Origin of the sequence: Marinobacter gudaonensis (genome assembly GCF_900115175.1) — a bacterium.
GTDB classification, from domain to species: Bacteria; Pseudomonadota; Gammaproteobacteria; order Pseudomonadales; family Oleiphilaceae; genus Marinobacter; species Marinobacter gudaonensis.
Genome location: NZ_FOYV01000005.1, coordinates 1 through 97,618 on the forward strand (window position 1 = coordinate 1; position 97,618 = coordinate 97,618).

The following is a 97,618-nucleotide window of genomic DNA, read 5'->3' on the forward strand; positions in this document are numbered from 1 at the left end:
CGCTGCGAGGCGTTGAGCTAACCGGTACTAATTGCTCGTGCGGCTTGACTATATAACACCCAAGACAATTGCGGATAACGCAAGAGCTAGCGAAAGCCACGCTCTAACGAAATCAACATCACTTAACTCTATCCCGTCCCCCAGTGATCAACCGTTTTGCCTGACGACCATAGCGGTCTGGAACCACCTGATCCCATCCCGAACTCAGAAGTGAAACAGACCAGCGCCGATGGTAGTGTGGCGTTGCCCATGTGAGAGTAGGTCATCGTCAGGCTCCTAAATAAAACAGCCCCGACAGCATCAGCTGCCGGGGCTTTTTTATTTTGGATCGAGGCCCTGCTGTGCACTACAAAGGCCCCCATGTGACCAGCTTGCCAACGGCAAGCGCAGGACGCGGGAGCGCAGCGACGGCGGGCCCGAAGGGCCGAGCGCGACAGCGCGAGCAATGTAGGTCATCGTCAGGCTCCTAATACCCAAAACCCCAGCATCCTTGATGCTGGGGTTTTTTATTGGCCGGATAAAAGCTCTCTGGTGCGCTTAAGGCAACCAGATTTCGAACACGCCGCCACCAAAGCTGCCGCCGTTATGAAGCTTGATCGATCCCTGGCGCCCGCCCTCACTGTGAAGACTTGCTACCGACGACGCAAAAAACAGCCCAAGGCTGGTGCTGCCGCTGTTGAAGTCCAGGGCCTTGAAGCTCAAGGTGCCTGTATGCTGCATGCTGTCAGGGTAACCCCGACCATCGTCCTCAACGCCGATCACGAGATACCCGTCCCTTTGGCTGGCCGTCAGCCGGATTCTGCTCTTGGTGTATCGAATGGCGTTGTTGATGGTGTTGTTGAGCACGCCGGTCAGCAGATCTGCATCGAAAAAGCCGTTGATCTGGTCTGCTTCAATAGAGTAATCAATGCCAAGGCCTTCCAGGAGGGGCGTGTGGCGTGCCATGTGTTCCGACAGAAAGTCCGGAACAAAGTGTTCTTCGATGTGCGCGGAAAGGTTGTTTTCGCCGAGACGATAGATGCCCAGTAACTGCACCAGGTCATTGTGCATGCGCTCGGCTTCGTACTGCAGGGTGTTGAAGCGGGAGGATTCGCCAAGGGACTGTTCGTGTTCCGTCCGCAACTCATCCAGGGAATTCAGTAGCATGCCCAGAGAATTTTTCATGTCGTGCACGGCCGATGCGAGCACCATGGAAAAGTCGATGTTCTGGTTGTTCATTCTGAAAGCCCTTTGAGTTTGCGTTGTAAGGCAACGTAGCGTTTGTGCTGCCTGTGCTGGGGAGGCAGGTCGGAGAGACGGTCCAGACAGCTCTGACACCGGCGTAGCAAGCCCGTGTCCGCTGGATTTTTGCTGTATTCCTTGAGAAGAACCTGAACCAGGTTCAGGTTGAGTGCCGCGTGGTCTGGCACAATTTCCAGCGCCCGGGCAAAAGTGTCGGCAGCGTCCTGGAGCTTGCCTTCTTCGAAGGCTTTAATGCCGTCACGATTGAGCGACCGTGCCTTGATCTTCTGGCGGAAGCCGACGGGTTCGTCGAGCAGGCTTTCGATCTTCTGAAGGATATCCGGGTCGTCACTGAACCGGTCCGACATGTTGGCAAGTAGCGCCTTGGCTTCGCCATCCTGGCCCATGCGGAACAGGGTTTTGGCAAAATCCAGGCCCGTTTGGGCGCCCATGGCAGACGGGTCACCCGCTTCCGTTCGTATGGCCTGCAGCATTTCGTTGGCCTGCCGGGTGTGGCCCTGACCGGCATAGACACGGCACTGGACAATCTTGCTGCGCAGGCCGATACCCTCTTCGTCTGGAAAACGCTTTTCCATTTTCTTGAGCACCGCGAGGGCTTCCCGTGCCCTTGCGGTTCCTTCCTCGTCCTGATCGCCCTCGCTGAGATCCGAGAGGGTCTGTCCGAGTGCAAGATAATGCTCGGAGTTGTCATGGATGGAGTAGGTGCCCAGTTCCACGGTGCGTCTCCAGGCCTCCGAGGCAGTGTCCATATCCTGGTTTGAGCTTGCCAGCTCGGCCAGGTACTTCTGGCGGAGGAGGGCGTTGGGCGAGTGCTCAGCAGCCTTCTCGAGGATTTGCTGTGCCTGGGTAGGTCGTCCCTGGCGTTCCAGACCTTCGGCCAGGAGGTCATAGGCCTCCATGTAGTCCGGATGTTTGGCGATGAGCTCTTTTAGGTTCTGTACCGCTTCATCGAAGCTGCGGTTCGCAAGCAGCACCTTGCAGCGCCCCAGCTGGGCCCAGGAAAGCTCGCGCTGCGAGAGGACGTCGTCGTAGATCTTGAGCGCGTGGGACAGATCGCCGAGGCGGAAGTAGAGATCCCCGAGGGTCTTCATCAGCCAGGTCTTATAGCGTGGCTGTCGGGGCAAGGCCTGGAGGCATAGGGAAATCGCTTCCGGGTAGTTTTCCCGATCGATTTCCCGGTTGATCGGCATCAGCGCGTTACGTTGGCTGATCAGGCTTCCCAGGCGCTTCTCCAGTACGGCCCGATTGATGGGCTTGGTGAGATAGGCGTCCGGTTGGTATTCCCGTGCCCCCATCACCATTTCCTTGGAGGTTTCGGCAGTCACCATCAGAAACAGCGACGAGCGCTTCAGGAGTTTCTTGTGGCGTAGTTCCTCCAGGATATGCTGCCCGTTCCGTCCCTCTCCCAGATTGAAGTCACACAGTACAACGTCAACATGATTGTAGGTGCAGTACTGGATCGCCTGATTGGCGTTTGATACCAGTTCGATCTTGTCGGCACCGCAACTCCGGAGCATCTGACGCATGGACAGACGGAAATTCTCGAAATCGTCTATAACCAGGTAGGTCAGCTTCCCGAACGGGTTAAAATCACTGCTGGAATCGGTCATGGGCGTTTCTGCTTGAGCTGTTTGTTAACCAGCGCCCGCAGTGCGGCCGGTTTAACGGGTTTGTAGAGGACCTGGTAGCCACGATTGATGGCATCCTCCCGGACTTCAGGCGCCATATAACCAGTAACCAGGATGCCAGGTATTTCTTTACCCAGATTTTCCCTGATGCTGTCCATGGCGTCGAGACCATTCTTGTTATCATCAAGCTGATAGTCGGCAAGTATAATATCCGGCTGTTGCCCGTCCAGCTTCTGCAGGGCGTCTTCGAGGCTCTCGGCGGCGGTAACATCGCATTTCCAGTTGCTCAGCAAGGCCACCATACCCTGCAGTATGGTCGGGTCGTTATCAATGCACAGGAAATGCAGCCCACCCAGGTTCGACACGCGCCGAGAACTGGTTGCGGGGCGGGTTTCCGATGGCCCCGTCTGCTCTGGCGGTGCTACTGGTACAGTAATACCGAAAACGCTGCCGCGCCCCTGCACCGAGTGCACGGTAACCGGATGGTTGAGCATGCCGCTGATCCGGTCAACAATCGCCAGACCCAGCCCCAGCCCTTTTTTATCCCTGCCGTGCTGGAATCGCCGGAACTCCTCAAAGATGTGTGTGAGCTGGTCTTCCGGAATACCCGGGCCGGTGTCCCAAACCTCGATGCGGATATAGCCTTTCAGGCGTCGGCAGCCCATAAGGATCTTGCCCTCCGGCGTGTACCGGATGGCATTGGAGAGGAAGTTCTGCACAACACGTCGAAGTAGTTTGGCGTCAGATCGAATCCAGACACCGCTGGGTACCACGTGGAGATCCAGATTCTGATCCTTGGCGATTGCCGAGAAGTCGGTGGCCAGGTGGCGCATGATATCGTTCACGGGGAATACGCCGATGTCTGGCTCCAGGGCGCCGGCGTCCAGCTTGGAGATATCCAGCAGTGTGCTGATGATTTCCTCGGCGGCTCCCAGGGAGCTGTCGATGTGGTCCACCAGGTCCTTCATCTCACCGTCCTCTGCCTTGCCGGCAAGAGCTGAGGTAAACAGTCGCGCGGCATTGAGCGGCTGCAGCAGGTCGTGACTCGCAGAAGCCAGAAAGCGTGTCTTGCTCTGGTTGGCCTGCTCTGCCACAGACTTGGCTTTCAGCATCTGTTCATTGATGACCTGCAGTTCCTGGGTACGCTCTTTCACGCGTTGCTCAAGGTAGATATTGGTTTCCTTCAGGGCCTGCTCAGTGCGGCGCATGGCAGTGATGTCCTGAAAGGTAGTTACGTAACCGCCGCCGGGGATGGGGCTGCCGTCTACCCGCAGCACGGTGCCGTCTGGTCGCTGTCGTTCATAGGACATCGGGCGGCCTTCGCGCATACTGCCGCATCGGTCTGCGACAATCTCATCGATCCGACGTGCCGAAAGATTGGCGTTGGTCAGGTTGTAGCGCATCAGGTCCTCGACTGGACGGCCGACCCTGACAAACCCCTTGGGATAGGTAAACAGTTCGAGATACCGGTGGTTCCAGACCACCAGTTGCTGCTGATGATTGACTACCGATACACCCAGACTGATGTTCTCGATGGCAGATTGCAGCAGCTCCCGGCTGAAGGTCATGGCCTGTGAGGCCTCATCGACGATGCTGACCACATCTTCAATCTGCATGTCGCGGCCGGTCAGGGTGGATTCCAGCACCACTCGGGCGGTGGACGCACCGATAACCGACGCCAGCTGTCGTTCAATGTATTTCATCAGGTGGGCGGACGCCGGTCGATGCGGGTGAAGACGTATGGCGTTACGGCGCTCGTAGTTCCGGAAAATGGTCTCCGAGCGTTCATCTCCCATGAAACGGTCGGTCAGCGCCTGCAGGTCTGACGTCAGGATCTCGCCCTGCCAGCTCTGGTGCTGGGCGGTTTCGGCGCGAGGCTGGGGATCGTGGAAAAAGGAGGCGATCTGGATTTTTTCGCGCACGCGCTGCCGGGTCACCAGCGACAGCAGTATGTAAACCACGGTGTTGATGCCCAGGCTCCAGATGATGCCATGGCTGATCTGATCCAGGTCCGAACCGAAGAGGGCCGTGGGACGAGTCCAATTGAGCCCCCACAACCCTTCTTCAATCAACGTGTTTGATACCCAGCCGGTGGTTACCAGCGCGGGCAGCAGCAGCGTGTAACACCACATCAGGAAACCGAGCCCGAGGCCCCAGACGGCGCCCACGTAGTTGCCCCGGCGCCAGATGATGCCGCCCACGAGGGCCGGACCAAACTGGGCCGCGGCAGCAAAGGACAGCAGACCAAAGGCGGTCAGGCTGTAGTCTTCACCTGCCATCCGGTAGAAGCCATAAGCGGTGAGCAGCACCACAAATATGGCGACTCGGCGAATGCTGAGGAGTAAAGAGCTGAGGTCGGCACGCCGATTCATTCCCGGGCGGAAGAACTTCAGCAGCGCCGGCATGATGATCTCATTGCTCACCATGGTGGCAATGGCAACGGAACAGACAATAACCATCGCGGCGGCCGCCGAACCGCCGCCCAGGAAGGCCAGGATGGCCAGCCACTCCTCGCCGGCCAGAATCGGTAGCTGAAGTATCAGGATGTCAGGGTTGCCCGAACCCGATTCGGGCATCAGCAAACCGGCTGCCGCAATGGGTAGAACAAAAGCGCTTGCGACCACCAGGTAGATCGGCATGGCCCAGCGGGCAATCTCGAAATCCCGATGGTCCGTGTTCTCCACCACCATTACATGGAACTGCCTCGGTAGACAGATGATCGCGAACATGGCGATCAGAGTCTGGGTAATGAAGGCGGGTGCCTCGATGCCATCGGTCGTCAGGGTTCCGATCAGATCGGCTTCCTTGACCCTCGAAAACAAGTCGCCAAAGCCGTCGTAAAGTCCGAAACCGACAAACAGACCAACGGCTACGAAGGCGACCAGCTTGATCAGTGATTCGAACGCCACCGCCTGGATCATTCCCCGGTGATGTTCGGTGGATTCCAGGTGCCGGGTCCCGAACAACACCGTGAATACCGCCAGTGCCAGCGTGATGTACCACGCGGAGTCAGTCCAGGCAGCAGAGCTCAGCTCGTCATAGCCGGCACCGGTCTCGGACAGAACGTTGAAGCCCATGGCGATGGCCTTCAGCTGAAGCGCGATGTACGGAACGCTACCGATCAGCGCGAAGGTTGCGATCATTGCCGCCAGAAGCTGTGATTTGCCGTAGCGGGAGGCGATGAAATCGGCAATCGAGGTACTGTTGCTGCGTTTGCTGATGTAGATGATCCGGCGCAGCAACGGCGCCCCAAACACAAAGACAAGCAGGGGGCCCAGATAGATGGGCAGGAAAGCGAGTCCCTCCTGGGTGGCGCGACCGACGGCACCATAGAAGGTCCAGGAAGTGAAATACACCGCCAGGGAGAGCGCGTAGATATGGGTCCGTGCCAGGCGCCGGCGATAGAGACCGGGGTGCTTGTCGCCGGCCCATGCAATCACGAACAGAATGGAGATGTAGGTGATGGATATGAGAGCCAGCAACCAGGCACTAATCATAATGCGCGTTCCCTTCTCGGGTCGATGTCAGCGGTGTTGAGTCAGGTCCCGATCAATCCTCGCAGACGGTCTTGAAGAGCGGATCGGTGCTGCCGAGCACTTTCAGATTATCCACCCTTGGGGTGCCGTCTGAGCCCAGTGGAACCAGTTCGCGGCTGTCGCAGTTGATCAGATGCACGCGGTGGGAAACCGCATCGGTCATTTTCTGCTCAAACTTGTACAGGGTAAAACGGACAATCTCCTCGCGATCGGTGTCCCGGCTGATACTGTTCACGTCAACCGTGGAGAATGCCGTCACGTACGGGAAGACGAAGGTCCACGGACGCCAAAGAATGCCGTCTGATTCGGTGCTTACAATCACCGCTTCCTCGGGTAGCAGGGTCTTCTTGTGATCGTACCAGGTGTACTCCGTGTAGATCAGATAGCCAAGCATGCCCGCGCCGGCAAAAACCGGAATGATCCACCTGGGGGCTTTCTGACGGGTAACCGCGCGGATACCGAGCGCGATCCCTGCCGCACCGACGCCGCAGACTACAGTGGCAACAAAAGTCCAAAACATAAAATTGCTTCCTCAAAAAAGAACGGGCTCCCTCATTGAGGAAGCCCGTTCAGTATCAACCTGTCAATTCATGGAATGGAACAGGTTGAGTTGTTGCTTAGTGGTCGTGCGCCTGACCGGCACCACGTGGGTAACGGACGCTCTCGACCAGTTCCTGAATCTCAACGGGCGGTTCTTCAGTTGCGTTGGATACAACGAAGGCTACCGCAAAGTTGACGATTGCACCAACCGCACCGATAGAAAGCGGGGAGATGCCCAGCACCCAGTTGTCCGGAGTGTCTGGCAGGTTGTTGGTGCCCGGGATGAACAGCCAGCCCTTGTACACGAAAATGTACACCAGGGTGAAGGCCAGACCGGTCAGCATGCCGGCAATCGCGCCCTTGTTGTTAACCCGCTTGGAGAAGATACCCATCATCAGGGCCGGGAACAGGGACGCGGCGGCAATACCGAAGGCCAGTGCCACCACCTGGGCTGCGAAGCCGGGTGGGTTGGCGCCCAGGTAGGTCGCGACCACGATGGCAACGGCCATCGAAATCCGGGCCGCCATGAGCTCACCTTTCTCAGTGATGTTCGGGTTGATCGAACCCTTGATCAAGTCGTGACTGACCGCCGAGGAGATGGCAAGCAACAGACCCGCCGCTGTCGACAACGCCGCTGCAAGACCACCAGCCGCGATCAGGCCGACCACCCAACCGGGCAGGTTCGCGATCTCCGGGTTGGCCAGTACCAGGATGTCCCGGTTAACGGTCAGCTCGTTGCCGGCCCAGCCGCGTGCCTGTGCTTCATCAGCAAAGGAAGGGCTGTCGTTGTAGTGCTGGATGCGACCATCGTTGTTCTTGTCCTCATACTGGATCAGACCAGTGACTTCCCACTCCTTCACCCAGTTCGGACGCTCCTCATAGAGGATCGGAGCCGCGTCGGTGCCATTCGGGTAGATGGTGGTCATCAGGTTCAGACGAGCCATGGAAGCAACGGCCGGTGCGGTCAGGTACAGCAGGGCAATGAATACCAGGGCCCAGCCAGCAGACCAGCGAGCGTCAGCTACCTTCGGCACGGTGAAGAACCGGATGATAACGTGGGGCAGACCCGCGGTACCGATCATCAGCGACAGGGTGAACAGAACCATGTTCAGCTTGTTGTCGATGTCAGCCGTGTAGGAGTTGAAGCCCAGATCGGTGATCACCTGGTTCAGTTTTTCCAGAATCGGCATGCCGGAATCCACGTGGGTGGAGAACAGGCCGATCGGGGGCAGGGCGTTACCAGTCAGCTGCAGGGAGATAAACACAGCCGGGATGGTGTAGGCGATGATCAGAACGCAGTACTGGGCGACCTGGGTATAGGTGATCCCCTTCATGCCACCGAGTACGGCGTACACGAACACAACCACGGCCGCGATGATCAGGCCCATGGTGGCGTCTACTTCCAGGAAGCGAGAGAAAGCCACGCCAGCACCGGCCATCTGGCCGATTACGTAGGTAACCGAAGCCACGATCAGGCAGATAACCGCCACCAGCCGCGCGTTCTTGCTGTAGAAACGGTCGCCAATGAACTCGGGCACCGTGAACTTGCCGAACTTCCGCAGGTACGGAGCCAGCAGCATCGCCAGCAGAACGTAACCACCGGTCCAGCCCATGAGGAAGGTGGAGTTGGCATAGCCACCGGCGGCAATCAGACCCGCCATGGAAATGAACGATGCGGCCGACATCCAGTCCGCACCGATAGCAGCACCGTTGGTGATCGGGTGAACGCCGCCACCAGCAACGTAGAAGTCACTGGTGCTACCGGCCTTTGCCCAGATGGCAATCAGGATGTAGAGGAGGAAAGAGCCCCCTACGAAGATGAGGTTAATGGCAAATTGGCTCATTCGTTCTTACTCCTCGTGCACGCCGAATTTTTCGTCGATCTTGTTCATGCGCCATGCGTAGTGGAAGATCAGAGCGATGAACGTGAGGATGGAACCTTGCTGGGCAAACCAGAAGCCCAGATCGGTGCCACCAATCGGAATGCCTGCAAGCATTGGACGGAGCAGAATTGCAAAGCCGTAAGATACCAGGGCCCAGACAATCAGGCTCCCGAATATCAGGCGTAGGTTTGCCTTCCAGTAGGCTTCAGCGTCGTAGCTATGACCTGACATAGGATCACTCCTGTGTTGTTGTTGTGGAGGTTGGGTGGGTTTTTGGTGAGGCACTTCGGTTAGAGAATTTATTATTCATATAAGTACTTCTCCGACTAGTTGTCACTACCGACTTTACTGGTCAAGGGATTTATAGATATTGGCAAAAGGTCTAATTCTCAGTCATTTGCCGCACCCTTGCCCCAAAATTGTGCGGCCGTCGCCTATTCGATTCAGAAACGATGCATGTTTTGAAGCCGGCGACGATAATGCAGTTTTTCCTGCAGTCCCTTGAGCGTTTTGACACCGTCTTTCCGGGCCCGATTCAGGGCAATCAGGGTCAGTTCTGCCGTCGCCATGGCATCAGAGGCTGCGTGATGACGTTCGCCGACTTCCAGGCCAAAGTAATCGGCCCAGTTGTCGAGACCCTTGCCACCCGTTCGGGCATCCGGGAAGAAGGCAGGCATGAGATCCGCCACATCCATCCAGGTGTGCGCTACGCCGTACCCCAACTGGCTGCGCAGGGTCTTTTCCAGGAACTTCTGGTCGAAGGCGGAGTGGTAGGCCAGTATCGGGTCGCCGTTCATCCACTCGAGCAGGTACAACAGTGCGTCCTCGGTCTCATGGCCTCGGGTAAGGGCTTCGGGACCGATGCCGTGAATCAGCACGGTCTGGCTGATATCCAGCTCTGGCCGGCGGAGTACCAGGTCGAACTGATCGCCAAGGTGAATGACGCCGCCGCGTATGGCAACGGCCCCGATAGCGATTACCTCGTCCTTGCTGGCATTCAGGCCGGTCGTTTCAAGATCCAGCACAATAAGGCGACAGTCCGACAGCAACTGGTCACCGGGGGGCTTCGGATTGGGCAGGTTGCCCGGGTCGTGGTTGCCTACGCGACCGCTTCGGCGCTGTCCAATCCACTGTTTGATCTGTTCCAGCATAAAGGTGAGACCGAGAGTCAGAGTTGGTAGGTAACTTCCAGCTTCTGCTGAAGCCGCTGAGCCTGGCGGAAGGACTCCCGCAGTATGCGCCGGTCTAGCGGGTTCAGGTCGTCCGGATCAATGTAGTTGGTCAACTCTTCTTCACGCGCCAGCATTTCCTGGTGGGCCCGCATCCGAATGGCCTGGATCAGACTGTAGGCCTCTTTCCAGGCATTGGCGTCCTTCGGGTCGAAAATGCCCTTTTTCGCCAGTTCGTCCATGCGCTCCAGGGTGTTTGCGGTCTCTACCCCGTTGGCCAGGGCAAACACCCGCACCGCTTCCACAAACGGGGCCAAACCCTGGCGTTTGAGGTCAAGGGCATGCTTCTTGCCATCTGTCACGTAGCGAAAATTGCGAAACATAGTCAGAGGGGGCTTCCTCTGGAAGGCGTTGCCCGCCAGCATTTTCTGGAACAGCGCATTCTTGCGGATTCGGGTGAGGACCTTTTCCAGTAATTCCTGCAGGGGCTCGGTAGGCCCGAACACGGCTCTCATATCGAGAAAGATGGAGGAGTAGACCAGATTCTGGGGCGTTGAGGCATCGATAAAACGGATAAACCAGTCATCCCATTCGCGTCCGCTCAGGCAGAGTTTTGGGTTGCTGGCCATGATGTTGCCCTTGCAGAGCGTAAAGCCGCAGTCTGCCAATTCCTTGTTAACGGTCTGGGCGAAGGGCAGAAGTTTTTCCCTTACCTGGTCTTCGGTCATGCCCTCCGGTGTCTCGAACAGAATGCCATTGTCCTGATCGGTCAGCAGGGTCTGCTCCTGTCGTCCTTCACTGCCAAAGGTCAGCCACGTGAAGGGAATGCCCGGATCGTTCCTTTTCAGATTCAACTCCAGCACCCGTCGTACTGTGACATCGTTCAGCGTGGTGATGATCTTGACCACCTGGCCGGAATCAGCGCCGTGGGCGAGCATGGCATCCACCAGTCGGGACACATCGGCACGCAGGCTTACCAGGGTATTGAGGTGGGTGGCCGTGCCAATGGTACGTGCCAGATTCACCAGATCCACACGCTGCAGGGCGAACAGGTCTCGCTCAGACACCACACCGATCAGCCGGTGCTCATCATCGACCACGCACAGATGGGCGAAATGGTGCTCTGCCATCAGCATGGCCGCTTCAAAGGCATCTGCGTGGGAGGGCAGACAGCAGGGGTCCGGCGTCATTACCTGCCGGATGGGGGTGTCGAGGGGCCCCTTGGCCTCGGCGATCATCGTTCGCAGATCCCGGAGCGTGAAAATACCGGTCGGGTGACGGCTGTCGTCGGTAATGATGATGCTGCCAACGTTGTTTTCATGCATTCGGGCGACCGCCTTACGCACCGGCAGATCCGGCGAGCACACAATCGGGTTGCGCAGAGCGTAACGTTCCAGTGGCGTGTCCAGCGAGGTGCTCGAGCCCATGGATGCCATGGCGTTGGACTGGATGCGACGGTTGACCTGATCCAGCAGGCTGCTGACGCCCCGCAGGCAGAAGTCGCGGAACGGCTCACTCTCGGAAAAAAGCGTCACAAAGGCGGCCTGTCCGATGCTCAGGCAGAAGGTGTCGCCCGCTGCCCGGTGCAGCGTTCGGGTAGGGCGCTCGCCGATCATGGCCGCGAGCGGAAAGCACTCGCCCTGACTTATCTCGAACGTGGTTTCTGTCCGTCCTTCCTTGTCATTGTGGCGCTCGCCCCGGATCCGACCCTGTTTGACAACGTAGAACCGTTTGACAACACCCTGTTCCGGGGACAGCACCTCGTCTCCGTCTGCGTAGAACTGAATGGACGCATTCTCGGCAAAGTGGGCCAGGTGAGCATCATCCATGCTGGAGAAGGGCGCGTGCTCGCGCAGGAAAGTCATGATGGCCCGGATGTTCTGGGGATTGTCGTGTTCCTGAATAGCTGCCGCCATGCCGTGTTCGCTCGCTGAATAGGGTGATCCGCTTGAAGTGTAGTTTATGCACGGCACTCTGCTCCCTGAGATTTTCGTCGCACTCGGGCTGATTCAGATCAGTTTTCTTTATGGTCAGGGGGGCGGATGGTAAAGTCCGGATTGAAACAGGTGATTGAACGTAACGCCATGACGACCAAAGAAGAGCGCCTCAGCTTTCTTGAGGAAATGAAGGATGTGCGGCGTATCCGCAAGCCCAACCGGGCCGAGGTCACCACGCCGAGAGAACTGACGCCGGGGCATCTGGAGCGTCAGCGTGCGGCGGTGGAAAAGCCGATGCGGGACAATAACCCTCTCACCTCCGACATGGTGGAGCCCCTGACCGCTCAGGACGTGCTTTGCTGGCAGCGCCCGGGCGTACAGCACGGCGTGTTCCGTAAGCTGCGCCTGGGGCAATACCCGATCGAGGCCCGGCTTGACCTTCATCGCATGACCGTTGAGCAGGCGCGACGCGAAGTGTTCGCCTTTATCGGCGACTGCGTGCGATACGGGCTGCGCTCGGTCATTATTTTGCACGGCAAGGGCGAGCGAAACCCGGACGGCATCGCCCAGTTGAAAAGCTACCTCGCCAAGTGGCTGCCGGAACTTGACGATGTGCTGGCCTTTCATTCGGCCCAGAAACACCATGGTGGAACCGGCGCAGTTTATGTCATGGTTCGAAAGGGCGACCGGGACAAGCAACGCAATCGTGAACTTCACGGAAGCCGGTGAGGCTTCCGGTCTGATTTTTAACCAGAAAGCCGCTCGACGGCTGCCAGGAGGTTTTGTGGGAAACAGGTTTGTATTGATCGCAGTGGCATTGCTGGCTCTGGCCGGTTGCAAGGATCGGGTGATCTGGAATGACAACGGCAAGGTGGATCAGGCAACCACCGATCGCGAGGTCTGGGATTCCAACGGCAAGATGGAAACCGGCGAACGCAAGATCTGGGTGAATAAGGATGGCGAAGACGTCATCAAGTGATGCAACCTGCCGCCCCGGGGCGGTCTATAAGAAAACCGGGCGAAAAGCCGGGTAGTTAAAATGAGGAGAGAGCGGGCATGGCCTTGAGCCTGACGGTCAACGGAGAACCACGATCGCTGGACGTGGAAGGGGACACCCCACTGCTGTGGGTAGTGCGGGATGAACTGGGGCTCAAAGGTACCAAGTTTGGTTGCGGTGCCGGATTGTGTGGTGCCTGCACCGTGCATCTGAACGGTCAGCCTGTGCGGTCCTGCTCAACACCGGTAGAAATGGCTGCCGGCGCGGACGTTGTCACCATCGAAGGGTTGGGCAAGGAGGATCGGCTTCATGCGCTACAGCAGGCATGGATCGATCACGGCGTGCCGCAATGCGGTTACTGCCAGTCTGGCCAGATCATGAGTGCCGCTCACCTGCTGGCTACTAATCCGTCACCCTCCCGGGATGAAATTGTCGCTGCCATGACCGGCAATCTCTGCCGATGCGGAACCTATTCCCGCATCATCGCGGCGGTCGAGTCCGTGGCTGGCAGCAACGCCTCCGATGTGAAGGAGGCATAACATGATCAATCGCAGGGATTTTCTCAAGGTCAGCGCCGGTGCTTCCGGCAGTCTGATGGTTGCCATGGCGCTGCCCGGTTGCGCCGGTGTCCAGACCGGTTATCAGGCGGAAACCGGCGAGTGGCGCCCGGATGCCTGGCTGGAGTTAACCGAAAACGACGAGATCTACTTCACCCTGGCACGGGTTGAAATGGGTCAGGGTACCTACACGGGGCTCACCACGCTGATCGCCGAGGAGCTTGCGGTGGCCCCGGAACGCATCACGCCGCGCTTCGCTCCGGTGGCACCAGAGTACCGCAATCCGCTCTACAAGCTGCAATTGACCGGTGGCAGCACCAGTATGGCCACCAGTTGGGAGCCCCTGCGGTTGGCCGGTGCCGAAGTCCGCCTGATGCTGGTTATGGCCGCGGCGCGGATCTGGGAGGTTGATTCGTCGGACTGTGAAGCTCGGGATGGCAGGGTCGTTCACCCCAACGGTATTGATTCCCTGCCGTACGGCAAGCTGGTCAGGTTGGCGGCAACCGAGGTCGTCCGGGGCGATATCCCCCTGAAGCCGCCGGCGGACTGGCAGTACATCGGCAAACAGCAGAACCGACTGGATGCCCATGCCAAATCGACCGGCACTGCTGTCTACGGCATTGATGTCGAGCTCCCGGATATGGTGTACGCCGTGGTTTCCCGATCACCACGTATTGGCGGACGAGTACGGAGTTTTAACGGTGATGACGTAAGCGCCATGCCGGGCGTACTCGGTGTGTTCGAGATTGAACGCGGCGTGGCGGTCGTTGCCGACCGATACTGGCGAGCGCGTAAAGCCCAGAAGGTCCTCGAGATCGATTGGGATTACTCGGACGCCCTGTCGCTCTCCAATGGCCAGGTGTTTGCCTCCTATCGCGAGGCCGCCGACGAGGATCCGGGCGTGTCGGAGCGTAGTGAGGGCAGCTTCGAGAGCGCCAGCGAGGCGGCCGATCGCATTGTGGAAGTCGAGTACACGCAGCCCTACCTGGCCCACGCCACTTTGGAACCGATGAACGCCACGGCCTGGTATCGTAATGGCCAAATCGAGGTATGGGCGCCGACCCAGGCGCCGGATCTGGGGCGGATTGCCGCCGCCCGCGTGACCGACCTGCGGCCGGACGACGTGACCATTCATACCACCTTTCTCGGCGGCGGCTTCGGTCGACGCCTGACCCAGGACTACATCGAGGAAGTGGCAGCGGTGGCCCAACGGACAGATCGGCCGGTCAAGCTGATCTGGTCGCGGGAGGAAGACACCCGTCACGATGTCTACCGACCGGCCATGCTGCACCGCCTCAAGGCCAGCCTCTCGGGCAACGAGCTGACCGGATGGCACCACCAGATTGTCGGGCCCCAGATCCTGGACTGGTACGTGCGTAACGCGGCCCCGGCCCAATACCCCTGGGCACCGAAGTTCATGTACGACACCCTGGGCAAAGTCGGTCTGATGGCGGAGGGCATTGCCACGCCCAAGGATCATTCGGCCATCGAGGGGGCCATCGAATACCCCTATGCGGTGGCCAATATTGATGTCCGCCATACCCACACCGACCCCGGCGTTCCCATCTCCTGGTGGCGTTCCGTGGGGTACTCCCACAACGGGTTTGCGGTGGAAACCTTCATGGACGAACTGGCCCATGCCGCCGGCGAAGACCCCTACCGGTTCCGCCGACGTCTGGTGGCCTCCGAGCCACGGCACCTGGCGGTGCTGGATCGGGCCGCCGAGATGGCGGGCTGGGATCAACCGGCACCCGATGGAAGGGCGCGAGGCGTTGCGCTGGTTCGAAGCTTTGGCACCTACGTGGCCCAGGTGGTGGAGGCCAGTATCGAAAACGGCGCTATCCGGGTGCACAAGGTGGCTTGCGCCGTGGACTGTGGCCAGGTGATCAACCCGCGAATCGTGGTGGACCAGATCGAAGGTGGCATACTGTTCGGTCTGACCGCGGCTCTGTATGGCGAAATCACCTTTGCTAATGGCGAAGTCCAGCAAAGCAATTTCCACGACTATCCACTGATGCGTCTGTATGAGCGCCCGGAAGTGGAAGTTGAGATCATCCCGAGCACGGCGTCTCCCACCGGGGTTGGCGAGCCCGGCGTGCCGCCGGTGTTGCCGGCCCTTGGCAATGCACTGTTTGCCCTGACCGGGAAACGGCAGCGTACACTGCCGCTGAAAGCCGATGCCTGAGTTTGTTGGGCAGCCAGACGGCCACGGGTCCGGTGTCGCAGTGACCGCAGGCCATCTCTCCGTAATTCGGGATGCCCGCCAGTGGCTTGAAGCCGGTCGGCGGGTCTGGTTATGCACCATCGTGGAGACCTGGGGCTCGTCCCCGAGGCCCGTCGGTTCCTGGCTTGCCATCAGTGAAGCCGGCGACTGGAGTGGGTCGGTCTCCGGCGGCTGCCTGGAGGAGGATCTGCTTCGGGGTGTTGCGGATCAGGGCAGCGAGGAGCCTGTGCTGATTGATTACGGCATCACCGACTCGGACCGCGACCAGTTCCAGTTGCCCTGTGGCGGTCGTATCCGCTTGCTGGTGGAGCCGCTGGCCGGAGATGCTTCCCTGACTCACGTTCGGGAACTGGACGAGGCCTTGTCCCGGCACCGGGCGGTGGTGCGCAGAATCAGCGTTCAGCGCACACTTGCCCAGGGCGTCGCGCAGCTCGACTATCAGCCGGTGAAGGGAACCAGCTCGGTCACCCGGGACGGCGAGCAATTCATCCATGCGTTGCAACCGGAATGCCGCCTGCTGTTAATTGGTGCGGGCGAAGTGGCCCGTTACGTCGCCGAGTTTGCGCTGGCCGCCGATTTCGCCGTCACCCTGTGTGAGCCCAGGGAGGCTTTTGCAGCCGGCTGGAGCCACCACCACATTCCGCTCGACCGCCGACTGCCGGACGATCTGGTTGCGGCGACCTTCAACGACCCGTTCACTGGCGTTCTGGCCCTGGCCCACGACCCGCGGATCGACGATATGGGGCTGCTGGCGGCGCTGCAAACCGGCGCATTCTACGTGGGCGCCATGGGGTCGAAACGCACCTCGCAGGCGAGGCGGGAGCGGCTGGCGTCGCTGGGCCTCGACCAGGCAACCCTGGATCGCCTTCGGGCCCCGATCGGTGTTGATATTCCCAGCAAGACTCCGGCAGAAATTGCCATATCGGTGGTTGCCGACCTGATTGCCGCCCGTCACCATTTGCGACAGGCGGGCGCACCCCTATAATGTCGGCAAATGTGGGTGCCTGAGGCGTTTCGCCGTCAGGGTACCCGTTAACCGGGAGAAAGCCTGTGTTTGATGTGACCCGATACGCCGCTGCCGCCGATGAAATCGTGCAGGCCGGCCGATTTCTCTATCAGCGGGGCTGGTCGCCCGCCACCAGCAGCAATTACTCGGCCCGTATAGATGGCGAGCACATTGCCATTACCGTCTCCGGCCGCCATAAGGGGCAATTGGGCGCGGGCGACGTGATGGTGGTGGATCTGGCAGGCCGTGCGGTCCAGAGCAACTGCCGGTCTTCGGCCGAAACCCGGCTGCATACCGTGCTCTATGAGTTGTTTCCTGACGTCGGCGCGGTGCTTCATACTCACTCGGTGAAGGCCACTGTGCTGAGTCGGCTGATTGACTCCGGACAGGCACTGGTCCTGGAGGGCTATGAGCTGCAAAAGGCGTTTGCCGGCGTTGAGACCCACGAGTCGGTCCTGAGCGTGCCGGTGTTCGAGAACACTCAGGACATTGACGCCCTGGCCGAGGAAACCCGCGAATGGTTCCGGGCCCACCCCGAGCAACCCGGTTACCTGATTCGTGGCCACGGGCTCTATACCTGGGGCAGGACCATGGCCGATTGCCTGCGTCACGTCGAGGCTTTTGAATTCCTGTTTGAATGCGAACTAGAAACCATGAGGGTGCGCCCATGACAACCTTGAGTATTTTTGATCAGAGCCGGCCGGAAGCGGCTCACACCGTAACGGAAGACCCGGCAGAAATCCGCGATCTGTTGGCGGCCCAGGGCGTTCGTTTCGAGCAGTGGCCGACCCGGGAGCTGCCGGTGGATGCGTCGCCAGAGGCCGTTCTCGAGGCTTACCGGGAAGAGGTGGCCAACCTGAAAGACGAGTGTGGGTTCCAGACCGCCGATGTGATCAGCCTGAACCCGGACAACCCGCAGAAAGAAGCCTTCCGCCAGAAATTCCTTGACGAACACACTCACAGCGAGGATGAGGTGCGCTTTTTCGTGAGAGGGCAGGGCCTGTTCTACCTGCACTTCGGGAACGAGGTATACGCGGTGCTGTGCCAGAAAAATGATCTGATCAGCGTTCCCAACGGCACCCGCCATTGGTTCGATATGGGGCCGGAGCCGGCTTTTACCTGCATCCGTCTGTTCACCAACCCCGAAGGCTGGGTGGCCAGTTTCACCGGTGAAGACATTGCCGGGCGCCTGCCGCGATACGAAACCCTGGCAGGGGCGACGGGATGATCCGGGTTATCCTCACCGACATCGAGGGTACCACCAGCTCCATCTCTTTCGTCCACGATGTGCTGTTTCCCTACGCCAGTGACCATCTGCCGGCGTTTGTCCGGCAGCGGCACGGTGACACCCTGGCCGTGTCGGAGCAGCTGGATGCCGTGGCCGAGGTCTCGGGCGTTGACCGGAACGACCTCGAGGGTCTCATTGAAGTGCTCCAGGGATGGATCCGGGAGGACCGCAAGGAAACGTCCCTGAAGGCGCTGCAGGGCATGGTCTGGGAGCAGGGCTACCAGCAGGGAGAACTCAAGGGTCACATCTATCCGGACGCGGCAGACTATCTCCAGCGCTGGCATGATCGGGGGCTGCGCCTGTTCGTATATTCCTCTGGGTCGGTCAAGGCCCAGAAACTGATCTTCGGTTTTACGACCGAAGGTGATTTTACCCCGTTCTTCTCTGGCTACTTCGACACCCGGGTGGGCGGCAAGAAAGAGGTAGCCTCCTACCACAATATCCTGTCCGAACTGGGGGTTGAGGCCAGCACGGTCCTGTTCCTGTCGGATGTAGAGGCAGAGCTGGAGGCGGCAGAGCAGGCGGGTATGAAGACGGCCTGGCTGGTGCGCGACGGCGACCTGCCGGAAACAGAACGATTTGTAGCCCGTGACTTCGCGGAGGTTGATACCCTTCTTCAGGCGCGATAGCCACGGCTTACCCGGTCTGCGCAGGAGGAAGCGATGCCCGGTAGCGGGTTCCTGAAAATGTGTATGCCGGCTATGGCGCTGCTGCTGGCCGGCTGTGACCCCTTCTCCGAAGCCCGCCCCATGATGGATGAATACGTGGAGCGGGTGGCCCGGGTTCTGGAAACCGAGCCGCGTTATTCCGAAGTTCCCGCTGCCAGCCAGCTGCCCCGTCGCCGGGAGCGAGTGCTTGACCTTCCGGACCTGGACATGGGCATGCTGGATTTTCTGTCGCTCTACGGGTGCGAGTTGCAGTATGTGGTAGGCGAGAAAAATTCCGTCATGGGCCGCGTGATGCAACCGTTGAACCGACTGCGGTACGAAATCCGCTTTATTCAGAGCGCCCGCGAGTGTCTCCCCGATATCGAGGACGAAGACTTTGCCGAAGAGCTGAGCGAAGCCATCGAGAGCAAGCAGGAATCTCTCCCCATTGCCCTGTGGAACGCCACCTGGGGTGTAGAGGAGGTGGAAACGCTGTTCACGCTGGCGAAAGGCTATTATCCGGTGGCGGTGGCCGGTGAGGTAAATCCGGTGTCGGATCTGGCCCGGGACATTACCCGTCTGAACGGTGTGGTCGCCGAACTTGAATCCGGTAATCTTGATGTCTCTCTGGACTTTGTCGGTGAGGTTCACCAGCGCTGGCAGGCCGAATATCGGGCCGGGCAGTTGATCAACAGCGCGCGGCTGCTGACCGCCAGACTGCAGGATGGTACCGCGTTGCTCAGGCAGCGCCTCGAGGGGCAGCCCTTGTGCCTGAACAGGCAGCCGAACAATCAATCGGATATCGTGCAGAACATGTTCTTCAGCGTCTACATTGGCAAGGTGCAGCCATACCTGAGCGCTGTATCGCGGGGGCGGGTTGCGCTCATCGAACCGTTCGAACGGCTGGCGGACCAGCAGGCTGAGGTGATGCCAGAGGCGTTCCACCCCTGGTACCGGCGCCACCTCTCCCGGACAGGAGCGGGGAGTCTGTGGCAGGATCTGGATCTGGCGATCTCGGATCACACTCGTGCCTGGCAGGACCTGCTCGGGCAGTGCGGGTTACGCCCCGGCGCTTGAACCGGCAAGGCGCTCAGCGTTGGCTTTCCGGGGTAACCCGCAGAATCTCCTCAACCGTGGTCTGCCCCGCGGCCACCTTTTGCGCGCCACTCAGGCGCAGGGATTTCATACCATCCTTGTAGGCGTCCAGCCGCAACTGTTCCAGCTCACACTGGTCGGTGATCTGGCGGATCAGCGGCCCGGAGAGCGTCATGATTTCATAGACGCCGGCCCGGCCCATGTAACCCGTGTTCCGGCATTCGAGACAACCCACCGGCTGGTAGAACTGCTTGGGAGTCGGCGCTTTCCAGGGGCGGGTAAGCGTTTGCCAGGCCTGCTCGTCTGCCGGCCCCGGCGCCTTGCAGTGGGGGCACAGGGTTCGCGCCAGGCGCTGTGCCATTACTCCGAGCACGGTTGCCCGGATCAGATAGGGCGGAATGCCCAGCTCCATGAGGCGGGTGATGGCGCTGGGAGCGTCGTTGGTGTGCAGGGTTGAGAGCACCAGGTGGCCGGTCAGTGCCGCCTGGACCGCCATCTCCGCGGTCTCAAGGTCACGGATCTCCCCGATCATAATCACGTCCGGGTCCTGTCTGAGCAGTGCCCGCACGCCAGCCGCAAAGGTGAGATCGATATTGTTCTGCACCTGCATCTGGTTGAACGCTGGTTCCACCATCTCGATAGGGTCTTCAATGGTGCAGACATTGATCTCTGGTGAGGCTATCTGCTTCAGCGTGGAATACAGGGTAGTGGTTTTGCCCGAACCGGTCGGCCCGGTAACCAGCACAATGCCGTGGGGCCGGGCCGTAATGTCCTGCCATCGTTGCTGGTCCTCACGGCTGAAGCCCAGTTGTTCATAGGTTTTCAGCAGTACATCCGGGTCAAAAATCCGCATCACCATTTTCTCGCCGAAGGCGGTGGGCATGGTGGCAAGGCGCAGTTCCACCTCGCTGTTGTCCGGTTTGCGGGTCTTGATGCGGCCGTCCTGGGGCTTTCGTTTTTCCGCCACGTTCAGGCGGCCCAGGATCTTCAGGCGGCTGGTGACCGCCACGCCTACGTGTTCGGGAAACTCATAGACATTGTGCAGTACCCCATCAATCCGGAACCGGACCTGGGTTACTGCGCGCCTTGGCTCGATGTGGATGTCCGAGGCCCGCTGGTCAAAGGCGTACTGGAGCAGCCAGTCGACAATCTTGACCACGTGCTGGTCGTTGGCGTCGGGGTTTTCGTTGGCGCCAAGGTCCAGTAGCTGTTCAAAGTTCTGGCTGCCGGCCTTGCCCGGTGCCTGGCCGCCACTGGCCTTGTTTACCGAGTTGGCCAGCTGGTAGAGCTCCACGGTGTATCGGCGTATGTCTTCCGGGTTGGCCACGACCCGCCGTATGTCCTTGCGCACTGCCTGCTGCAGGTTGTGCTCCCAGTCGCTGACAAACGGCTCCGCGCTGGCTATGACCACCTCGTCCCGGGTGATTTCAACGGCCAGGATGCCGTGGCGCTGGGCAAAGGCGTACGACATTACCCGGGCGATGGCTGGCGTGTCGATCTTCAGCGGGTCAATGTGGTAGTACGGCTGTTGCGCCCAGTCAGCGAGCCATTGTGTGAGGCGGTCGAGGTCCAGGGTACGACCGCTGGTCTGGCTGGTTGGAGCGGCTATTGCCACCAGTTCCAGGGGATGGCGTCTGCCCGTGGTACCCCCGGAGGCTGCGCCGAGGTTGGCGGATAATACCCGCTCGGCGTCCTCCCGGGTGATCTCGCCGCTGCTGACCAGCGCGTCACATAGGTCCCGCAGGGTCAGATTGTTCCGGCCAGGAGCGGGCGGCCGTTGCTGGGTGGTGGACTTGTCGGTTTCTGCCATAGAGCTCGTTTTCCCCACCGGGTTCAATGAAACATCATGCGGTCAGCCTGCGATTCACCTTGAGATGGATCATGGCCACGGTGAACAGGAGAAAGGTCAACACAGTCAGCACAACCGGGCCAACCGCGCCTTCACTGAGCCAGGCCGAGACCACCGCCTGGGTAAAATAGAAAATCAGAACGAACGACATCCAGATGTAACCGCGATTGTGGCCCCGAGCAACCGGGACGGCAAAAGGCAGCAGTGGCAGCAACTTTACTGACAGCATCAAGGCAATGGACACGCCCTCCACGGGCGCCGGGTAAAAAGTGGTGACCAGAAGCGTGACAAGTACGGCCACATAGAGCGCGGTGGCCAGCTGCGCCGTGGTGCGTGCTTTGGGGTTGTTCAGCATGATCATCTTCCGAAAGTAAGTGGGATCTCAATGTACGTTCAGGGCGCTGGCACTTCTCAGTCTGCCAGTTTCAGCGCCAGTCGGGCCAGTCGCTCCCCGAACGCCTGGCTCAGGGCCTTCTCGTCCTCGCTGACCGGCAACTGCTCACCGGTCCCTGCCCAGTGGCTGGGGCCGTAGGGGGTGCCGCCCGTGTGAGTATTGCCGAGACTTTTCTCGGTGTAAGGCAGGCCGCAGAGCACCATGCCATGGTGCAGCAGTGGCACCATCATGGTCAGCAGCGTGCTCTCCTGGCCGCCGTGGAGGCTCCCAGTCGATGTGAAGGCGCCAGCCGGCTTGCCAGCGAGGGAGCCGCTCAGCCAGAGATCGCCGGTGGTATCCAGAAAATATTTCAGCGGTGCGGCCATATTGCCGAACCGGGTTGGGCTGCCCAGGGCGAGACCGGCGCAATTGGCCAGGTCCGACCGGGTGGCGTAGGGCGCGCCGGAGTCCGGCACCGGCGGCAGAGAGGCATCGGTGTCCGGCGAGACCGGCGGAACCGACCTTAGCCTGGCCTCGATCCCACTGACCCGGGCAACGCCCCGGCCAATCTGGCGGGCCAGTTCGGCGGTCTGTCCGTTGCGGCTATAGTAGAGCACCAGTATGTAGGGCAATGATTCCGACATGAACAGTCCTGTGCTGTGATGGAGGATAAAAGTGTCCGGCGTTGACTCAGAGAATGTCGAGAACGTTTTCCGGGGGGCGACCCACCGCCGCCTTGCCGTTGGCCAGCACAATCGGCCGTTCAATCAGCCGGGGCGTTTCAACCATCGCGGCAATCAGTTGTTCGCGGGTGAGTTCGGGGTTGTCCAACCCCAGCTCGCCGTACTCCTTTTCCTTGGTGCGCATCAGTTGCCTGGGCGCCAGTTCGAGCCTGTCCAGAATGTCGGTGAGCTCTTGTGCTGTCGGTGGGGTTTCCAGGTAGCGTATAATCTCCGGCTCAATACCGCGTTCGTGAAGCAACTCAAGGGCTTGGCGGGATTTCGAGCAGCGGGGGTTGTGGAAAATCCGGGTGGCTTCTGTCATCGTCTTGCCTGATCGTGTGAGAGGTTGCCATGGGTTCGGTGGCCCGTAGTCTAACAGGAGGTATATCGGTGCAGTACCCTGAATGGCCATGTTCCCGCCGCTGGCCGGGCATGCTTGGCGTTTTTCTTGTGGTGGTAGCGCTGGCCGGCTGTGAGAAAATCGAGCTGCAACGGGCAGACGGCCCTCCGATGAACTGGGACAACCTCCGTGGACAATGGGTCCTGGTGAATTACTGGGCCGAGTGGTGCAAGCCATGCCTGGAGGAAATTCCCGAACTGAACGAAATCGACAAAGCGCCGGACATGACCGTGCTCGGCGTGAACTTTGACGGCGTAAGTGGCGAGGCCCTGACCGCCCTGGGCGGAAAAATGGGCATAGAATTCACCATGCTGGAAAAGGACCCGGGGCCAACATTCGGCTGGAAAATGCCGGTGGCACTGCCGGCCACGTTTATTGTCAATCCCCAGGGCGAGCTGGTGGAAACCCGATTCGGTCCCCAGACCGAGGACGACATCCGGGCGCTGGTGGGCGGTTGACCACCTTTTCAGAACCAAAGACGCAAGCAGGACTGATCCGACACTATGGCGCAGACATTCGTACATCTTCGAGTCCATTCCGAGTATTCCATGGTGGACGGCCTGGTGCGGGTCAAACCCCTGGTCAATCGCGTGGCCGAGCTGGGCATGCCAGCGGTGGGGCTCACCGAGCAGTCCAACATGTGCTCGCTGGTGCGGTTCTACAAGGCGGCCATGGGCGCGGGTGTCAAACCGATCATCGGTGCCGACCTCTGGCTCGAGAACCCAGATGAGCCTGACAACCCCTTCCGCCTGACGCTGCTGGCCCGCAATAACGACGGCTATCTCAACCTCACGGAAATCATTTCGCTCGGCTATACCGACGGCCAGCGTTTCGGTAAGCCGATTATCCAGCGTGGCTGGCTTGAGCAGAGGGCGCAGGGGCTGATCGCACTCTCTGGCAGCAAGCTGGGCGACGTAGGCAAAGCGCTGCTGGCGGGCAAAACGGATCTGGCCAGGGAGCGAGCCCTTTACTGGATGAACCTGTACCCGGACAGCTACTACCTGGAATTGCAGCGTACCGGCCGCGCCGGCGACGAGGACTGCCTGCACCTGAACGTGGAGCTGGCGCAGGCAATGGGCCTTCCGGTGGTGGCCACCAACGATGTGCACTTCCTGGAAGCCGAGGATTTTGAGGCCCATGAGGCCCGGGTCTGCATTGGCGAGAGCCGCACCCTCGACGATCCCCGCCGCGATCGACGCTTCAGCGAACAGCAGTACCTGCGCAGCCCGGAAGAAATGATCGAGCTGTTCAGCGACATCCCGGAGGCCATCGAGAACACCGTGGAGATTGCCCGGCGTTGTTCGGTGAAGGTGCGCATGGGCGAGTATTTCCTGCCCAACTACCCGATCCCCGATGGCATGACCATGGACGAGTACTTCCGGAAGGTCTCCGAGGAGGGCCTGGAGGAGCGCCTGGCCAAATCCCTGAGCAAGGACGATCCGGATTATGAGGCCAAGCGTGAGGCCTACTACAAGCGCCTGAACTTCGAGCTCGACATCATTATCCAGATGGGCTTCCCGGGCTACTTCCTGATCGTGATGGACTTCATCAAGTGGGCCAAGAACAACGGCGTACCGGTAGGCCCTGGCCGGGGTTCTGGTGCCGGTTCCCTGGTGGCCTATGCGCAGTTGATTACCGATCTCGACCCCCTGGAATACGACCTGCTGTTCGAGCGGTTCCTGAACCCGGAACGGGTGTCCATGCCCGACTTCGACGTCGACTTCTGCATGGAGGGACGGGACCGTGTCATCGCCTATGTGGCCGAGAAATACGGCCGGGAGGCGGTCTCTCAGATCATCACCTTCGGTACCATGGCCGCCAAGGCGGTGGTACGTGACGTGGCACGGGTGCAGGGCAAGTCCTACGGTCTGGCGGACAAGCTGTCCAAGATGATTCCGTTCGAACCGGGCATGACCCTTGAAAAGGCCCTGGTGCAAGAGCCCCAGCTGCAGGAGTTTCTCGACCAGGACGAGGAAGCCCAGGAAATCTGGGAGATGGCACTCAAGCTCGAAGGCGTCTGCCGGAACGCGGGCAAGCACGCCGGGGGCGTGGTAATTGCGCCCACCAAGATTACCGACTTCTCGCCGCTGTATTGCGACGATGAGGGCGGCAGCCTGGTCACCCAGTTCGATAAAGGCGACGTTGAGGACGCCGGCCTGGTGAAGTTCGACTTCCTGGGTTTGCGGACGCTGACGATCATCGACTGGGCCCTGAAGATGATCAACCCGCGCCGGGAAAAGCGCGGGCTTGAGCCGCTGGATATCAATGCCATCCCCCTGGACGATGTGCCGTCGTTCGACATGCTCAAGAAGGCGGAAACCACGGCGGTCTTCCAGCTGGAATCCCGAGGCATGAAAGACCTGATCCGGCGCCTGCAGCCGGACTCCCTGGAAGACATGATCGCCCTGGTGGCACTGTTCCGCCCCGGCCCTCTGCAGTCGGGCATGGTGGACGACTTTATCGACCGGAAGCACGGTCGCCAGCCGTTGTCCTATCCGCACCCGGACTACCAGTATGAGGGGCTGAAGCCGGTTCTGGAGCCCACTTACGGGGTTATCCTGTACCAGGAGCAGGTCATGCAGATCGCCCAGGTGATGGCGGGCTACACCCTGGGCGGCGCCGACATGCTGCGACGGGCCATGGGTAAGAAAAAACCGGAGGAAATGGCCAAGCAGAAGCAGATCTTCCTGGATGGTTGCGAGAAGAACGGCATCAACAAGACCCTGGCCGAGAACATCTTCGACCTGGTGGAGAAGTTTGCCGGCTACGGCTTCAACAAATCACACTCGGCAGCCTACGCCCTGGTGTCCTACCAGACGCTCTGGCTGAAAGCCCATTACCCGGCCGAATTCATGGCGGCGGTACTGACCGCCGATATGCAGAATACCGACAAGGTGGTGACCCTGGTTGAAGAGTGCCGGAACATGGGCCTGGATCTGCTGGTGCCGGATGTCAGCCGCTCGGAGTACACCTTCACGGTCAACGACGAGGGCCAGATTGTCTACGGTCTCGGCGCCATTAAAGGCCTGGGCGAGGGCCCCATCCAGAGCATCGTTGAGGGGCGGGCGGATGGCGAGCCCTACCAGGATATATTCGATTTCTGTCGCAAGGTGGACCTGAAGAAGGTCAACAAGCGGGCCATGGAGGCCCTGATCCGCTCCGGCGCCATGGACAAACTCGGCCCCGGTCGGGCCCAGTTGATGGCCAGTATCGACAAGGCGGTCCAGCAGGCCGACCAGCAGTCCCGCAACGAGTCTGTGGGAATGATGGACATGTTCGGGGAAATGCTGGAAGCGGGAGAAGATGGTGACCCCTACGAGGATGTGGCCGGTGTGCGCGAATGGCCAGAGAAACAGCGATTGAAGGGCGAGAAGGATACCCTCGGTCTCTATCTGACCGGCCATCCGTTTGACGAATACGAGAAGGAAGTTCGTCGGTTCGTGCGCTCGTCGATTGCCGAGCTCAAGCCGAACAAGTCACCCCAGCGCGTCGCAGGCCTGGTCGTTGCCCAGCGCACCATGAAAACCCGCACCGGTTCCACCATGTGCTTTATTACTCTGGACGACCGCAGTGCCCGGATTGAGGCCACGCTTTTCTCCGAGGCGTTTTTCGAGAACCGCGAACTGCTGCAGTCCGACCAGGTCATCGTGGTGGAGGGGCAGGTCAGCCACGATGATTACTCCGGGCAAATGAAAATGCGCGTCAGCTCGGTCATGGACGTGGGCACCGCGCGCCAGCAGTTCAGTCGTGGCCTGAAGCTGAACCTGCACGCAGACCAGTTGCAGAACGGTTTGCTGGAAAAGCTGGACAATACGCTGAGGCCTTTCCGCTGTGAGGGCAGTCCGGTCTGGATCGAGTACAACAGCCACGAGGCTTCCACGCGGATTGAGCTCGGTGAATCCTGGCGGGTACAGCCCGACGACAACCTGCTGCTGGAACTGCGCTACCTCGTGGGCGACCAGTCAGTGGAGTTGGTCTATGATTGAACAGACGGATAATTAAAAGTTTGTCAGATAACGGACTCATACCAATGTCCGCTTTAGCCCCTGATCGGGCACTGCTATCTTTGGTTCAAATTCTGGTTTGGCGGCGCTTATCCCGCCTGGCAAAAAAATGATGGATCATCATGAACCCTAACTATCTGGATTTCGAACAGCCCATTGCCGATCTGGAAGCGAAGATCGAAGAGCTTCGCATGGTGGGCAACGATACCGACATTAACATCACCGATGAAATTACCCGGTTGAAGAGGAAGAGTGTCAGCCTGACCGAGAGCATCTTCGCCAATCTTCAGCCCTGGGATGTGGCCAGACTCGCCCGTCATCCCCGCAGGCCGTATACCCTCGACTATATCGAGTCCATTTTCGAGGATTTCGACGAGCTTCACGGCGACCGCCGCTACGCGGATGACCAGGCTATCGTGGGTGGTACCGCCCGTCTGGACGACAAGCCGGTCATGGTCATCGGTCACCAGAAAGGGCGCGAGGTCCGCGACAAGGTAAAGCGCAATTTCGGCATGCCCAGGCCCGAGGGGTACCGCAAGGCCCTGCGGCTGATGGAAATGGCCGAGCGGTTCCGGATGCCCATCCTGACCTTTATCGACACACCTGGTGCCTACCCAGGCATCGGTGCCGAGGAGCGTGGCCAGAGTGAGGCTATCGCGTTCAATCTGGCGGTTATGTCCCGCCTGAAGACACCGATCATCTCAACCGTCATCGGTGAAGGCGGCTCCGGCGGCGCGCTTGCCATTGGCGTCTGCGACCAGTTGAACATGCTGCAGTATTCCACCTACGCGGTTATTTCCCCGGAGGGTTGTGCCTCGATTCTCTGGAAGAGTGCCGAATACGCAGCCCAGGCCGCCGAGGCCATGGGAGTTACCGCTGACCGTTTGCGGGATCTCGGACTGGCGGACAACGTAGTCCAGGAGCCCCTTGGTGGCGCCCACCGCAACCCCGAGAAAATGTCCAAGTCGCTCAAGCAGGTACTGAGCAAAGGCATCGCGGAGCTTAGCCGGCTGCCGCTGGACGAGCTGGTTTCACGCCGATACGAGCGCCTGACCCGCTATGACACCGGGCGCTGAGCCCGGCTCCGGTTTTTCCTGGCCGGAGGCCCTGTGCGCCCCGGTCAGAGCCCTCCCTCCAGCTGCCCGGGTGTGGGTCGCGCTCAGTGGTGGCCTCGATTCAACCCTGTTACTTCACCTAGTGGTGCATTGCCACCACGCGTTGGCCGACGTTCGGGCGGTGCACGTCAACCATCAGCTGCAGCCAAATGCCCCGGAAACCGAGGCGTTCTGTGGTGACCTATGCGCACGACTCGGGGTGCCGCTGACGGTTCGGCCTGTTGACCTGTCGGCCGCCTCGAACCGCGGCCGGGCCGGCGGACTGGAGGAGGCCGCCCGCGAAGCCCGGTATCGAGTGTTCGAAGAGCTCCTTGAAGCTGATGATCTTCTGCTGATGGCACACCACGCGGACGATCAGGCTGAAACCGTTCTATTCAGGCTCCTGCGGGGCACAGGTGTGGCGGGGCTGGCGGGCATGCCAACGGATAGGCCTCTCGGCGCCGGTCGGCTGTTCAGGCCCTTGCTGGCGTTCAACAGGGCAGAGCTTGAGCATTGGGCGAGGTTGGCCGGGTTGTCCTGGGTCGACGACCCCAGCAATACCGATGAAAGTTTCGACCGGAATTTTCTCCGACATCGCATCCTGCCCGAGCTGCGCGATCGGTGGCCGGGCCTCAATCAGAGACTTTCCCACGCCGCCCGTGCCTGTGCCGAGAGCAATGAGCTGAACCGGGCGCTGGCCTCGCTACAGTGGCGCGACCTGGGCGGGAAGGGTGACCGGATCCCGGTGTCCGGACTGCTGGAGCTGTCATTGCCGGAGCAGAAAAACCTGATCCGCTGGTGGGCAAGCGAGCGCGGGTTCCAGGCGCCGTCTCCGGGTGACTGGCGCCAGGTCCTCAATGATCTGCTGCGGGCGGGGGAAGACCGTGAGCCAGAGTTTCGGGCCAAGGGTTTCAGCCTCCGCAGATTCCGTGGCTGCCTCTACCTCGTTCCGGACTCGCCAGCTTTGCCTGAGGAACCACGGATGCTGACGGTGGGGGAGAGCGTGCATTGGGCCGGATGGCACATCCGCCTGTTACCTGTGGGTAAGGCAACCACGGAATCGCCGGCAATACGGATAAGTACGAGGCAGGGCGGAGAACGCCTTCGTTTTCGACCCGGGGGCACGTCCACGTCGCTGAAAAAATGGCTGCAGGAGCAGGGTGTGCCACCGTGGGAGAGGGCCCGTCTGCCGCTGGTTTTTGCCGGCGCCGGTGATGCCCCGGAACTGGTAGCGGTTGGCGATCTCTGGTGTTCTGAACAATACTCCGAAGGCGCCCATGCCGCTGGCTGGCGGCTGGTTGTAGAGCGGGAATTTGATTGAGTCAGGGGGGGCTTTCTGGTAGTCTGGCGTCCCATCTTGAGATGACAATCTCCCTCCTTCACCGAACCAGATAATCATGGAATCTGCATGACGCGTTATATTTTCGTCACCGGCGGTGTCGTGTCCTCCCTGGGGAAAGGTATCGCATCGGCTTCACTGGCCGCGATCCTCGAGGCACGCGGCCTGAAGGTCACCATTCTCAAGCTGGACCCGTACATCAACGTGGACCCCGGCACCATGAGTCCGTTCCAGCACGGTGAGGTATTCGTCACCGAGGATGGCGCCGAGACGGATCTCGACCTGGGCCATTACGAGCGCTTCATTCGAACACCTATGAGCAAGCGCAACAACTTCACCACGGGCCGCGTCTACGAAGAAGTCATTCGCAAAGAGCGCCGGGGCGATTATCTCGGTGGCACCGTCCAGGTCATTCCTCACATCACCGACGAAATCAAGCGGCGTGTGGTTGAAGGTGCGGCTGGAGCTGACGTTGCCCTGATCGAGATCGGTGGCACCGTGGGCGACATCGAGTCGCTGCCGTTCCTGGAAGCCTGCCGCCAGTTGAAGGTGGAAGTTGGCCCCCAGCGTGCCCTGTTCATGCACCTGACCCTGGTTCCGTACATTGCCACTGCCGGTGAGATCAAGACTAAGCCGACCCAGCATTCGGTGAAAGAGATGCGGTCCATAGGCCTGCAGCCTGATATTCTTCTGTGTCGCTCCGAGCACGAAGTGGATGCCAGCTCCCGACGCAAGATTGCTCTGTTCACCAACGTCGAGGAAAGGGCGGTTATTCCGCTCCAGGATGCCAAGTCCATCTATGCGATTCCGCGGATGCTGCACGAGTTCGGCCTGGACCAGCTGGTCATCGAACGGTTCAGCCTGGATGCGAGACCGGCGGATCTCAGCGAATGGGATGACGTGGTCGAGTCCCTGATGAACCCGGAGCAGGAAGTGACCATTGCCATGGTCGGCAAGTACATGGAGCTTCTGGACGCTTACAAGTCCCTGATCGAATCCCTGCTGCATGCCGGCATCAAGACCCGCACCAAGGTCAACATCAACTACATCGACTCCGAGGACATCGAGCGCGATGGCACCGGGGCACTGGAAAACGCCGACGCCATCCTGGTACCTGGTGGCTTTGGTGAGCGAGGCGTTGAGGGCAAGATTCGTACCGTTCAGTACGCCCGCGAGAACAAGGTGCCCTATCTGGGGATTTGCCTGGGCATGCAGGTGGCCGTGATCGAATACGCCCGCAACGTGGCGGGTCTCAAAGACGCCCACAGCACCGAATTCCGTGAGCACACGCCGGAGCCCGTGGTAGGCCTTATTACCGAATGGCTGGATGCCACCGGTGAGCGTGAAGAGCGCACCGAAGAGTCAGATCTGGGCGGTACTATGCGCCTGGGTGCCCAGGACTGCGTGCTGAGCGAAGGCTCCACCATCGCCAACTGCTACGGTCGTAAAACCGTTCGCGAGCGCCATCGCCACCGCTACGAGGTAAACAACCATTTCCTGCCGCGGCTGGAAGAGGCGGGGCTGCAGATTTCTGGTCGCTCCACTGACGGCCGCCTGGTGGAAGTGGTCGAGGCACCGAACCATCCCTGGTTTGTGGCGTGCCAGTTCCACCCGGAATTCACCTCCACGCCGCGGGACGGTCATCCGCTGTTCAAAGGCTTTGTTGAGGCGGCGCTGGCCCACAAGAAAGGATCCTGAGCATGGCGCAGAGCACGGTAAACGTCGCCGGTATCGAGGTCGCCAACCACAGGCCGTTTGTGCTGTTTGGCGGCATGAATGTGCTGGAATCGCCGGAGCTGGCCATGGAAGTGGCCCAGGCCTATGTCGAGGCAACTGGCAAGCTGGGCATTCCCTATGTCTTCAAGGCCTCCTTCGACAAGGCCAATCGGTCCTCGGTGCATTCCTTTCGGGGACCAGGTCTTGAGAAAGGCCTGCAGATCCTCTCGGACATCAAGAGCAAATTCGGTGTGCCGATCATTTCCGACGTCCACGAGCCTGCCCAGGCGGCTCCGGCGGCGGAAGTCTGCGACATCATCCAGCTTCCGGCGTTTTTGAGCCGCCAGACCGACCTGGTTGTGGCCATGGCGGAAACCGGCGCAGTGATCAACATCAAGAAGGCCCAGTTCCTTGCCCCTCAGGAAATGAAGCACATCATTACCAAGTGTGAGGAAGCCGGTAACGACAAGGTGATCCTCTGTGAACGCGGCAGCAGCTTCGGGTACAACAACCTGGTGGTGGATATGCTCGGGTTTGGCATCATGAAGGCCATGAACGTGCCTGTGATGTTTGACGTGACACACTCGCTGCAAATGCCGGGTGGCCGTCCTGATTCCGCCGGTGGCAGAAGAGCCCAGGTGACCGACCTGGCTTTGGCGGGCATGTCCCAGGGGTTGGCCGGTCTGTTCCTGGAAGCCCATCCGGACCCGGACAAGGCCAAGTGCGATGGTCCCTGCGCTTTGCGGCTCAGCCAGCTTGAGCCCTTCCTGCAGCGGGTGAAAGCTGTGGATGACCTGGTAAAAAGTTTTAAATCTATCGACACCGCCTGATTGGCGGTGTTGGCGTTTTACGCGGACTATGGGAGCGAGCGGGAACGGCCCTGCGAAAATGTAGAGGGCCATGGATGGCCCGAAACAAGCGCACATGGGTGAGGCAAGTGTTTATGAAGCGACGCTTCATGCGCAGCCGAACGACAGCAATCTACGATTGCTGGCCGGACCCGCCCACGGGTGCTTGTAGCGGTTTTCGCAGGGCCGTTCCCGCTCGCTCTGACTCCCGAATTTGAACACAAACTTGGAGACAGAGAAGAATGACCAAGATTGCCAACATCAAGGGCCGTGAGGTTCTGGATTCCCGCGGTAACCCGACAGTAGAAGCCGACGTTATCCTCGAAGACGGAACCATCGGTAGTGCCTGCGCGCCCTCCGGTGCGTCTACCGGCTCCCGCGAAGCCCTGGAGCTGCGTGATGGAGATGCTTCCCGTTACCTTGGCAAGGGTGTTTTGAAGGCGGTGGAAGCAGTGAACACCAAAATTCGTGATGCTCTGGTGGGCAAAGATGCCGCCGACCAGCGTGCTCTGGACCAGATCATGCTAGATCTGGACGGCACCGAGAACAAGGCTAACCTGGGCGCCAACGCCATCCTGGCCGTCTCTCTTGCCGCCGCCAAGGCCGCGGCCATTTCCCTGGGCAAGCCGCTTTACGAGCACATCGCGGACATCAATGAAACCTCTGGCAAGTTCTCCATGCCGGTTCCGATGATGAACATTCTGAACGGCGGTGAGCACGCGGATAACAACGTGGATATCCAGGAGTTTATGGTTCAGCCGGTGTCTGCGAAAAGCTTCTCCGAGGCCCTGCGTGTTGGCGCCGAGATTTTCCACAGCCTGAAGAAAGTACTGAAGGCCCAGGGCCTGAACACCGCCGTTGGTGACGAGGGTGGTTTCGCGCCGAACCTGCCGTCCAATGAAGCGGCCCTGGCGGTCATCCAGGAAGCGGTGGAAAAAGCCGGATACAAGCTGGGCACCGACGTCACCCTCGCCCTGGACTGCGCTTCTTCCGAGTTCTACAAGGACGGCCAGTACCAGCTGTCCGGTGAGGGCAAGAGCTTCGATTCTGAGGGTTTTGCCGACTACCTGGCGGGTCTGTGCGAGCGCTACCCGATCGTGTCCATTGAGGACGGTATGGACGAGAGTGACTGGGACGGCTGGAAAGTTCTGACGGACAAGCTCGGCAGCAAGGTGCAGCTGGTGGGCGACGACCTTTTCGTCACCAACACCAGGATCCTGAAGCAGGGTATCGAGAAGGGTGTGGGCAATTCCATTCTGATCAAGTTCAACCAGATCGGCAGCCTGAGCGAGACTCTGGACGCCATCAAGATGGCCCAGGACGCGGGTTTCACCGCGGTGATTTCACACCGCTCCGGCGAAACCGAGGACACCACCATCGCGGATCTGGCGGTAGCCACCTGTGCCGGCCAGATCAAGACCGGTTCCCTGTGCCGTTCAGATCGCGTTGCCAAGTACAACCAGTTGCTGCGCATCGAGGAAGCGCTGGACGGCAAGGCGCCGTATCGTGGCCTGAGCGAGATCAAGGGCCAGGGCTGATCCGCCGGGATTGACCGGTTCGGGCAGTGTACCGGGCCGGTCATCAGGTAAAACTGTTAAGGCCATCGTGTTCCGAACGAAAGTTTCGGCACGATGGCCTTTTTGTACAGGCAGTTAGAAGAATTTGTTGCTAATCTACTCTAAGGTCTATACTCAACGTCCGGCGTTGATATTTTGATTGGCTAATTTTTGAACGGAATCGGTAATGAAGGTGCTCTGGACCGTCATGGTTGTTGTCATTCTCCTGCTGCAGGTGCGCCTGTGGGTTGGGGAAGGCAGCTTTGCGCAAGTCTGGGCACTCGAAAAGGCCATTGCCGAGCAGAAGGCCGAGAACGCCGAGCTGGCCACCCGGAACGAGCGCCTCTACGCCGAAGTTCGCAACTTGCGCAATGAGCAGGGGGCCGTAGAAGAGCGGGCCCGCATGAACCTTGGGCTGATCCGGGAAGACGAAACCTTTTTCCTCGTGGTCGAAAACTGATCGCCTATGACCGCACCCCGCCTCTGGCTTATCGTCCCCGCTGCAGGTATCGGACAGCGTATGGGGGCCGAGCAGCCCAAACAGTATCTCCGGATTGACGAACGTTTTATCCTCGACATCACTCTGTCCCGGTTGATGGATTCAGCGCCGTTCGCTGGCTGCATGGTTCCTCTTCACCCCGCGGATCGTTGGTGGCCTGATACCGAGGCCCGTAGCGACAGTCGTATTCAGACCTGCACGGGAGGGTCTGAGCGTGCATGTTCGGTACTGGCTGCGCTTCGGGCTCTCGCTGAGCAGTCGGATGACCAGGACTGGGTGCTGGTGCACGACGCCGCCCGTCCCTGTGTGCACACTGCCGACCTGGCAAACCTGATCGACAGCGTTTACGAGCACCCGGTTGGAGGACTGCTGGCATCACCGGTGGCTGATACCCTGAAGCGAGCCGGAGCCGGGGAACTGCCGGAAGTAGAATCCACTCTGGATCGCCGCGGATTATGGCGGGCGCTCACGCCACAGATGTTCCGCTATCGCTTGCTTGTCGACGCGCTCGAAGCCGCACTCGATGCTGGCGTGGAGGTCACCGATGAGTCCTCTGCGGTCGAGTTTTCCGGTAACATGCCGGTTCTGGTTGAAGGGCGGCCTGACAACATTAAAATAACCGTACCTGCAGATCTGGCACTGGCCAACTTTATCCTTGGTCAGTTCTGAGTTGTCCGAATCTCCCCGGAGCATCCTATGCGTATTGGTCAGGGCTTTGACGTCCACGCCTTCTGTGAAGGTGATACTGTCACCCTGGGGGGCGTCAAAATCCCCCATTCTCATGGTCTTAAAGCACACTCGGACGGTGACGTACTCTTGCATGCGCTCGCAGATGCCCTGTTGGGTGCCGCTGCACTGGGCGACATTGGCCACCTGTTCCCGGATACCAGTGACGAATGGGCCGGGGCCGACAGCCGCGATTTGCTGCGCCGGGTGATGGTCCGCATCCGTGAAGAGGGTCTGAGCGTAGTCAATGTCGATTCCACGATCATTGCCCAGGCACCGAAGATGGCGCCGCACATCCATGCCATCCGTCTCAATATTGCCGAAGATCTTGGTATTCCCGCCAGCCGGGTCAGCGTGAAGGCCACCACCACCGAAAACCTGGGGTTCACCGGCCGCGGTGAGGGCATTGCCTGTCAGGCCATCTGCCTGCTGGAACTGGTGGAGTCGTGAGCCAATGGCGTCTCGACTGGCCGACTTCCGGTGGTACTCGTGTGGCACGGGCTCTACTCAAACGCTCCCCTGAGGATTTTCGCGTTGATGAGGTGCTCGAGCTGCCAGTTCAGGATGCGAATGCCATCAGCGGAGATCCCACAACTGGTGCTGGAGAGCATCTCTGTCTGAAACTGCAGAAAACCGGCGACAATACCGAGTATGTTGCCCGGGAACTGGCCAGGCTGGCCGGCAGCCGCCACTTTGATGTGGGCTTTTGTGGCCTCAAGGACCGACACGCCGTTACCTGCCAGTGGTTCAGCCTGTATCGTCCGGGCGGGGAGCGACAGGATTCAGAGCTGATTCAGGTCATCGGCCAGCGCTGGCCGGTGCTGTCGGCTTGCCGGCAGCCCAGGAAACTTCGCCGGGGCGAGCACAGCGGCAATCACTTTGTGATTACTCTGCGCGATGTACAGGGCTCCCGGATCGAGATAGAGCAGGCTCTGGCCCGCCTTGCCGAGTTCGGCGCTCCCAATTATTTCGGTCCCCAGCGCTTCGGACAGGCGGGCGCCAACCTGGATCGAGCGGTTTCCATGGACCCGTCCGCCATGAATCGTCATGCCGGTTCCGGCCGAAAACGTCGCGGGCGTGGCAAGCGTGGTGGCAGCGAAGACTCGAAAAACGTATTGTACTTTTCGGCGGCACGTTCCTGGCTGTTCAATGAAGTGCTTGCAGCCCGGGTAACGGACGGCAGCTGGCGCCGCGAGGGGGCTACTGGCCCACTTTGGGGAGATGGCGGTACCACGGCCACCGGCTCGACCGGTGCCCTGGAGCGGGATGTGGTGGCCCGATCGCCAGAGGTGGAAGCCGTGTTTTCGTCAACCCGCATGAAACCCGAACGGCGGGCCCTGGCGTTGAAACCGGAGAAATTGACCTGGCAATGGCTCACAGAGGATTGTCTGGAGCTGGCGTTCTTCCTTGCGCCAGGCCAGTACGCGACCACCATGCTGGGTGATCTTTTCGAGCTTGAGGACATGAGCCTCGGCCGACATAACGACGAACAAAGCTAGCGGAGAACACTGTGCGTATTCTGTTGTCCAATGATGACGGCGTTCATTCACCGGGGCTGATTGCCCTGCACGAAGGACTCCAGGGAGTGGGCGACCTGGAAGTGGTTGCGCCGGATCGCGACCATAGCGGCGCCAGCAACGCGCTGACCCTGAACCGACCCCTGACCGTGGAAGAGCATCCTAATGGCTTCCGTTCCGTCGACGGTACGCCCACCGATTGTGTGCACCTGGCCGTGAACGGCCTGTTTCACGAACCGTTCGATCGGGTGGTCTCTGGCATTAATACCCACGCCAATCTCGGCGACGATATCATCTACTCGGGCACCGTTGCCGCTGCCACTGAAGGCCGGCACCTGGGATTGCCAGCCATTGCTGTATCCCTGGTCAACGACGGCCACTTTCATTATGAAACCGCTGCCCGTGTCGTGCGTTTGCTTCTGGAAAGCGGCCGGCCCATGGTGCTGGGTCCGCGATCCATTCTGAACGTGAATGTGCCTGACGTCCCCTGGGACGAGTTGGCGGGTATCCGGGTAACCCGCCTTGGCCACAGGGAACGTGCCGAGGGGGCGGTTCCGATGACCTGCCCACGTGGGAAGGAGCGCTTCTGGATCGGCGCCGCGGGCGAGGGCGGGGATGCCGGTCCCGGTACCGATTTCCATGCGGTGCGTGAGGGCTACGTCTCGGTGACGCCCGTGCACATCGATATGACCCGCCACGAAGCCCTGAGCTCCCTGCGCGAGTGGGTTGATGCCCTGGAGGGTGGCCCGGGGGTGAGCGCATGACAACTCAGCTTGAAGGCATCGGAATGACCTCCAGGCGCACCCGGATGCGGCTGGTACAGCGCCTGCGGGATGGGGGTATCCAGTCGGACAGGGTCCTTGAGGTTATGGGCGAGGTGCCCCGCCATATCTTTCTGGACGAAGCCCTGTCTCATCGCGCCTATGAGGACACTTCTTTACCTATCGGCTATGGGCAGACGCTGTCGCAGCCTTACATTGTGGCCCGTATGACGGAACTGATGCTGGCCCATGGGCCGGCCCGGGTACTTGAGCTGGGTACGGGTTCAGGCTACCAGACCGCGGTGCTGTCACGCCTGTTTCCGGAGATCTACAGCGTTGAGCGTATAAAGGCGTTGCAGGACCGGGCGCGCGAACGTCTGCGCCAGCTCCAGGCCCGCAATGTCTTTCTCAAACACGCGGATGGCGGTATGGGCTGGCCCGAGCGAGGGCCTTTCGCCGGTATTATCGTGACCGCTGCTCCTGTGGAAATACCCAGAGAACTTTTGGCACAACTCGAAGATGGCGGGGTTCTGATTGCGCCGGTAGGAGAGGAGAACCAGGTGCTGGTGGAGGTGATCCGTCGGGGTGACCGGTTTGAGCACCGGGAGCTGGAGCCGGTCCGCTTTGTTCCTCTGCTTGGCGGGGTTGTCCGATAGCCATGGATAATCCGCAAAGCCGTACCGCCGATCAGGACATTGAGCGATCCCAGAGTCGCGGAAGCGTGTTCCTCAGGGGACTGGCCATGGGTGCGGCGGATATCGTACCCGGGGTGTCCGGTGGCACCATTGCGTTCATTACGGGCATCTATTTCCGTCTTCTGGAAGCCATCAATGCGGTGCCACCCGCCGTTTACGGTCTGCTCCGAAAACGTCAGTTCGGCGAATTCTGGCGCGCCTGCGACGGAGCTTTTCTGTTGTCTCTGCTGGCCGGGATCCTCACCAGTATCGCAACACTCGCCTCGGCCATCAGCTACCTGTTGGTGCAATTTCCGATCCTGGTCTGGAGCTTTTTCTTCGGTCTGATTGTCGCCTCCGTGTGGCACGTGGGTCGACAGGTCCGCCATTACCGGGTTGGCCTGGCTCTGCCTCTGATCGTTGGCATAGGTTTCGCGTGGTGGGTAACCACCCTGTCGGCCGGACAGGCTTCGCCGTCGTCCCTGGTGTTCTTCGGGGCCGGGGCGCTGGCCATCTGTGCAATGATTCTTCCGGGCATTTCCGGCAGCTTCATTCTCCTGGTGATCGGAATGTACGCGCCGGTGTTGGCCGCCATCAAGTCCCTGGACCTGGGTGTGCTGTTTCTCTTCATGTTCGGCTGTCTGGTGGGTCTGCTTTCCATCGCCCGTCTGATCACCTGGGCGTTCCATCATTTTCACGACCTGGTGCTGGCATTGCTGACTGGCTTCATGATCGGTGCCCTGAACAAGGTATGGCCCTGGAAGGAGACCTTGAGTTGGCGGGTAAACAGCGCGGGCGAGAAGGTGCCTGTGAACGAGGTGAGCGTCCTGCCGTGGACCTTTGCCGAGCAGATGGGGCAGGATCCGAAGGTGGCGCTGGCGGTTCTGGCAGCCCTGGCGGGTTTCTTTCTTGTGATTGTGGTGGAATGGGTTGGAGGGCGCCGATCCGGAGCGCCCCGGGGGGCCTGAGGTCCGATCGGACAACGGACAGTGTTACCAGAAGGACCTTGCGGTTGTTTCTTGAGGTAACAGCAGTGACCGGAAGGTAACTTGGCTTGCATCAGGAAATGTGCAATATATTAGCAAGTTACTCCGTAAACTTTATAAGAAACCTAGAAATAGCTTTGAGCGGGCACGCTTTTTATATCGAATTTTCATAATTGGGTCGTTTTTATTCCTGTGATTTTTTTGCGTGGGCTTTCTCTGGCCGGCCTGCCGGCTTCCCCGCGGTTCCCCTTCGGTGCCCTCGGGCGCGCTTGGCCCGGAAAAACGTCTCGTCTGCTGTCTCTTCTTCTGCTCCTGCTGATGTTGAGCGGTTGCAACACTCCGGCACTGTATCAGGACGATATCTACAACCCTCCCGTCTACTGGGGCCGACACGTCGTGCAACCGGGCGAGACGCTATACAGCATCGCCTGGCGCTACGGCCGTGATTATCGGGAGTTGGGTAGCGCCAACGGTATCGGACCTCCGTGGAACCTGAAGGCCGGCCAGGTGCTGCGCCTGGACCTTCGCGGAACTGTAACATCCAGCAGGCAGACTGCTGATTCGGGTAGTTCGCCGCCAAGGTCTGCGAGCAGAGTTTCAGCGCCCCGTCCAACGGCCTCCACGGCACCCAAGCCTGCGGTGACCAAGGCACCGGCCAGCAACAAACCGCTGGCCTCCCAGACGCAGACGGTGGCCCGTATCGAGTGGCGCTGGCCGCACGTTGGCACCGTAATTGCTGGATATTCAACATCCGGAAAAGTCAATAAAGGTATTGATATTGCCGGAAAACCCGGGGATGCTGTAAGGGCAGCAGCGGCAGGAAATGTCGTCTATGCCGGTAACGGGTTGCTAGGTTACGGTAATCTCATTATCGTGAATCATAACGAGCACTATCTGAGTGCTTACGCTCATAACCGGAAGATTCTGGTGCAGGAAGGGGAGGATGTGAACGCCGGGCAAGTGATCGCAGAGCTCGGTAGCAGTGGTGCTGAACGACCCATGTTGCATTTTGAGATCCGCAAGAATGGCAACCCGGTTGACCCAGTCCACTACCTGCCGCCTCGCTAGCAGGGAAAGCTGTCAGCTCAGCAGGCGGCCAGATCACGACGGCACTGACAAAAAAACCGCGTTCGACACAAAAACAAGAACGGTACTGGCCGCGAGAGGCCAGCCAACAAAATGTCCTGAAGAAAAGCACGAAACCAGAAGGTCCGCAATAACAAGAAGTATCGGGCAGAAATCCAGGATTATTGAGGCGGGGCAACACCTATGTCAGCAGAGCAAGAAGACATCATTATTGATCGCGTATCAGACATTGAGGATGCAGACGATCAACTGTTAGCCGAGGAAAAAGTCGACAAGGAGGCAAACGACGAAGTTGCCGAAGTCGAAGAGGACTTTCCCACCCAGGGGCGCTACTTCACCAGCCAGAAACAGCTGGACGCCACCCAGCTTTATCTCAACGAAATCGGGTTTTCCCCCCTTCTGACACCGGAAGAAGAGGTCTATTTTGCCCGGCTGGCCCGTAAGGGCGAGGAATCCGGGCGTAAACGAATGATCGAAAGCAACCTGCGCCTGGTGGTCAAGATTGCTCGACGCTATGTCAATCGTGGGCTCACACTGCTGGATCTGATCGAGGAGGGCAACCTTGGACTGATCCGGGCGGTTGAAAAGTTTGATCCGGAGCGCGGCTTCCGGTTCTCGACCTACGCCACCTGGTGGATCCGCCAGACCATTGAGCGGGCCATCATGAACCAGACCCGCACCATTCGCCTGCCGATTCATGTGGTAAAGGAGCTCAACCTCTACCTGCGGGCCGCCCGGGAGCTCACCCAGAAACTGGACCACGAGCCCTCGGCCGAAGAAATCGCCCGCATGGTCGACAAGCCCGTAGCCGATGTGAAGCGTATGCTGGGCTTGAATGAGCGCGTTGCCTCCATGGATACGCCCATTGGCAGTGGTGGCGAAAAGTCGCTGCTGGACACCGTTGCCGACGAAGGTGCCTCTGATCCGGCTGACCTTCTCCAGGACAACAACATGTGTTCGTGCCTTGAGAAGTGGATTGACCAGCTTAGCGACAAACAGCAGGAAGTTCTGTCACGCCGCTTTGGTCTGCGGGGCTACCCGGTGAGTACCCTGGAGGAAGTGGGACAGGAGATTGGCCTTACCCGAGAGCGGGTCCGGCAGATCCAGGTAGAGGCTCTGCGCCGTCTGCGGGAGATTCTCGAGAAGGAGGGACTGTCGGGGAATCTGCTGTTCAAGTAACCTTAGCGTCATCTTTCGATCAAAAGCCGGCCGGAGAAGCTCCCGCCGGCTTTTGTGTTTCAGGATCGCTGCAAATGAGAACCACGTTGCGCTTCTCGGGCCGGCCTCATTGATAGAATGCCAGCACCGGGCGGGGATAAGGGTGTCGAAACCCGGTGCACGAATGAAACACGTCAATAATAACGATCGAAAAGGAAAGGACTATGAAGAAGGCTCTTACAACCGGTTTTGTCTCTGTCGTAATGGCGGCCATGCTGTCTGCACCGGCATCGGCACTTGAGGTAGAGGGTGTTGACGTTCCGGATACGTACTCCGCCATGGATACCGAGCTCAAGCTCAACGGTGCAGGTACCCGCTCCAAGTGGTTCATGGATCTGTATGTGGGCGGCCTGTACGTGCCGGAGACCATCAACGATGGTGAAGCGGTCATCAACGCCGACGAACCCCAGGCGATTACCCTGCACATCATTTCCGGGATGATCACCAGTGAGCGCATGACAGAAGCCACACTGGAGGGGTTCAAGGCGTCAACCGATGGTGACATGTCCGCGATCCAGGGCGATGTTGACCAGTTTATGGCGGTGTTCGAGGAGGAGATCAAGGAAGGCGACGTTTTTGATCTGGTGTATCTGCCAAGTGAAGGCGTGAAGGTACTCAAGAACGGTGAGCACAAGGACACCATTGGCGACCTGGCTTTCAAGAAGGCGCTATTCGGGATCTGGCTCTCGGACAAACCTGCCCAGGAAGATCTGAAAGAAAAAATGCTGGGCCAGCGTTAATACGCCACGCAGTGAGCCTGAAGAACGAAAAGCCGGCCCCGGGCCGGCTTTTCTGTTGGTGCAGTTACAGATAATCCCGCTTGTGCCGGAACTCGCACAGGTCCTCGATGATGCAGGCGCCGCATTTCGGCTTACGGGCGGTGCAGGTGTAACGGCCGTGCAGGATCAGCCAGTGATGGGCGTCGAGCAGAAATTCCCTTGGCACCAGGCGCATCAGGCGCTTTTCCACTTCCAGCACGTTCTTCCCGGGCGCAATCCCAGTACGGTTTGAAACCCGGAAGATGTGAGTGTCCACAGCCATCGCCGGCTGGCCAAAGGCAGTGTTCAGAACCACGTTCGCCGTTTTCCGGCCAACACCTGGCAAGGCTTCGAGATCCTCTCTGCGCTCGGGTACCTGGCTTCCATGTTGCTCTACCAGAATCCGGCAGGTTTTGATGACGTTCTCAGCCTTGCTGTTAAAGAGCCCGATCGTCTTGATGTATTCCTTCAGCCCGTCAACACCGAGTGCCAGGATGGCCTCGGGGGTGTTGGCCACCGGAAACAGCCGGTCGGTGGCCTTGTTGACACCCACGTCTGTGGCCTGAGCCGACAGAATCACCGCAATCAACAGCTCAAACGGACTGGAGTAGTTCAGTTCCGTCGTGGGGTTCGGGTTGGCTTCTCTGAGCCTGGTAAAGATCTCGGTACGCTTCTGCTTGTTCATCGAGTGTCGATCGTTGTCTGGCGGAATGTCAGGATACGTTGCCTGTTACCCGAACCCGTTTGCTGCCGGAGCTCACAGGTGCGGGCTCGTTAACCTTACGGCGTTCCTTGAGCTGGTGGTCAATGCTGTTTTTCAGGGCAATCAACAGGCCAAGGCCAATGAAGGCACCGGGCGGAAGAATCATGAACAGCACGTCCGGATAGTTCTCGAAAGGGCGAATGACCCAATCGGCGGCCGTTGGGCCGAACAGCAGGTTCATGTCTACGAACAGGCTGCCCTGGCCAACGAGCTCACGCATGCCACCCAGAACAATGAGCACCAGGAGGAAGCCGATACCCATCATTGCGCCATCAAGCAGAGCGGGGCCGGGGGCGTTCTTCGAGGCGAAGGCATCGGCGCGGCCGAGGATGGCACAGTTGGTGACAATCAGCGGAATGAAGATGCCCAGTATCTGGTAAAGCTCGTAGGTAAAGGCCTGCATCAAAAGCTCCGCGCAGGTTACGAAGGAGGCAATGATCATTACGAACGCCGGCAGACGGACCGACTCGCCAACAAAGTTGCGTATCAGCGAAACGGCGAGGTTGGACCCCATCAGTACCATCAGAGTGGCCAGTCCCAGCCCGATGGCATTGACCACCGTGCTGGTGACGGCAAGCAGGGGGCACAGGCCGAGTACCTGTACCAGCGCCGGATTATTGGACCAGAGCCCGTCTCGGATGATGTCGCTGGCTGATTTGGTTGCCATGATCAGGAGTGCTCCCTGGTGGATGACTTTCCGGCGATCGCTTCCGGCTCCAGTGGCCGTTCCCTGGGGGAGGGCGGCTCATTGAGGCGCTCCCGAATCACCTGCCGATGATCGCGGAAGTAAATCAGCGCCTTCTGCACCGCTTTTACCACCGCCCGTGGTGAAATCGTAGCACCGGTAAACTGATCGAACTCACCGCCGTTTTTCCGGACATTCCATTCCCGGTGAGGTGGGCTCCCCAGGGAGCGGCCGGTAAAGGTTCGGATCCAATCGGATTTCTTGAGTTCAATCTTGTCTCCCAGCCCCGGCGTTTCCTTGTGGCTGGTTACGCGAACGCCCAGTATCGTGCCATTCATATCAATACCCACCAGCAGGTTGATATTGCCGGAATAGCCGTCGGGCGCCACCACGGGCATGATCAGCCCCACCGGTTGCTCGTTTTGTCGAGCCACCCAGACGGTCACCGGGCCGCTCTGGGCCAACCGTTCGCTGGCAGGAAGCTGTACGGTGTCCTTGAGAAGATCGTTGTTATGGCGGCTTTCCGGAATGATTTCGAACAGCGCCTGGGCCTCGGCCCGGGCGGCCTGTTCGCGAATGCGCTCCTCGGTTGCGACCTGGGTAACCGCAATGGTGCCACCGGTGATGATGGCGAACAGGCCCAGGCCGATGGCGCTGCGGCGGATGGATTTGGCAACTGCAGCCATGGTTATCCCTGACTCCCTGGCACGCCCCGGCGGGCCTTGTGATGGCCGTAAGTGCGCGGTGGGGTGTAATGATCAATGAACGGTACTGCGAAATTCATCAGCAGCACACTGAAGGCGACGGCATCCGGGTAATTCCCCCAGGTGCGAATCAGATAGATCAGAACGCCAATGCCGGCGCCGTAGATCAGCTTGCCCTGGTGGCTGGTAGCTGCCGAGACTGGATCAGTGGCTATGAAGAAGGCACCCAGCATGGTGCCGCCTGCAAGCATGTGCAGGGAGAGCGGTGCGTACAGATCAGCGTTGCTGCCGAACGCGAGGCTCATTACCGCCAGGCCGGCCAGGAAACCGACCGGAATGTGCCAGCTGATGATGCGAAGTCCAATCAGCAGCAGGCCACCGGCCAGGAAGCCCGCGTTGACCCACTCCCAGCCCCGGGCAATACCTTCACCAAAGGTTGGGTGGGCAAGAACCTCCGCGGCGGTATGGGTCTCAATCTTGTGTTTGTACTCGTCTAAGGGCGTAGCCATGGTCCAGCCGTCGACCGCCGTTTGCTGTCCGGAGGCTATGGTGGCAAGGGTGTCGCCAAAGCCCGGCGCGCCACCCCATAGCGTTGCCGGTTCAGCCCAGTTGGTGGTCATGGCCACTGGAAAGGACACCAGCACCAGGGCATAGCCCACCATGGCCGGATTGAAGGGGTTTGAGCCAAGGCCACCGTAGAGTTGCTTGGCAACCACGATGGCGGAAATGACCGCCACCGCCGACACCCACCAGGGTGTGAACTGGGGCAGAGACAGGCCCAGGAGCAGACCGGTTACAGCCGCAGTGTTGTCCCGGATGAAAAAGGCCACCGGCTTTTTGCGCAGTGCGAGAAGGGCAGCTTCAGAGCCAATGGCAACGGCAATGCAGAACACCACGTTGATCAGGTTACCCCATCCGAAAAACAGGGTTTGTGCCAGCAGGCCCGGCAAGGCGGCGATCATCACCCACATCATTACCCGGGAGGTTGGCCGGGCCCTGTGGGCGTGGGGGGAGGATTGCTGAACAAACGCCATGGGTGTCGTGCCTGATTCCGCTTATTGGGTGGTCTGGGACTGGGCCTGCTGGCCGGTTTGGGACTGTTGTGCCTCCGCAAGGGCCGCTTCGGCCCTCTGGACCCGGTCGTGATTCTTGGCCACGGCCCGTTCCAGTTTGTCGACATTGTCCGCCTGCTGGGCTTTCGCTTCGTCAAGCATGCCCTGCATGGTTTCCAGCTTGGCGCGGGCCTGGGTCAGTTGCTTTTCCAGCGCTTCAATATCCGGCCCATCTTCCGCCGGCGCTTCGGCGGGTTCCTTCGGCCTGGCTGCCTCGGACTTTGCTTTCTTGCGCGCCAGTGCCTGCTCAACCAACGCCGCCTTGGCCGCACGCTCGTCATCGGCCTCACCACTTTCCGCAGCTTTTTCCGCCTCTGCCGCTTTCTTCGCCTGGGCCTCGGCGGCAGCCTGGGCCCGCTCCTTGCGGCGCAGTTCCTTTTCCTGCTGCTCCCGTTCCAGACGTGCCTGTCGGGCCTCGAACCGCTCCCGGGCCCGGTCCGCCTTGATCTGCTCAGCCCGTTGTATGCGGATTTCACCCTTCGCGAACCGGTAGTACTGCACCAGCGGGATCGAGCTCGGGCACACGTAGGAGCAGGCGCCACACTCTATGCAGTCAAACAGATTCAGGTGCTCGGCCTTTTCGAACTCTGTGGCTTTGGCATGCCAGAACAACTGCTGAGGTAACAACTCCATGGGGCAGGCCTCGGCGCACTGGCCGCAGCGTATGCAGGGTTGTTCCGGCGGTGGGGCCGGCAGCTCCTCGGCGGTGGCGGCAATCACACAGTTGGTGGTCTTGACGACCGGCACTGCTTCGGTGGTCAGGGTGTAGCCCATCATCGGGCCGCCCAGCACCAGGCGACTGACTGCGCTTTGTTCCACCTCCGCCTGTTCGAGCAGGTACTCGATGGGTGTGCCGATCAGGGCCTCGAAATTGCCCGGCTGGCGCACGGCGTCGCCGGTGATGGTGACCACCCGGGAAATCAGCGGGGAGCCTTCCAGCACCGCGTCTGCCACGGCGACGGCGGTACCGATGTTCTGGCACATAACGCCGATATCGGCAGGAATGCCGCCGCTGGGAACCTCCATTCCGGTGAGGATCTGGATCAGCTGTTTTTCGCCGCCCGAGGGATACTTGGTCGGGATCACGGCAATTTCGGTCTGCGTGCCCTCAATGGCTTTGCGCAGGGCTGCGATGGCTTCGGGCTTGTTGTCCTCGACGCCGATCACGCAGCGTTCCGGGCGGAGAATCCAGGCCATGATCTTGAGGCCGGCGACCACCCGGTCCGCCTTCTCGCGCATGGTCATGTCATCGGCCGTGATGTAGGGCTCGCATTCGGCGCCGTTGAGGATCAGCGTGCTGACCTTGCGGTCCCTGGGCGGACGAAGCTTGATATTAGTGGGGAAGCCTGCGCCGCCCATACCCGCGATGCCGGCGTCGCGAATGACCTGGAGCACCTGATCCCGATCCAGCGAGCGGTAATCCGGGATCGGTTGCCTCGATTGCCATTGGTCTTCGCCATCGGGTTTCAGGACAAGGCAGCGATCGGTCATGCCCGAGGGGTGCGGTACCGGGAGGTCGGCAATGCTTTCGATAACGCCCGAGGTCGGCGCATGCACGGGAACGCCGGTTCCCGACGGCACGTCAGCGATCTTCTGGCCCTTGAGAACCCGGTCGCCCACGGCCACCAGGGCTTCGGTCGGCTCGCCGATGTGCTGTTGCAGTGGCAGAACCAGGCGCTCAGGAATACCTGCCGCCCGAATCGGGCGCGCCGTGGAAATTTCCTTGTGTTCGGCCGGGTGGATACCGCCGGAAAAGTCCCAAAGCTGTGTCATCAGGCACTGGCTCCCTGACGGTCGGTGGCGATCACGCCGGGTCGGGGTGGCGTCCAGGTCCAGCTCCGGATGTCGGGCTCTACTGTCACCATGTCAATGCAGTCCACCGGGCAGGGGTCGACGCACAGATCGCAACCGGTACACTCGCTCTCGATCACCGTGTGCATGTGCTTGGCAGCCCCCAGAATCGCATCCACCGGGCATGCCTGGATGCACTTGGTGCAGCCAATACATTCGTCTTCCCGGATCACAGCCACCCGTTTGACCTGTTCTACTCCGTGTTCCGCGTCGAGAGGTTCCGGCTCAACGTCCAGCAGATCTGCCAGCGCCTTGATGGTGCCTTCACCTCCGGGCGGGCACTTGTTGATCGGGCCGCCCTCTGCGATGGACTCTGCGTAGGGGCGGCAGCCGGGGTAGCCGCACTGACCGCACTGGGTCTGGGGCAGCAGGGCGTCAATTTCATCCACCAGCGGGTTGCCTTCCACCCGGAATCGTTCGGCGGCGAAGCCGAGCAGGCCTCCGAAGACCACGGCCAGGGCCAGAAGAACGACAACGGCGATCAGTACACTGGTCCACATATGGCTGCTACTCCCGATTCCCCAATTCTTTCTGCACGCCCGTCACACGCTGACCAGACCGGTGAAGCCCAGAAAGGCCAGCGCCATCAGGCCTGCGGTCACAAGACCGATGGAAGCGCCCCGAAACGCCACCGGCACATCCGCCACCGCAATCCGCTCACGCATGGCCGCAAACAGAACCAGGACCATGGAGAAGCCGGCGGCCGCACCGAATCCGTACAACACCGATTCCACGAAATTGTTCTGCTTGTTGATGTTCAGAAGCGCAACGCCAAGCACGGCGCAGTTCGTAGTGATCAGCGGCAGGAAGATACCCAGCACGCGATAGAGCAGGGGACTGGTCTTGCGAACCACCATTTCGGTGAACTGAACCACCACGGCAATCACCAGGATGAAGGTGATGGTGCGCAGGAAGGCCAGGTCCAGCGGCTCCAGCAAGTAGGTGTAGGCCAGGTAGCTGCACACAGAGGCCAGGGTCAGTACAAAGGTGGTGGCCAGGGACATGCCCATCGCTGTCTCCAGCTTGCCGGACACGCCCATGAACGGGCACAGGCCCAGAAACTGAACCAGCACGAAGTTGTTCACCAGAATGGTGCTGACCAGAATCAGCAGAAATTCGGTCATTTAATCTGCTCCATTGGCAACTGACAGCGCTCTGACCGCCGGTCGTTACATTATCCGCATGCCCGGCGTAGCGCCGGAATCCGGAGACAGGATGAATATGTCCTTGCCCCCTGGGCCTGCAGCCAGAACCATGCCTTCCGACATGCCGAACTTCATCTTCCGGGGCTTGAGGTTGGCCACCATCACCGTGAGCCGACCTTCAAGATCCTCCGGTGTATAGGCCGACTTGATACCAGCAAACACGTTGCGCTCGCCATGCCCCACGTCAAGAGTCAGGCGAAGCAGCTTGTCGGCGCCTTCCACGTGTTCGGCTTTGACAATCTTCACCACTCGGAGATCCACTTTTGCGAAGTCGCCAAATTCTATTTCATCGGCAATCGGCTCGAGATTGGCAGACGGTGCCGGTTTGCCGGTCGCTGCAGGCAACTCCTCTTTGGAGGCGTCGAGCATTTTCTCGATCTGCGCCATGTCCACCCGGTTCATCAGCGGTTTGAACTTGTTGATGCCGTGGTTCTCCAGCCGCTCGCTGCGCTTGTTCCAGTCCAGGGGGGCGTTCAGGAACGCTTCCGACGCCTTGGCGGTTTCCGGCAGTACCGGCGCCAGGTAGGTCATCAGCAGATGGAACATGTTGATGGCGTTGGTGCAGATGGCCTGCAGGTTCTCGTCCTGGCCTTCCTGCTTGGCGATCACCCACGGCTGCTCATCATTGACGTACTGGTTGGCAATGTCCGCCAGTTCCATGATCCGGCGCATGGCGCGGCCAAACTCACGGGCCTCGTAGAATTCCTCGATCTCCTTGCCAGCCTCGATGAATTCCTTCAGCTTGGCGTGCTCGGTGACCTGACCCAACTGGCCGTCAAACCGCTTGGTGATAAAACCGGCGCTGCGGCTGGCAATGTTGACCACCTTGCCCACCAGATCCGAGTTCACCCGGGCGGCAAAGTCCTCTAGGTTCAGGTCCATGTCGTCCACGCTTCCGGTCAGCTTGGCGGCAAAGTAGTAGCGCAGGTATTCCGGGTTCAGATGGTCCAGGTAGGTGCGGGCCATGATGAAGGTACCGCGGGACTTGGACATCTTCTTGCCGTTAACGGTCACAAAGCCGTGGGCCCAGACGGCTGTTGGTGTGCGAAAGCCGGCATCGTGCAGCATGGATGGCCAGAAGAGCGCGTGGAAGTTGATGATGTCCTTGCCGATGAAGTGATAGACCTCGGCGGTGGAATCAGCTTTCCAGAAGTGCTCGAAATCGATGCCTTCGCGGTTACACAGGTTCTTGAAGCTGGCCAGGTAACCGATGGGGGCATCCAGCCACACGTAGAAGTACTTGCCGGGTGCGTCGGGAATCTCGAACCCGAAGTAGGGCGCATCGCGGCTGATGTCCCACTCCTGCAGGCCGGCGTCCAGCCACTCGGCCAGCTTGTTGGCAACCTGAGGCTGCAGGGTGCCGCTGCGGGTCCATTTAGCCAGGAAATCGTGGAAATCCGGCAGCTTGAAGAAGTAGTGCTCGGATTCCTTCTCGATGGGTGTGGCGCCGGATACCGCCGAGCGCGGGTTGATCAGCTCTGCCGGCGTGTAGGTGGCGCCGCAGGCCTCGCAGTTGTCGCCGTACTGGTCCTCGGTCTTGCACTTGGGGCAGGTGCCCTTGATGAACCGGTCCGCCAGGAACATTTTCTTCTCAGGATCATAGAACTGGGTGATCTTGCGCGTGGCAATGTGCCCGTTTTCCTGCAACTGGCGATAGATGTACTCGGAGAACTGACGGTTTTCCTCCGAGTGCGTGCTGTAGTAGTTGTCGAAACGGATGTGGAAGCCGGCGAAGTCTTCCTGATGCTCGCCACGGATGCGATCAATCAGTTGCTCGGAAGTAATGCCCTCGCGCTCGGCACGAAGCATGATGGCGGTGCCGTGGGCATCATCGGCGCAAACGTAGTAGCAGTTCTGGCCCCGCATCTTCTGATAGCGCACCCAGATATCGGTCTGAATGTACTCCAGCAGGTGCCCCAGGTGGATCGGGCCGTTGGCGTACGGCAGGGCACTGGTAACCAGAATGTCGCGCTGTTGCTTGCTCGCTTGCGTCATGGTGATGTCCGAACCTTATGTTGAGTCGGGTTGGAAAGACAGTTTCGGGGTTCTGGCCGCTTCCGGATTGATTGCGCCAGGTAAAGACCCCATATGGTCAGAAACGGGCACAGATGATACCTTCCGAGCAGATATTTTTCATCCGAATCACCTGTTTCCGTGCTTTAAATCGAGCATGAGCTTATTCCGGAGAACCCGATGACACAGATTTCTGAGCAGGCCCTGCAGACCGCGGTTCGCCAATACCGTGACCCGTACCTGAACAAGGACCTCTACGAGTTGGGTGCCGTCAAATCCCTGAACGCCGACGATAGCGGCAACGTGACCCTGATGGTCGAACTGCCGTACCCCTCGAAAGGCATCGCTGGCGCCCTCAAGCAACTGGTCGGGAACGCCCTGGAAGACGTCGACGGTGTGGCAAGCGTGGACATCCATGTGGGCCAGAAAATCCACGCCTACAAAGTCCAGAAAGATCTGCCCTCGGTGCCGGGTGTCAAAAACATCATCGCCGTGGCCTCCGGCAAGGGCGGCGTTGGCAAATCCACCACCGCCGTCAACCTCGCCCTGGCCCTTCAGGCCGAAGGCGCGAAGGTTGGCATCCTCGACGCCGACATCTACGGCCCCAGCATCGGCATGATGCTCGGCGTGCCCGAAGGCAAACGCCCCGATACCCGCGAGAACAAATACTTCGTTCCCATGGACGCCCACGGCCTGCAAGCCAACTCCATGGCCTTCGTGGTTACCGAGAAAACCCCCATGGTCTGGCGCGGCCCCATGGTCAGCGGCGCCGTGATGCAACTGCTCCAGCAGACCCTCTGGAACGAGCTCGACTACCTCATCGTCGACATGCCCCCGGGCACCGGCGACATCCAGCTCACCCTGGCCCAGAAAGTGCCGGTCACCGGCGCTGTGATCGTCACCACACCGCAGGACATCGCCCTGCTGGATGGCAAGAAAGGCATCGAAATGTTCCGCAAAGTCGACATCCCCGTGCTGGGCGTGGTCGAAAACATGAGCGTGCACATCTGCAGCAACTGCGGCCACGAAGAACCCCTCTTCGGCCACGGCGGCGGCGAACGCATCGCCGAGGAATACGACACCACACTCCTCGGCCAGCTGCCTCTGCACATGACCATCCGCGAACAGACCGATGGCGGCACACCCTCGGTAATCGCCGAACCGGACTCCGAAGTGGCCCGCCGTTACCGCGATATCGCCCGAAGGGTAGGCGCCGAACTCTCCACCCGGGAGCGGAACCTGACCGGCTCTATTTCAAGTGTCTCCGTAACCGAGCATTAATTGCGTTTCGAAGGTTGCGGCGTTCCACTCCGAGGTATGCTCGCGGTCATAGGGACTCCCTTCCAAAAATGTCGAAGGCCATGGATGGCCTTCGCCAAGCGCACATGGATGTGCTCGTAGCGGTTTTTGGAAGGGAGTCCCTATGGGCGCAGCCCGCCACTCTTGAGGTCCAAGTTGCAAGCCGCAGCCCCCGAGCTCAGTGAGCGAAGTAAGCCGCCGAAGCTTCGACAGACCCCATGGGAACAGGTAAACTACGCCTCAATTTTTCCCAGTGGATACGAGACTTCGCCAATGAGCATCAAATCCGACAAGTGGATTCGCCGGATGTCCGAGCAACACGGCATGATCGAACCGTTCGAAAGCGGACAGGTTCGTGAAACCGAAAAAGGCCGCGTGATCTCCTACGGCACCTCCAGCTACGGCTACGACGTACGTTGCAGCAACGAATTCAAGATCTTCACCAACGTCCACTCCGCCACCGTGGACCCGAAGAACTTCGACGAAAACAGCTTCGTCAACTACACCGGCGACGTCTGCATCATCCCGCCAAACTCCTTTGCACTGGCCCGCACCGTTGAATACTTTCGCATTCCGCGCAGCGTACTGACCATCTGCCTGGGCAAGTCCACCTACGCCCGCTGCGGCATCATCGTCAATGTCACCCCGTTGGAGCCGGAATGGGAAGGCCAGGTCACCCTGGAATTTTCCAACACCACCAACCTGCCGGCGAAAATCTACGCCAACGAAGGCGTGGCGCAGATGCTCTTCTTCGAGTCGGATGAAATCTGCGAAACCAGCTACAAGGATCGCGGCGGCAAATACCTCGGCCAGACCGGCGTGACCCTGCCCAGGACATGAACGCCAACCAGTTTCTCAAAGCCGTCTCACAACTGCAGGGCTGGCGCGAATGCGCCTTCCTGCTGGCCCTGGCCGAGCGTTCCTTTCCCAATTACGCCCTGTTCGCCGATGCCGTTGGCCTGAAAACGGGCGCCAAAATGCGCCAGTTGCTGGATCTTGGCTGGGACATGCTGCAAAAGGACGTCTCTGAAGCCTCCATACCCCAGCTGTTGGCCAAGCTTGAAACCCTGTCTCCGGATGTCGATGCCTACGACGCCTATGGCGTGTACCCGGCCTTCGATTTCTGCCAGTTGCTGGAGCAGGCACTGCTCAACCGGCTGAACCCGGCCAAGCATCGCGCCACCGACGCCTCCCAGATGGCCACCGGCACCGTGATGAACTTTATCGAGCTCTCCGAAGGCGACGAACTGGACGAGGACGAGCTGGTTCGTTTGCTGGACCACCACCCGCTGATGAAAGAAGACAAAACCTTCCAGCGGGATCTGGTGCTGGCTCTGAAGCGTCAGCGCACGCCCACGGACCAGTTTGTCGAAAGGCTTCGGCAAGAGTCAGCCAACGATGGCGTCAGCAACCTCGGTATCTCACTCAACGATTGAACGCCGTAGTCGTGGGCAGGCTACACTTCCGGTATTACCTGTAACTCTCAGCTCAGTGCCAATGGACTCTACCCCATGAAACTCTCTGCTTTTGGTCGCAAGTTCACCGCCGATGCCGGTATTACCTCTCTGATGGACGATCTGGGCAACGCCATGGCCTCCGGCGACGACATGATCATGATGGGTGGCGGCAACCCCGGGCACATACCCGAAGTGCAGCAGCGAGTGCAGGAAATCCTCGCGGACATGAGCCGGAATGAGGGGGATGTGCGCCGACTGGTTGGTATCTACGACCCCCCACAGGGCGAAAAGCAGTTTATTGCCTCACTCGCGGAACTGCTCAACCGGGAGTATGGCTGGGGCCTGAAGCCCGAGAACATCGCCCTCACCAACGGCAGCCAGGCGGCCTTCTTCATGCTGTTCAACATGTTTGGCGGCGATTACGGGGAAGGGCACCGCAAACACATTCTGCTGCCGCTGGCCCCGGAGTACATCGGCTACGCCGATGCAGGCATCGAGCCCGGGCTGTTCGACGCGGTCCAGCCGGACATCTCCTTCACCGATGCCCACGAGTTCAAGTACCGGGTGGACTTTGATGCCGTGGAAGTCACCGGGGAAACCGGCGCCATCTGCGTTTCAAGGCCCACCAACCCCACCGGCAACGTAGTGACCGATGACGAGCTCGCGCGGCTGGAGCAGCTCGCCCGCGAGCATGACATCCCGCTGATCGTGGACGGCGCTTACGGCACGCCGTTCCCCAGCCTGCTGTTCGTGGACGCCACGCCCACCTGGAATGACCAGATCATTCTCTGCCTGAGCCTGTCAAAGCTGGGATTGCCCGCAGCCAGAACCGGCATCGTGATCGCGGCCGAGCCGATCATCAAGGCGCTGTCCGGCATCAATGCCATCATGAACCTGGCCACCGGCAGTTTCGGCGCCATGCTGGCGGAGCCCCTGGTCCGCTCTGGCGAGATCCTGTCCCTGAGCCACGACGTGGTGTGCCCGTTCTACAAGGCCAAAATGGAGCGGGCGGTCGCCGCGTTTCGGGAGGCCATGGGCGAAGACAGCTGTCGCTGGTATGTCCATAAACCCGAGGGCGCCATGTTCCTCTGGCTTTGGTTTCCGGACCTTCCCATCACCAGCCTGGAGCTGTATCAGCGACTGAAAGGGCGAGGGGTGCTGGTGGTTTCCGGGCATTATTTCTTCCCGGGGTTGCCCGAGGATGACTGGAAGCATCGCCACGAGTGCCTGCGGGTAACCTATTCCCAGGATGATGACCGGGTGGCCGAGGGGCTTCGCATTATTGCCGATGAGGTCAAGGCTGTCTGGCGGGAGGCCGGTCGCGCGCTCTAGCGCTCGAACTCCGCGTCTTTCAGTCGTAGCTCGTAGGTGCTGCCATCGGGTTCCACCTGGCGCAGACGAACCATCAGGTAGTTTTGCTCCTTCGAGAACCAGATCAGGGTTTGTCGATCAGAATTCTCGCGAACCTTTTCCGCCTTGAGCGTGGCCTGCATTTGCCCGCCGGCCCTGACCGATTCGCCATTAATAACCGCAAAGCGTTCCTCGTCGATGCGTCCCTTGTCGAGTACCTGGTAGCTCATCTCACGCAGTCCGTTACGGATGTCCTGGTGAAGTTGCAACTGGTAGCCCAGGGGGTCGAGCACGCCCTCATCGATGGCAACCTCAAAGGCTTTGCCCTTGTAGCGTCCGGTGGCCAGCCCCTTTTCCCAGTCAAAGTCGATGGATTGTTTCCGATCGCTGACCAGAAAACCGGACAGGCTATAGCGGTAGCGCATGGGGATGACACGGCCGTTTTGCCACCGGAAGATCAGCGACTCGTCAATGTCGGCAATGAACGAATCCACATCGGTGCGGTACAGCCAGATGTCGTTGCCCTGGGCGGTCAGTGTACGTTTGGCGGTGCCATTGAGGGTGATCCCCTTTTCCATGGCAGCGGTGTAGCTGGCCTCGAAAGGAACCAGTTCGGATGTGGTTTCTGCCGCGCTCGCGGCTGGGCTGGCAAAAGCGCCAATGAGCACCAGCAGCATGGCACAGAGTCGGTTGGAGGGCAGTGTCATGAAAAAGGCCTCAAACAGGAACTGTTACCGTCATCATTGGCGACAGTGTAGACGCTTGGGCCGTACTCGAGCATGACAATTCGTTCAGGCAATCCTCAGCTGGCGCTCAGGCGCATCGGCTGCTTCAGGGGCTGACCATCGAACAGTACGCCCTCGCTGCCTAGCTGGATGCGGCCCTCGCAGAACCAACGCACAACAATGGGGTAGAGGATGTGCTCCTCGGCCTGAACCTTTTCCGCCAGGGACTCCGGTGTCTCGTCCTGACTTACCGAGACCTCCGCCTGGGCAATGACCGGGCCGCCATCCAGTTCCTCGGTGACAAAATGGATGGAGACTCCATGCACCCGGTCACCAGCTTCGAGCGCCCGCCGATGGGTGTTCAAGCCTGTATATTTGGGCAGCAGGGACGGATGGATGTTCAGCATCCTGCCCCGGAAGGCTCGCACAAAATCGGTGGTCAGGATGCGCATGAAGCCGGCGAGAACGATCAGGTCCGGGTTGTGACGGAGGATTTCCGCCATCAAAGAGGCGTCGAACTCTTCCCGGGAGCCAAAGTCCTTGTGATTCACCACGAAGGACTCGATATTCGCCTGTGCCGCGCGCTCAAGGGCAAACGCGCCCGGCTGATTGCAGCCCACGGCAACAATCTGGCCGGGAAAGTCCCGCTCACGGCTGGCCTCGATCAGTGCCTGGAGATTGGTTCCGCTGCCGGAAGCCAGAACCAGAATGCGTGGCAAGGGGGTCGGGTCCGCCTTCATGCCGACAACAGCCCCGGGGCATAGCGCACGCAGGGCTCCGCGTCTTGCGTGGAGGCGCTCTCGATAACGCCGACCTGCCAGGCGTGCTCGCCCAGTGCCCGGAGGGTGTCGAGGGCCAGATCTTTCTGGTTGGCCGGTACACACACGATCATGCCAATGCCACAGTTGAAGGTACGGTACATTTCCTCACTGGCAACGCCACCCTGATCTTTCAGCCACTGGAACACCGGCGGCAGTTTCCAGCTGCTGGTGTCGATGGCGGCCACCGTGCCATTCGGCAGGACGCGGGGAATGTTTTCAGGCAATCCACCGCCGGTTATGTGAGAGAGGGCGCGTACGTCCACTTCCCGGATCAGCTGGAGCAGGTTTTTCACGTAGATGCGCGTTGGTGCCATCAGCGCGTCCGCAAGTGTCTCATGGCCCATGGGCTGGTTCAGGTCTGCCTTGCTGACCTCCAGAATCTTGCGAATCAGTGAGTAGCCGTTGGAGTGGGGGCCGGAAGAGCCGAGGGCCAGCAGGACATCACCAGACTGAACGCGGCTGCCATCGATGATTTCGCTACGCTCGGCAACGCCAACACAGAAACCGGCCAGATCATAATCGTCGCCTTCATACATGCCGGGCATCTCGGCGGTCTCGCCGCCCACCAGGGCGCAACCTGCCAGTTCGCATCCCGCGCCAATGCCGGCAACCACCTGGGCGGCAACGTCGACATTGAGTTTGCCGGTGGCGTAATAGTCGAGGAAGAACAGGGGCTCTGCACCCCCAACCACGAGATCATTAACGCACATGGCGACCAGGTCGATGCCAATGCTGTCGTGCTTTTCCAGCTGCATGGCCAGGCGCAGTTTGGTGCCCACCCCATCGGTGCCGGACACAAGTACCGGTTCATTGTAGCCAGCGGGAATCGAGACCATCGCGCCAAAACCGCCGAGGCCGCCCAGCACCTCCGGGCGGCGGGTGCGCGCTGCGGTATCCTTGATGCGACGTACGAGTTCGTTGCCTGCGTCAATGTCAACGCCAGCGTCGCGGTAGGTAAGGGAGGGCTTCTGTTCGCTCATGGGGTTCTTAACCGTTGGCCAGTGGGTCAGGCGGCGGATTTTAACAGGTGCGCTGTAGTGCTCCAAATGTATATTGCTTTTCGGAAACCCGGGGCTGCTACTCAGCCTGTAGGGCATGGTGTATCCTATGCGCCATTCATGCGAATTGCAGGGTGTTTCATGTCGTTATCAGGACACAAGTTGCCACAGGCGCCAGGATTGGCTGCTCGGTTCTTTGCATTCATCGGGCTGTTGCTGCTCATCTGGTCCGGGCCGGCCACCGCGGTGACGGTGTCTGGACTCTACTCTGCCCGGGTTCCGGTGGAGGGTGCGTCCGAGGCGCAGCTGACCAAGGGTTATGCGGATGGTCTGAGGCAGGTGCTGGTGCGGGTTTCCGGCAGCCAGGATGTTCTGGCCACGGCGGGCGTGGATAGCCTGCTTGCAGATGCCGAATCGCTTCTGTTGTCGTATCAGGTTGCCCGTGACGAATCAGGCCAGAGCATTCTGAGTATGTCATTTGGTGCAGTTGGCGTTAACCGTGCGCTGGCGTCCATTGATGCGCCCGTGTGGGGCGCCAACCGGCCGCTGACGCTGGCGTGGATCGCGGTGGAAGATCGCGGCGCCCGGACCCTTGTTACGGGAGCCTCCGAAAGCACCGCGAGTGCCACGGCCGATGGCGGTTGGAGCACAGCTTTCGATGCAGCCGCCCGAAAGCGTGGTTTGCCCCTGACGACACCGCCAGAGAGCTTCAACACCAGCCGGGAACTGCTTTCAGACATCTGGGGGCAGTTTGTCGGCCGGGTGAAATCAGCCTCCTCAGACCTCGAACACGACGTCCTGGCCCTGGTGCGCGTCAGCCGCGCGGGCGGTCAGTGGCGTGCTGGGTGGGTTTTTGATGGCATGTCGATGGACGCCGGTGAGGAATCGGTCACTGCGCCTACGCAGCAGGCGCTCGCCGAGGCGGTGATCAACCGCTGGGCAGAGCGGTATGCGGGCCGTTACGCCGTCGCCGCCTCGGAAGTGGGCGATTCTCCGCAGGTGGATATTGTGCTTCGGGGTGTCAGCTCCCTTGAGGACTATGCCCGCGTGAACAAGATCCTTCAGGACCTCACGCCCGTGGTTGGCGTGGGCGCGCACCGTGTCCGCGATGATCAACTGACGCTGCGGGTTGCCTTCTCCGGCGAGCTGGATCAGCTTCAGGAATACATCGCGCTGGACCCCCGCTTCGTGCCCATCGAATCTGGCATTCCCGCAGAGCCGGAAGTTGCGGATTCTGCCTCGACCAAGCTTCCGGGCAGCCAGGAGAGCGGGGTCAGTGCCAGCGAGCCGCCCGCAAAACCCGAGGGCGAGGAATCCCGGACTGCGGCCGATGAATCGGCCATGTTCACCTACCAGCCCGTCCCCGTCGACGAAGAAGAGGCCCAGCAGGCGTTCGAATCCCTGTACGAGGTCCTGTATTATCGGTGGCAACCGGCCTCTGTCATCGGGAGCGGTGGCAGCGAATAAGCAGGGGTAATCGGAGGGAATCGTTTGAATTTACACCGTTGGCGCTGGATTCCCAATGCCCTGACGTTCCTGCGAATTCTGCTGATTGCTCCCTTCGCTGGCGCCCTGCTTGTTGGCGACTACCGGCGTGCGCTGGTGATTTTCTTCCTGGCTGCGGCCACCGACGCCATTGATGGATTTCTGGCGCGGCATTTCAACTGGCGCTCCAGACTGGGGGCCATCGCCGACCCTCTGGCGGATAAAGCCCTGCTGATTACCGCCTATCTGATGCTGACTCTGACCTCAGTGCTTCCCGTCTGGCTGTTTGCCGTGGTTCTGGGCAGAGACCTGCTGATTGTGGGCGGAGCTCTGGCCTATCATTATTTTGTGGGTCGTTACGATATGGAGCCGAGCATTCCGGGCAAGATCAACACCTTTGTTCAGATTCTCGTGGCGCTGGCCATCATTGTGCTGCTCGCCGATCTGCCTATGCAGCCCTGGGTGGTGGACGCTGGCATTGTGGTGGTTGCGGTGTCGGCCATTGCCAGCGGCGGGCACTATCTGGTGGTCTGGAGTGTGCGGGCCTGGAGGGCAACCCGGTCATGACGGCATCGCAGCTGGTTCTTGGCGTCAAGCTGCGGGACGACGCCCGGTTTGACAATTTTCACGGAGAGCGTAATCGTGAAGCTGCCGACAGGCTGGAGGCACTTTGCCAGCAGGCGGGCGGGGTGCCGGTGGTGGTGCTCTGTGGTGATGCCGACACCGGCAAAAGCCACCTGCTTCAGGCTGCCTGTCACAGTGCCGATCAGCAGGGAAGGTCGGCCGTTTGCATCAGTGTCGCCGAGTTGCAGCCATTTGGTCCCGCAGCGCTGTCCGGGCTGGAGAGTCAGGATCTGGTGTGCCTGGACGACCTGGACCTGGTGGCCGGCAAGCGGGATTGGGAAGAGGCTATTTTCCATCTTTACAACCGGATAGACGACCGCAACGCGATGATGATCGTGAGTGCGTCGGATTTGCCGGGCCAATTGCCGTTCCAGCTTCCAGACCTGGTGTCCCGGCTGAGGCATGGGCTCACAATTCAGCTGGGCATATACAGAGACGAGGATCGACTCCGCATACTGATGGCGCGGGCCGAAAAACGCGGACTGGTGATGTCACGCGAAGTGGCCGCCTACATCATGCGCCGGGCGCCCCGTGGGTTGGGCGACTTGCTTGGAATTCTGGATATGCTGGATGAGAATTCACTGCAGGCACAGCGCAGGTTGACCATTCCGTTCGTTAAATCGGTGATGAGATGGTAGCCGGAGGCAACGGGGCTGATCCGGAAAAGAACGATAACGGCTTAATCGAGGGAGAGACAGAATGAGACGGGTAGTTTTCAATCAGAAAGGTGGCGTGGGTAAATCCAGTATCACCTGCAACCTGGCCGCGATCAGTGCGGCACGCGGCAAGCGCACGCTGGTAGTGGACCTGGATCCCCAGGGCAACTCGACCCATTACTTGCTGGGCAAGCCCGCCAGTGAATTGAAAGACACGGTGGCAGACATGCTCGAGCAGACCGTGGCGTTCACCGTCTTCAACCGGCGGCCAGACGAGTTCGTCCATGCCTCGCCATTCAATAATCTGTTTGTGATGCCGTCCAGCCCGGAACTCGATTTTCTCGAGCGCAAGCTCGAGGCCAAGCACAAGATCTACAAGCTGCGCGAAGCCCTGAAAAAGCTCGGCGAGACCTTTGACGCCATCTACATCGACACGGCGCCAGCACTGAACTTTTATACACGGTCGGCCCTGATTGCGGCGCAGCGTTGCCTGATTCCATTTGACTGCGACGATTTCTCACGCCAGGCGCTCTATAACATCCTCAACGAAATCCGGGATTTGCAGGAAGATCACAACGAGGACCTGGTGGTGGAGGGCATTGTTGCCAACCAGTTCCAGCCCCGTGCCAGCCTGCCTCGCCAACTGGTGAGAGAGCTCACCGAGGAAGGCTTGCCGGTGTTGCCGGTACGGTTGTCGAGCTCCGTGAAAATGAAGGAATCCCATCAGAGCCGCCAGCCGCTTATTCACATGGCGCCGAAGCACCCTTTGACGCGCCAGTACGAGGACCTGTTCCGGGTTTTGCACGGCGAAACCGTGGAGTTGGAACCTCTGACCGACTAAGGCAAGAACGTTATGAGCACACCAGACGATCAGCTTGGCCAGGTTGCGGACAGCCTGTTACGCATCGAGATGGAGCTCCGGCGCCTGGGGCTCTGGGAGGCGGAGTCGCCACCAGACGAAGCCTTCCAGAGCACACAGCCATTCTGTATCGACACGCTGGAATTTCCCCAGTGGCTACAGTTTGTTTTCGTCGCAAGGATGAAGGTGATTATCGAAAGCGACCATTCACTGCCGGCCACCTCGGGTATTGCGCCCATGGCCGAAGAGCATTTCCGGGGGCGGCCGGAATCTGGAAATGCGTTGGTTCGGGAGCTGGAGGAAATAGACCGGTTGTTGTCCAGCGAGTAATCAGTCGAGCCGCATGGACAGGTCCACGGCCTTGACATCCTTGGTCAGCGCGCCGATGGAGATGTAGTCCACACCGGTTTCCGCGATGGGCACCAGTGTCGAGGCATTGATGCCTCCGGATGCTTCGAGTTTCGCCCGGTCGCCGGTCCGGGCGACGGCGGTGCGCATATCCTCAAGCGTGAATTCATCCAGCATAATAATGTCTGCACCGGCGCTCAGGGCCTGTTCCAGTTCGTCCAGATTCTCGGTTTCCACTTCGACGGGTTTTCCCGGTGCGATCTGACGGGCTGCCCGGACTGCATCTGCGATCGAGCCGCACGCCGCAATGTGGTTTTCCTTGATCAGGAAGGCGTCCCAGAGCCCGATCCGATGGTTGTAGCAACCACCACAGGTCACGGCGTATTTCTGGGCAAGACGCAGGCCCGGTAAGGTCTTTCGGGTGTCCAGCAGACGTACGTTCGTGTGGGCGACCCTGGCGGCATAGGCGGCGCAGGCAGTGGCCACACCCGACAAAGTCTGCAGCCAATTGAGAGCGGCACGCTCGGCACCCAGCAGGCTGCGAGCCGCCCCGTCCATGGTGAACAGTAACTGATCGGGTGCCACGGTATCGCCATCGGCGACCTGCCAGTCCAGCGTTACGGTTGGATCCACCTGGCGAAACACCTCCTCTACCCACGCGCGGCCTGCAATTGTCGCCGACTCCCGCGTAATCACGCGGGCGGTCGCCCGCTTATGTTCCGGGATCAGCATGGCCGTGATGTCGCCGTCCCCCATGTCTTCCCGCAGACTCTGGGCGACGTTTTCGATTCTGGCCTGCCGGAGACGTTCTGGTGTGATCATAGGGCGCTTCATGTCCGTAACTGGTGGGAGAGGGTTCTGAGGCCACAATTCTAAAGCCCGTTCGGCAAATCGCCAAACCCCAACCGGCCCCTGCTAAACTGCGATAGCAGACCCTGAAAACGTGACGAAGTTCAGGTCTACACAAAAGGTGACAAATTCTGACACAAGGTGACGCAGCGAGCTCGTATCATGCTTTGATAAGAGAGTCTCTCAATTGAAAGTGACAGCAGGCGGAGCAGCGACATGGCGCACGATAACAAGGTTGTCCGATTTTCCGGCCAGAAGTCGCCCGGACGGTTCGACCTGCCGTCCGCGCTGATTCATTTACGTGACGCATCGGGTCAGTCTCTGAAGTCTGTGCTCGGGGCGTTTTTTGACCGCGCGGACGATGCGCTGTTCGAGCTGGCCGATCGCGCCGGTTCCAATCTGGACCAGACTGCCTACTTTGATGCCATGCGTGAGCTGCGCCTGCGGCGCAAAGCGATGGTGGTATCCATACTCCAGTACGTCAGTCAGGCGTTCAATGAAATCGGACGATTCCAGCCTCAGCAGGCCACCCATGCCCTCGACGACATTGACCAGGACTCTCTCAGCCTGGTGGACCATTCCGAGTTGGAACAACAGGTTGCCGTCGATAACCTGATCAACAAACTGCGCAACCGCTATACGGAACAGATTCGTCTGCTGACCATTCGGGTGGGGCATCTGGTGCCGGGTATTGAACTCAGGGATGCGCAGATGCCGCTGAGCCCGGAAATTATTTGCGGTGGTCTCGCCGAAGCCTGTGCCGATCTGGATATCGACATTCGGGCGAAACTTGTGGTTCTCAAGCTGTTCGACCGCCTGCTGGCGGATACGCTGGGTGATTTCTACCAGGAGGCGAACCGGACTCTGATCAAAGAGGGAGTTTTGCCGGACATGAAGCGTCCTCCTGCTGGTAAAGGGGCTGTTCAGTCCCCACAACACTCTGGTAAAGGACAATCAACAGCATCCGGAAAGGGCGGCGCGACGGCCAAAGACGAAAGCGAAGGGGCTACGGGAGGTTCCCAGGCCACTTTTTCGGAGCTCAGCGCACTGCTGCACAAGGGGGATGGCGGATATACCTCCGGCACACGTGAGGGCGGTGAAGGTTACATCGATACCGATCGGCTGGTGGCCAGGTTAACCGAGGCCCAGGCGAGCAGTCGGCAGTGGGACGAGGGCGTTGTGATCCCGCTCAATGAACAGCTGGGTCCGTTGCTGCGAGGAGGCGATGGTAAAAGCCTGAACCCCGGGCAGGTCGATCGCGATGTTATTAACCTGGTGTCCATGCTGTTCGATTTTATCCTTGAGGATCGCCAGCTTCACCCGGTCATGAAGGCCTTGATCGGACGTCTGCAGATTCCCGTGCTCAAGGTGGCCCTGAGCGATCAGAACTTCTTCAATCGGGGTGGTCATCCGGTGCGCAAGTTGCTGAATGAGCTCGCGCTTTCGGCCATTGGCTGGACCGAGAAGAAGACCGGTCAGCGCGATCCGCTGCGGGAAAAAATCGAGTACGTGGTAGATCGGGTGCTCAACGAGTTCACCGACAATGTGGCGTTGTTTGATGAGTTGCTGAAAGACTTTAGCCACTTCATGGATCTGGACCGCCGGCGCCGGGAGCTCGTGGAGCAGCGCCTGCGCGACGCGGAGGAGGGGCGCGCCCGCCAGGAGCGCGCTTCCCATATTGCTCGGGAGTTGGTGGGTGAACTGACCGACCAGCGGGAGCTGCCTGAGCCAGTGGCCGGACTGTTGAACGAGGCCTGGAGCCGCTACCTGCAATGGTTGGCACTCCGCGAGGGTGAGGACAGCGAGCGCTGGCAACAGGCGCGAAAACTAACCGAGCGACTGGTGTGGAGCGTTGACCCGAGGCCGGTGACCGAGACCACAAGAAGCGATCTGCTCCGTGCCATCCCGGGTATCGTGGATGAGCTGCGCAGGGCGTTGCAGGATATCTCCTGGGATCCGTTTGCGACCGATGCGGTCATCCGTGACCTTGAGCTGGTGCATGTAGATGTCTTCCAGAGGCTGGTAACCGCACCGTCCCGCGAGGAACCCGAGCAGGCCGGGCCTGATGGGGTAGCCGATGGCGCTGCTCAGGCTGTTCCCGCGGATACAGAGCCGCAAGTAACAATCGATGCATCGGTGGCTCCGGCCGACGCGCCTGCCGAGAATGGGACGCCGATGACGCCAGAGCCACCGGTAGAGACGGAGGCAGTGGCGACCGCCAGCGAATCGGGGGCAGTGTCTGTTCAGTGGCTGGAGCGGGCTGATAGTCTGCGGGTAGGCTCCTGGATCGAGCTCAGCCGTGATGACGCCAAGGTACGTTGCAAACTGGCGGCTTTCATCAAGGCAACGGGCAAGTACATTTTTGTCAATCGCAGTGGCGCGAAAGTGGCGGAGTACCAACGGGAAGAGCTGGCGGCGGAAATGGAGTCCGGTAATGTTGCCATGCTTGATGATGGTCTGATCTTCGATCGGGCACTGGAATCCATCATCGACAACCTGCGCAGCAGCCGTAAAGACTGATCCGTAGCAACCGCAAGCGCTTTGTGATTCAATCTGCAGGTGTAATCCTCTGAAACCGTTGGAATTACCTTGTCAGATCCAGATGCCTTGCCTGAAAACCCGACGCCTTCCACAGAGGAGGCGACACGGCTCCGGGAAACCGGGCATATCCGGGGCGCCCGTTGGTGTCCATCGCCGAATTTCGGGCCTCGCCCGGAAGGTACCGGCATTTCCCTTCTGGTGATTCACAACATCAGTCTGCCGCCCGGCCAGTTCGGCGGACCTGAAATCGAAGACTTCTTCTGCAATCGTCTTGACGCTTCGGCCCACCCGTTCTTCCAGACTATTGCCGGTGTCGAAGTATCCTCCCACCTGCTGATCCGTCGCGACGGGTCGGTCATCCAGTTTGTCAATCTGCATGACAGGGCCTGGCATGCGGGCCGGTCCAGCTTCGAGGGGCGGGAGGAGTGCAACGACTACTCCATCGGAATCGAGCTGGAGGGTACTGATCACATACCCTACACCGAGGCCCAGTATCGCCAGCTGGCCACCGTGGCCCGCGAGATCATGGCGGCCTGGCCTGAGATTACGCAAGCACGCATCACCGGCCACAGTGACATTGCGCCGGGCAGAAAGACCGATCCGGGCCCTGCCTTTGACTGGTCACTTTTTCGAGCCATGGTGCATTCCGGGCGTGCTTCCGGGGAGGCGGCGGAATGGAGCTGATTGTGTTTCTCCTGGCTTACTCGGTGCGCAGGCGCCTCGACTCCCTTGACAGGCTTCATGGTGATGAGCTCTGGCGGCGCTGGTTCCACAACGGCCGCAAAGCCCGTGCAGGGCATGAAGCGGATGTATACGCCGGCCTCGCCCTGGTTCTGCTGCCAGCGCTGATTCTGGGGCTTGCCGAGTATGTGCTGGTGGTGTCTGACTGGCGAATGGCGGCTTATCCGGCAGATTTCCTGATCCTTGTGCTGCTGATGGGCACACCCGGCTGGCGCCAGTTGTTGCGGGCCTATGCAGAGGCCTGGCAGCGGGGCGACATGCAGGCCGCGTGGCACCATATCAAAGACCGGCTGCCGGCGGCTGAGCGAGGCGCCGCCCTCTCGCCCGAAGCGATGCACCTGTCCCTGTCGAGGGCGCTGCTGGTGTCGGTGTTCCAAAGGTTTTTCCTGGTGGCGTTCTGGTACATGGTCGGAGGCGTGGCGCTGGCGGTGCTGGCACGGGGGCTGGTGGCACTGGCAGACCAATGGCCTCAGGCCGCAGCGCGGCCACGGTTTGCACGGATGGCGGAGTGGGCAGGCTGGATTCCTGCGCGGCTGCTGTCGGTGACCTTCGGTATTGCCGGCGACCTCGCCGGCTGGTTGCGGGAAATGGGTAAATCCTTGTCTGGCGTCAGGAGAAAAGCGGGCGACGTGCTCATGATTTCCGCCAGCGGGTCGTTAACCGGGTATGCGCTGGAACCGGACCGTTTCTCCCGGTTGCATCCGGAGGACTGGACGAGCTTCGGTGGTCGGAGCCTGGCAGCGCTGCGGGATCTCCTGAACCGGAGCATGCTGGTGTGGATCTGCACGCTCGCATTGTTGGTGATTTCGGGGGTCGTGTAAGCAAAATTTTTGAAAATATTACAGATTATCACCAAATAAAGCTTAAGTTTTTACGACTTTAGGCGACAATAGAATAAAAGAAGAACGAGAACAGAAAAACCAGAATAAACGTTCCGTTGTTACCTGCCAGTACGAGGGTCGTTGTGAAGCAACTTATCAATCCCGCCATTGCCCTGATGAACCGTCTCCCGATGGTTTACAAGTTCAGCCTCATCAGCATTCTGTTCCTGCTACCGATTGGCGCGCTGTCGTGGCTGGTTATCTCGGAGCTCAATCAGTCGGTTCAGACCATGAACCGCGGCGTTGAAGGCCTCGAGCAGTTGCAACAGGTGGACCGCCTGGTGGACGCAGCGATGGATTACCGCGATTACCGCTCACCCGCCATCATAAAGGATGAAGGTGCGATCCGGGCGGTGTCTGAAGAAGCCGCAGACGCGGTGGCGGCGGCCTTCGAGGCGCTGACGGCGGAGCCGCGTTCGTTCGATACCTCCGGCGCCTGGCTGGACCAGGTTGAGGCGCTGCGCAAGGACTGGGAGGCCCTGCGCGCCGATGATAATTATCAGGGCAGCTTCGATCCGCAGTTCAAGTACTACCAGGAGTTCGTCCAGAAGGCCCAGGCGCTGCTATCGGCCACGATCGAGATTTCCGGCCTGAGCCAGGGGGCCTCCCGTGAGAATCAGTTGATCCTGGGCCTGGTGCGGGATTCGCTCCCTGCTGCCCGAACTGTTATCGGTCGGGCAAAATCCTATGGCATCTATGCGCTCGTGGAAGGACAGGTTGGCTACGCTCTCAGTGAGACCCTCAACGAGATCTATGACCAGTTGACCAACCGGAGTTCACTGCTGACCCCGGCGCTGTCAGTGGCCTCGGACGCGTCTCCCGCACTTGTTGCCAAAGCAGGCGATGCCCTGAACAAGGTGGATGAGAGCCTTATGGTGGTTCGAGACGAGCTGGATCAGAATGTGATCACGCCCATGCGCCTGGAAATGCCGTGGACCGAGTACGACAGCCTGATGTCGGCGCAGCTGGGCTACTACGATGAGCTCAAACAAGCGGCTTTCGAAGTGGTTGAGACCAACCTTCGGGGCCGGCTCGACAGCGAGATCAACCAGCGCACGCTAATCCTGGTTGCGCTGGTGGCGGTGTTGCTGGTGGTGGTGTACCTGTACATCGGGTTCTTCATGTCGGTGCGCACCGCGATCAACCGGTTCAGCCAGGCGGCCCGCAGCGTGGCCGCCGGTGACATGACCACGCACATTCACCTGCGCAATCGTGACGAGCTGGGTGAGCTGACCACCGAGTTCAATAATATGACGGACCGCATTGCCGAGCTGATTCGGTCGGTCAGTCGCACCACGGCGGACGTGGACCAGCAGGCTACACGGGTGAACGATACTGCCGCAGCCAACAGCGAGGCGGTTGCCCGGCAGATGGAAGAAAGCGGCCAGATCAACGAAGCCATGAACCAGATGGTGGATGCGGTGAATGAGGTAACTGAAAGCGCCCACCGGGTGGCCGACAGTGCCGGTAACGCCGAGCGCGACACCGAAACCGGTCGCGGAGTGGTCGCTGACACCGTGAAAACCATCAATCACCTGGCCACGGAAATTTCCGGTGCGGTGGAGGTTATCAACCGGGTAAGCAAGGACAGTGACAACATCAGTCAGGTGCTGGTCGAAATCAAGGCGATTGCCGAACAGACCAACCTGTTGGCGCTGAATGCGGCTATTGAGGCGGCCCGCGCGGGCGAACAAGGCCGGGGCTTCGCGGTGGTGGCCGATGAGGTACGTTCCCTGTCCCAGAGGACCCACAAGTCCACCGAAGAAATTGAGGGAATGATTTCCAGGCTGCAGAGCGGCGTCAAGGATGCCGTCTCGGCCATGACCAACAGCCGGGATGTTACGGAAACGACGGTTCAGAAGTCCGGGGAAGTTACCGAAGCCCTGGATCGCATTGCCAATGGCATTGCGGTGATTGTGGACATGAGCCACCAGATCGCCCAGGCGGCGGAGGAGCAGTCGGCGGTCGCCAGGAACGTTAACGCCAACGTGGAGCAGATCGGCGAACTCGGCAAGAGCACCGCCGCCAATGCCGAGGAGACGCTCGCCTCCTCAAGGGAGATGTCGGAGCTGACGGCCTCGCTTCAGCGGCTGGTGGAAGCCTTCAAGGTCTGAGCCAAGAGCGCGCGGTTACAGACGCCCGAAATCCGGCCCCTAGAGGCCGGATTTTTTTTGTTCCCAGAGAATCTCTTCGCCGCCATTCCGGCGGGCCAGAACCCGGGCGATGACGAACAGAAGGTCTGACAGCCGATTGAGGTAGTGCCGCGAGGCCGTGTTGATGGAGTCTTCGTGGCCGAGGGCAACCACAACACGCTCGGCCCTCCGGCACACGGCCCGGGCCAGATGGCACTGGGCGGCGGCGGGACTGCCGCCGGGCAGCACAAAGTTCTTCAGGGGCGGCAGGTCTTCATTGTGCCGATCCAGGGTGCTCTCCAGCCATTCGATATGGTCGTCGCCGATCACCCGGCTGCCGGGAATGGCGAATTCGCCGCCCAGGTCGAACAGGTGGTGCTGGATCCGGCGCAGGCTATCCACGAACTCATCGTCGCTGTCGAGGGTTTCGATCAGCAGGCCGATGTGGCAGTTGAGTTCGTCAGCGGTGCCCATGGCTTCTACCCGTTGGGCGTTCTTGGCAATGCGGTTGCCGTCCGCCAGGCCAGTGGATCCGTCGTCTCCGGTGCGGGTGTATATCTTGGAAAGGCGATTGCCCATGTATCTGCTCCTGATCAATGTGGCGACAGTTGTTGTACCTGTTCGGTCAGCATCTGGTTCACCGGTGTCGCGATTCCCAGTTCCTTGCCCCGCCGGACCAGGTAGCCGTTGATGAAGTCAATCTCTGTGGTACGGCCCCGAAGCACATCGGCCCGCATCGACGAGGTGTTGTGAGCCGTTTTTCGGGCGACATCCTCGATGCGTTGGCGGAGGGTTTCCGGTGCGGTGGCTTTCTGGCCTGCGGCTGCCATTACCGCAGACAGCTCCTCACACAGGCCATCGATGGTCTCGCGATACAGGTGAGTCGTCAGTATCTCGCCATTGGGGCAATCCAGAATCGCCGTGTAGGGATTGATGCCCGCGTTCACCACCAGCTTTTGCCAGAGCCGGGACAGAATGTCGGGCTCCTGATGAAGCGTGAGGCCACTTTCAGCAAGTTGGGACGCTGCCCGCTCAACCACCTGGTCTGCCGCCTTTGTCATGGGCCCGATCCAGGTTTCGCCAGCGCCGGCGTGCACCAGCAGGTCTGTGTCGGGGCGATTGGCACCTTCGGTGGTGGTGGCAGCAAGTATGGGGCGTTCCGGCCACCGTTGGGCCACGGCCTGCTGGCTGCCGAGGCCGTTCTGGAACAACAGGATGGGGGTGGTTTCCGGAATCCGGTCGATCACGCAGGTGAGAGCGTCCAGGGTGTCGCCGGCCTTGGTGGTAACCAGAACCAGATCGGGTAGGTCGCCGGCGCCGAGCCAGGGGACCTGAATGCCGGTTTCCGGCCCGGTTACGGGCCGGAAACGGTAGCGGGTATCGGCGCCGGGCGGCTGCCCGGGACGGGCAAGGAATACCGCCTGGCCTGCGGGCAATCTTGCCGCCCAGAGCCGGCCCAGAGCGCCGGCGCCGAGGATCCCGATCATGGCGGTTACATGGCCTCGATGTCGGCCCTTTGCTGGCTCAGGCGGGCCTGGCTGCTCTGGGCGTCCCGGAGTTTTTCCTGCTCCTTTTCAACCACGTCGGCCGGGGCGTTGGCGGTGAACTTCTCGTTACCCAGCTTGCCTTCCAGGCGGCCGATTTCCTTCTGCAGGCGCTCCAGTTCCTTGTCCAGGCGCTTGAGCTCGGCGTCCTTGTCGATCAGGCCGGCCATGGGCACCAGCACTTCCATCTCGCCCACCAGCTGGGTGGCCGACATGGGGGCCTTGCCGCCATCGAACCACTCCAGGCTCTCGAGCTTGGCCAGGGAGATCAGGAACTGGCGGTTGTCGTTCATCCGCCGCTGGTCCTCCGCGTCTTTGCCCCGCAGCAGCACCGGAATCTTTTTCGCCGGAGAGATATTCATCTCGCCCCGGATGTTACGAACCGCCACGATCACGCCCTTGAGCCACTCGATGTCGGCGGTAACGCTGGCGTCCTGTTTGCTTTCATCCGGCTGCGGGAACGGCTGCAGCATGATGCTGTCGCCGGCCTTGCCAGCCAGGGGCGCGATCCGTTGCCAGATTTCTTCGGTGATGAAGGGCATGATCGGGTGTGCCAGTCGCAACACCGCTTCGAGTACCCGAACCAGAGTGCGACGGGTGCCACGCTTGGCTTCGGCGCTGGCGCTGTCGTCGTTCAGCGCCGGCTTGGACAGCTCCAGGTACCAGTCGCAGTACTCGTTCCAGATGAACTCGTACAGGGCGTAGGCGGCCAGATCGAAACGATACTGGTCCAGATGGCGAATGACCTGCTGCTCGCAGTTCTGCAGCTCACTGATAATCCAGCGGTCGGCCAGGGAAAGCTCCACCGGCTCGTCATTAACGCCGCAGTCCTCGCCTTCGGTGTTCATGAGCACATAACGGGCGGCGTTCCACAGCTTGTTGCAGAAATTGCGATAGCCCTCAAGGCGCTTCATGTCCCAGTTGATGTCACGGCCGGTAGTGGCCATGGCCGCCAGGGTGAACCGGAGGGCGTCGGTGCCGTGGGCTGCAATGCCCTCGGGGAACTCTTTCTTGGTGCGCTTGCCGATCTTCTCTGCCAGCTTGGGCTGCATCAGGTTGCCGGTGCGCTTCTCCAGCAGGTCGTCCAAACTGATGCCGTCAATCATGTCCAGCGGATCAATAACGTTGCCCTTGGACTTGGACATCTTGTCGCCGTGCTCGTCCCGGATCAGGCCGGTGACGTACACGGTGTGGAAGGGCACCTGGGGTGTGCCGTCTTCGTTTTTCATGAAGTGCATGGTCATCATGATCATCCGGGCAACCCAGAAGAAGATGATGTCGAAGCCGGTGACCAGCACATCGGTCGGGTGGAAGGTTTTCAGGCGCTCGGTAATCTCCGGCCATCCCAAGGTTCCGAAGGTCCAGAGGGCTGAGCTGAACCAGGTATCCAGAACGTCTTCGTCCTGCTCCAGGGCAACGTCCGCGGCCAGATTATGCTTCTGGCGCACTTCTTCCTCGCTGCGACCCACGTAGATGTTGCCGTCGGCGTCGTACCAGGCCGGAATCCGGTGGCCCCACCACAGTTGACGGGAGATACACCAGTCCTGGATGTCCCGCATCCAGGCAAAGTACATGTTCTCGTACTGCTTGGGCACGAACTGGATACGGCCATCTTCGACGGCCTCGATGGCGGGCTTGGCTAGGGTCTTGGCGTCGGCGAACCACTGGTCGGTCAGCATGGGCTCGATGATCAGGCCAGAGCGATCACCCCGGGGAACGCTGAGCACATGGTCTTCGATGTTCTCCACCAGGCCCTCGGCTTCCATGTCGGCCACGATCTGCTTGCGGGCGGCCTCGCGGGTCAGGCCGGCGTAGGCGTCGGGCAGGGTGCCATCAAGCTCGGTGTTTTCGGTGCCGTCGGCGTTGAACACTTCGGCCACGGCGCGGATGTTGGCATCCTGGGTCATGACGTTAATCATGGGCAGGTTGTTGCGCTTGCCCACGGCGTAGTCGTTGAAGTCATGGGCCGGCGTGATCTTCACACAGCCGGAACCTTTCTCGGGATCGGCATGGTGGTCGGCCACGATGGGAATGCGGCGGTTCACCAGCGGCAGCATTACGTGCTTGCCGATCAGGTGCTGGTAGCGTTCGTCGTCCGGGTGAACGGCCACGGCGGTGTCGCCCAGCATGGTTTCCGGGCGGGTGGTTGCCACCACCAGGTAATCCTTGCCGTCTTTGGTCTGCACGCCGTCAGCCAGCGGGTAGCGCAGATGCCAGAAAAAGCCTTTCTCTTCCTTGTTTTCCACTTCCAGGTCGGAAATGGCGGTGTGCAGTTTCGGGTCCCAGTTCACCAGGCGCTTGCCGCGATAGACCAGGCCCTCGTCGTACAGGCGGATGAACACTTCCTGAACGGCCTTGTAGAAGCCGTCGTCCATGGTGAAGCGTTCGTTGTCCCAGTCCACGGAGTTGCCGAGGCGGCGGATCTGGCGGGTGATGGTGCCGCCGGAGTGTTCTTTCCAGTCCCAGATGCGCTTGATGAACTCTTCCCGCCCCAGGTCGTGGCGGGTCTTGTCTTCTTCAGCGGCCAGTTTGCGCTCGACCACCATCTGGGTGGCGATGCCGGCGTGGTCGGTACCAACGGTCCACAACGCGTTGCGGCCCTGCATGCGCTTGAAGCGGGTGAGGGTATCCATGATGGTGTGCTGGAACGCGTGGCCCATGTGCAGGCTGCCGGTGACGTTGGGCGGCGGGATGGCGATGCTGTAGGACTCACCTTCGCCGCTGGGACGGAAGTAACCTTTGGACTCCCAGTTTTCGTACCACTGGCGCTCGATGTTTTCTGGCTGGTAGGTTTTTTCCATGGGGTTCTGCAGTGACCGTTGGTTGATTCACAAGGGAAAATTGAGACGCTCGATTATACATGGTCGCCGGTGATGCGGCGAACCCCTGTGATTTCCCAGCCTGCAACCTGGGAGGCTTGCAGAGTTAGGACAGGCTTTCCAAAAACCGCTACGAGCACATCCATGTGCGCTTCTCTCAGGCCGTCCCTGGCCTTCGAGATTTTTGGAAAGCCTGTCCCAACTCTGCAGATCGGATTAGGTGCTATTCGCCCCGGAGTTTTCTCTGGTCATGCACCCGCGGTTCAATCCCCAATGCCCGTAACTGCTTGAAATGCGAACGGGCCTGGTTCAGGGCATGGGGATCGTTATGGGCAACCAGGGCCAGCCGCTTGAACCGATCCGCATCCGCGGGCAGCGTTGCCGAAAGAATGATCACGGTATCCCAGTCTTCAGCCACCGGCGGGCACAGCAGGATGCCGACGGGATCGGTGCAGGTGGTGGCGGAATCGGGAACAACGCTATGAGGGATGAACGCGTCCGGGCTGAAGTTCCAGAGCAGGTCGTCCAGCTCGTCTGCGTGTTGCATGGTATCGCACACGATGCACACGCGGTCCCCCTGCTGCCAGGCTTTGTCCACGAGCTTGGCGGCGTGGAGGTTGCGGGCTGCGGGCGTGTTCTGGGCGAGGATGTGGAACCAGTAGCGTTGGTTCCGGTCCTCCTGCCCGGAAGAACCGGCAGCAGGGCTGCCGGGTTCCGGAGAGGGCGGCGGGTTGTTATCCGGCATGGGACATCAGGTAGTCGACCAGCAGGGGCACCGGGCGGCCGGAGGAGCCTTTGGCCTTGCCGGAGTGCCAGGCGGTGCCGGCGATGTCCAGATGCGCCCAGCGGTAGTCCTTGGCAAATCGCGACAGGAAGCAGGCCGCGGTGATGGTGCCTGCGGGCCGGCCGCCGATATTGGCCATATCGGCAAAGTTGCTGTCGAGTTGGCTCTGGTATTCGTCCCACAGCGGCAGACGCCAGGCGCGGTCACCGGCGCGCTCGCCAGCAGCCAGCAGTTCGTTGGCCAGCTCGTCGTTGTTGGCGAGCAGGCCGGTGGCATGGTTGCCCAAGGCAATGATGCAGGCACCGGTGAGCGTGGCCAGATCAATGACAGCCGCCGGGTCGAATTTCTTCACGTAGGTAAGGGCGTCGCACAGTACCAGTCGGCCCTCGGCGTCGGTGTTGAGAATCTCGACCGTCATGCCGGAGAGGGTGGTGACAATGTCCCCCGGGCGGGAGGCGCCGCCATCCGGCATATTTTCGGCGGCCGCGATCACCGCCACCACGTTGATCTTCGGTTTGGTTTCAGCCAGCACTTTCATGGCCCCGAAGACGCTGGCGGAGCCGCCCATGTCGTATTTCATTTCGTCCATGGCTTCGCCGGGCTTCAGGCTGATGCCGCCGGTGTCGAAGGTGATGCCTTTGCCAACCAGTACGTGGGGTTTGTCCTTGGGCTTGCCGCCACGGTACTCCATCACGATCAGCCGGGGCGGCTGGGTGCTGCCCTTGCCGACGGCCAGGATGGTGTTCATGCCCAGCTTTTCCATCTGCTTTTCATCAAGCACTTCGGTCTTGATGGAGTCGTAGTCTTTGGCCATTTTCCGGGCCTGCTCGGCCAGCCATTCCGGGTGGCAGACGTTGGGCGGGGTGTTGCCCAGATCGCGGGTGAAATTCATGCCCCGGCCGGTGGCCAGGCCGAGGTTGAAGGCATCCTTCAGCGCCTTGCCGGCGCCGGAGGCCGCAACAACCACTTTGTTCAGCTTGCGTGCCGCCGGCTTTTCACTTTTGAACTCGCTGAACGAGTACAACTGGTCTTCCAGTACCCGGCCGATGAGGTTCAGGCGGGCCGCCTCTGAGCTCACGGCGTCCTCGCCAGTAACCGAAGTGTCGGTCAGGGCAATCAACGCGCTCTTGGAGGGGCCATCCTTGAGAGCGCCCATCATGGCGATCAGCGCCTTTCGATAGTTAGCCGGAGTACGGTCGTTGTCCTTCCCGGTGCCCAGCACCAACAGGCGGCTCCAGGGCTGATCCTTCAGGGGAATCGTCACCGTACTGGTGTTTTTGCCGGACAGGTCGCCGGCTTTCTCAAACGCTTTGATCAGCCCACCCAGGGCTTCGTCGGCCTGCACAGTCGATTCTGGCCAGGAGCCTTTCTCGGGCAAGCCGACCACAAGGCAGTCGGCTTTGGTGCTGACAATGGCTTTACTGCTCAGGCTGAAATTCATGGCAACTCCTGTTGGTTGTTCTGTCGACGCTCCGCCGCTGGCGGAATCGTTAGGGAATCTGATCTAGTCTAGCATTGGGGCTGGCGGGAACATTATCAAGCGATCGGGGCGGTGCCAACGCCCGGTCCGGGTGGTCTGACGTGCCCAACGCTCTGTCATTCGGCTACAAGGTTACATAGAATACGCGCTGTTCCCGGTAGCCATCACATTGCAACGCCCACGGCCAGAGAGTCCGACTTGAGCATTATATTCCGCTATCTGATACGCCAGATCATGGTCAGTATGATTGCTGTTTCCGGCATTCTGCTGCTGGTGTTCATGAGTGGCCGTTTCCTGAAGTATCTGGACAGCGCGGCGCAGGGAAGTATTTCCGCCGGTGTTCTGTTCGAAATCATGGCTTACCGGTTTCCGGGGTTTCTGGAGCTGATTCTGCCCCTTGGGCTGTTTATTGGCATCCTGCTCGCCTACGGACGTATGTATCTTGAAAGCGAGATGACCGTGCTTTTTGCCTGTGGCGTCAGTGATCGGGCACTTCTTGGCAAAACGCTACTGGGTAGCCTGCCCGTGATGATCGTTGTCGGTGCCATGAGTCTGTACATCTCCCCCTGGGGCATGAGCCAGGTAGAAAAGATATTCAACGAGCAGCGCAAGGCAACGGAATTCGAGATGCTGGCGCCGGGCCGGTTCCAGGACTTTTCCTCCGGTGGCCGTGTTACCTACACGGAGGGGCTCAGCGAGGACAAACGCCAGTTACAGGGCGTGTTCATTGCCGAGTATGCCGAGGACGGCAAGGGGCTGACGATCATTACCGCCGAGTCCGGCTCCCAGCTGGTGGATCCGGAAACCGGTAGTCGGTTCCTGATTCTGGAAGACGGCGGCCGGTTTGAAGGCGCAGCGGGTGAGCTGGATTACACCACCATCGATTTTGAAGCCTACGGGCTGAAAATCGAAAGCGGCCAGGCCGGCACCCGGGAATTGGAGGAGGGCACCAGCACCTGGAGCCTGATGCAGTCGGATCGTCCGGAAGATCGGGCACTGCTGCACTGGCGACTGTCGCTGCCTCTCATTGTGCCGGTGGTCACCTTGCTGGCCGTGCGACTCAGCCGGGTGAACCCCAGGCAGGGGCGGTTCTTCCACCTGCTGCCGGCGATGCTCGTCTACATCACCTATCTGGGTCTGCTGATTGTCGCCCGTGACTGGCTGGCGGAGGGCAAGGTGCCAGAGTGGATCGGCATGCTCTGGGTGCACGCGCTGTTCCTGGCATTCGGGCTCTGGCTGCAGTTTGGTCCGGCCTGGCTGTATCGCCGCCGGCTGACCAGGGAGGGGGCTGCCCATGCGCCGGATTGACGGTTATGTCATGCGCACGGTTGGCGGCGCGATGTTCCTGGTGATGGTGGTGGTGCTGTCACTGGACCTGATCTTCGCGTTCATCGCCGAGCTTGAGGATACCCGGAACGATTACCAGACCCTTCAGGCACTCTGGTATGTCGTGATGACACTGCCCCGACGAATCTACGACTACCTGCCCCTCGGGGCGTTCATGGGCTGCCTGGTGGGGCTGGGCTCCATGGCCAGTTCCTCGGAACTGACGGTGATCCGAGCGGCCGGTGTGTCCCTGAGGCGCATTGTCTGGTCTGCCATGAAGCCGGCTCTGCTGGTGGTGATTCTCGGTGTACTGATCGGGGAATACGTGGCACCACCGGCCGAGCGTGTCGCCCAGAGCGACAAGGCAGTGGCGCTGGGTGCCGGGAGTAACGTGGCATCGGCTTCCGGGGTCTGGCACAAGGAAGGCAATGTCTACATTCACCTGAACGCAGTTCAGCCTAACGGCGTGCTCCATGGCATCTCCCGCTTCCGGTTCGATGATCAGAGGCAGATGGTGTCGGCCAGCTTTGCCCGACGGGCGATCTACCAGGGCGACCACTGGCTTCTGGAGAACGTTCGCACCACCCGGCTGGAAGAGTCCCGAACGATTCGGGAAACCTCACCCAGCGAGCGCTGGGAAACCGGGCTCTCGCCGAGTGTGTTGAGCGTTCTGATCGTGAAGCCGGAAAATCTCTCCATGACGGGCCTCTATACCTATGCGTCCTATCTCGATGAACAGCGTCTTAACGCCGCGCCTTACTGGCTGGCGTTCTGGAAAAAGGCGTTGATGCCACTGGGAACGGCGGTGATGGTGCTGGTGGCCATCTCGTTCATTTTCGGCCCGCTGCGCTCGGTAACCATGGGCTTCCGGGTGTTCACAGGGCTGCTGGTAGGACTGCTGTTCAAATACATGCAGGATCTGCTTGGCCCCATGTCGCTGGTCTACGGCTTCAACCCGATGCTGGCGGTGCTGGTTCCGATTGCGATAAGCGCGGTGGCCGGCGCCTTGCTGATGCGACGGGCAGGCTGACCGCGTTAGAGGGCTTTTTCAACCGGTTTTGGGCGTCTTGTCCGCGCCGTGCTTCTTGTTGGCGGTTTCCCTGGGCACGGCAACCACCACACTCCCGGATAACCGATCGGTGACTGACAGACCGTTGATGGGGTAGAACAGGGCGATGATGGCGGGGATTGAAACCAGCAGAGTAACGGCGCCCACGTAATAACTTGCCAGCAGCGTCAGGAACAACACGGCGGCTGCCGTGATGTAGCGCTTCAGAGCCTGTGTCCAGCTCACGGACGTTCCGTCCAGATTCTCGATTCTTACCCGCCACACCTGCATGCCCAGGGTTTGGCCAATGCGGGTCCAGAAATAGGCGAAGAACAGGTAGAGCACCAGGAACAGCGTGAAGGTAAGGCCGGGATCGCCGGAGATCTGGCCCGCTTCGGCCATCTGTTCGTAGCGTTCCCAGCCGGTTATCCAGCCCGCTACCATGGTGTAGCCCCAGGTGGCGACCAGAAGGACGGCAATGCTGATCAGGCCGTCGTAAATAATGGCCAGAGCCCGCTTCAGAGCAGTGGCCGGTGGAAGCAGTTCCTCGGCGTCATGGAAGCGTCGGGGCATGGATTCTCCTGTGATGTTTCACGTTTTTCCTGTTCTCGGCGTGTGCTAGAGTAGCGGATTTGCACAGGCATGTAAGTATTCGTGTTCAATCGCGGACCCGGCGGCTCCCCCGGCGGGTTTCTGGAAAGGTATCAAAGGGCTATGAAAACCGCAGAATTGCGTCAGGCGTTCCTGGATTATTTCAAACAGCAAGGTCATACCATCGTTCCCAGCAGTTCTCTGGTACCTGCGGATGACCCGACGTTGCTGTTCACGAACGCCGGGATGAACCAGTTCAAGGACGTGTTCCTTGGTCGCGAAGAACGCGATTACAACCGGGCGACCACCTCACAGAAGTGTGTCCGCGCCGGCGGTAAGCACAACGACCTTGAGAATGTGGGTTACACCGCCCGCCACCACACTTTCTTCGAAATGCTTGGCAACTTCAGCTTCGGCGATTACTTCAAGCGCGAAGCCATCAACTATGCCTGGACCTTCCTCACTGGCAATGACTGGCTGGCTTTGCCCCAGGAAAAGCTCTGGGTAACGGTGTACGCCGAAGACGACGAAGCCTACGACATCTGGAACAAGGAAATCGGCGTGCCTTCCGACCGCATTGTGCGCATCGGTGACAACAAGGGTGCCCGCTACGCCTCGGACAACTTCTGGCAGATGGGCGATACCGGGCCCTGCGGTCCCTGCACCGAGATCTTCTACGACCACGGCCCGGACGTGGCCGGCGGCCCGCCCGGCTCGCCGGAAGAAGACGGTGACCGCTACATCGAGATCTGGAACGTTGTATTCATGCAGTACAACCGTACGGCGGACGGCGAGATGATGAAGCTGCCCAAGCCCTCCGTGGATACCGGCATGGGTCTTGAGCGTATTACCGCGGTGTTGCAGGGCGTGCACAGCAACTACGAAATCGATCTGTTCCAGGACCTGCTGGCGGCGGCATCATCGGTTCTGGGTGGTGCGGCAACCACCGAGGCCTCACTGCGAGTGGTGGCTGATCATATCCGCTCCTGTGCCTTCCTGATCGCCGACGGCGTGATGCCCTCTAATGAAGGCCGCGGTTTCGTGCTGCGCCGGATCATTCGCCGGGCGGCCCGTCATGGCAACAAACTGGGCGCAACTGGTCCGTTCTTCTACAAGCTGACCGGTGCGCTGGTGGAACTGATGGGTGAGGCCTACCCGCAGCTGGTCAGCAGCCGCACCCAGATCGAGAAGGTGCTGTTGCAGGAAGAGGAGCAGTTTGCCAAGACTCTCGACAAGGGGCTGCGCCTGCTCGAACAGGACATCGCCGAGCTCAAGGGCACCGAGATTCCGGGCGAGACCATCTTTACCCTGTACGACACCTATGGGTTCCCGGTAGACCTGACCAACGACATTGCCCGCGAGCGCGGCCTGACGCTGGATTACGAAGGCTACGAAAAAGCCATGGAAGCCCAGCGTGAGCGCGCCCGCGCGGCCAGCAAGTTCGGAATCGACTACAACGCCGAAGGCCTGCGGATCGAGGGTAAGACCGAGTTCACCGGCTATGAACACGTTGACGGCCACGAGAAGATTCGCGCCGTTATCGTCAACGGCGAAGAGAAAACCGCCGAGGCCGGCGACGAAGCGGTGGTGGTGCTCGAGCGTACCCCGTTCTACGCCGAATCCGGTGGCCAGGTGGGCGATACCGGCCTGCTGACCTGGAGCGGTGGCCGTTTCCAGGTAACCGACACTCGTAAGGAAGGTGACAACCACCTGCACCTGGGTACGCTGATCGAAGGTGAGCTGTTCCCGGGGCTGGAAGTGGATGCGCGCATCGACCACCGTCGTCGGGAGCGCACCAAGCGCAATCACTCTGCAACACACTTGCTGCACGCGGCACTGCGCAAGGTGCTCGGTGAACATGTGACCCAGAAAGGCTCTCTGGTAGACCCGGACAAGCTGCGCTTTGACTTCTCTCACTTCGAAGCGGTGACGCCGGAACAGTTGCGCGAAATCGAACGCCAGGTGAACGAGCAGATCCTCGAGAACACGCCGGTACAGACGGAAATTACTGACATGGAGCAGGCTCAGAAGAAGGGCGCCATGGCATTGTTCGGCGAGAAATACGGCGATGTGGTTCGTGTGCTCAGCATGGGCACCGACAACTACTCGGTGGAGCTGTGTGGCGGCACCCACGTTGGCCGCACCGGCGATATCGGGCTGTTCCGCATTACCTCGGAAAGTGGTATCTCCTCGGGTGTGCGCCGTATTGAAGCGGTCACCGGTCTGGGCGCTCTCGAGTGGATTGAGGGCACCGAGCGTACCCTGCGCGAGACGGCGCGTCTGGTGAAAGCCACCCGTGAATCCGTGGTTGAGAAAGTGCAGCAAACCCTGGATCGCAATCGCCAGCTTGAAAAAGACATCGACGCGCTGAAGGCCAAGCTGGCAAGCTCAGCCGGCAGCGACCTGGCGGCATCGGCAGTCGAAGTAGGCGGCCTGAAGGTGGTGGCCTCTGAACTGGAGGGCGCTGATCGCAAGTCCCTGATGGAAACCGCCGACCAGTTGAAGAACAAGTTGGGCGAGGGCGTGGTTGTTCTGGCCAGTGTTGAAGACGGCAAAGTGACCCTCGTTGCCGGCGTTACCAAATCTGCCACCGGAAAGATCAAGGCCGGTGACCTGATGAAGCATCTGGCGGCCCAGGTGGACGGCAAGGGTGGCGGTCGCCCGGACATGGCCCAGGGCGGCGGCAGCGATCCCTCCAAGCTGGCCGAGGCGCTGGCCGGTGTTCCGGCCTGGGTCGAGAAAAATATCGCGTAGGCAACTGTTTTCGCGGGCGGACCGGAGTTTATAATTCCGCCCGTTTGTTTCGAGTGGCGGGGCAGGGCCCCGCTGTGAGTTCCCTCTTCCGGATATTGGACGAAAATGGCTCTGTTGGTTCAGAAATTTGGTGGTACCTCGGTGGGATCCACCGAGCGTATCGAGGCGGTGGCCGAGAAGGTGTGCCGTTTCCGCAGGGAAGGCCACGATGTGGTGGTGGTTGTCTCCGCCATGAGCGGCGAGACCAACCGGTTGATTGCGCTGGCAAATCAGATCATGGAGGAGCCCACTCCCCGTGAAATGGACGTGCTGGTCTCAACCGGCGAGCAGGTCACCATTGCTTTGCTCTCCATGGCGTTGCAGAAACGGGGTTGTGAAGCCCGTTCCTACACCGGGGCGCAGGTGCGGATTGTGACCGACAGCAGCCATACCAAAGCGCGGATCAAGCAGATTGATGAACAGCGCATGCGTGAGGATCTGGACGCTGGCCGCGTGGTCGTCGTCGCCGGTTTCCAGGGCATTGATGACAACGGCAACATCACCACGCTCGGACGGGGCGGTTCGGATACCACGGCGGTAGCGCTGGCGGCGGCACTGAAAGCCGACGAATGCCAGATCTACACTGATGTGGACGGTGTCTATACCACCGATCCCCGGGTGGTGGACAGCGCACGGCGGCTGGATCGCATCACTTTTGAAGAAATGCTTGAGATGGCGAGTCTGGGGTCCAAAGTACTCCAGATTCGTTCCGTCGAATTTGCAGGCAAGTACAACGTTCCACTGAGGGTTCTTTCCAGCTTCCAGGAAGGCGAAGGCACCCTGATCACTCTTGAGGATGAAAACGCCATGGAACAACCGGTTGTTTCCGGCATTGCTTTTAACCGCGATGAAGCCAAACTGACCATATCGGGCGTGCCCGACACGCCGGGCAGCGCGCTGCGCATTCTCAAGCCGGTGAGTGATGCCAACATCGAGGTGGACATGATTGTCCAGAACGTGGGCGAGGACAACAAAACCGCATTCACGTTTACCGTTCACCGTAACGATTTCAAGCGGGCCAAAGCGGTGCTTGAGGGCGTGGCAAACGAACTGAGCGCGGGTGAAGTGACTGGTGATAGCAGGATCGCCAAGGTCAGTATTGTTGGTGTAGGCATGCGCTCCCATGCGGGTGTTGCCACCAAGATGTTCGGTGCCCTTTCCAATGAGGGTATCAACATTCAGATGATCTCCACCTCGGAAATCAAGATTTCTGTGGTGATTGATGAGAAATATCTTGAGCTTGCGGTTCGCGCACTGCACAGTGCTTTTGAGCTTGACAAGCCCGGGGTGGAAGAAGCCTGAAAACGCAAACGTCAGGTCGGTTTGCGGGGCTCAAGAAGAAAGAGAACCATTGGCTGAGCTTATGGAGATTAGTGTCCGTATAAGGGAATGTGCTTCTTTTGCACAGCTTGAGTTCTCACTATAAAAGCAAAAAAAGTAGAAATAATGATTTTTTCGGAACAGGTAGCTCTGGATAGGGAGTAAGGGATATGTTGATTTTGACTCGCCGCGTTGGCGAAACTCTGATGGTCGGCGACGACATCACCGTCACCGTTCTTGGAGTAAAGGGCAATCAGGTACGCATTGGCGTTAATGCCCCGAAGGAAGTTGCGGTACACCGTGAAGAAATCTATCAGCGAATTCAGTCGGAAAAAGGCTCTGAAGAGCCGGAACCCGGTAACAGCTGAAAGACCGAAAGCCGTTCATGGGAAACCTGAACGGCTTTTTTGATGGGCGGGGTAAGCGAGGCCGAAAAATCTCGTGTCAACCCTATGAAAACAGAAAAATTATGGTAGTATACGCCCCGTTCTCAAGGAGAGGTGGGTGAGTGGCTGAAACCAGTTCCCTGCTAAGGAACCATACGCATTGCGCGTATCGAGGGTTCGAATCCCTCCCTCTCCGCCATTTCCCTCCCGGGAAAAGAGACAGGCTGAATTAGCGTTCGGCCACTGCAATCGATCAATGTGCGGCTGTAGCTCAGCTGGATAGAGTACCTGGCTACGAACCAGGCGGTCGGAGGTTCGAATCCTCCCAGCCGCGCCATCGATCGACACTGCAACCAGTTTCAAGCGGCTGTAGCTCAGCTGGATAGAGTACCTGGCTACGAACCAGGCGGTCGGAGGTTCGAATCCTCCCAGCCGCGCCATATCAAATAAAAAACCCCGCCTTGTGCGGGGTTTTTTATTTGCAGATCTCGGAGTCTGCAAGGATTTGAACCGATAAGAGGTTCGACCGAAGCACACGAAGTGTGCTGAGGAGCGCCGGAGCCACGCGACGGCGACCCCGAAGGGGTGAGGGCCGAAGGCCCGAATAATCCTCCCAGCCGCGCCATATCAAATAAAAAACCCCGCCTTGTGCGGGGTTTTTTATTTGCAGATCTCGGAGTCTGCAAGGATTTGAACCGATAAGAGGTTCAATTGCTCCCGGTCAATTTAGAATTGATCAATATTTGCACAAACCTTGCCTTCACTCCTACGCTTATAAATGCAGGGACATTTATTATCGGAAAGAAGGAGTCGTGCTATGAACAAAACCATCAATGGCTCTTACGATAACCACGACCAGGCGAAAAACACCTGGGATGACCTGATTGCCACCGGCATTCCACGAGACAATATCTATCTGGATGAAGAGGCCAAACTGGTCAAGGTCATTGTTCCGGAGGAGACAGAGCGCGAGGTGCGCGAGATTTTTGATCGCCACAGGTTGCACTGAGCGCCCGGGCGCTCCGATTTAAACCGGGGCGCCCCGTTCATCATTCCATTACCACATCAGGTCATCAGGAATTTCATAGCCGGCGTAAGGGTCATCCTCGCCGGCGTCATCGGCCTCGCGATCGTGCAGGACAACCACAGCGCTTTCATCCCGTTCCATGATTTTCCGCGCCACTGCTTCGGCCACAATCTCGTATTGATCGTTCACGAAGACAATAGCCAGGCGACCGCGTGAGAGCTGGTCAACCATGGTGTCGTCCACGAAGATTTTCTTGATCTTCTTGTCGTGAACGAACTGGTAGGAAGTTTCACCGCGACTTCGATCCAGCCGGTTGGTTTCCACCAGTTGCCGGATCTGGGCCTGAATGGCTTTTTTCTCGGCTGCCTTCTGCCGCTCGAGGTTTAGCTGGCGATCGCGCTCGGCCTTCTCCTCGCGGGCCTTGCGCGCCCTAATCTCGGCCTCGCTTTCCTGGACGGCGCCCTTGGGTTGCTGCTTGCGCTGTTTGCGTTTTTCGCTCCGAATGGCCTTGGCTTTTTTCTCGTCGGCGAGGCCGGCTTTAAGTAGTTGATCCTGCAGGGATGGCATCAGTTGCTCCGTTCTTTCGTGTCGGATTCTGGTATTCTTGCGGCCAGACGCGCACCATTATACGCCCTCACACTCGCCTTCATAGCCAGCTTAGTGCTGATTCCGGAATTTGCTTCTATGTCTTCTTTCAATGACTTTGGCCTTTCGCCCGCCATGCTCACCAACCTCGCTCATCTGGGTTTTGAAACGCCTACAGAAATCCAGGCAAAAGCAATCCGGCCGGGCCTCTCGGGCCGGGATGTGATTGCCATGGCAAAAACCGGCAGTGGCAAAACCGCGGCGTTTGGCATCAGCCTCGTTGAGCGGCTGAACCCGAAGCTGTTTGCGGTGCAGGCCCTGGTGTTATGCCCAACACGCGAACTGGCGGATCAGGTGGCCAAGGCGGTCAGAGAGTTGGCCCGGGCCCGGGAGAACATCAAGGTGCTGACCCTCTGCGGTGGCGTTCCAATCGGCCCTCAGATTGGTTCCCTGAGCCACGGCGCCCACGTGGTGGTTGGAACCCCGGGCCGGATTCAGGACCATTTGCGCAAGCAGACCCTATCCCTTGGGCGGCTGAAAACGGTGGTGCTTGATGAAGCCGACCGGATGCTCGACATGGGGTTTCAGGAGGCGATGGAAGACATATTGTCGCAGACGCCGCCGGCGCGTCAGACACTGATGTTCTCGGCGACCTGGCCTGACGCCATTCGTGACCTGAGCCGCCAGTACCAGAAGGATCCTCTGGATATACGGGCGCAGGAAGGCGGCGGTGACAACCCGGATATCGAAGAACTCTTCTACGAGGTGTCGCCATCCTCGCGAACGGACGCGGTGGTGGCGCTGTTGTCCGAGCGTCAGCCGGAGTCCTGTATTGTGTTTTGCACCACCAAACAACACTGCGACGAGCTCGCGACCGAACTGGGAGATCGGGGATTTTCTGCGCTGGCCCTGCACGGAGATCTGGAGCAGAAAGACCGTGACAGTGTTCTGGTGCGCTTCGGCAATCAGAGCTGCTCCATTCTCGTGGCCACCGATGTTGCCGCCCGCGGGCTGGATATCAAGTCGTTGCCGCTGGTGGTCAATGCCGAGCCAGCCCGCGATCCCGAGGTACACACCCACCGCATTGGTCGCACAGGCAGGGCCGGAGAGCAGGGGCATGCCATTACCTTCTGTACGCCCGCCCAGGGGCATAAAATCAGTCGTATTGAGGCCGAGCGCGGTCGCAGCGTGGTTTGGGGTGATACCGAAGCGCTTTTGGCAAATCCGATTCGCCCGGTTGCGCCGGCCATGAGCACACTCTGCATCGCGGCGGGTCGGAAGGACAAATTGCGTCCCGGGGATGTGCTTGGAGCTCTGACCGGCGAGGCCGGTATTGCGGGCTCTGCGGTCGGCAAGATTGATCTGTTTGATCACCAGTGCTTTGTGGCAGTAGAAAAATCCCTGGCTGCAAAGGCGCTTTCAAGGCTCGAGAGCGGTCGGGTGAAGGGGAGAAAAATGCGCGTTCGATATGCCTGAATAAGCCCTGATACGGCTGCATTGCCGGGGTGTCATTTCAGGCCGTGACGCTCGGAAACTCCGTATAGCATTTTGCATTCAGGTTGCCCCTGAGCAGCTAAAACGGTAAATTACGCAGGATTTTGCCGACGGAATTCGTTCGGCCAGAGCATTAGACCTTAGTCTAACTGGTCAGGCCGCGCAAGTTCCGGAGAAACCTAAATCAATACAGGTAGCTGTTCGATATGAATGACCTGATGTCACAAGCCGTCGATCTGATGATTGCGGGTATGGGCTTCGTGTTTGTGTTCCTGATTATTCTGGTGTTCGCAACCGGCCTGATGTCCAAACTCATCCTGCGGTTTGCTCCAGAGGAGCCGGCAACCCCGGCCAAAACGCCACGTGCCAAGCCGAAGGCGCCCGCGTCGGTTGACCCTGACACCGCCGAGGCCATCAAGAAGGCGATTGCACAATTCCGGTCCCGCCACAAGAAGTGAACCGGTAAAAGACTAGAACCTTTAAACAGAAGGCTGACACGATGACTGACACAAAGAAACCGCTGGGGATTACGGACGTTATCCTGCGTGACGCCCACCAGTCCCTGCTTGCCACCCGTATGCGGCTTGATGACATGCTGCCCATTGCCGAGAAACTCGACAAGGTCGGTTTCTGGTCTCTGGAATCCTGGGGTGGAGCTACCTTTGACTCCTGCATCCGTTACCTCGGCGAAGATCCCTGGGAGCGCATTCGCGAACTGAAGAAGGCCATGCCCAACACCCAGCAGCAGATGCTCCTGCGTGGCCAGAACCTCCTGGGTTACCGGCACTACGCCGATGATGTAGTAGACCGTTTCTGTGAGCGTGCCGCCGAGAATGGCGTAGACGTGTTCCGTATTTTTGACGCCATGAACGATCCGCGTAACCTGGATCGTGCCATAAAGGCCGTGCGCAAAACCGGCAAGCATGCCCAGGGCACCATCGCCTACACCACCAGCCCGGTGCACACCATCGACATGTGGGTGGACATGGCCAAGGAAGTCGCCTCCATGGGCGCCGATTCCATTGCCATCAAGGACATGGCGGGCATCCTCAAGCCTTACGTTGCTTACGAGCTGGTCAGCCGTCTGAAGAAAGAGCTGGATATCCCGATCCACATGCAGTGCCATGCCACCACCGGCATGTCTACCGCCACGGCCATCAAGGCGGCGGAAGCCGGCATCGATAACGTCGATACTGCTATCTCCTCCATGAGCATGACCTACGGCCATTCGCCCACCGAGGCGGTGGTTGCGATCCTGGAAGGCACTGACCGTGACACCGGCCTGGATCTGAACCTGCTGGAAGAAATCGCCAGCTACTTCCGCAAGGTACGCCGGAAGTACGCGCGCTTCGAAGGCAGCCTGCGTGGCACCGATTCCCGCATCCTGATTGCCCAGGTGCCGGGTGGGATGCTGACCAACATGGAAAACCAGCTGAAGGAACAGAACGCCATCGACAAGTTCGACGACGTACTGGCTGAGATTCCCAAGGTTCGCGAAGACCTGGGCTTCATTCCGCTGGTAACGCCCACCTCCCAGATCGTTGGTACCCAGGCGGTACTGAACGTGCTGACGGGCGAGCGTTACAAGTCCATTTCCAAGGAAACCTCCGCCATCCTGAAGGGCGAGTACGGCGCCGCGCCGGCCCCGTTCAACAAGGAGCTGCAGGAGCGCGTTCTGGATGGCAAAGAGCCTGTGACCTGCCGCCCGGCGGACCTGCTTGAGCCGGAAATGGACAAGCTGACCGACGAGCTGAAGAAGCTGGCGGACGAGAAGGGCATCAAACTGGCCGACAACCTTGAGGACGACGTGCTGACCTACGCACTGTTCCCGCAGATTGGCCTGAAGTTCCTTGAGAATCGGAACAATCCGGACGCGTTCGAACCGGTTCCGAGCGAAGAGGACGCTGCCCCGGCCAAGAAGGCTTCCGGCCCTGAAACCTACACCGTGGAAGTCAACGGCAAGAAGTACGTGGTGGCCGTTTCCGAGGGTGGTGAGATTAGCCAGATCCAGGGTGAAGGCGGTGCCGCCTCCGCACCGGCGGCCTCTTCCGCTCCGGCCCCGGCCGCCGGCGAAGGCGAGCCCGTGGTTGCCCCGCTGGGTGGCAACATCTTCAAGGTTCTGGTTTCCCCGGGTGACACCGTTGAAGAGGGCGATGTGCTGATTATCCTCGAGGCCATGAAAATGGAAACCGAGGTGCGCGCACCGAAGGCCGGTACCATCGGCGAAGTCTTCATCAAGGTCGGTGATGCCGTCTCCCCTGATGATGAAATGCTGACAATCGCATAAAGGGCCAGCATTCCATGGAAAAACTAATGACGCTCTGGACAGGCAGTGGCCTGTTCAACATAGAGATCGGCCAGGTAATCATGATTGCCATCGGCCTTCTCCTTCTGTTCCTTGCGATCCGCAAGGGGTTTGAGCCGTTGCTGCTGGTACCCATCGGGTTTGGCGGTATCCTGGCGAATATTCCGGAGGCAGGGCTTGCCCTGACTGCGGCTGAGAATGCCATTCACTTTGCCCTGAAGAACGGCACGGCCGAGATTCTGGCCGCGCTGGCGGCTCCCCTGGACGTGGCCTATCAGGCCGGCCAGGCGATCACGCCGGAATTGAAGGAAGCCTTCAAGGTAGCGGTGAAAGAGGCCAGCTATTCCGAAATGGCGATGGCCAACTCCATTGCCCAGGACTTCGGTTACGGCAACGGCATGCTCTACAACTTCTACTCGGTGGTTATTGGCAGCACCATCGGGCCTCTGGTGATCTTCATGGGCGTGGGCGCAATGACTGACTTCGGTCCGTTGCTGGCCAACCCCAAGACCATGCTCCTGGGTGCAGCCGCTCAGTTCGGTATCTTTGGAACCGTGCTGGGTGCGGCCCTGCTGGACTGGACCGGCGTGCTGGAGTTCAACATCCTGGAAGCGGCAGCGATCGGTATCATCGGTGGTGCCGACGGCCCCACGTCCATCTACGTGGCCAGTGTTCTGGCTCCGCATCTGCTGGGTGCGATTGCGGTTTCCGCCTATGCCTACATGGCAATGGTGCCGATGATCCAGCCGCCGATCATGAAGGCGCTGACTTCTCCGGAAGAGCGCAAGATCAAGATGACCCAGCTGCGCCCGGTCAGCAAGCGCGAGAAGATTGCCTTCCCGCTGGTCGTACTGATTGCCGTGGTTCTGTTCCTGCCGGATGCGGCGCCGCTGCTGGGTATGTTCTGCTTCGGTAACCTGCTGCGTGAATGTGGCGTGGTGGAGCGTCTGAGCGATACCGCCCAGAATGCGCTGATCAACATCACCACCATTTTCCTGGGCTTGTCCGTTGGCTCCAAGCTGATGGCCGACAAGTTCCTGGATGCCCAGACCCTGGGTATTCTGGGCCTGGGTATCGTGGCCTTCGGTATCGGTACCGCCTGTGGTGTTCTGATGGCGAAGTTGATGAATAAGCTGAGCAAGGAGCAGATCAACCCATTGATCGGTTCTGCCGGTGTCTCCGCGGTGCCAATGGCGGCCCGGGTCTCCAACAAGGTAGGCCTGGAAGCCAACCCGCAGAACTTCCTGCTGATGCACGCCATGGGTCCGAACGTGGCCGGTGTTATCGGCTCTGCGGTGGCTGCGGGTGTGATGATCAAGCTGTTGAGCTGATCATTTACCGCTGCTTTGAGGAAACCCCGCCTTTGTGCGGGGTTTTTTTATGTTCAGTGAAAATTCCGGGAATGAACCGGCAATGAGTGGATCAGGTGACTGAGGTCCGAAAGCCGGCCCGCCATCACGTGCACAATATCCCCCTGCCGCTCCAGAACGCCCTTCACATGCAGCAAACGGGCGGTCAGCAAAGGCTTGCGCTGCCGCCGTGCGGTTTCCAGCCACACCACCACATTCACGTTGCCGGTTTCGTCTTCCAGGGTAACGAAGGTAACCCCCGAGGCGGAGCCGGGGCGTTGGCGGCCGGTTACCAGGCCGGCCACCTGCACGGGAACGCCGGCGCGGGTGGTTTTGAGCTGTTCGGCGCTGAGGCAGAATTTCAGGTGGCCCTGTTGCCGGAGCAGGGCGAGGGGGTGGCGCTGGAGGGTGAGGCCCTGGCTGGAGTAGTCGGCCAGTACGTTCTGGCCTTCGGATGGTTCCGGCAGCTGGGGGCAATCCTCAGCCTGGTAATCCACCGCGGTGTCTTCGGCAAACAGTTCGGTGGGCTGTTCGTGGTCGAGCAGTTGCCAGTAGGCCTGGTGGCGGTTGGCGGTGAAGCCCGGCATGGCGTTGGCGCCGGCGAGCAGTTCCATATCGCGCTGGTTCAACGCGGCCAGACGGCGCAGTTCGCCGGCGGAGCGGTAGCCGCCCGCCGGCCGGTTCTGGTGAATGCGTTCCGCGCCGCTGGCGGACAGGCCCTGGATGATTCTCAGGCCCAGGCGCAGGTGGCGTGTCTCGCCTTCCAGGGTATGGTCCCATTGGCTGGCGTTCACGTCTGGCGGCAGTACGGCCACGTTATGGCGACGGGCATCCTGTACCAGCTGGGAGGGCGAATAGAACCCCATGGGCTGGCTGTTGAGCAGGGCGCAGTAGAAGGCGGCCGGGTAGTGCCGTTTGATCCAGGCCGACACATACACCAGCAGGGCAAAGCTGGCGGCGTGGGATTCCGGGAAGCCGTAGCCGCCAAAACCGCAGATCTGCTGGTACAGGCGTTCGGCGAAGTCGGCATCGTGGCCACGCTCGAGCATGCCAGTGACCAGCTTCTCCCGGAACGGCGTCAGGTCGCCGTGGGATTTCCAGGCGGCCATGGCCCGGCGCAGCTGGTCGGCCTCGCCGGCAGAGAAGCCCGCGGCCACCATGGCCAGTTTGATCACCTGTTCCTGAAAAATGGGCACGCCCAGGGTGCGTTCCAGCACCTTGCGCACGGCATCGTTGGGGTAGTCCACCGGCTCCAGGCCGTGTTTGCGGCGCAGGTACGGATGCACCATGTCGCCCTGGATGGGGCCGGGGCGCACAATGGCCACTTCGATCACCAGGTCGTAGTAGGTTTCCGGCTTCAGGCGCGGCAGCATGTTGATCTGGGCCCGGGACTCCACCTGGAACACACCGATGCTGTCGCCTTTCTGGAGCATGGCGTAGGTAGCCCGATCCTCCTGGGGCACATCCTGCATCCGGAAGGTCTGGCCCTTTTCCTCGCTGATCAGCGCCAGTGCCTTGCGAATGGCGGAGAGCATACCTAGCGCCAGCACATCCACCTTCATCAGGCCCAGGCTCTCGAGATCGTCCTTGTCCCACTGGATAACGGTGCGATCGGCCATGGCGGCGTTCTCCACCGGTACCAGTTCGGCCAGCGGCCCGGCGCTGATCACAAAGCCGCCCACGTGCTGGGACAGGTGCCGGGGAAAGCCCAGCAGGGTATTGACCAGGGTAAAGAACTGATCGGCCACCCGGGGGTTGCGGGTTATGTTCTTGTCGAGAATCTGCTGGCGCCAGTTGGTGGCCTTGTCTCGCCAGTCGATGCCTTCCAGTAGCTGTTCCACCAGGGCCGGATCAAAGCCCAGGGCCTTGCCGACATCACGAATGGCGCTTTTTGGCCGGTAACGGATCACCGTGGCGGCCAGGGCGGCGCGCTCGCGGGTATAGCGCCGGTAGATGTACTGGATAACTTCCTCACGGCGCTCATGCTCGAAATCCACATCAATATCCGGTGGCTCGTTCCGGTCTTTGGAGATAAAGCGTTCGAACAGCAACTCCACATTGGCCGGGTTCACCTCGGTGATGCCCAGGCAATAGCAGACCGCGGAGTTGGCGGCCGAGCCCCGACCCTGGCAGAGAATGCCCTGGCTGCGTGCAAAGGCCACGATGTCGTGGATGGTGAGGAAATAGTGCTCGTACTGCATTTCCGAGATCAGGCCCAGTTCCTTGCGGATCAGGCTCTGCACCTGCAGTGGCGTGGCGTCCGGATAGCGCCGGCGTTCGCCCTCGCGGGTGAGGCGTTGCAGATAGCCGGCCGGAGTTTCGCCTTCGGGCACCAGGTCGGGCGGGTATTCGTAGCGCAGGCTGCCGGGCTCGAAGGTGCACTGCCGGGCAATCGCCAGGGTTTCGTTCAGCCATGCTTGCGGGAACAGCCGTTGCAACACCGGCAGCGGCCGCAGGTACCGCTCACCGTTCTGGAACAGGCAATGGCCGGCGTTTTCCAGGTTGGTGTGATTGCGCAGGGCGGTGAGCACATCCTGCAGAGGCTGGCGTTCGCGGCTGTGCATGTGCACCTCGCCCACGGCGGCTACCGGGAGGCGCAGCTGGTCTGCCAGCCAGTGTATTCGGGCCAGGCGCTGTTCCTCGCCGGATTCCAGGGTGCGGGCGGCGCCGATCCAGAGCCTTGGGTCAAACAGGCGGCCCAGCCACTCGCCGCAGGCCAGGGCCTGATCGGAGCCAGCCTCGGTGGGTGAGGGCGGCAGCCACAGGCACAGGCAGTCATCCAGAGCATGGGTTTCAATATCCCGGTAAAACAGACGGTACTGGCCTTTCTCCGCCCGGCGTCGGCCTGTGGTGATCAACTGGCAGAGCTGGCCGTAGCCCTGGCGGGTGCGGGCCAGAAGGATAAAACGCGGCTCACAGGCGCCCGGTGGCGCATTGGCAAGCTCGAACCAGCTGCCAGTAATGAGCTTGACCGGGCTCTCTGCCAGCGCCGCCCAGGCCCGGGGAATGCCCGCTACCGAGCAGGCATCGGTAATGGCCAGGGCGGTATAGCCCAGCGCGTGGGCCCGCTCAGCCAGTTCGTGAGGGTGAGAGGCGCCGGTCAGGAAGGTGAAGTTGCTGAAGCAGAACAGTTCTGCGTACGGCTGTTCGGGCATCAGCCAAACCATCCATGCACAAACCAGCCTTCCCGGGCGTCCCGGAAAACCCAGGCCAACTGGCCGCTGTTCAGTTGGGCAATGTAGTAGTCCCGATGTACCCTCTGGCCATCCCACCAGCCGCCGCTGATGCGTTCCGGCCCGGAGAACCAGGCAACGGGTGCCTCGGTGAGCGGTTGCGGGCCTTTCAAAAGCCACAACGGGCGTCTGGGCAGTTCTGCTGCCGGCACTGACGAGGTTCGGGGTTTGCGCAGAACCTCTGAAGCCGACCAGGCCCGTTCGGGACGATGATCGGCCTGGGGCGAGAGCTGCCTGAGCGCCTGATCGCCAAGCCGGGCCTGCAACCGGCTGATCAGGGTATGCCAGGCCTCGTTCAGATCCCGGGTTTCGCCCAGCAGATCCTGCCCGGACGGCGCCTCCCGGGGCAGGAAGCGTTTGACCGACAGCACCAGGGCAATCACTGGTGCCCGCAGCTCGTGCTGCTCAAGCCGCAGGCGAATCAGATTGAGGAACTGCTCGGCCCGGTGTTCCGGCCCGGAGGTGCGAATCTGCAGCCGGGTGGGTTCCGAGTGCCGGTGCCTCAGAACCAGCCGCAAGCTGTCGGTATCCTGCTGACGCCAGCACAGATCCTCTTCCAGCTCATTCAGGATGCGCTGCAACGGGAACAGCAGTCCCTGGGTATGCTCGATTTCCTGCACAAAGTCTGCCTGCTGCCTGAACGAATGGGGCGGTTGCCAAGGGGAGCGAGGGTCTGGCCGGGTACCCTGGATTTTCTGGATATAGGCCAGCAGTTCCGGAGATAGGCGCCGCGCCAGCTCCTTGGCCGGTAACCCGAACACTTCCCCCAGGGTGTTCAGACCCAGGCGCTGCAGCCGTGTGCAGGCCTTCTCATCCAATTCCGCAGCCAGAAGCGGCATCTGGCCCAGGGTTCTGAGAATGTGGCCTTTGTCGTCGGTGCACTCGCCTTTACCGGCGCGGGCAATCAGGCGGGCGGCCAGGGGTGTATGGGCAATACCAATCCAGGCATTGAGCTGGCGCTCATTGAGCCCCTGTTCCACCGTTTGCCAGACGGCCGGCAGCCCGCCGTACAGCTTTTGCAGGCTGCCCACTTCGGCCAGCAGGCCATCGGGTGGTACCAGCACAATGTGGGCTGCGTACCGGTACAGCCAGCGGGCCTGATCTTCCAGGATAGACGCCTCACGGGCATTGTCGGAACGCACCATGCCGAGATCCGGCGCCAGGCTGATAGCGGTTTTCAGGCGCATACCCTTGCGGATACCCAGGCTTCTTGCCTCGGGGCAGGCCTGAACCACCTTCTGGCCAGAACCTTCCACAATCACCAGCGCGCCCTGGTTTTCCCGGGTGCGACGAATGTGGTCCAGCACCAGGTGCGGGAAGTGCAGATACAGCCAGAGCATGGTGCGTTATTGCCCGGCTGAACCCGACCAGGGGCCGCGAACAACCCGGGTGGCGTCCCGGAAGGCAAGATCTGCCCGGTGCGCCATGGCCAGTGAGCAACGCTGCCCGGGCCAACTGCCCCGGCGCTTGAGTACATTCACCTTGAGTGCCTGCTGCTCATCGGGCTCCAGTTCCAGGCGCAGGGCGGCCGGAGAATTCTGCCCGGCGTACTGCCGCTCCCGGAACAGCACGCACACGTTGCTGCCGGCTTCAGCCGCCAGTTGCAGGCGCCGTACCTCCCGGGCGGCCAGCTTGCCCGGCCAGGCCATCACCAGGCCGGTAACCGGTGAGCGCAGGCAGTTCTCCAGTGTCCACAGAAAATCCCCATCGTCTTCTGTGTGAATCAGCACCACCTGATCCAGATTTATGCCTTCCCGAGCCAGGGCGGGGGCATAGGGCGTGTGGGGAGGATTCAGCCAGAACACGGTTTGGCCCTCGCCGCATACCCTCTGCATCAACGGCAGCAACAGGTGCAGCTCACCAATACCCGGCGCGTCCAGAAGGCATTCGCTCAGGGCGCCCCGTGGCCAGCCCAGTCCACCAAGCTGGTTATCCAGAACCTGGTACCCTGTGGGCGCCGCAGGCTGTGTGGTCTGGGTGTGACGGTGCCCCTGCCAGACACGGGCATCCTGCATCAGCGTGTTCAGAAGCTCGCTCATGGTGTGATCTCTCGAAATACTGTTTAAATATACAGTATTCTGAAAGTGGCCGGATTTCAAGAGAAGGGTTGATAAACCCGGAGGCACGACCCACGCTTGTACTACAGCCATCGACCATGGAGGTTGGCATGAGTGCCCTGAAAGAACACAGTTGTGAAGCCTGCAGCCCGAATGCGCCCAAGGCCACCGAGGAAGAAAAGCAGCAACTGCACAAAGACGTGCCAGACTGGGAAATCCTCGAAATTGAGGGAGAAGAGCAGCTTCACAAGGTTTACAAGCTTAAAAACTTTCTCAAGGCTCTGGAGTTCACCAACAAGATCGGTGAGCTGGCCGAAGCCGAAGACCATCACCCCGTAATTGTGCTTGAGTATGGGAAAGTCGCCGTGAGCTGGTGGAGCCACGAAATTGGCGGGCTGCACAAGAATGACTTCATCCTGGCGGCCAGAACCGATGCCACCTTCAACGACATGCAATAATTCCAACCACGGCGGAACCCGTTTTCCGCCGTGTTCTTTCCATCGGAGATCATCCACTGAATGGTTGAAAACCGTACCGACAACCCGCTCACCCTGAAACTGGGCCATGAAGAACTGATCATTCGCCGCCGTTACGAGATGATCAGCATCATCAACGACTTCTTCATCGCCATCTGGTTCCTGCTGGGCAGTGTTCTCTTCCTGTTCCCAGAATACGAAAAGGCGGCCATCTGGCTGTTCATCATCGGCAGCTTCCAGTTCCTGATCCGCCCGACCATCCGCTTGATCAGCCACATTCACGTAAAGCGAATGCCTGCCAGTAACTGGGAGAGTTAGAAGGACTCGTCGACAGGGCTTCGAACACCAAAGCCGCCTTTGCCGCTCCGAACAATCAATTGTTGCATATCAAAATCAACATCTTTCACCCGTAGGCGCAGTGCTTCATTAATACGCAGGCCGGATCCGTACAGGAGCATGGCAACCAACCGGTAATCTCCGCTCAGGTTGCGAATAACAGAGCTGGCTTCTTCCGCACTAAACACAGTTGGAAGCTTTGCCGGCTTTCTGGACTGTTCGAACTTCAGGTCGTCCAGGGGTTGGCTGAGGAATTCGCGGTATAAAAATACCAATGCGTTTAAAGCAACTCTTTGGGTTGAGACACTTGCGTTCGCCTGCAAAACCAGGTGAGACAGAAATGCCTCCACTTCTGCCGAACCCATGGCTTCAGGGTGTTGGAGGCCATGGAAGCGGATGAAACGTTTGATCCAGAACAGGTAGGTTTTCTCTGTTTTATATGCCATGCCCCGCAGGCGAATAAAACTCCGAACTTTGTCTAAAAAACGGGTTGGTTGCGCAGGTATCGGGGTAGGGATATCCATATCCATCCTCATCCACTGTTTTTTTATACAGTATATCGGTTTGCGTTGAAGTCAAGAGGCTGGTGTTGGCGGAGTTATACGAACGCGTTCGCAAAACTCCTGAAATTGCTTGAGAAATTTTGCTAACTATCTGATAGGGTTGAAAAGTTGCAGAAAGAAGGATGGAGTTATACGCCCATGGCGAAGTAGGAGTAGCTCGGAAAAGGGCGTATAACTCCGGCGGTAGCTGTGGTGGTTGGTGCTCAAAGGGCTGTTTTTGTTAGAGAAAGTCTTTTTCTTTGGGCGCTTTTTAATGGAGTTTTACGAACGAGGGATATACGAACGCGTTCGTATAATTAGCTGTTATGCGAAAAAAACGATTATGAAAGCTGCTGTTTTTCTGGTGTTCATTCTGATGGCTGGGTGCGGGGGAGGCTCTCTGGACAGCAGAGCTGAAAAAAAAGCTTTTATTGAAGAGGTCGGGTATTCAAGCGACTTAGAAAGGGCCGAGGAAATTGAACCGTTTCTGCAGGACTCTGATCATGAGGTAGTCGCTTGGGCCTGTTTCAATTTGGGATATCTCGGTGCTAGACAATACATTGATGAGCTGGCGCAGCGATTAAAGAGCGATGAGAAGCAGATTGTGAACATGTGTGCTTCTGGTTTGGCTCTGATGGTAGGGGAAGACGATACCCAGCTTTTGCCAATATTGCATCGCACTCTTGATCATGATTTTCTCCTGGCTCGCATGAGTGCAGTTGAGGCCTTGGGCAATATCGGGTCCTCGCGCTCACTTGATAGATTAGTGCTGGCTTTTGATGCTGAGAGCAGCGCCGAAAAAGCTACAGTTGTTGAAGCGCTTGGCAAAATTGGTAAGCCCGAGGCGCTTCCCCTTCTTGAGGCATACCTTTCAAAGGTCAAGGCAATGGATCACGCTGTTCCAAATCGCGGTGGTACCAGAGGATCTGATCTCCACCCTGATGCTCTGCAAGCGATTACCGAGAAGGCGATAGTTGAAATTGGGCGAAGATCGCATAACCAGTGAATCAAGCCGACCAATTTTCCGCTGCCGCTCCAAATTGGCGGCTTATTCAAGGCGTTATATCGTCTTTGGTAACCTTTCGAGGAGAGAAGTAAATGCCTGCTAGAGGCCCCGAAGAGGCTATAAGTTTTTCTAAAGGCGAGAATTATTGCTCTTGGAACTTCGCGGGGCAGAGGGTTCTAAAAGAATTTTCTTTCCCGATTGGTGGCGTCGAACTGAAAGAGGGTGATGGTGTCGCTGTCGTTCCAAATTCAGGCATGCATACTCAAGGATATATTTTTAATCTAGATGGTTCAGTCCGTCACGAATTTATGCCGCCGGACGAATTTCCTAACACTGGGTTTTATGCCATTCGCTACGATGGCGGCGAGGCTTTGAAGGTCATAGTCGGAGTGGAAAGGCATGGATGTTACGTCGATCTTGCCTGTGTGTTAAATCCCGTCACTGGTAAATATGAAGACTTTTTTGAAATCAGATAGCTGCAAACCGGAAGCCTCAACAAGGACTTGGCTCAAGATTGAGCGCTGTGAGCCATAACCAACTGATATAACAATTTGTTGTAGTTCGTTCCGGCCTTCGGCCTCCACCGGACGCCCCTGTCGGGGCGCCGCTAAACAAAAGCGTTAAATTCAGGGAGGAATATGAAACATTTTCTTTTGGCTTCTACAGTTGTTTTGTCTGCTTGCTCTGAGCCACCACCAGGCTGTGATAGTGACTTTGCCCAAATGGTTGGCGAGGCAGTTTCATCAGGGGAAATTTCCAGCGTGCTCGACATGTATTACATGGAGGGAGTCGACGAGTTCACCCGTGATTCAATTAAACGAAGCTTTGAGCGGAACTTCGAAAAAACCGTTGTTGGCACTGAGATTGTCGACTTCCCGGAAGACGGTTTGACCGAGTATGAGATGAACGGCGTACGCTACAAAATAAACCTAAAGCCCGAGAAAGAGCTCATTATTCATTTTGCAGAAGAGACGGACGGTGAGGGTGGTATACATCAGAGTTCGATGAGCCTGCCACTTGGAGAGTACGAGGGCCATTGTTACATAGCGACGGCAGCGAAAGTCTCGGATTGAATTTAACCAAGTGGTCAACGGGACGCCTACTACGCTGCGCTCCGTAGCCGCCCATTACCACCGGCGTTAT

Annotated in this window: 89 protein-coding genes, 3 tRNA genes and 1 rRNA gene; 58 read left to right on the forward strand and 35 right to left on the reverse strand. The window is 59.7% G+C overall.

Annotated elements, in window-relative coordinates:
- The first annotated feature begins 159 nt into the window (after positions 1 to 159).
- Positions 160 to 274, forward strand: a 5S ribosomal RNA gene (rrf, locus tag BM344_RS16845).
- Between the two features lie 263 nt (positions 275 to 537).
- Here the strand turns inward: rrf and BM344_RS16850 are convergent.
- The 8 genes from BM344_RS16850 to BM344_RS16885 all read right to left on the reverse strand — a co-directional run bounded on the left by BM344_RS16850 (position 538) and on the right by BM344_RS16885 (position 11,914).
- Positions 538 to 1,218: a sensor histidine kinase gene (locus tag BM344_RS16850; RefSeq protein ID WP_091992352.1), complete on the reverse strand. Its 681-nt coding sequence runs from the start codon at positions 1,216 to 1,218 to the stop codon at positions 538 to 540.
- On the reverse strand, positions 1,215 to 2,852 hold the full coding sequence (locus BM344_RS16855) for a tetratricopeptide repeat-containing response regulator (RefSeq protein ID WP_091992353.1): 1,638 nt from the start codon (positions 2,850 to 2,852) through the stop codon (positions 1,215 to 1,217). The genes BM344_RS16850 and BM344_RS16855 overlap by 4 nt, the downstream gene beginning before the upstream one ends.
- A complete protein-coding gene (locus BM344_RS16860; RefSeq protein ID WP_091992354.1) occupies positions 2,849 to 6,367 on the reverse strand; it encodes a hybrid sensor histidine kinase/response regulator in 3,519 nt (1,172 codons plus the stop codon). Before BM344_RS16860 ends, BM344_RS16855 begins: the two co-directional genes overlap by 4 nt.
- A gap of 52 nt (positions 6,368 to 6,419) precedes the next feature.
- The gene (locus tag BM344_RS16865) at positions 6,420 to 6,926 is read right to left on the reverse strand and encodes a hypothetical protein (protein WP_091992355.1); all 507 of its coding nucleotides are present in this window, start codon (positions 6,924 to 6,926) and stop codon (positions 6,420 to 6,422) included.
- Positions 6,927 to 7,023: 97 nt separating this feature from the next.
- The gene (locus BM344_RS16870; RefSeq protein ID WP_091992356.1) at positions 7,024 to 8,790 is read right to left on the reverse strand and encodes a sodium:solute symporter family protein; all 1,767 of its coding nucleotides are present in this window, start codon (positions 8,788 to 8,790) and stop codon (positions 7,024 to 7,026) included.
- A gap of 6 nt (positions 8,791 to 8,796) precedes the next feature.
- Complete coding sequence (locus BM344_RS16875; protein ID WP_069184506.1) at positions 8,797 to 9,060, reverse strand: DUF4212 domain-containing protein; 264 nt, start codon at positions 9,058 to 9,060, stop codon at positions 8,797 to 8,799.
- Positions 9,061 to 9,272: 212 nt separating this feature from the next.
- A complete protein-coding gene (locus tag BM344_RS16880; protein WP_091992357.1) occupies positions 9,273 to 9,980 on the reverse strand; it encodes a 3'-5' exonuclease in 708 nt (235 codons plus the stop codon).
- 17 nt (positions 9,981 to 9,997) lie between these two features.
- Positions 9,998 to 11,914, reverse strand: coding sequence for a putative nucleotidyltransferase substrate binding domain-containing protein (locus BM344_RS16885; protein ID WP_091992358.1), 1,917 nt, complete (start codon positions 11,912 to 11,914; stop codon positions 9,998 to 10,000).
- Between the two features lie 126 nt (positions 11,915 to 12,040).
- Here BM344_RS16885 and smrA point away from each other — a divergent pair, with 126 nt between their 5' ends.
- From smrA to BM344_RS16930, 9 genes are all read left to right on the forward strand, one after another.
- Positions 12,041 to 12,664 (forward strand): DNA endonuclease SmrA, encoded by a 624-nt coding sequence (gene smrA / locus BM344_RS16890; RefSeq protein ID WP_228143675.1) that lies wholly within the window; start codon positions 12,041 to 12,043, stop codon positions 12,662 to 12,664.
- Positions 12,665 to 12,719: 55 nt separating this feature from the next.
- The gene (locus BM344_RS16895; protein ID WP_139229658.1) at positions 12,720 to 12,914 is read left to right on the forward strand and encodes a hypothetical protein; all 195 of its coding nucleotides are present in this window, start codon (positions 12,720 to 12,722) and stop codon (positions 12,912 to 12,914) included.
- Between the two features lie 77 nt (positions 12,915 to 12,991).
- Positions 12,992 to 13,471 carry a (2Fe-2S)-binding protein gene (locus BM344_RS16900; RefSeq protein WP_091992360.1) on the forward strand — a complete coding sequence of 160 codons (480 nt, stop codon included), beginning with the start codon at positions 12,992 to 12,994 and terminating at the stop codon, positions 13,469 to 13,471.
- A 1-nt stretch (position 13,472) separates the two neighbouring features.
- Complete coding sequence (locus BM344_RS16905; protein WP_091992361.1) at positions 13,473 to 15,674, forward strand: molybdopterin cofactor-binding domain-containing protein; 2,202 nt, start codon at positions 13,473 to 13,475, stop codon at positions 15,672 to 15,674.
- Positions 15,667 to 16,698 (forward strand): XdhC family protein, encoded by a 1,032-nt coding sequence (locus BM344_RS16910; protein WP_091992362.1) that lies wholly within the window; start codon positions 15,667 to 15,669, stop codon positions 16,696 to 16,698. Before BM344_RS16905 ends, BM344_RS16910 begins: the two co-directional genes overlap by 8 nt.
- 65 nt (positions 16,699 to 16,763) lie before the next feature.
- Positions 16,764 to 17,390, forward strand: a complete 627-nt coding sequence (locus tag BM344_RS16915) for a methylthioribulose 1-phosphate dehydratase (protein ID WP_091992363.1) — start codon at positions 16,764 to 16,766, stop codon at positions 17,388 to 17,390.
- Entirely contained in the window at positions 17,387 to 17,947 is a 561-nt protein-coding gene (locus tag BM344_RS16920) for a 1,2-dihydroxy-3-keto-5-methylthiopentene dioxygenase (RefSeq protein WP_091992364.1), read from the forward strand. The genes BM344_RS16915 and BM344_RS16920 overlap by 4 nt, the downstream gene beginning before the upstream one ends.
- Complete coding sequence (gene mtnC / locus BM344_RS16925; RefSeq protein ID WP_091992365.1) at positions 17,944 to 18,636, forward strand: acireductone synthase; 693 nt, start codon at positions 17,944 to 17,946, stop codon at positions 18,634 to 18,636. Before BM344_RS16920 ends, mtnC begins: the two co-directional genes overlap by 4 nt.
- 33 nt (positions 18,637 to 18,669) lie before the next feature.
- A complete protein-coding gene (locus BM344_RS16930; protein WP_091992366.1) occupies positions 18,670 to 19,731 on the forward strand; it encodes a DUF3080 domain-containing protein in 1,062 nt (353 codons plus the stop codon).
- Between the two features lie 13 nt (positions 19,732 to 19,744).
- On the opposite strand, the gene BM344_RS16935 is transcribed toward BM344_RS16930, so the two are convergent.
- The 4 genes from BM344_RS16935 to arsC are packed head-to-tail and all read right to left on the reverse strand — an operon-like array spanning position 19,745 to position 23,015.
- On the reverse strand, positions 19,745 to 21,559 hold the full coding sequence (locus tag BM344_RS16935) for a GspE/PulE family protein (RefSeq protein ID WP_091992367.1): 1,815 nt from the start codon (positions 21,557 to 21,559) through the stop codon (positions 19,745 to 19,747).
- A gap of 34 nt (positions 21,560 to 21,593) precedes the next feature.
- Positions 21,594 to 21,953, reverse strand: coding sequence for a DUF2069 domain-containing protein (locus BM344_RS16940; protein ID WP_091992431.1), 360 nt, complete (start codon positions 21,951 to 21,953; stop codon positions 21,594 to 21,596).
- Between the two features lie 56 nt (positions 21,954 to 22,009).
- Positions 22,010 to 22,615 carry an NAD(P)H:quinone oxidoreductase gene (wrbA, locus tag BM344_RS16945; protein ID WP_091992368.1) on the reverse strand — a complete coding sequence of 202 codons (606 nt, stop codon included), beginning with the start codon at positions 22,613 to 22,615 and terminating at the stop codon, positions 22,010 to 22,012.
- A 46-nt stretch (positions 22,616 to 22,661) separates the two neighbouring features.
- Positions 22,662 to 23,015 (reverse strand): arsenate reductase (glutaredoxin), encoded by a 354-nt coding sequence (gene arsC / locus BM344_RS16950; protein ID WP_091992369.1) that lies wholly within the window; start codon positions 23,013 to 23,015, stop codon positions 22,662 to 22,664.
- A 110-nt stretch (positions 23,016 to 23,125) separates the two neighbouring features.
- Here arsC and BM344_RS16955 point away from each other — a divergent pair, with 110 nt between their 5' ends.
- From BM344_RS16955 to BM344_RS17035, 17 genes are all read left to right on the forward strand, one after another.
- The gene (locus tag BM344_RS16955) at positions 23,126 to 23,551 is read left to right on the forward strand and encodes a TlpA family protein disulfide reductase (RefSeq protein ID WP_091992432.1); all 426 of its coding nucleotides are present in this window, start codon (positions 23,126 to 23,128) and stop codon (positions 23,549 to 23,551) included.
- 45 nt (positions 23,552 to 23,596) lie between these two features.
- The gene (dnaE, locus tag BM344_RS16960; RefSeq protein WP_091992370.1) at positions 23,597 to 27,079 is read left to right on the forward strand and encodes a DNA polymerase III subunit alpha; all 3,483 of its coding nucleotides are present in this window, start codon (positions 23,597 to 23,599) and stop codon (positions 27,077 to 27,079) included.
- A gap of 140 nt (positions 27,080 to 27,219) precedes the next feature.
- Complete coding sequence (accA, locus tag BM344_RS16965) at positions 27,220 to 28,173, forward strand: acetyl-CoA carboxylase carboxyl transferase subunit alpha (RefSeq protein ID WP_091992371.1); 954 nt, start codon at positions 27,220 to 27,222, stop codon at positions 28,171 to 28,173.
- Positions 28,157 to 29,512 (forward strand): tRNA lysidine(34) synthetase TilS, encoded by a 1,356-nt coding sequence (gene tilS / locus BM344_RS16970; protein WP_091992372.1) that lies wholly within the window; start codon positions 28,157 to 28,159, stop codon positions 29,510 to 29,512. The genes accA and tilS overlap by 17 nt, the downstream gene beginning before the upstream one ends.
- An 87-nt stretch (positions 29,513 to 29,599) precedes the next feature.
- Positions 29,600 to 31,228, forward strand: a complete 1,629-nt coding sequence (locus tag BM344_RS16975) for a CTP synthase (RefSeq protein ID WP_091992373.1) — start codon at positions 29,600 to 29,602, stop codon at positions 31,226 to 31,228.
- A gap of 2 nt (positions 31,229 to 31,230) precedes the next feature.
- A complete protein-coding gene (gene kdsA / locus BM344_RS16980) occupies positions 31,231 to 32,076 on the forward strand; it encodes a 3-deoxy-8-phosphooctulonate synthase (protein WP_091992374.1) in 846 nt (281 codons plus the stop codon).
- 260 nt (positions 32,077 to 32,336) lie between these two features.
- Positions 32,337 to 33,632, forward strand: coding sequence for a phosphopyruvate hydratase (eno, locus tag BM344_RS16985; protein ID WP_091992375.1), 1,296 nt, complete (start codon positions 32,337 to 32,339; stop codon positions 33,630 to 33,632).
- Between the two features lie 205 nt (positions 33,633 to 33,837).
- Positions 33,838 to 34,110, forward strand: coding sequence for a septum formation initiator family protein (locus BM344_RS16990; protein WP_091992376.1), 273 nt, complete (start codon positions 33,838 to 33,840; stop codon positions 34,108 to 34,110).
- 6 nt (positions 34,111 to 34,116) lie between these two features.
- Entirely contained in the window at positions 34,117 to 34,818 is a 702-nt protein-coding gene (gene ispD, locus BM344_RS16995; RefSeq protein WP_091992377.1) for a 2-C-methyl-D-erythritol 4-phosphate cytidylyltransferase, read from the forward strand.
- 27 nt (positions 34,819 to 34,845) lie between these two features.
- Complete coding sequence (ispF, locus tag BM344_RS17000) at positions 34,846 to 35,325, forward strand: 2-C-methyl-D-erythritol 2,4-cyclodiphosphate synthase (RefSeq protein ID WP_091992378.1); 480 nt, start codon at positions 34,846 to 34,848, stop codon at positions 35,323 to 35,325.
- Complete coding sequence (gene truD, locus BM344_RS17005) at positions 35,322 to 36,374, forward strand: tRNA pseudouridine(13) synthase TruD (protein WP_091992379.1); 1,053 nt, start codon at positions 35,322 to 35,324, stop codon at positions 36,372 to 36,374. Before ispF ends, truD begins: the two co-directional genes overlap by 4 nt.
- An 11-nt stretch (positions 36,375 to 36,385) precedes the next feature.
- Positions 36,386 to 37,156 (forward strand): 5'/3'-nucleotidase SurE, encoded by a 771-nt coding sequence (gene surE, locus BM344_RS17010; RefSeq protein WP_091992380.1) that lies wholly within the window; start codon positions 36,386 to 36,388, stop codon positions 37,154 to 37,156.
- Positions 37,153 to 37,809 carry a protein-L-isoaspartate(D-aspartate) O-methyltransferase gene (locus BM344_RS17015; protein WP_091992381.1) on the forward strand — a complete coding sequence of 219 codons (657 nt, stop codon included), beginning with the start codon at positions 37,153 to 37,155 and terminating at the stop codon, positions 37,807 to 37,809. Before surE ends, BM344_RS17015 begins: the two co-directional genes overlap by 4 nt.
- Before the next feature lie 2 nt (positions 37,810 to 37,811).
- On the forward strand, positions 37,812 to 38,795 hold the full coding sequence (locus tag BM344_RS17020; RefSeq protein WP_228143676.1) for a DUF368 domain-containing protein: 984 nt from the start codon (positions 37,812 to 37,814) through the stop codon (positions 38,793 to 38,795).
- Between the two features lie 657 nt (positions 38,796 to 39,452).
- The gene (locus BM344_RS17710; protein ID WP_228143677.1) at positions 39,453 to 39,881 is read left to right on the forward strand and encodes a murein hydrolase activator EnvC family protein; all 429 of its coding nucleotides are present in this window, start codon (positions 39,453 to 39,455) and stop codon (positions 39,879 to 39,881) included.
- A gap of 201 nt (positions 39,882 to 40,082) precedes the next feature.
- Positions 40,083 to 41,078, forward strand: a complete 996-nt coding sequence (gene rpoS / locus BM344_RS17030; protein WP_091992382.1) for an RNA polymerase sigma factor RpoS — start codon at positions 40,083 to 40,085, stop codon at positions 41,076 to 41,078.
- Between the two features lie 203 nt (positions 41,079 to 41,281).
- The gene (locus BM344_RS17035; protein WP_091992383.1) at positions 41,282 to 41,857 is read left to right on the forward strand and encodes a chalcone isomerase family protein; all 576 of its coding nucleotides are present in this window, start codon (positions 41,282 to 41,284) and stop codon (positions 41,855 to 41,857) included.
- Positions 41,858 to 41,921: 64 nt separating this feature from the next.
- On the opposite strand, the gene nth is transcribed toward BM344_RS17035, so the two are convergent.
- The 8 genes from nth to metG are packed head-to-tail and all read right to left on the reverse strand — an operon-like array spanning position 41,922 to position 50,190.
- On the reverse strand, positions 41,922 to 42,560 hold the full coding sequence (nth, locus tag BM344_RS17040; protein WP_091992384.1) for an endonuclease III: 639 nt from the start codon (positions 42,558 to 42,560) through the stop codon (positions 41,922 to 41,924).
- Positions 42,561 to 42,588: 28 nt separating this feature from the next.
- Complete coding sequence (locus BM344_RS17045) at positions 42,589 to 43,305, reverse strand: electron transport complex subunit E (protein WP_091992385.1); 717 nt, start codon at positions 43,303 to 43,305, stop codon at positions 42,589 to 42,591.
- Positions 43,306 to 43,307: 2 nt separating this feature from the next.
- Positions 43,308 to 44,009, reverse strand: a complete 702-nt coding sequence (rsxG, locus tag BM344_RS17050; RefSeq protein ID WP_091992386.1) for an electron transport complex subunit RsxG — start codon at positions 44,007 to 44,009, stop codon at positions 43,308 to 43,310.
- A gap of 2 nt (positions 44,010 to 44,011) precedes the next feature.
- Positions 44,012 to 45,061: an electron transport complex subunit RsxD gene (rsxD, locus tag BM344_RS17055; protein WP_091992387.1), complete on the reverse strand. Its 1,050-nt coding sequence runs from the start codon at positions 45,059 to 45,061 to the stop codon at positions 44,012 to 44,014.
- A 21-nt stretch (positions 45,062 to 45,082) separates the two neighbouring features.
- Positions 45,083 to 46,912, reverse strand: coding sequence for an electron transport complex subunit RsxC (rsxC, locus tag BM344_RS17060; protein ID WP_091992388.1), 1,830 nt, complete (start codon positions 46,910 to 46,912; stop codon positions 45,083 to 45,085).
- Complete coding sequence (gene rsxB / locus BM344_RS17065; protein ID WP_091992389.1) at positions 46,912 to 47,490, reverse strand: electron transport complex subunit RsxB; 579 nt, start codon at positions 47,488 to 47,490, stop codon at positions 46,912 to 46,914. Before rsxB ends, rsxC begins: the two co-directional genes overlap by 1 nt.
- A gap of 42 nt (positions 47,491 to 47,532) precedes the next feature.
- Positions 47,533 to 48,114 (reverse strand): electron transport complex subunit RsxA, encoded by a 582-nt coding sequence (gene rsxA / locus BM344_RS17070; RefSeq protein ID WP_091992390.1) that lies wholly within the window; start codon positions 48,112 to 48,114, stop codon positions 47,533 to 47,535.
- A 45-nt stretch (positions 48,115 to 48,159) separates the two neighbouring features.
- On the reverse strand, positions 48,160 to 50,190 hold the full coding sequence (gene metG, locus BM344_RS17075; RefSeq protein ID WP_091992391.1) for a methionine--tRNA ligase: 2,031 nt from the start codon (positions 50,188 to 50,190) through the stop codon (positions 48,160 to 48,162).
- A 198-nt stretch (positions 50,191 to 50,388) separates the two neighbouring features.
- On the opposite strand from metG, the gene apbC reads away from it, so the two are divergent.
- The 4 genes from apbC to BM344_RS17095 all read left to right on the forward strand — a co-directional run bounded on the left by apbC (position 50,389) and on the right by BM344_RS17095 (position 54,296).
- On the forward strand, positions 50,389 to 51,489 hold the full coding sequence (apbC, locus tag BM344_RS17080) for an iron-sulfur cluster carrier protein ApbC (RefSeq protein WP_091992392.1): 1,101 nt from the start codon (positions 50,389 to 50,391) through the stop codon (positions 51,487 to 51,489).
- 291 nt (positions 51,490 to 51,780) lie between these two features.
- Entirely contained in the window at positions 51,781 to 52,347 is a 567-nt protein-coding gene (gene dcd, locus BM344_RS17085; RefSeq protein WP_008172848.1) for a dCTP deaminase, read from the forward strand.
- Positions 52,344 to 52,943 (forward strand): YjaG family protein, encoded by a 600-nt coding sequence (locus BM344_RS17090; protein ID WP_091992393.1) that lies wholly within the window; start codon positions 52,344 to 52,346, stop codon positions 52,941 to 52,943. The genes dcd and BM344_RS17090 overlap by 4 nt, the downstream gene beginning before the upstream one ends.
- Positions 52,944 to 53,018: 75 nt before the next feature.
- The gene (locus tag BM344_RS17095; RefSeq protein ID WP_091992394.1) at positions 53,019 to 54,296 is read left to right on the forward strand and encodes a valine--pyruvate transaminase; all 1,278 of its coding nucleotides are present in this window, start codon (positions 53,019 to 53,021) and stop codon (positions 54,294 to 54,296) included.
- Here BM344_RS17095 and BM344_RS17100 read toward each other — a convergent pair.
- The 3 genes from BM344_RS17100 to purM all read right to left on the reverse strand — a co-directional run bounded on the left by BM344_RS17100 (position 54,293) and on the right by purM (position 56,840).
- Complete coding sequence (locus BM344_RS17100; protein ID WP_091992395.1) at positions 54,293 to 55,021, reverse strand: DUF3108 domain-containing protein; 729 nt, start codon at positions 55,019 to 55,021, stop codon at positions 54,293 to 54,295. The two genes, BM344_RS17095 and BM344_RS17100, sit on opposite strands and share 4 nt — an antisense overlap.
- A 95-nt stretch (positions 55,022 to 55,116) precedes the next feature.
- Positions 55,117 to 55,779 (reverse strand): phosphoribosylglycinamide formyltransferase, encoded by a 663-nt coding sequence (gene purN / locus BM344_RS17105; RefSeq protein ID WP_091992396.1) that lies wholly within the window; start codon positions 55,777 to 55,779, stop codon positions 55,117 to 55,119.
- Positions 55,776 to 56,840, reverse strand: coding sequence for a phosphoribosylformylglycinamidine cyclo-ligase (gene purM / locus BM344_RS17110; protein ID WP_091992397.1), 1,065 nt, complete (start codon positions 56,838 to 56,840; stop codon positions 55,776 to 55,778). The genes purN and purM overlap by 4 nt, the downstream gene beginning before the upstream one ends.
- 159 nt (positions 56,841 to 56,999) lie before the next feature.
- Between purM and BM344_RS17115 the strand changes: the two genes are divergently transcribed.
- The 5 genes from BM344_RS17115 (at position 57,000) to BM344_RS17135 (ending at position 60,812) form a co-directional block, all read left to right on the forward strand.
- Entirely contained in the window at positions 57,000 to 58,325 is a 1,326-nt protein-coding gene (locus BM344_RS17115; protein ID WP_091992398.1) for a DUF2066 domain-containing protein, read from the forward strand.
- A 24-nt stretch (positions 58,326 to 58,349) separates the two neighbouring features.
- Entirely contained in the window at positions 58,350 to 58,910 is a 561-nt protein-coding gene (locus BM344_RS17120; protein WP_091992399.1) for a CDP-alcohol phosphatidyltransferase family protein, read from the forward strand.
- Complete coding sequence (gene hda, locus BM344_RS17125) at positions 58,907 to 59,605, forward strand: DnaA regulatory inactivator Hda (protein WP_091992400.1); 699 nt, start codon at positions 58,907 to 58,909, stop codon at positions 59,603 to 59,605. Before BM344_RS17120 ends, hda begins: the two co-directional genes overlap by 4 nt.
- A 61-nt stretch (positions 59,606 to 59,666) precedes the next feature.
- A complete protein-coding gene (locus tag BM344_RS17130) occupies positions 59,667 to 60,464 on the forward strand; it encodes a ParA family protein (RefSeq protein ID WP_091992401.1) in 798 nt (265 codons plus the stop codon).
- 12 nt (positions 60,465 to 60,476) lie between these two features.
- Positions 60,477 to 60,812, forward strand: coding sequence for a YqcC family protein (locus BM344_RS17135; RefSeq protein ID WP_091992402.1), 336 nt, complete (start codon positions 60,477 to 60,479; stop codon positions 60,810 to 60,812).
- Here BM344_RS17135 and nadC read toward each other — a convergent pair whose 3' ends face one another.
- Positions 60,813 to 61,652 carry a carboxylating nicotinate-nucleotide diphosphorylase gene (gene nadC / locus BM344_RS17140; protein WP_091992403.1) on the reverse strand — a complete coding sequence of 280 codons (840 nt, stop codon included), beginning with the start codon at positions 61,650 to 61,652 and terminating at the stop codon, positions 60,813 to 60,815.
- 243 nt (positions 61,653 to 61,895) lie between these two features.
- Here nadC and BM344_RS17145 point away from each other — a divergent pair, with 243 nt between their 5' ends.
- The 4 genes from BM344_RS17145 to BM344_RS17160 all read left to right on the forward strand — a co-directional run bounded on the left by BM344_RS17145 (position 61,896) and on the right by BM344_RS17160 (position 67,956).
- Complete coding sequence (locus tag BM344_RS17145; RefSeq protein ID WP_091992404.1) at positions 61,896 to 64,199, forward strand: DUF1631 domain-containing protein; 2,304 nt, start codon at positions 61,896 to 61,898, stop codon at positions 64,197 to 64,199.
- 69 nt (positions 64,200 to 64,268) lie between these two features.
- Complete coding sequence (gene ampD, locus BM344_RS17150) at positions 64,269 to 64,904, forward strand: 1,6-anhydro-N-acetylmuramyl-L-alanine amidase AmpD (RefSeq protein ID WP_407656875.1); 636 nt, start codon at positions 64,269 to 64,271, stop codon at positions 64,902 to 64,904.
- Positions 64,895 to 65,782, forward strand: a complete 888-nt coding sequence (locus tag BM344_RS17155; RefSeq protein ID WP_091992405.1) for a histidine kinase — start codon at positions 64,895 to 64,897, stop codon at positions 65,780 to 65,782. The genes ampD and BM344_RS17155 overlap by 10 nt, the downstream gene beginning before the upstream one ends.
- A gap of 143 nt (positions 65,783 to 65,925) precedes the next feature.
- Entirely contained in the window at positions 65,926 to 67,956 is a 2,031-nt protein-coding gene (locus tag BM344_RS17160) for a methyl-accepting chemotaxis protein (RefSeq protein WP_091992406.1), read from the forward strand.
- 39 nt (positions 67,957 to 67,995) lie between these two features.
- On the opposite strand, the gene BM344_RS17165 is transcribed toward BM344_RS17160, so the two are convergent.
- The 5 genes from BM344_RS17165 to BM344_RS17185 form a co-directional block, all read right to left on the reverse strand.
- Positions 67,996 to 68,553 carry a cob(I)yrinic acid a,c-diamide adenosyltransferase gene (locus BM344_RS17165; protein ID WP_091992407.1) on the reverse strand — a complete coding sequence of 186 codons (558 nt, stop codon included), beginning with the start codon at positions 68,551 to 68,553 and terminating at the stop codon, positions 67,996 to 67,998.
- A gap of 14 nt (positions 68,554 to 68,567) precedes the next feature.
- A complete protein-coding gene (locus BM344_RS17170) occupies positions 68,568 to 69,461 on the reverse strand; it encodes a ketopantoate reductase family protein (protein ID WP_091992408.1) in 894 nt (297 codons plus the stop codon).
- Between the two features lie 5 nt (positions 69,462 to 69,466).
- Positions 69,467 to 72,319, reverse strand: a complete 2,853-nt coding sequence (locus BM344_RS17175) for a valine--tRNA ligase (RefSeq protein ID WP_091992409.1) — start codon at positions 72,317 to 72,319, stop codon at positions 69,467 to 69,469.
- 241 nt (positions 72,320 to 72,560) lie between these two features.
- Positions 72,561 to 73,082 carry a DNA polymerase III subunit chi gene (locus BM344_RS17180; protein ID WP_091992410.1) on the reverse strand — a complete coding sequence of 174 codons (522 nt, stop codon included), beginning with the start codon at positions 73,080 to 73,082 and terminating at the stop codon, positions 72,561 to 72,563.
- Complete coding sequence (locus tag BM344_RS17185; protein WP_091992411.1) at positions 73,072 to 74,562, reverse strand: leucyl aminopeptidase; 1,491 nt, start codon at positions 74,560 to 74,562, stop codon at positions 73,072 to 73,074. Before BM344_RS17185 ends, BM344_RS17180 begins: the two co-directional genes overlap by 11 nt.
- 237 nt (positions 74,563 to 74,799) lie before the next feature.
- Here BM344_RS17185 and lptF point away from each other — a divergent pair, with 237 nt between their 5' ends.
- Both lptF and lptG read left to right on the forward strand, forming a co-directional pair.
- Positions 74,800 to 75,909 carry an LPS export ABC transporter permease LptF gene (gene lptF, locus BM344_RS17190; RefSeq protein ID WP_091992412.1) on the forward strand — a complete coding sequence of 370 codons (1,110 nt, stop codon included), beginning with the start codon at positions 74,800 to 74,802 and terminating at the stop codon, positions 75,907 to 75,909.
- Positions 75,896 to 76,957, forward strand: a complete 1,062-nt coding sequence (gene lptG, locus BM344_RS17195; protein WP_091992413.1) for an LPS export ABC transporter permease LptG — start codon at positions 75,896 to 75,898, stop codon at positions 76,955 to 76,957. The genes lptF and lptG overlap by 14 nt, the downstream gene beginning before the upstream one ends.
- 18 nt (positions 76,958 to 76,975) lie before the next feature.
- On the opposite strand, the gene BM344_RS17200 is transcribed toward lptG, so the two are convergent.
- Positions 76,976 to 77,548, reverse strand: coding sequence for an RDD family protein (locus BM344_RS17200; protein WP_091992414.1), 573 nt, complete (start codon positions 77,546 to 77,548; stop codon positions 76,976 to 76,978).
- Positions 77,549 to 77,689: 141 nt separating this feature from the next.
- On the opposite strand from BM344_RS17200, the gene alaS reads away from it, so the two are divergent.
- The 7 genes from alaS to BM344_RS17235 all read left to right on the forward strand — a co-directional run bounded on the left by alaS (position 77,690) and on the right by BM344_RS17235 (position 83,074).
- Entirely contained in the window at positions 77,690 to 80,320 is a 2,631-nt protein-coding gene (gene alaS / locus BM344_RS17205; protein WP_091992415.1) for an alanine--tRNA ligase, read from the forward strand.
- Between the two features lie 105 nt (positions 80,321 to 80,425).
- Positions 80,426 to 81,661 carry an aspartate kinase gene (locus BM344_RS17210; RefSeq protein ID WP_091992416.1) on the forward strand — a complete coding sequence of 412 codons (1,236 nt, stop codon included), beginning with the start codon at positions 80,426 to 80,428 and terminating at the stop codon, positions 81,659 to 81,661.
- Between the two features lie 188 nt (positions 81,662 to 81,849).
- Positions 81,850 to 82,047: a carbon storage regulator CsrA gene (gene csrA, locus BM344_RS17215; RefSeq protein ID WP_008172808.1), complete on the forward strand. Its 198-nt coding sequence runs from the start codon at positions 81,850 to 81,852 to the stop codon at positions 82,045 to 82,047.
- Positions 82,048 to 82,173: 126 nt separating this feature from the next.
- Positions 82,174 to 82,264 (forward strand) — tRNA-Ser (locus BM344_RS17220).
- A 61-nt stretch (positions 82,265 to 82,325) separates the two neighbouring features.
- A tRNA-Arg gene (locus tag BM344_RS17225) sits at positions 82,326 to 82,402 on the forward strand.
- A gap of 26 nt (positions 82,403 to 82,428) precedes the next feature.
- Positions 82,429 to 82,505 (forward strand) — tRNA-Arg (locus BM344_RS17230).
- 377 nt (positions 82,506 to 82,882) lie between these two features.
- On the forward strand, positions 82,883 to 83,074 hold the full coding sequence (locus BM344_RS17235) for a hypothetical protein (RefSeq protein WP_091992417.1): 192 nt from the start codon (positions 82,883 to 82,885) through the stop codon (positions 83,072 to 83,074).
- 48 nt (positions 83,075 to 83,122) lie between these two features.
- Here the strand turns inward: BM344_RS17235 and BM344_RS17240 are convergent, their stop codons facing one another.
- Positions 83,123 to 83,659 (reverse strand): DUF2058 domain-containing protein, encoded by a 537-nt coding sequence (locus BM344_RS17240; protein ID WP_091992418.1) that lies wholly within the window; start codon positions 83,657 to 83,659, stop codon positions 83,123 to 83,125.
- Positions 83,660 to 83,776: 117 nt separating this feature from the next.
- Here BM344_RS17240 and dbpA point away from each other — a divergent pair, with 117 nt between their 5' ends.
- The 4 genes from dbpA (at position 83,777) to BM344_RS17260 (ending at position 88,807) form a co-directional block, all read left to right on the forward strand.
- Positions 83,777 to 85,153 carry an ATP-dependent RNA helicase DbpA gene (gene dbpA / locus BM344_RS17245; protein ID WP_091992419.1) on the forward strand — a complete coding sequence of 459 codons (1,377 nt, stop codon included), beginning with the start codon at positions 83,777 to 83,779 and terminating at the stop codon, positions 85,151 to 85,153.
- A 224-nt stretch (positions 85,154 to 85,377) separates the two neighbouring features.
- Entirely contained in the window at positions 85,378 to 85,629 is a 252-nt protein-coding gene (locus tag BM344_RS17250; RefSeq protein WP_091992420.1) for an OadG family protein, read from the forward strand.
- A gap of 41 nt (positions 85,630 to 85,670) precedes the next feature.
- Positions 85,671 to 87,458: a sodium-extruding oxaloacetate decarboxylase subunit alpha gene (oadA, locus tag BM344_RS17255; protein ID WP_091992421.1), complete on the forward strand. Its 1,788-nt coding sequence runs from the start codon at positions 85,671 to 85,673 to the stop codon at positions 87,456 to 87,458.
- A 14-nt stretch (positions 87,459 to 87,472) separates the two neighbouring features.
- Positions 87,473 to 88,807, forward strand: a complete 1,335-nt coding sequence (locus BM344_RS17260; protein ID WP_407656876.1) for a sodium ion-translocating decarboxylase subunit beta — start codon at positions 87,473 to 87,475, stop codon at positions 88,805 to 88,807.
- Positions 88,808 to 88,860: 53 nt separating this feature from the next.
- Here the strand turns inward: BM344_RS17260 and BM344_RS17265 are convergent, their stop codons facing one another.
- The 3 genes from BM344_RS17265 to imuA are packed head-to-tail and all read right to left on the reverse strand — an operon-like array spanning position 88,861 to position 94,097.
- Positions 88,861 to 91,980, reverse strand: a complete 3,120-nt coding sequence (locus BM344_RS17265) for an error-prone DNA polymerase (RefSeq protein WP_091992423.1) — start codon at positions 91,978 to 91,980, stop codon at positions 88,861 to 88,863.
- Entirely contained in the window at positions 91,980 to 93,398 is a 1,419-nt protein-coding gene (locus BM344_RS17270; protein ID WP_091992424.1) for a Y-family DNA polymerase, read from the reverse strand. Before BM344_RS17270 ends, BM344_RS17265 begins: the two co-directional genes overlap by 1 nt.
- Positions 93,399 to 93,404: 6 nt before the next feature.
- Entirely contained in the window at positions 93,405 to 94,097 is a 693-nt protein-coding gene (imuA, locus tag BM344_RS17275; RefSeq protein ID WP_091992425.1) for a translesion DNA synthesis-associated protein ImuA, read from the reverse strand.
- A 128-nt stretch (positions 94,098 to 94,225) separates the two neighbouring features.
- Here imuA and BM344_RS17280 point away from each other — a divergent pair, with 128 nt between their 5' ends.
- Together BM344_RS17280 and BM344_RS17285 are read left to right on the forward strand one after the other, a co-directional pair.
- Positions 94,226 to 94,573, forward strand: a complete 348-nt coding sequence (locus BM344_RS17280; protein WP_091992436.1) for a 4a-hydroxytetrahydrobiopterin dehydratase — start codon at positions 94,226 to 94,228, stop codon at positions 94,571 to 94,573.
- Positions 94,574 to 94,633: 60 nt separating this feature from the next.
- Positions 94,634 to 94,909 carry a YrhK family protein gene (locus BM344_RS17285; RefSeq protein ID WP_091992426.1) on the forward strand — a complete coding sequence of 92 codons (276 nt, stop codon included), beginning with the start codon at positions 94,634 to 94,636 and terminating at the stop codon, positions 94,907 to 94,909.
- Here BM344_RS17285 and BM344_RS17290 read toward each other — a convergent pair.
- Complete coding sequence (locus tag BM344_RS17290; RefSeq protein ID WP_091992427.1) at positions 94,906 to 95,457, reverse strand: phage integrase N-terminal SAM-like domain-containing protein; 552 nt, start codon at positions 95,455 to 95,457, stop codon at positions 94,906 to 94,908. The two genes, BM344_RS17285 and BM344_RS17290, sit on opposite strands and share 4 nt — an antisense overlap.
- Before the next feature lie 232 nt (positions 95,458 to 95,689).
- Here BM344_RS17290 and BM344_RS17295 point away from each other — a divergent pair, with 232 nt between their 5' ends.
- The 3 genes from BM344_RS17295 (at position 95,690) to BM344_RS17305 (ending at position 97,548) form a co-directional block, all read left to right on the forward strand.
- Positions 95,690 to 96,475: a HEAT repeat domain-containing protein gene (locus BM344_RS17295; RefSeq protein ID WP_139229659.1), complete on the forward strand. Its 786-nt coding sequence runs from the start codon at positions 95,690 to 95,692 to the stop codon at positions 96,473 to 96,475.
- Between the two features lie 92 nt (positions 96,476 to 96,567).
- On the forward strand, positions 96,568 to 96,951 hold the full coding sequence (locus tag BM344_RS17300) for a hypothetical protein (RefSeq protein ID WP_091992429.1): 384 nt from the start codon (positions 96,568 to 96,570) through the stop codon (positions 96,949 to 96,951).
- Between the two features lie 162 nt (positions 96,952 to 97,113).
- Positions 97,114 to 97,548, forward strand: a complete 435-nt coding sequence (locus tag BM344_RS17305; protein ID WP_139229608.1) for a hypothetical protein — start codon at positions 97,114 to 97,116, stop codon at positions 97,546 to 97,548.
- Positions 97,549 to 97,618 lie beyond the last annotated feature (70 nt).

What these genes read in the sequence shown, in the direction of transcription:
- BM344_RS16850 (WP_091992352.1), bottom strand. Translation starts at nt 1,218, where the DNA reads ATGAACAACCAGAACATCGACTTTTCCATGGTGCTCGCATCGGCCGTG.
- BM344_RS16855 (WP_091992353.1), bottom strand. Translation starts at nt 2,852, where the DNA reads ATGACCGATTCCAGCAGTGATTTTAACCCGTTCGGGAAGCTGACCTAC.
- BM344_RS16860 (WP_091992354.1), bottom strand. Translation starts at nt 6,367, where the DNA reads ATGATTAGTGCCTGGTTGCTGGCTCTCATATCCATCACCTACATCTCC.
- BM344_RS16865 (WP_091992355.1), bottom strand. Translation starts at nt 6,926, where the DNA reads ATGTTTTGGACTTTTGTTGCCACTGTAGTCTGCGGCGTCGGTGCGGCA.
- BM344_RS16870 (WP_091992356.1), bottom strand. Translation starts at nt 8,790, where the DNA reads ATGAGCCAATTTGCCATTAACCTCATCTTCGTAGGGGGCTCTTTCCTC.
- BM344_RS16875 (WP_069184506.1), bottom strand. Translation starts at nt 9,060, where the DNA reads ATGTCAGGTCATAGCTACGACGCTGAAGCCTACTGGAAGGCAAACCTA.
- BM344_RS16880 (WP_091992357.1), bottom strand. Translation starts at nt 9,980, where the DNA reads ATGCTGGAACAGATCAAACAGTGGATTGGACAGCGCCGAAGCGGTCGC.
- BM344_RS16885 (WP_091992358.1), bottom strand. Translation starts at nt 11,914, where the DNA reads ATGGCGGCAGCTATTCAGGAACACGACAATCCCCAGAACATCCGGGCC.
- smrA (WP_228143675.1), top strand. Translation starts at nt 12,041, where the DNA reads ATGGTAAAGTCCGGATTGAAACAGGTGATTGAACGTAACGCCATGACG.
- BM344_RS16900 (WP_091992360.1), top strand. Translation starts at nt 12,992, where the DNA reads ATGGCCTTGAGCCTGACGGTCAACGGAGAACCACGATCGCTGGACGTG.
- BM344_RS16905 (WP_091992361.1), top strand. Translation starts at nt 13,473, where the DNA reads ATGATCAATCGCAGGGATTTTCTCAAGGTCAGCGCCGGTGCTTCCGGC.
- BM344_RS16910 (WP_091992362.1), top strand. Translation starts at nt 15,667, where the DNA reads ATGCCTGAGTTTGTTGGGCAGCCAGACGGCCACGGGTCCGGTGTCGCA.
- BM344_RS16920 (WP_091992364.1), top strand. Translation starts at nt 17,387, where the DNA reads ATGACAACCTTGAGTATTTTTGATCAGAGCCGGCCGGAAGCGGCTCAC.
- mtnC (WP_091992365.1), top strand. Translation starts at nt 17,944, where the DNA reads ATGATCCGGGTTATCCTCACCGACATCGAGGGTACCACCAGCTCCATC.
- BM344_RS16930 (WP_091992366.1), top strand. Translation starts at nt 18,670, where the DNA reads ATGCCCGGTAGCGGGTTCCTGAAAATGTGTATGCCGGCTATGGCGCTG.
- BM344_RS16935 (WP_091992367.1), bottom strand. Translation starts at nt 21,559, where the DNA reads ATGGCAGAAACCGACAAGTCCACCACCCAGCAACGGCCGCCCGCTCCT.
- BM344_RS16940 (WP_091992431.1), bottom strand. Translation starts at nt 21,953, where the DNA reads ATGCTGAACAACCCCAAAGCACGCACCACGGCGCAGCTGGCCACCGCG.
- wrbA (WP_091992368.1), bottom strand. Translation starts at nt 22,615, where the DNA reads ATGTCGGAATCATTGCCCTACATACTGGTGCTCTACTATAGCCGCAAC.
- arsC (WP_091992369.1), bottom strand. Translation starts at nt 23,015, where the DNA reads ATGACAGAAGCCACCCGGATTTTCCACAACCCCCGCTGCTCGAAATCC.
- BM344_RS16955 (WP_091992432.1), top strand. Translation starts at nt 23,126, where the DNA reads ATGCTTGGCGTTTTTCTTGTGGTGGTAGCGCTGGCCGGCTGTGAGAAA.
- dnaE (WP_091992370.1), top strand. Translation starts at nt 23,597, where the DNA reads ATGGCGCAGACATTCGTACATCTTCGAGTCCATTCCGAGTATTCCATG.
- accA (WP_091992371.1), top strand. Translation starts at nt 27,220, where the DNA reads ATGAACCCTAACTATCTGGATTTCGAACAGCCCATTGCCGATCTGGAA.
- tilS (WP_091992372.1), top strand. Translation starts at nt 28,157, where the DNA reads ATGACACCGGGCGCTGAGCCCGGCTCCGGTTTTTCCTGGCCGGAGGCC.
- BM344_RS16975 (WP_091992373.1), top strand. Translation starts at nt 29,600, where the DNA reads ATGACGCGTTATATTTTCGTCACCGGCGGTGTCGTGTCCTCCCTGGGG.
- kdsA (WP_091992374.1), top strand. Translation starts at nt 31,231, where the DNA reads ATGGCGCAGAGCACGGTAAACGTCGCCGGTATCGAGGTCGCCAACCAC.
- eno (WP_091992375.1), top strand. Translation starts at nt 32,337, where the DNA reads ATGACCAAGATTGCCAACATCAAGGGCCGTGAGGTTCTGGATTCCCGC.
- BM344_RS16990 (WP_091992376.1), top strand. Translation starts at nt 33,838, where the DNA reads ATGAAGGTGCTCTGGACCGTCATGGTTGTTGTCATTCTCCTGCTGCAG.
- ispD (WP_091992377.1), top strand. Translation starts at nt 34,117, where the DNA reads ATGACCGCACCCCGCCTCTGGCTTATCGTCCCCGCTGCAGGTATCGGA.
- ispF (WP_091992378.1), top strand. Translation starts at nt 34,846, where the DNA reads ATGCGTATTGGTCAGGGCTTTGACGTCCACGCCTTCTGTGAAGGTGAT.
- BM344_RS17015 (WP_091992381.1), top strand. Translation starts at nt 37,153, where the DNA reads ATGACAACTCAGCTTGAAGGCATCGGAATGACCTCCAGGCGCACCCGG.
- BM344_RS17020 (WP_228143676.1), top strand. Translation starts at nt 37,812, where the DNA reads ATGGATAATCCGCAAAGCCGTACCGCCGATCAGGACATTGAGCGATCC.
- rpoS (WP_091992382.1), top strand. Translation starts at nt 40,083, where the DNA reads ATGTCAGCAGAGCAAGAAGACATCATTATTGATCGCGTATCAGACATT.
- BM344_RS17035 (WP_091992383.1), top strand. Translation starts at nt 41,282, where the DNA reads ATGAAGAAGGCTCTTACAACCGGTTTTGTCTCTGTCGTAATGGCGGCC.
- nth (WP_091992384.1), bottom strand. Translation starts at nt 42,560, where the DNA reads ATGAACAAGCAGAAGCGTACCGAGATCTTTACCAGGCTCAGAGAAGCC.
- BM344_RS17045 (WP_091992385.1), bottom strand. Translation starts at nt 43,305, where the DNA reads ATGGCAACCAAATCAGCCAGCGACATCATCCGAGACGGGCTCTGGTCC.
- rsxG (WP_091992386.1), bottom strand. Translation starts at nt 44,009, where the DNA reads ATGGCTGCAGTTGCCAAATCCATCCGCCGCAGCGCCATCGGCCTGGGC.
- rsxD (WP_091992387.1), bottom strand. Translation starts at nt 45,061, where the DNA reads ATGGCGTTTGTTCAGCAATCCTCCCCCCACGCCCACAGGGCCCGGCCA.
- rsxC (WP_091992388.1), bottom strand. Translation starts at nt 46,912, where the DNA reads ATGACACAGCTTTGGGACTTTTCCGGCGGTATCCACCCGGCCGAACAC.
- rsxB (WP_091992389.1), bottom strand. Translation starts at nt 47,490, where the DNA reads ATGTGGACCAGTGTACTGATCGCCGTTGTCGTTCTTCTGGCCCTGGCC.
- rsxA (WP_091992390.1), bottom strand. Translation starts at nt 48,114, where the DNA reads ATGACCGAATTTCTGCTGATTCTGGTCAGCACCATTCTGGTGAACAAC.
- metG (WP_091992391.1), bottom strand. Translation starts at nt 50,190, where the DNA reads ATGACGCAAGCGAGCAAGCAACAGCGCGACATTCTGGTTACCAGTGCC.
- apbC (WP_091992392.1), top strand. Translation starts at nt 50,389, where the DNA reads ATGACACAGATTTCTGAGCAGGCCCTGCAGACCGCGGTTCGCCAATAC.
- dcd (WP_008172848.1), top strand. Translation starts at nt 51,781, where the DNA reads ATGAGCATCAAATCCGACAAGTGGATTCGCCGGATGTCCGAGCAACAC.
- BM344_RS17090 (WP_091992393.1), top strand. Translation starts at nt 52,344, where the DNA reads ATGAACGCCAACCAGTTTCTCAAAGCCGTCTCACAACTGCAGGGCTGG.
- BM344_RS17095 (WP_091992394.1), top strand. Translation starts at nt 53,019, where the DNA reads ATGAAACTCTCTGCTTTTGGTCGCAAGTTCACCGCCGATGCCGGTATT.
- BM344_RS17100 (WP_091992395.1), bottom strand. Translation starts at nt 55,021, where the DNA reads ATGACACTGCCCTCCAACCGACTCTGTGCCATGCTGCTGGTGCTCATT.
- purN (WP_091992396.1), bottom strand. Translation starts at nt 55,779, where the DNA reads ATGAAGGCGGACCCGACCCCCTTGCCACGCATTCTGGTTCTGGCTTCC.
- purM (WP_091992397.1), bottom strand. Translation starts at nt 56,840, where the DNA reads ATGAGCGAACAGAAGCCCTCCCTTACCTACCGCGACGCTGGCGTTGAC.
- BM344_RS17115 (WP_091992398.1), top strand. Translation starts at nt 57,000, where the DNA reads ATGTCGTTATCAGGACACAAGTTGCCACAGGCGCCAGGATTGGCTGCT.
- hda (WP_091992400.1), top strand. Translation starts at nt 58,907, where the DNA reads ATGACGGCATCGCAGCTGGTTCTTGGCGTCAAGCTGCGGGACGACGCC.
- BM344_RS17130 (WP_091992401.1), top strand. Translation starts at nt 59,667, where the DNA reads ATGAGACGGGTAGTTTTCAATCAGAAAGGTGGCGTGGGTAAATCCAGT.
- BM344_RS17135 (WP_091992402.1), top strand. Translation starts at nt 60,477, where the DNA reads ATGAGCACACCAGACGATCAGCTTGGCCAGGTTGCGGACAGCCTGTTA.
- nadC (WP_091992403.1), bottom strand. Translation starts at nt 61,652, where the DNA reads ATGATCACACCAGAACGTCTCCGGCAGGCCAGAATCGAAAACGTCGCC.
- BM344_RS17145 (WP_091992404.1), top strand. Translation starts at nt 61,896, where the DNA reads ATGGCGCACGATAACAAGGTTGTCCGATTTTCCGGCCAGAAGTCGCCC.
- BM344_RS17155 (WP_091992405.1), top strand. Translation starts at nt 64,895, where the DNA reads ATGGAGCTGATTGTGTTTCTCCTGGCTTACTCGGTGCGCAGGCGCCTC.
- BM344_RS17165 (WP_091992407.1), bottom strand. Translation starts at nt 68,553, where the DNA reads ATGGGCAATCGCCTTTCCAAGATATACACCCGCACCGGAGACGACGGA.
- BM344_RS17170 (WP_091992408.1), bottom strand. Translation starts at nt 69,461, where the DNA reads ATGATCGGGATCCTCGGCGCCGGCGCTCTGGGCCGGCTCTGGGCGGCA.
- BM344_RS17175 (WP_091992409.1), bottom strand. Translation starts at nt 72,319, where the DNA reads ATGGAAAAAACCTACCAGCCAGAAAACATCGAGCGCCAGTGGTACGAA.
- BM344_RS17180 (WP_091992410.1), bottom strand. Translation starts at nt 73,082, where the DNA reads ATGCCGGATAACAACCCGCCGCCCTCTCCGGAACCCGGCAGCCCTGCT.
- BM344_RS17185 (WP_091992411.1), bottom strand. Translation starts at nt 74,562, where the DNA reads ATGAATTTCAGCCTGAGCAGTAAAGCCATTGTCAGCACCAAAGCCGAC.
- lptG (WP_091992413.1), top strand. Translation starts at nt 75,896, where the DNA reads ATGCGCCGGATTGACGGTTATGTCATGCGCACGGTTGGCGGCGCGATG.
- BM344_RS17200 (WP_091992414.1), bottom strand. Translation starts at nt 77,548, where the DNA reads ATGCCCCGACGCTTCCATGACGCCGAGGAACTGCTTCCACCGGCCACT.
- alaS (WP_091992415.1), top strand. Translation starts at nt 77,690, where the DNA reads ATGAAAACCGCAGAATTGCGTCAGGCGTTCCTGGATTATTTCAAACAG.
- BM344_RS17210 (WP_091992416.1), top strand. Translation starts at nt 80,426, where the DNA reads ATGGCTCTGTTGGTTCAGAAATTTGGTGGTACCTCGGTGGGATCCACC.
- csrA (WP_008172808.1), top strand. Translation starts at nt 81,850, where the DNA reads ATGTTGATTTTGACTCGCCGCGTTGGCGAAACTCTGATGGTCGGCGAC.
- BM344_RS17235 (WP_091992417.1), top strand. Translation starts at nt 82,883, where the DNA reads ATGAACAAAACCATCAATGGCTCTTACGATAACCACGACCAGGCGAAA.
- BM344_RS17240 (WP_091992418.1), bottom strand. Translation starts at nt 83,659, where the DNA reads ATGCCATCCCTGCAGGATCAACTACTTAAAGCCGGCCTCGCCGACGAG.
- dbpA (WP_091992419.1), top strand. Translation starts at nt 83,777, where the DNA reads ATGTCTTCTTTCAATGACTTTGGCCTTTCGCCCGCCATGCTCACCAAC.
- BM344_RS17250 (WP_091992420.1), top strand. Translation starts at nt 85,378, where the DNA reads ATGAATGACCTGATGTCACAAGCCGTCGATCTGATGATTGCGGGTATG.
- oadA (WP_091992421.1), top strand. Translation starts at nt 85,671, where the DNA reads ATGACTGACACAAAGAAACCGCTGGGGATTACGGACGTTATCCTGCGT.
- BM344_RS17260 (WP_407656876.1), top strand. Translation starts at nt 87,473, where the DNA reads ATGGAAAAACTAATGACGCTCTGGACAGGCAGTGGCCTGTTCAACATA.
- BM344_RS17265 (WP_091992423.1), bottom strand. Translation starts at nt 91,980, where the DNA reads ATGCCCGAACAGCCGTACGCAGAACTGTTCTGCTTCAGCAACTTCACC.
- BM344_RS17270 (WP_091992424.1), bottom strand. Translation starts at nt 93,398, where the DNA reads ATGCTCTGGCTGTATCTGCACTTCCCGCACCTGGTGCTGGACCACATT.
- imuA (WP_091992425.1), bottom strand. Translation starts at nt 94,097, where the DNA reads ATGAGCGAGCTTCTGAACACGCTGATGCAGGATGCCCGTGTCTGGCAG.
- BM344_RS17280 (WP_091992436.1), top strand. Translation starts at nt 94,226, where the DNA reads ATGAGTGCCCTGAAAGAACACAGTTGTGAAGCCTGCAGCCCGAATGCG.
- BM344_RS17285 (WP_091992426.1), top strand. Translation starts at nt 94,634, where the DNA reads ATGGTTGAAAACCGTACCGACAACCCGCTCACCCTGAAACTGGGCCAT.
- BM344_RS17290 (WP_091992427.1), bottom strand. Translation starts at nt 95,457, where the DNA reads ATGGATATGGATATCCCTACCCCGATACCTGCGCAACCAACCCGTTTT.
- BM344_RS17300 (WP_091992429.1), top strand. Translation starts at nt 96,568, where the DNA reads ATGCCTGCTAGAGGCCCCGAAGAGGCTATAAGTTTTTCTAAAGGCGAG.
- BM344_RS17305 (WP_139229608.1), top strand. Translation starts at nt 97,114, where the DNA reads ATGAAACATTTTCTTTTGGCTTCTACAGTTGTTTTGTCTGCTTGCTCT.